Here is a 110299-nt window from a genome sequence, read left to right as displayed (position 1 = left end):
AACATCATCATCAGACACATGTGGACCGACGCGAGACGCTCCACGACAACCACACCGACCAACTTGGCGACTGCTGCTTGACAAGAGAGCTTCGAGTCCTTGAATGCTCGCTATCGGCGCGCGGTCCGCGCCCGCGGGCACTTCCCCACCGAGCAGGCCGCGCTGAAGTGTCTCTACCTGGCCACCCGGTCCCTGGACCCGACCGGGAAGGGCAAGGCGCGGTGGTCGATGCGCTGGAAGCCAGCACTGAACGCGTTCGCGATCACCTTCGAAGGCCGTATCGTCGCGAGCAACACCTGAACCCCATCAACGCCGGTTACACCGTTGATCGGACAGTCCCTCGACTCGGCCCCGGTCAGCTAGCCAGCACTCCGAGCCGGCGGGGGAGCCTCAATCGGCGGCCGACCACCCATCACCCGCGTCAACAACGCTCTTGGGAGTTACAACTAGACGTTTGAAGATCGGCGCCTCGTTCGCAACTTGGCGCGGTTCAGATGGTCGGGGCAATGCAGACCCACTCAATCCAGGCTGGCGTGCTTCCACGCACCGTGGGTCAGCTCTTGCGCTTGGTGACCTCGTCCTGCAGCTGCGGGGCGACCTTGAACAGGTCGCCGACGATGCCGAAGTCGGCGACCTCGAAGATCGGGGCCTCCTCGTCCTTGTTCACCGCGACGATCGTCTTCGACGTCTGCATCCCGGCCCGGTGCTGGATCGCACCCGAGATGCCCAGGGCGATGTAGAGCTGCGGCGACACGCTCTTGCCGGTCTGGCCCACCTGGAACTGCGGCGGGTAGTAGCCCGAGTCCACCGCGGCACGCGACGCACCGACCGCGGCACCGAGCGAGTCCGCGAGGCCCTCGACGACGGAGAAGTCGTCGGCCGAGCCCACACCACGGCCACCGGAGACGATCACCGTCGCCTCGGTCAGCTCCGGACGCGACCCACCCTGCAGCGGCTCACGACCGGTCACCGTGGCCTGCCGCCCGGACGCGGCCGGAACCTCCACGCTCTCGCGGGCACCGGCACCGGCCGTGGCCTCGATGTCGATCGCACCCGGCCGCACGGTGATCACCGGGTGCCCGGACGTCGCCTTCGCCTCGGCGGTGTAGGCACCACCGAACACCGAGTGCGACACCCCGTCCGCACCGACCCCGACCACGTCGGACAGCAGCCCCGACCCGGTCCGCACGGCCAGCCGCCCGGCGGTCTCCTTGCCGTTGGCCGACGCCGTGATCAGCACCGCCGCCGGGCTCACCGACCCGACCAGCGACTCCAGCACCCCCACCTCGGGCGCCAGGAAGTCGGTCGAGTCGGTCTCGGCGACATAGACCTTCTCCGCGCCGTGCTCGGCCAGCCCCTCGGCCAGCTTGTCCGCCACCCCGGCGGCACCCACCACCACCGCCGACGGCTCACCCAGCGCGCGGGCGGCGGTCAGCAGCTCGTACGTCGTCTTCTTGATCTGCCCGTCGACGTGGTCGACGAGAACCAGGACCTCAGCCATGAGTCGAATCTCCTAGAAAGGGCGAAGTGGTTGTCGAACCGTGGACCGGGATCAGATCAGCTTCTGACCGACCAGGAACTCGGCGATCTTCGCGCCGCCGTCGCCCTCGTCGGTGACCTTCTCACCGGCCTGCTTCGGCGGCTTCGGCGCCGAGCTCGTCACCGTCACCAGCGCGTTGGCCAGACCGACCTCCGAGGCATCGATCCCCGCCCCGGCCAGATCCAGGCTCGTCACCGGCTTCTTCTTCGCCGCCATGATCCCCTTGAACGACGGGTACCGCGGCTCGTTCGACTTCTCCCCCACCGACACCACCGCGGGCAGCTCCGCGGACAGGTGGGTCACCCCGTCGTCGGTCTCCCGCTTCACCGTCACCGTCGAGCCCGACACCGACAGCTCGTTGGCATGGGTCAACGCCGGCACACCCAGCAGGTCCGCGATCATCGCCGGCACCGCGGCGACCTGACCGTCCGACGCCGAGTTCCCGGCGATGACCAGGTCCCAGTCCTCGACGGTGCCGATCAGCTTGGTCAACGCCCGAGCGGTCTGCACCGCGCACGAGCCGTGGATCGCCTCGTCCGACAGGTGCACCGCGGAGTCCGCGCCCATCGACAGCGCCTTGCGGATCGCGTCCGAGGCCCGGCCCGGCCCCATGCACACCACGACCACCTCGCCGTCGCCGGCCGCCTCCTTGAGCTGGAGGGCCTGCTCCACGGCACGCTCGTTGCTCTCGTCGATGACCGCCTCGGTGCCCTCCCGGTCGAGGGTGTGATCAGAGCCGGACAACGTCCGCTCCGAGTAGGTGTCGGCCACCTGCTTCACCAGGGTCACAATCTTCATCAAGGGCCTCTGTGCCTCTTCGATCTCGTGGGGTGTGGCGGCGATGCGTGACCCTTCCTGCGGTCGCTCGACCGCAGACGGCGGGTACGGGGTCAGGTCCGGTCCAGCCCGCCGCGCTTGACCAGCTGGGCGGCGATGACGTTGCGCTGGATCTCGTTGGTGCCCTCGCCGACGATCATCAGCGGGGCGTCGCGGAAGTAGCGCTCGACGTCGAACTCGGTCGAGTAGCCGTAGCCGCCGTGGATGCGCACAGCGTTGAGTGCCACCTCCATGGCGACCTCGGAGGTGAACAGCTTCGCCATGCCGGCCTCCATGTCGCAGCGCTGGCCGGTCTCGTACTTCTCGGCGGTGTGCAGGATCAGCTGCCGGGCGGCGGTGATCTTGGTGGCCATGTCGGCGAGGTAGTTGCCGACCGACTGGTGCTGCCAGATCGGCTTGCCGAAGCTCTCCCGGTCCTGGGCGTAGCGTAGGGCGTCGGCCAGCGCGGCGTCGGCGACCCCGAGCGCGCGGGAGGCGACCTGGATGCGGCCGGTCTCGAGGCCCTTCATCATCTGGCCGAAGCCCTTGCCGGGGGTGCCGCCGAGGACGGCGTCGGCGGGGACCCGCATGTCGTCGAAGATCAGCTCACAGGACTCGACGCCCTTGTAGCCGAGCTTGGGCAGGTCCTTGGAGACGGTGAGGCCGGGGCCGTGCTCCACCAGCAGTACCGAGATGCCGCGATGCTTGGGCTCGGCCGCCGGGTCGGTCTTGCACAGCAGTGCGATCAGCCCGGAGCGGCGTGCGTTGGAGATCCAGGTCTTCGACCCGTTGACGACGTAGTGGTCGCCGTCGGCCGAGGCGTGCGTGGACATGTTCTGCAGGTCCGAGCCGCCACCGGGCTCGGTCAGTGCCATCGTGGCGCGCAGCTCGCCGGTGGCCATCCGGGGCAGGTAGCGGTCCTGCTGTTCGCGGGTGCCGAACTCGACGAGCAGCTTGGCGACGACGGTGTGCCCACCCATCGCGCCGGCCAGGCTCATCCAGCCCCGCGCGAGCTCGGCGGTGACCAGCGCGTAGCACGGCATCGAGACCGGGGCCTCGCCCCAGGGCTCGGGGATCGCGAGCCCGTAGATGCCGAGCTCCTTCATCTGCTCGATCCACTTCTCGGGGTACTCATTGCGGTGCTCGACCTCGTTGACCGCCGGCTTCACCTCCCGGTCGACGAAGTCGCGAACGGTGTCGACGACGGCCTGCTCCTCGATGCTCAACACACTCATCAGACGAATCTCCTATTCTCGTGCTGGTCGGGCCGATCAGACGACGTGGGCGGCACGGAGCAGGGCGATCCGGTCGCCGTGGCCGAGCTCGGCCAGGATGGTGTCGGTGTGTGCGCCCAGCGCGGGCACATCTCCCATGACCGGCGCGACACCGGCCAGATCGACCGGTGGCTGCAGTGCCTGCATCGTCGCGCCGGGTATGCCGACTTCGTGCCAGCGGTGACGGCCTTCGAGGACTGGGTGAGTCGCGAGGTCGGCGACGTCGTTGATGCCGGCGTTGGCGATGCCGGCATCGTCGAGTTGCTGCTTGGCCTGCGACGTCGGTAGCGCGGACAGCTGGGTGGCGATCAACGTGTCAAGCTCATCGCGATGGGCGACCCGGGCCGAGTTCGTGGCAAAGCGTGTGTCGTCGGCGATAGCCGGGTCACCGAGAACTTCGGCACACAGCCGACGCCATTCGCGGTCGTTCTGGACGACCAGCAGGATCGTGCCGTCGGCGGTACCGAACGGACCGTACGGCGCGATCGTGGCGTGCCGGGCACCCGACCGCGGCGGGGTCCGGCCCGAGTAGTGGGCATAGTAGACGGGATTGCTCATCCATTCGGCGAGCGCTTCGAACAGCGACACTTCGACCGCCGATACCGCCCCCGTGGTGGCCCGGCGCAGCAGCGCGGTGAGGATTCCGGAATAGGCGTACATGCCGGCGGCGATGTCGGCGACGGAGATTCCGACCTTGGCCATGTGTTCGGTGGTGCCGGTGACCGAAAGCAGCCCGGTCTCGCATTGGACCAGCAGGTCGTAGGCCTTGCGGTTCGCCCAGGGGCCGGTCGACCCCCACCCGGTGACCGAGCACGGGATGACTCGTGGGTGGTGCACGGCCAGCGTTGCCGGGTCGAGCCCGAGCCGACCTGCGGCTCCGGGGCCGAGGTTCTGGATTAGGACGTCAGCGGTGTCGAGCAGTTCGGTGAGGATCTGCCGACCCTGCTCGGACTTGACGTCAAGGGTGAGCGATTCCTTACCGCGGTTGAGCCATACGAAGTAGCTGGCGTTGCCATGGACGGCTTCGTCGTATCCGCGGGCGAAGTCCCCCCCGTCCGGTCGCTCGATCTTGATGACGCGGGCACCGAGATCCGCGAGCTGGCGGGTCGCGAACGGCGCAGCGACTGCCTGTTCCAGACTGACGACGGTTATGCCGTCCAGCGGCGGTGTCTTCGTGGCAGGGGTGCGGGTCATGGAGATGGCCTCTCAACGAAGACCGGACGGTGGGCGAGTGGCGGGGCCGGGTCCGGCAGTTCTCGACGGTCGTGACGTTTGGGAGTCGTGGCGAGGCGGTGCCCGTCGTGGCCAGGGCGGCGCCGAACGGGATGCACGCTCGCCTGTGAGTCTGGGCGGTGACTGTCGATGTGTGAAATGACTCTTCGAAGGCATATCAATGCGTCGATCGCATCATGGCCTGTCCCAGGAGCGTCGGTCTCTGAGACCGGACGCCAGGTGGTAAGTACCGTCACACGGAGCAACGTCGATGCGGGCGGACACTGCTTGGAGTGGACGCGCGGCGTGGCCGGGCACTGCCGTCGGCCTGGCCCAGCGCAGGTTTACGGATCGAGAAGGTGCAGATCGGCGGCGACGCGGACCAGCTCGGCGCGCCGGCGCACGTGATGGCGACGCATCATCGACGCCACGTGGTACTTCACGGTATGTGGGCTGATGTGGAGCAGCGCCCCGATCTCGTGGTTGTCTGCGCCGCGACCGATGGCACGCACGATGCTCAGTTCGCGTTCCCCGAACTCTGCAGCGGGGGAGCGGCCCCGGGCGGAGCGCCGCAGCAGGGGAGCGGCTAGCTCGGAGTCGAAGTAGCTTCCGGTCTGCTGGACCGTGCGTAAGATTTCCGGCAGGCGCCGGACCGAGGTTTCCTTGACCACGTAACCGGAGGCTCCGGCGTCGATGGCTTGGGAGAGCAGTTCGGTGTTGCCGTACGCGCTGAACAGGATCACCGCGGGGGCGGTGTCACACGCGACGAGCTCCCGGCACAGGTCGATCCCGCTGCCGGTGGAGTGCTCGCCGATCCGCAGGTCGACGATGGCGACGTCTGGCTGCACGCGAGCGATCAGGGACGCGCCGTCGTTCCTGGTGGTCGCCGCCCCGAGGAACTCGAGATCAGGTTCGCGCTCGGCCATCGCCTGGAGACCGTCGTGCACGATCTCGTGGTCGTCGACGACGCAGAATCCGATCACGAGGAGATCCTCTCCGGTCCCGGCCATGTCGGGACGGCCGCGTGGACCTCGATCCCAAGCGGGTCGGCCTTGTGCACGGCCAGACGCCCGTGCACCCGTTCGACCGCGGCCCTCATAGCCCGCAACCCCAGATGAGGGTGATCGGTCGTGGGTCGCCCGGGCCCTTTTCCTGTTCCGAGTCTGCCGGCACCGTCATCGACCACCAGCAGGCGGCTGGTGAGAGAACCGGGTACAAGGCGAATGATTACATGATGTCCGCCGGAATGTCTTTCTGCGTTGATGACGGCTTCCAGCCCGACACGTACCAGGGCCTCCGCTGAAGCACGAGCGAGCTCGATGTCTTCACCATCGAGCTCGGGAGAGCGTGAAAGCCGTCCCTGCGGCGCCGTCAAGATCTGCTCGAGCACTTCGGATGCCCGGACGCCGCCGATATCGCCGCGGTTGAGGAGGCTGCCGAGTTCTCCGCGCAGTTGTCCGAGGCAGGACTCCGCAGCTTCAGCGATCGTTGCAAGATCGGCAGCGACCTCGCTCGTACCCAGGGCATAGCGAGCTTGCTCGGCACGGAAGCCAATGGTGATCAGTCCGCGGACCACGGTGTCGTGCAAGTTGTAGGCCACGTCTTCTCGGATCCGTCGCTCCAGAGCGTCGGCGCGCTGGTTCTCTGCGAGCCGCCGGCGCAGGCCGAGCGCGGCATGATCGGTGAACTCCGCCAGAAGGTCCTCGTCGACCTGGGTGAACGCCCGCATCTGCCGGTCACCGACGTAAAGCACGCCGGCGATATGATCGTCGACTGTGATGGGTGCCGCCATAGCCGAGACGATGCCCTCGCCTCGGGTGATCGTGACAGGAGCAGCGTGGAGGCGCTCGTCCTCTGCGTAGTTGGCGGAGCGCACCGGTCGTTGCACTGCGCGGGCGAGTCCTCCGAGGCCCTGTCCGTGGTGCACCCGTACGTGCCGGAAGTCCGGGGTCCTGATCCCCAGCATCTGATCGAAAGCGAACGTGTCTGGTCCGCCGTCGGGAAGCGACAGGTAGGCGACCTCGGACCCGACGAGCAAGTGGGCGGCGTCGAGGACAGCTGCGATCGCGCCGCGGACGTCGGTCGCCTCTACAGCGGCTTCGGCGACCCTACGGGCGGCTTCGCGTAGCTCCCGGTCGACCTGCCGCGACCCGGTCGCTCGACTGCTACGCACTGTCGCCGCCACCAACCGTCCCAGCTCGCTGCGGGCCGTCGGGTCCTCGACCCAGGGCGTCGGCGCGCGCCCCCCGGTCTGGCCGACCAGGACGGTGCCGACCCCCGACGCGTCACGCCAGGGAATCACCAGGGCGGTGGCGAACCGTGCCCTGAGCTCGCGCATGGCCGAGCGGACCTCGAGCTCCACCACGACACGAGGCTTGCGCCCCGGGAGAGGGCGACTCGTCGTCACCGGCTCGTTGGCAAGGAACGCGGCGGCCGGATCGACGGCGGTAGAGGCGAGCGCCATCAACTCGTCGCTGCGCCGCCTCGGCCGGTACAGAACCAGGCCCATGTCGGCGGCCAGCAGGACTCGGACCTCCTCGAGGACGGGACCAAGGGCTTCGTGGATCGCCCGCGACCCGCCGCCGTCGACCACGTACTCCATCCACGCCACCTCCCACGGGCAGGATCGTCGATCCCGCGAGCGACGACCAGCTCCGGCCTGCGCGACTGCCCGTCTGGCTAGTCGAGCCATAGCTGAACGACCGGGATACCTTGCCGACGAGACTAGGCGCCCGACTGATTCACTGCCCTGCAACCAGCCTGATGTCGACGGAGACTCGAGGAGGAGCAGTGCCGGCAGCCGGCGCGGGGAGCCCGCCGAATACGCGTTGCCCCAGGAGAACGCCGCCCGACTTGCGCCTCTCGGCGCCCGGCTGTGACGGACCGATCAGTCCGGCCTTCCCACAGACGCGTCCGGGCTCCTGATGTGTTCGAGCTGCGGCTTCTTGTCGCCGGCACTCCCCACCGACCCGGCGCCTCCCGGCTTGTGACGGCCTGACCCCGAGAGCGGTCACCTCGTCACGACATCCGGGCTCGCTCTGGCGATCGCTGTCACTGCTTCTGCCGAAAGGAACTTAGTGAGCGTCAAGGTCCTTGCCCTTTACTACAGCGCAACCGGCAACACGGCTGCGATGGCGTCAGCGTTGGCTGACGGTGCTTCGGAGTCGGGCGCAGAGATCCGGCTCCGACAGGCAGCTGAGACAGCACCGGAGGAAGCCATCAATTCCAACCCTCGCTGGCGGGCGTACTTCGACTCCAGCGATCGGGCACCGGCGCCCGCGCTCGCTGACCTCGAGTGGGCCGACGGCATCGCGGTGGGCAGCCCGACCCGCTTCGGGGGCCCGGCTGCGCAGCTGAAGTCGTTCCTCGACTCCTCGGGTGGCCTGTGGGCGAGGGGCGCGTTGGCGAACAAGGTCACCACCGCGTTCACAACCGCGTCCACGGCCCACGGTGGCCTGGAGTCCACCGTCCTGGCGATGAACAACACCTTCTATCACTGGGGGGCCATCGTCCTCCCGCTCGGTTACGCCGCTGACAAGCATCTTCTCGACTCGGGGAACCCGTACGGGAGTTCATTCGTCTCGCGTCGCTCGGCCGCTCCGGACGAATCGACGCTCGAGGCGTGCCGCATCCAGGGGCGTCGTCTCGCCCAGGTCGCTGGGTTCATCGCCGCGGGTCTGTCCGCGAAGAATGCAGCGTGACCCGCTCCGGGATCGGACACGCTGGCTCGCCGACAACGAACGGACGGAGATCGGTGACTTCCGACGAGCTCGAGAACGAGAACGTGCTGGGACGCGAGGCCACACGCCTTGGCTTCGTGCTGAGCACGGCCCAGCGGACCGAGATGCGCGAGCGAATGCTGAGGATCGAACCTCTGCTCAAGCGCTACCGACGTGCGCCCCTCGAGCCCACCCGGGACGCGGTGGATCCCGCGGTCGGTGACCAGTGGCTTCGCCCGGGAAAGGACGACAACCGATGAGCGCGGTGCGGCCCACGGCGACGCACGAATGCGATGCCCTCCAGCTCCAGGAACTCTACCGGCGCGGCGACCTGTCACCGCGCGACGTGGTCGAGGACTGCATCAGCCGGATCGAGAGGATGAACCCGGAGATCAACTCTGTGCTCGTCGTCCTCGTCGAGCGCGCCCGCGCCGCGGCCGCGGAATCCGAGCGCCGATGGCGCGAAGGGGCACCGCGTCCCCTCGAGGGTGTGCCGATCGGGGTCAAGGACGTCGCCGACATCGCGGGTGTCCCGACCACTGGCGGCTCGGCGCTGTATCTCGACCACATTGCCGACCGCGATGCCGAGGTGATCCGCCGGACCGAGAACGCGGGCGGCGTGGTGATCGCGAAGGACGCCACGACCGAGTTCGCCATCGGCGGCCCCCACAACCCGACGTTCGGTGCTGTGCGTAACCCCTGGGATCTTAATCGCTGGAGCGGAGGATCCTCGACAGGCGCCGCGGCGTCGGTGGCCGCGCGGATGTACCCGCTCGCCATCGGGTCGGACGCGGCTGGCTCGATCCGCATGCCCGCCTCCTGGTGCGGTGTGACCGGACTTAAGCCCACGACTGGAGCTGTGCCCCGGACCGGGGTGCTCCCCCTGTCGTGGACCACCGAGACAGTGGGCCCCATCGGGCGTAGCGCCACGGATGTGGCCCGGTTCTTCGCGGTGCTGCGCGGGCTGGATACTGCGGATCCACGTTCGGTTCCCACCCCGGCCGACGGCCTGGACACTCTCGCATCCGGGCGGGTTTCCAACGACCTCGAAGGCGTACGGATCGGCATCGCGCGCGACTACTTCCTCGAGGACTGCGACAGCGACGTCCGGCAGAACTTCGAGTCCGCCGTCAATGCGCTGCGCTCCGCCGGCGCGCTCGTCTCCGACGTGATGTTGCCGCTGGCGCCCGATGCCATGCAGATCGGCTACCTCGTCCTGTTCACCGAGGCCGCCGCAGTCCACCGCATCAACGCGGACCGACTGGGCCGGTGCGACCCGGTCATGGTCCGTCGACTCAGCGAGGGAGTCCTCACGTCGGCAACGGATTATATCCGAGCACTGCAGTACCGAGTCCAGCTGCAACGAAGTTTCGCCGAAGCATTCTCGAAGGTAGATCTCATTGCCGTTCCCACTACCCCGGGTACGGCACCGAACCTCGACGATCTGACCATCCATATCGATAGCATCCCGAAGCCGATGCACGACGTCCAGTCCCGATCCGGAATGGTCTGCAATCTCGCCGGAGTGCCGGCCGTAGCATTTCCATCGGGGCTCGACCGCGCAGGCTGCCCGACCTCGATCCAGCTGATCGCACCTCCACACAAGGAACTGGAGGCGCTCACTGCAGCGGCAGTCTACCAATCCAGGACGGAGCACCACCTCCGAGCTCCCGACATCGCCGCCTGAGACAGCGCGAGCAACTCAGAAATAATGATCGACACCACGCCGAGGAGACGACATGGAGTACGGAATCTTTACCCCGACCATGAACAATGGTTGGGTGATCTCGAAGACGTCGCCGCAGTTCAAGCCCGACTGGTTCCTGATGGAGCAGTGCGGTGCGAAGGCGGAGTACTATGGCTTTGATTTCATGCTCGCGCCGGTCAAGTTCCGGGGCTTCGATGGCGAGACCGAGTTCTGGAACTACACACTGGATTCCTTCTCGGTCATGGCCGGACTGGCCGTGAGCACGAGCCGGATCAAGCTGTACGCATCTATTCCGCAGCTGATGCTCCCCCCGCCCGTCGCCGCGAAGATGGCGGTGACGATCAATGAAATGTCCGGTGGTCGCTTTGGCGTGAACCTCGTCTCCGGCTGGGAAAAGGAGGAGTACACCCAGATGGGGATCTGGCCAGGGGACGAGCACTTCAAGAACCGATACGACCGCGCGAGCGAATACCTTCAGGTGATGCGCGAGCTGTGGGCGACCGGCCGATCGGAATTCAAGGGTAAATTCTACCAGATGGACGACTGCCGGCTCGGGCCGACGCCGACCAGTCCCATCGAAGTCGTCTGCGCAGGCCAATCCGACCGCGGTATGCAGTTCACCGCGGAATGGGCGGACTACCAGTTCCTGAGCTGCAAGGCCGACCCGCAGGAACTTCGACAACTGAACGGACGACTGAAGGCGGCCTCGGACAAGACGGGGCGCAAGATCGGCTCGTACCCGTTGTTCGCGGTCGTGCTCCGCGACACTGACGAAGAGGCCAAGGCCGCGGTCGATGACTGGCGAGCGAACCAGGACCTCGACGCGGTGCAGACCCTAGGCGGTCACGCGAGCACGGACTCGGCAGAGGATCAGAAGTCGATCCGTAACCAGCTGCTCGGCTCCGACGCGTTCATGATCGGTTGGGACGTGATCGGCGGCTCGCCGCAGACGGTGGCAGACAAGATCAACGCACTGGCCGAGGTGGAGGGCACCTCGGGGATCATGTTTACTTTCCAGGACTACCTGGTCGACATGGACAAGTTCGGCAAGGAAGTCATGCCCCTGCTGAAGCGGTGACCATCAGGCTGTCACGGGCGGCGGTCCGCCGCACCGCGGACCGCCGCGACGGCGGACGCGCCTGGGGCCGCCGATGCAGTCCGTGGCGCACGGCCGTCGGGTGGCGCCACCAGCAGCCGATTCGGCAGAGAACCCGTGGCGAAGCTCCGAGCCGGCTCGGTCGCGGCAGGCGATGGCGCAGCCCACCGGGCAGCTCCCAGTTCCACAGGTCCGGCACGAACCGGTGACGCCAGGAGAGCAGGACACTGCGGCCCCCGTCGTCCAAGACGACAGTCATCGCCGCCGCGGGCAGCGTGACGGTGTGGTGCTCGAAGCGCTGGCCCGACGGCTGGGAGATGTCAGCCAAGCCGACGCTGACCCACTTGTTGTCGTAGATCATACGCTCGCCGTGCACGTGCCACACGTCCGGCGAGACGCCCTCCGGGCTCGTCATTCAGCGACCGTAGCGCTCTCGGTCAGGACTCAGCCGATCGCACGAACGCACCGGCACCGTGGCGTACGACCACAACGCCAGAGTCAACCAGCACCTTGAACGCCCGCCGAGCCGTGTTGCGGGAGACGTCGTACTGCTCCATGACGGTCGCCTCGCTCGGCAGCGGGGCGCCCGGGGGATACACACCGGTGTGTATCTGGTCGGCGAGGTCGTGTGCGATACGTCTGTACGCGCTCGTCCGGTCCACGCCGGACCCGCCGACAACTCGTCGACCGACACCGGGGACGACTTCGATCAAACCCTCATCCACGAGTGTCAGTAGGGCAGCGCGCACCGTGCCCCGAGCAACGTCGTACTGCTCGGCGAGCCCGGCCTCCGACGGCAGCAACGCGCCGGAAGTCAGCTCGTCGGCACGGACGCGAGTCCGCAGCTCGTCGGCGATCCGTCGTGACGTCCCGCGAGGGGTCACAGTTCACACGCTCCCCAACTGGCTCTGGGACGGTCGGAGCGAGCGTAACGCGTGCACTACATGTCACCGCCGCTCATGGACGCAGGAGCGCAATCGGCGTATCGCCTACCGATACGACGTCGCCGACAGACTGGTGTCTGCTGCCAGCCCCGTCGACAGCCTGGCAGCAGACAATTCGTCAGCAGACGATGTCGGCGACGGCGACGGCCACGTTGTCGGGTGCACCTGCCGCGAGCGCCAGGTCGATCAGCGCCCGGCTCGCCTCAACTGGTCCGGGCGAGCCGATGAGCACCGCCGCGACCGCCTCCGGAGCGACCTGCCCGTGCAGACCGTCAGTGGCCAGCAGATACCGGTCACCCTCACGGACACTGTGAAGGGCCAGATCCGGGCCGTCCTGGCCCGGCGCAAGCGCGCGCAGCAGTGCGGTCCGTTGCGGATGCGACGCCGCCTCCTCCTCGGTCAGGGTTCCGGCCTCGACCATCGACCGGACCAGGGTGTGATCGTGAGTCAGCCGGGTGAGCACGCCGTCCCGGAGAAGCCAGGCCCGTGAGTCGCCGACATGGACCAGCGCGAGCCGCTGGTCAGAGGTCAGAACCAGTGCGGTCACCGTGCTACCGGAAACCGACGGGTCCACATCACCGGCGGACACCGGGCGCCGGACCGCTCCCGTGGTGTCCTGCACTGCACCGCGGACCGCATCCAGGGCGGCCAGCACCTCGCCCGGTCCACAGCCCTGCGCTCGTGCGACCGCCTCGATCGCTCGGGCGCTGACCTCGGCGCCGTCCGGGCCGAAGCCGTCGGCCACGACAGCGAACCACTCCTCACCCCCGGCACTGTCCTGCTGCCGGTCCCGGACCGGCCCCTGGGCGGTCGCCGCACCGCAGCGCAACCGCAATGTCAATCGCTTCTCCGTCTCGGGCATGCCGTCCTCCTCCAGTGCCTCGACGAGGGCAGCGACCAGACCACCACGCTCCACCCCGGCCGCCTCCTCCTGCGCCCACCAGTCGCGTACGACGACAGCCATCTCTGCCGGCGGCAGGTCGGAACATGCGCGAATCCGTACCAGCGGCATTCCGACCCGCCGCAGCCACGCGACACGTCGCGCGACCGGCAGCTGCGCAGCCGCGTAGTAGCGGTAGCCGGTCACCGGATCCGTCCGGCCCGGCCGGAGCAGGTCGAGATCGTCGTAGAGCCGCAGCGCTTTGCGGGTCAGACCTGTAGCGCGAGCGAACGCGCCGGTCGTGAACTCGTCCACGTCGCCTCCCTCATCACCGGGCACCGTGCCCGGCAGTAACGACGCTCCGGGCGGTCCCGGGGGCCGGGTCAAGCGGCTTCGCGATAAGGATCTCGCAGACCGCCACCGCGGCAGAGCCGCGGCAACCAGTCCAGGCACACAACGCCTTCGGTTCCGAGCGCTGCTACCTCGGAACTACCAGCGAAAGACCATCGGCGCGCTGTCGGGGGCTGCGAGGGGAAGGACCTCAATCTCATACCGGCCGATCCACAACTCACCTGCTCCGGCGTTCTCGGGGTCCTCCATCCGGGCGTTGCCCAGCAGGTGGCCACGGAAGGTCCCTGGATCCGTGAAGCTGCCCGTCACCACTCGGGCCGGGTACCGGCGACCACCCGGCCCCCGGACGACGACCGAGAAGTAGCTCTCGGCCGTCGCCGCGTCGGGGGTCGACTGCTCGCTCACCTCCGTACCCGGCCCGGCCGCACTTTCCTGCCCAGTGGACGGCGCGGCGACGGTCGGCCGCTCCCCCGCCGCCCCGACGAGCACACCCCACTCCCGCAACAGCTCGAACGCCCGGTGCACCGTGATCGGCGCGAGCCCCTGCTCGGCAGCCAGCACCTTGACCCCCGGCAGATGCCCACCCACCGGCACAGCCCCGGACTCGATCCGCTCCAACAGCTCGACCGCCAGCCGCTCCCGAGCCGACCGCGGATCCCGCCGCACCCGCTCCATCTCCGACCCCGACCCGGACGGCCGCTCCGGCATCCGTGACCCGAGCCCGCTCGCCGCGCGCTGGTCCGCCTCCGACACCCACGCCGCGTAGACCCGCAGCGTCGTCACCCCACCCCCGGAGTGTCCGAGCCGACCCGCGACCGTCCGCACGTCCACCCCCGCTGCGATCAGCTCCGTCGCCGAGTAGTGCCGCAGGTTGTGCAGGTGCGTGTTCAACCCCAGCCGCGCCGCCATCCGCGAGTACCGCTGCGTCACCGACCCCGGCACCAGACTCGTTGACCCGTCGGGCGCGAGCGAGAACACGAACGCCTCCGGCCGCAGCTCGACCCCGAGCGCACGGGCCCGCTCCTCGGACCGCTCCCGATGGTCACGCAGGACCTCGACCGTCTCGGCATCCAGCGCGAGACGCCGCTGCTGGTGGGTCTTGGTGTCCTTCTCCTGCAACGCCCGCCCGTCCTGGGCGATCGCCCGGCGGATCGTCAGCGTGCCGGAGTCGAGGTCGACGTTCGACCAGCGCAGCGCGCACAGCTCGCCCGACGGGCGCCGGTGGTCATGAGCAGCCAGACCAGCGCACCCCAGTCCAGGTCCCGCCACGCCTCGTTCAACAACCGCGCCGCCTCACCCGCCGACGGCGGCTGCGGGTCCGGCGGCGGCTTCGCGGGCGGCGAGACGAACTCGACCGGGTTGACGGACACCCAGGCCACCGCACACCCCGCGAGTACGCGCCGTTGAGTACGAAGTGGATGTGCCGGATCGTGGCCGGCGCGAGCGGGCGACAGCGGTGCGGACGGCACCGGTCGTCGCACTCGTGCTCGCGCGGTGTCCGGTGGTCGACGCGCTTCGCCGATCCCGAGCAGTGGTCCCGGCAGCGACGCAGCTCGGCGTAGAGCGAGTCCAGCGCCTCCGCCCCGACGGCGCCGGCCTTCGTCCGCCCCAGGAACGGGCGGACGTGCAGTTCCAGGTACCGGGTGTACGCGCGGTGCGTGGTCGCAGCGACGTCGAGGGTCTCCAGGTACCGGTCGAGGAGCTGGTCCAGCGTCGCGCTCGTGCGGGGGCTGCGCTGCTCGTCGACGGCGTTGAGGAGACGCGTCCGTGCCGCCTCGGCGCGGGCCTCCTGTCGCGGGCCGGGCTCGATCACCTCGACGAGGGTGTTCCGCTTCCCCGACACCGGGTCCTGCCCGCCGTACACGCGGACGCGCAGGGCACCGCTCGGGAGCCTGTCGATCGTCCCGCGCTGCCTCCGGCGACCGGCCTTCGCCCGTGTCATGACGCGAGGATACGAGCCATCTGTGTCACGAGACGTGTCACGCGGACTGGCGAGTGATCTTGCTGGGGATGAAACCCCTGCTCAGAAGCGTGGGCGCGGCAGGGTTCGAACCTGCGACCGCTCGGGTGTAAAGCGGGTGGGCGACGCCGTACGACGCCTCTACCTGCGGCGGTGGTTGCGCCATCGGTCGCCGGGGACTCCTGGAACCACGTGGTTCGCCGTGGTTTCGCACCACGAAGGACTCCACGCCGCGCACCGCTGGCTTGGGCTCGGTCGCGGCGAGCTATTCCTCAGGGAACGTGGCGCCCCAGGGCGCCGCTGTGTTGCTGTCGCGAACCGCCGGAGCGCACATTTCTTCGCGCGCACGCTCGACAGCGTCGACGATGCTCTGGTAACCGGTGCACCGGCAGATGTTGCCGGACATCTCGGCGCGGATCGTCTCGCGGTCGGCGTCGGGCTTCGTGTCGAGCAGGTGGCAGGCCGACATCAGCATGCCCGGTGTACAGAATCCGCACTGCAGCCCGTGGCAGGCCACGAACGCCTCCTGCACGGGATGCAGCTCGCCGTCGGTGCCCTGCAGCCCCTCGACGGTACTGACCGAAGCCCCGTCGACCTGGACGGCGAACATCAGGCACGCCCGGGCCGGCTCCCCGTCGACGAGGATGGTGCAGGCACCGCACACGCCGTGCTCGCATCCAAGGTGAGTCCCGGTCAGGCCGCAGTCGTCACGCAGCGCGTCTGCCAGGGTGCGGCGCGGTTCGACGTCGAGGTCGGCGCGCTCGCCGTTGACACTGAAGCTGATCTTCATCGGCTGTGCTCCTGCTCGGAATCGAACTGTACGAGTGCGCGGCGGGTCATTTCGGCGGCGATCCCACGGCGGAACTCGACCGAACCGTGCAGGTCTGCGGTCGGTTCGATCTCTTCGGCGGCGATGCGCGCCACCTCGGTGGCGGGCTTCCCGTCGGCCAGGGCCTGCTCGGCGGTGGTGGCGCGCTGGGGGACCGACGCGACTCCGCCGAAGGTGATCCGTGGCCGGCCGCGCACCTCGGTGACGACCGCGGTCACGAGGGCGAAGTCGCCGTGCCGGCGGGCGAACTCGGCGAAACCCCACCGGGCCGGCCGCGGGAACCGGACGGCAGTGATCATCTCGTCCTCGTCGAGGGAGGTCATCAGTGCGCTGACGAACAGCTCCTCGGCGTCGACGTCGCGCGATCCGTGCGGGCCGGCGACGGTGACCGACGCGCCGGTCGCGACGGCGACGACGGGCAGCTCGGCCGACGGATCGGCGTGAGCGATGCTGCCGCCGGTCGTTCCGCGGGACCGGATCGCGGTGTGGCCGATCCAGCGGGCGGCCTCGGCCAGCAGCGGGTGTTCGGGCTGCTCGACGAGCCGGCTGTGGCGCACGGTGGCGCCGACCTCGACGATGTCGTCGAGGCGGCGGATCGTCGACAGTCCCGGGACCCGGTTGACGTCGACCAGTACCGCGGGCCGGGCCATCCGGAGCGCGAGCACGGGGACCAGGCTCTGCCCGCCGGCGAGGATCTTGCCTTCGCCGGCGGCCTCGCCGAGGACCTTGACGGTCTCCTCGACGCTGCTCGCGCGGACGTAGTCGAACGGTGCGCACTTCATACGCTCATCTCCCTCGGAACACCGGTGAGCGCTTCTCCGTGCGGGAGAGGCGCCCCTCGGCGAAGTCGTCGCTGGCCCAGCAGGCCTCGAACGCGGCGTCCAGATCCTTGGCGACGTCGTCGGCGAGGTCGGGCTCGAACACCTCGTTGAGCACGCGTTTCGAGTAGCCGACGGTCAGTGGCGCCAGGTCGGTCATGCCGGCTGCCCAGTCGAGGGCCTCGTCGAGACCGCCCGGGCGGTCGGCGAGTCCACACGCCAGCGCGGTGTCGGCGTCGACCTGATCGCACGCCAGCAGCATCCGGCGTGCGGTGCCGTTGCCGGCGAGCAGCGCGAGCCGGCGGATCGTCCAGGGATCGACCGCCAGGCCGATGCGGGCGGTGGGGACGGCGAAGCGTGCTGCGGGGCCGGCGACGCGGAAGTCGGCCGCGATCGCCAGCTGGGTGCCGGCCCCGATCGCGGCACCGTGCACCGCAGCCACGACCGGGACCGGCGCGTCGGTGACAGCGTGCAGCATCCGATAGAGCGAGTCGCGGAACTCGGCGGTGTAGACCTCGTCGAGGTCGGCACCGGAGCAGAAGCTGCGGCCGTTGCCGGCGAGCACGATCGCGCGGGCCTCCCCCACCGAGGCGACGGACGTCCGGATGCGCTCGCAGAGCTCGCCGGTGAGGGCGTTGTGCTTGTCGGGTCGGTCCAGCGTGAGCACGGCCGCGCGGCCGTGCCAGGAGAGTTCGATCATCCCTGGAGTTCCTTCCAGACGCGGTCCGGGCTGACCGGCAGCTCGTCGACGTCGATCCCCAGCGCGTCGCGCAGCGCCCCGGCGAGGACCGCATTCGGGCCGAGGGTGCCGCCCTCCCCCACACCGCGGACCCCCAACGGGTTCGACGCGGGCCGCGAGACGTGGCCGATGACCATGTCGGGCACCTCGGCGCTGGTGGGCATGAGGTAGTCGAGCAGGGTTCCGGTCGAGAGGTTCCCGGCGTCGTCGTAGACGAGGTGCTCGTAGAGCGCGCCCCCGAGGCCCTGGGCGATCGCCCCGGCGATCTGGCCGTCGACGATCTGCGGGTGCATGGCGCGTCCGGCATCCTCGACACAGACATAGGACAGGATCCGCAACTCGCCCGTGGCCCGGTCGATCTCGACGGCGGCGACCTGGACCCCGGCCGCGAACGCGCCGCGGATCGGGTCGTAGAACGTCGTCGCGTCCAGGCCGGGATCGATCCCGTCGGGAAGCCGGTTCGACTCCAGATACGCAACCCGCGCGACCTCGGCGACGGTGATGTAGGGCTTCGGCTCGCCGACGACGTAGACGTCACCGTCTTCGATCCGGAGGTCGGCCTCGGCAGCCTCCATCAGGCCCGCGGCCAAAGTAATGATCTTCTTCCGGACCTCCACAGCCGTGTTGTGCGCAGCCCCGCCACCGATCACCGCCTGGCGGCAGGAGAACGCGCCGAATCCCCAGAGCGACTCGTCGGTGTCGCCGATGCGGACGTCGACGTCGTCGTAGCGGACCCCGACAGCATCGGCGACGATCTGGGCAACCGTGGTCTCGAGCCCCTGGCCCTGTGAGGTGACCCCGGACAGGACGGTGACCCGCCCGTCCGGGTTGACCCGCACGGTGCAGGCGTCGTGGCCGGTCCGGAACGGCATCCGGGGCCCGGCGCTGGCCGCCCGGCCGAGGCCGGTGAGCTCGTTGTAGATCGCGACCCCGATCCCGATCGGCGATTCGCCGCTCTCCCGGCGACGACGCTGCTCGGCACGCACGCCGTCGTAGTCCAGCGCCTCGAGTGCCTTGTCGAGGCACTCCCGGTAGTGACCGGAGTCATCGACCAGCCGGGACGGCATCTTGTACGGGATGTCGGCAGGGGTGATGACGTTGCGGCGGCGGATCTCGATCGCGTCGATGCCCAGCTGCGCGGCCGCCGCATCGAACATCGTTTCCATCGCGAACACGCTCGCCGGGCGCGCGACGCCCCGGTAGGGCCCCGAGGGTGCGGTGTTGGTCGCGACACCGCGCACGGTGCAGCGGTAGTTCTCCAGCTTATAGGGGCCGCTGAGCAGGCCACCCGCCATGAGCGGCTCGATGCCGGCGGTCCACGGGTACACCGAGTAGGCCCCGACGTTGCAGGTCACGTCCGCGTCGACGGCCAGGAGCGTGCCCTCGGCGTCGAATCCCGCCTTCATCAGGTAGCGGTGGTCGCGGGCATGGGTCGCGGCGAGCAGGTGCTCGGCGCGGTCCTCCACCCACTTCAGCGGGATCCCCGGCATCTCCCGCGCCATCAGGCACAGGGCGAGGTCCTCGGGGTAGAGCACGGACTTCACGCCGAACCCGCCGCCCACGTCGGGCGCGATCACCCGGACTCTGCCCTCGGGCAGGCCCATCAGCTCCGCGATCATGTTGCGGGCGATGTGCGGGACCTGGGTGCCGTTCCAGAACGTCAGCTTCCCGTCCGCGGCATCCCACACCGCGACCCCGGCGCGGCACTCCATCGGATTGCCCGCATGCCGGTTGGTGGTCAGCTCCCGCTCGACGACCACGGCGGCGGAGGCCAGGACGTCGTCGACGTCACCGGCATCGAAGGTCCGCTCGAGCAGGACATTGTCCGGTGCCTCGACGTGCACCGGCTCGGACGGCGCCTCCCAGGCGCAGACGGTCGGTGCCAGCGGCTCGTAGTCGATCTCGACCAGTTCGAGGCCGTCCTCGGCCCGGTACCGGTCCGCGGCGACGACGGCGGCCACCGCCTCGCCGGCGAAGCGGACCTTCTGGTGGGCCAGGACCGGCTGGGCGGTCTCGACGTAGGAGGGCAGCGCCGACTGCGCGCGCAGCTCGATGTGGGCGAAGTCGGCACCGGTGAAGACGCGGAACCCGGCGTCGCGGGCGGCGGCGGTGTCGGCGCCGGTGATCCGGGCGTGGCCATACGGGCTGCGCAGGAACGCCACGTGCCGCATCCGCGGCAGTTCGACGTCGGTCACGAACCGGCCGTGCCCGGTGATCAGCCGCTGGTCCTCCTTGCGCCGGACGTTGCGGCCCAGGGAGCCCGCCCCGGCGGCAGTGTCGTCGACGCCCACGCTGTCCTCGGCCATCACGGTGTCCTCGCTCATCTGTCCTCCTCGATGCAGAGTGCCGGATGCGGTGCGCTCAGGGCATCGCGTAGCCGCCGTTGACCGACACGACCTGCCCGGTCGTCCAGGACGACAGCGGTGAGGCGAGCAGCAGCACCATCGGAGTGATGTCGTCGGGGTGGCCGAACCGGCGCAGCGGGTAGGCGGAGAGGATCTTCTTCATCTGCTCCGCCTCAGGGGTGCCGGCGTGGGCGTCGAAGTTGTCGGTGCGGACCAGGGCCAGCGACACCGCGTTCGCGCGGATCTTGTACCGGGCCAGTTCCTTGGCCAGCGACCGGGTCAGGCCGACGGTCATGGAGCGTGCGGTGGCGGTCACCAGCAGTCCGGACTCCCCCACCCGTCCGGAGTCGCCCATGAGGTTCACGATCGACCCGGTCTCGCGCTCGGCCATCCGCTTGGCCACAGCGTGGGTGAGCTGCAGGGTGCCGGTGACGGTCACGTCGACCTGCGGTGCCCAGTCCTCGGGTGTCGAGTCCAGGAAGCGCTGCTTCTTGGTGACCGCGGAGTTGTTGACCAGGACGCCGATCGGGCCGAGCTCGGTCTCGGTGCGTTCCACGATGCCGGCGACCGCGTCGGCGTCGCGCAGGTCCCCGCCGACGGCGATGGACCGGACACCGAGCTCGGCGGCCTCGGCCGCGGCCTTCTCGGCCCCCTCGCTGGAAGAGTTGTAGTGGAAGGCGACGTTGGCGCCCTCCCGGGCGAACCCGAGGCCGAGGGCACGGCCCAGTCCCTGGCCCGCGCCGGTGATCAGGACGTTCGTCCCCGTGAGCTGAAGATCCATGACGTGCTCCTAGCCGATCTGCTGGAAGGTGCGGTTGCCGAAGGCGGTGACGACCCGGCCGAAGCGCAGCCCGGGAAAGTGGGCACCGACCACGAGGTCGGTGGAGTCCGCGACCTCGTCGGCGATGGCGTTGCGGACCGCGCTCGCGGCGACCGGGTCGACATCGAAGACCGCCTCCCAGTCACGCTCGTGCAGCTCCACGACCGAGTGGACGACGTCGCCGAGCAGCAGGGCGCGCTCGTCGCCGTCCGCCACGACGAACACGGTCGACCCCGGGGTGTGGCCGGGGGTGTGGCGGGCGCTGAGGCCGGGGGCGAGAACGGTGTCGGCGTCGAAGGTCTCGAGGCGCTCGGTCAGGGGCGTGAGCTTGCGGACCGCTCCCGGCTCGGCATCCGGGGAGTCGACGAAATGCGCCCAGTCCGCGGCGTGCACCCGGTAGGTCGCGTGCGGGAAGACCACCGCGCCCTTCTTCGTCGCCCAACCCACGTGATCGAAGTGCAGGTGGGTGAACACGACGTCGGTGACGTCCTCGGGTCCGACGCCGTACCCGCGCAGCGACTCGAGGAACCGCCCACCGGCGTACTTACCGTTGTCGATGGTGCCGACCCCGGCGTCGACCAGGACCGTCCGGCTCCCAGTGCGGACCAGGAACCCGCCGAGGTCGAGATGCAGGGCGCCGTGGGCGTCGAGCTGGTCGCCGTGGCAGGCCCAGGCCTCCGGTACGCCCGGGCGAGTCAGGACCTCATCGGCGGGTTCGCGTCCGGTTCCGTCGAGGACGGGGAGGATCTCGATCGTGCCGATCTTCATGCGCCGTCACCGCCCGGGGTGAGCAGGGTGCGGACCCCGCGGCCGGCTTCGAGTTCGGCGAGGGCGTCGTCGACCGACTCGAGCCGTCCGTGGCCGGTGACCAGGCCGCGCAGGTCGAGCTGCCCGGCGCGGACCCAGTCGAAGAACCGGGGCATCTCGGTCGTCGCGTCCACCGAGCCGGCGACACAGCCACGCAGGGTGCGGGCGAAGTGGAAGAGCTCGAGGGCCGAGAACGAGACCATGTCGTCCTTCGCGCCGATCCCGACGACGGTGGCCGTGCCGCCCCGGCGGGTGAGCGACCACATGTCGCGGATCGTGCGTGACGAGCCCACGCAGTCGAAGGCGTGATCGGCCCCGCGGCCCCCGGTCAGCGACCGGACCGCCTTCTTGGTCCCCTCGTCGGCCGGGACGAAGTGGGTCGCTCCGGCGGCGGAGGCGAGCTCGGCCTTGTCCGGGTTGCGGTCCACCGCGACGACCGTCTCGGCTCCGGCGAGGCGTGCGCCCTGCAGCACCGACAGCCCCACCCCGCCGAGGCCGATGACCAGCACCGACGAGCCCTGCTCGACGCCGGCGGTGTGGGTCACCGCGCCGACTCCGGTGGTGACCGCGCACCCGAGGAGCGCGGCGTCGACGGTGTCGATGTCGTCCGGGACCGGCACGACAGCGGCGCGCGGCAGGACGGTCTGCTCGGCGAACGAGCCGACGGTCAGGCCCGGGTAGACCGGCAGGTCGTCCTCGGTCAGCGCGTAGGGCTCGCCCGCCCGCGACGAGCCCCTCTCGCACAGGTGCGGCTGCGCGTGGGTGCAGGCAAAGCACTCCCGGCACGGCGTGATCCAGAGCAGGATGACCCGCTGCCCCTCGGCCAGGTCGGTCACCTCGGAGCCGGTCTCGACGACGGTGCCACAGGCCTCGTGCCCGAGGACGGCCGGCAACGGCTGGCCGAGCGTGCCGTTGGCCAGCGAGAGATCGGAGTGGCAGACACCGGTCCGGTCGATGCGCACCCGGACGTCGCCGCTGCCGACCGCACGCAACCGGATCATCTCGACGGCCATCGGCGTCCCGACTTCGCGCAGCACCGCGGCGCGGGTCCGGTGCGGGAATTCGGTGCCGGCCTGGCCGACTGTGACGCTCTGGACGCTCATCGCTGCACCGCCTTGGTCTCGCAGACGTCCGCGATGCCGTGCTCGCCGATCTCCCGTCCGACACCGGACTGCTTGTAGCCACCGAACGGTGCTCCGGGGTTGAAGCCACCGCCGTTCACGTCGACCTGACCGGTACGCAGCCGGCCGGCGACGGCGAGCGCGGTGTCGTCGCCGCCCCAGACCGCGCCACCGAGGCCGTAGATGCTGTTGTTGGCGATGGCGACGGCGTGGTCGTCGGAGTCCGCGGCGAGGATCGACAGCACCGGGCCGAAGACCTCCTCCTGCGCGAGCCGCGACTCCGGGTCCACCCGGGAGATCACGGTCGGGACGACCCAGTGCCCCCGATCCGGCAGGTCGACGTCGCCGGTCACCGTGACCGCCTGGTCGCCGCCGGCACCGGGCACCATGAACGACTCGACCTCCTTGCGCTGCCCGGCGGAGATCAGCGGGCCGAGCCGCCCACCCGGCGTGTACTTCGCGGCCGCCGTGGCGGCGAGCTCCTCCACCTCGGCAAGCCGCTCCCGGGGCACGACGAGGCGCGACAGCGCCGTGCAGGTCTGGCCCCCGTTGAGGAAGCAGTTCGCGACGGTCACCTTCACCGCCGTCGCGAGCTGCTCGTCGGTCGCATCGGCCAGGACGACGCTGGCGGACTTGCCGCCCAGCTCCAGGGTGACGCGCTTGACGGTCTCCGCGGCAGCCGCGGCGATCGTCCGCCCGACCGGGGTCGAGCCGGTGAACGACACCTGGTCGACATCCGGGTGCCGGGAGAGAAGGTCCCCGACGACCCGGCCGCTTCCCGGGACCAGGTTGAACACGCCCGGCGGGAAGCCGGCGTCGTCGAAGGCCCGGGCCAGCGCGAAGGCGGCTAGCGGGGTGAGCCCGGCCGGCTTGAGCACCACGGTCGCACCGGCAGCCAGCGCGGGGACGACCTTCACCACGACCTGGTGCAGCGGCAGGTTCCACGGCGTGATCGCGCCGACGACGCCGACCGGTTCGCGCAGCACGACCGAGTTCCCGAGCTCGCTGCGGAACGGGAACCTCTCGAGCGCCTCGACGGTGGCGTCGATGACGGCGATCGGGGTGTCGACGTGCAGGGCGCGGGCCACCTTCAGCGGCGAGCCCTGCTCCCGATTGATGATCGTCGCAAGCTCGTCGGCCCGCTCGGCGAGGATGTCCCGGGCGCGGCGCAGCACGGCGGCCCGCTCGCTCACCGGCGTCGCCGCCCACCCGTCGAACGCCTCGCGAGCCACGGCGATCGCCGCCTCGACGTCCTCGACCGAGGCCTGGGTGACCACCGCGGTGGTCTCCTCCGTGGCGGGGTTCTCGACCTCGAGGTCGGCGCCGCGTCCGGCGCTCCACTGCCCGCCGATGTAGAGGTAGGGCTCGCGCAGGACGTCCTGCGGGGCGGTGTCGGTCATCGGTCTCCCTCCCGAGAGCTGGTGTGGGCGCCGGGCAGGACGAGCTGGAGCACCAGCGATCCCGCCTGTCCGGCACCGTGTGCTGGGCCCGGGCGCCGCCGGGCACGCCCGACGATCACGCCGAGCGCGAGCCCGAGCAGGGCCGTACCGACCGGCAGGGCGTGTCGCCGGGCGAGTGCTCCGACGACGCCGCCACCGGTGGCGAGGAGATCGAGCGGTTCGGGCTCCTCGGTACTCCGCTGCGCCGCCGCCGCGCCCCGGTCGGTCGTGGCCGACGCACCTGTGCCGGCGGCACCGGGAGCGCCGCCCTCGGCCATTTCCGCTTCGAGCCGTCGGGCGAACTGACCGATCAGCTTGCTGCTGACATCGGAGATCATCCCTCGGCCGAACTGCGCGACCCGCCCGGCGAGATCGAGGTCGGTTACGACGACGACCTCGGTGCCGGAGCCCTGCTCGCGCAGCTGGATGTCGATGGTCGCCGCTGCGTTGCCCTGGCCGCCGACATCGCGCCCCTCGGCCCGGATGACGGCGTGGTGCTTGTCGTCGTCGCGCTGGGTGAAGCGGGCGACCCCCTCGTACCGGGCGGTCACCGGCCCGACCTTCACCGCCACGGCACCGCGGTAGTCCTCACCCTCGACTCCCAGCATCGTCGCGCCGGGCAGGCACGGGGCCACCCGTTCGAGATCGGTGATCACGGCCCAGGCCCGGTTCACGGGCTCGGAGACGGTGAACGTGTGCGTCAGGTCCATCGCTCGGACTCCTTACTAACTAACGCTCTTTAGTTACTGTAGGCCACGGTTCGTCGCCGGGCCAACCCGACGCGGGTCACTGTGACGAGGGCGTCAGGCGTCGAGTTGCTGCTGCAGCTGGAAGCGGAGGATCTTGCCGGAGCCGGTGCGCGGGATGGTCCGGCATTCGACGAGCCGGTGGGGGACCTTGAACGACGACAGCCGCTCGCGGACCGAGGCCAGGACTGCGGCGTGGTCGAGCGGGCCCGGGCCGGTGGGCACCACGAACGCGACCGGGACCTCGCCGAGGTGCTGGTGCGGGACCCCGACGACCGCGACGTCCTGCACCCCCTCCGCGCCGGCCAGGGCCTCCTCGACCTCGGCGGGATAGATGTTCTCCCCACCCCGGATGATCAGCTCCTTGGTCCGGCCGCTGATCCTCAGGTAGCCGTTGGCGTCACGCCGGCCCAGGTCGCCGGTGCGGTACCAGCCGTCGACGAGCACGGCGGCGGTCGCATCCGGGAGGTCGTGGTAGCCGGGGGTGACGTTCGGCCCCTGCACCCACAGCTCGCCCTCCTGTTCCGGGCCCACGTCGGCGGCTGTGACCGGGTCGACGAGCCGGACGGTCAGCCCGGGCAGCGGGAGACCGCAGGAGCCCATGACGCGGCTGCCGGTCGGCCAGTTCATCGTGACCATGGTCGAGGTCTCGGTGATCCCGTACCCGTCGAGCAGCGGGACCCCGAACGCGGCCTCGAACTTCTCGTTGACCGAGGCCTGCAGGATCGCACCCGCGGACATGCAGACCCGCAGGGCCGGGGCGTCGAATCCCTGGTCTCCGACCCGGTCGAGCAGGTAGTGGAACATCGTCGGCACGCCCGGGAAGACGGTCACGTCGCCCTCGGGGCCGCCGGAGAACCGCGAGGCGGTGTCGGACACCGAGAAGCGCGGCAGGATCCGCTCGCTCGCACCGACCGCGAACACCCCGAGCACGCACAGCACGAGCGCGTAGGAGTGGAACAACGGCAGCGCGCTCAGGACCACGTCGTCCGGGCCGAGGCCGGCGATCGGCGCCCAGCAGGCCGCGACCACCCAGAAGCATCCGCGCTGGGTGAGGTAGACGCCCTTGGGCCGTCCGGTGGTCCCCGACGTGTAGAGCATCCAGGCCACGTCGTCGAGCCCGAGGCAGTCCCGCGGCGGCTGCGGAGCCTCGGCGCCGACGAGATCGGCGTAGTCGATCTCGCCGTCGGCCGACGCGCCGCCCACCACGATGACGGAGAGCAGGTCCGTTCCGGCTGCGAGCTCCCGGACGACGGGCAGGTGTTCGTGATCGGTGATGACGATCCGGGATCCGCTGTCGGACAGGATGTGGGCGACCTCGGCCGGTGCGGCCTGCGGGTTCGCACACACTGCGACGGCGCCGGCACGCGGGATCGCGAGGTAGGACTCGGCGACCTCGACCCGGTTGTTCAGGTAGAGCAGGACCCGGTCACCGCGTTCGACCCCGAGCTGCTGGAGGTGACCGGCCAGCCGAGCGGTCGTCCGGGCCAGGCCGCCATAGGTGACCGTGCGGTCGTCGTCGATGAAGGCGATCCGGTCCGGCCGTGCGGTCTCGTGCACCGCCATCAGTTCCGCCACGGTGGTGATGTACTCGGTCCTCAGCACCGCTGCTCCTTCCTCGGAGGGATCCCGGCCGGCTCGAGCACCGGCGCCGGGTCGTTCGGTCAGTGGGAGACGGGGGTCTGCTCGGACCCGATCCCGGTCTGGGAGCGCACCTGCAGTTCGTCGAAGGAGCGCTCGGCGCCCCGCTCGGCGGACAGGACGGTGCCGATCCAGCAGGCGAGGAAGCCGATCGGGATCGCGAGCAGCGTCGGGTACTCGATCGGGTAGGGCGCAGATTCGGCGCCACCGGGCCACACCGACGGCCCCAGCAGGATGCAGACCACCGACGTCACCAGGCCAGCGACGATCCCGGCGATCGCACCGGTCGTGGTGAACCGGCGCCAGGTCAGGGCGAGCAGCAGGGCTGGGAAGTTCGCGCCCGCGGCGACCGACAGGGCGAGCCCCACCAGGAACGCGACATTGAACTCCGGGCCCATCCCCAGCGTGATGACGATCGCGACCAGGCCGATCCCGGCGGCGGCGATCCGCGCGACGCGCGTCTCCGAGGTGCTCGTCCGGCCCCGGTGGATGACGTTCGCCCACAGGTCGTGCGCCACGGCGCCCGACGCCGACAGGACCAGGCCCGCGACGACGGCGAGGATGGTGGCGAAGGCGACCGCCGAGACGAAGGCGACGAACAGGTCCCCGCCGACGGTTCCCGGTCCGCCGCCGAGGTGCTCGGCGAGCAGGGGGGCAGCCAGGTTGCCGCTCGTGCCCACTGCGTCGGCGGCCTCGGCGGGCAGCACCGCGCGAGCCCCGAACCCGATCACCGCGGTCATCACGAAGAAGGCGCCGATCAGCGCCGTCGCCCATCCCGCGGAGCTGCGAGCCTGTTTCGCGTCGGGGACGGTGAAGAACCGGATGAGGATGTGCGGCAGCGCCGCGGTACCGATCGCGAACGCCAAGGCCACCGAGACAGTGTCGAGGAACGACCGACCGGAGCCTCCCGGCGCGAGGTAGGCGTCGCCCGCCGGGCTGTTCGCCGCTGCGGTCGTGAACAGCGTTGCCAGGTCGAAGCCGACCTGGACGAGGACCCCGACGGTCAGCGCGGCACCGGCGGCGAGGAGCAGGACCGCCTTGATGATCTGCACCCAGGTCGTGGCGAGCATGCCGCCGAAGACGACGTAGGCGAGCATCGCGAGCCCGGTCAGTACCACGGCAGGCGTGAACGACAGACCGGTCAGCGCCCGGATCAGCACTCCGGCACCGACCAGCTGGGCGACCAGGTAGATCACCGCGACCAGCACGGTCGAGGCTGCGGTCGCGGCCCGGACCGGGCGCTCGCGCAGCCGGAACGACAGCACGTCGGCCACGGTGAACCGGCCCGCGTTGCGCATCCGCTCGGCGAACAGCAGCAGGATCAGCACGAACGCGACCAGGGTGACCGCCGGCATGATCCAGCCGTCGAAGCCGGACAGGTACATCAGCCCGGTGAAGCCGAGGAACGTCGCGGCCGACATCAGGTCACCGGCGATGGCCAGCCCGTTGCGCGGACCGGAGATGCCGCGGCCGGCGGCGAAGAAGTCGGTCGCCGAGTGGGTCCGCCGCGACGCCCACACCGTCACCACCAGGGTCAGCCCGACGATCAGGGCGAAAGCGATGAGCCGAGTGGCGTTCACCGGGCGACCTCCGGCGCCGCGCCGGCCGCGGCCAGCTCACGCACGCTCTGCTCGAGCCGGGACCACCGACGGTTCGACAGCCGCAGATAACCCCAGGTCAGCAACCACGCCAGAACGAGCTGGCTCAAGCCCAGCAGGAAGCCGATGGTCATACCCGCGACCACGACGGTCCCGGCCACCGCGGGCGCAGCACCGATCACGGCCAGGAAGATCGCGAACCACGAGAGCAGCGCGGCGCTCGCGTACCGCACGAACCGGCCGCGCTGCGCGACCAGCTGCTGGAAGGGGGCGGACCGCTGGAGTGCTGCCCAGTCAGGGGCGTCGGAGCTCATCGTCGAGACCTTCCGTTCGGCGCCATACTAGCTAACGCTCATAAGTTTGCCGTCGCCAAGATAGACACCCGCATCCGGGTCTGGCAATCCTCCACCCAGCCCTATGCTGCTCACGACCGAGTATTGGCGTACAGCCGGTCGCTCCGAGCGACACGACACCGCGAGCGAGGCGCCGCGACAACCGAGTCAAAACTAGCTAGCGTTAGCATGTACCGGCGGGGAGTTCGTCCGGTCGGTCGTTCTAAGGTGGAGGACATGGCCCCAACCGATGTCCGTGGCGGTGGACCACGGACGCAGCGGACGGCCGTCACCGCCGAGTCGGTCCTGGACGCGGCGCTGACGCTGTTCGCCGAACGCGGCTACCACGGCACCGCGGTCAGCCAGATCGCCGCAGCGCTCGGGGTACGGACGCCGAGTCTGTACAACCACATGACGTCCAAGCAGGAACTGCTGGAGACCATCGTCCGCCGGACACTCGACGATGTGCACGCCGAGTTCGACGCCGCTGTCGCCGGTCTCGACGCGCCCGCCGACCAGCTACGTGCCGCGGTCCGCGTCTACGCCCGTCGCCACGCCACCCACCGGCGCCAGGCCCTGATCGTCAACCGCGACACCACGAGCCTGCCCGAACCGGCTCTGAGCCGGATGCGTCAACGTCGCCGCGACCACGAAACCGCGACCCGCGCGGTGATCTCGCGCGGCATCGAGGACGGCTCGTTCTCCGTCGGGAATGCGGGTCTGGCGTCGTTCGCGATCCTGGAGATGAGCGTGAGCATCGCCCGCTGGTTCCGGGAGGACGGCCCCCGGACCGCCGAGCAGGTCGCCGACGAGTACGCGGAGTTCGCCCTCCGGGTTGTGAGGTACCGCCCGTGACCGCTGCACGGGAGAGCGTGAGCACTGCGGCCGTCGTCGACACCGCGCTGACCCTGTTCGCCGAGCGCGGATACCACGGGACCGCGCTGAGCCAGATCGCAGAGGTTCTGCAGGTCCGCACACCGAGCCTCTACAACCACATGCGGTCCAAGCACGAGCTGCTCGAGACGATCATCGGTGACACCGTCCGCGGTGTGCTCGACGACTTCCGCGAGGCCACCGCGAACCGCGGCGACCCGTTGGACCGGCTCTACCACGCCGTTCTCGTGTACTCCCGTCGGCACGCGACGCACCGACGAGAGGCGATCGTGGTCAACCGGGACACCTCAAGTCTCGACGAGCCCACACGCTCCCAGATGCAGGCCCTCCGCAGGGAGCACGAGCACGCGATCCGGTCGATCATCGGCGACGGTGTCGCGGCCGGGCGGTTCTCGGTCGACTCCCCGGCCCTGGCCTCGTTCGCCATCCGGGAGATGTGCGTCAGCATCGCCCGCTGGTACCAGGACGGTGGTCCGATCACTCCCGAACAGGTCTCGCGAGAGTACACAGAGTTCGCACTGAGCATTGTAGGCGCGGGGCGCATGTGAAACCCCACCGTGCCCCGCTCGCGTCCCGACGGGGCGGGGCCGAGGCCGGGCGAGCCCAAAGATCGTGGACGACGTCGCACGACACCTCTACCTGGGACAACGCTTCTTCTGCTGGTCGCCCTGGGACTCGCCGAACACCTGGTTCGCCGCAGTTTCGCACCACGATCGACACCACGCCGCTTCTGGCCGGTTCGATCTTCTAATCGGTGGCCTTCGGGTGTGACGGAGTCGCCGCGACCACCCACACGACCCGCCGCTGCTCGTCGGGGCAGTACCAGATCCGGCCTCCCGAAGTGACCTCATACTGCCACTGCGCCAGCACCCGACCACCGATCTGCCGGTCGCCCAGCCGGCCGCGCAAGCGGTGCTGGCGTGACGGGTTCTCCGGCCGCATCGGCCGCTCAGTGAGCACGACCCACGCCTCCCAGGTGTTCGCCTGCGCCACCCGGCACAGCTCCTCCCACCCCTTTGCCGCCTCCGACGTAGCGAACCGCGCCTCCCACCCGTCCGGGCGAGCCGGCGGCGCAACCCGATCACCGCGCTTCGCCGACACCGCTCAGGACCCGTTCGGCGCCGGCACCGGACCGAGATCATCCTCCAACGGCCCCGACAGCTCACCCACCAGCACCGGGTCCGCATAGACGGCCGCAGTCGCCCTCCACTCGACAAGAACCTGCGCCAACACCGACCACCGACCAAGCTCCGCAGACGCACCCACCGCCCGGATAAAATCTGCGACGAACTGGACCCGGTCCGCGACGGGCAGGAGATCCGCCCACGGGAACTCCTCGACCAGGACGTCCGCCGCCGCCTCGCCAGGCAGGTGCGCGAGCGCGTTGCGCAGCGCCCGCGCCGCGCTCACCGCCCCGTCCGCCGCCGACACGGCTGTGTCCTCACGAACCAGCAACAGCGGCACCCCGTCCCGACGCCGCACACGCACGTCCCCCTGGTCGGCCAACGCCGCCACGCTCTTCGGATCGCGCTGCAGTTCGCTCCACTGCACCTCAGTCGTCACACCGCCAGTCTGAACTTTTTCAGAAGTCTTGGCAAGGTGTGCTCGTCGACGGACATTGACCGCAGCCACACCAGTCATCGTGGCCTCGGCCATGAGGGCATTCGATCTTCGCGTGGTGCGAAACTCCGACGTCCAGAGGAAACCGGGTGAACATTCACAGGGGAACCGCCTGCATCTTCGCAGGTCAGACGGTGGGCGCGGCAGGGTTCGAACCTGCGACCGCTCGGGTGTAAACCGAGTGCTCTCCCGCTGAGCTACGCGCCCGGGACGCACACAGTTTCACACGACCCCGAGCACCCGCCGCCACCCGTCCTGGTCCCGCGGCTCCCCCGGCTGGTTCACCTCGGCGAACCCCACCCGCCCGTCCGGCCCCACCAGGAACGTCCCGCGCAGGGCCATCCCCTTGTCCGCGTTGAACACCCCGTACGACGTCGCGACCGCCCCGTGCGGCCAGAAGTCCGACAGCAGCGGGAACGTGAACCCCGCCGAGGCCGCCCAGGCGGCCAGCGCGAAGGTCGGGTCGCAGGAGACGGCGAGGATCTGCACCCGCTCGTTCTGGAAGTCGTCCAGCGAGTCCTGCACGGCCTGCAGCTCGCCGCCACAGATCCCGGAGAACGCGAACGGGTAGAACACGATCAGCGCGCTACGGCCCCCGGCGAACACCGAGTCGAGCGACACGGGCTGCCGCTGCGCGTCCGGCAGGGTGAACGCGGGCGCCGTCCCGCCGATCTCCGGGGCCATCCCGGCACCGTATCGGGACGCCCGATCACTGGTCTCCCGGGACGTCCGGTGACGACGCTCCCCGCCATGACGATGACCGATCTGCCCCACCCGACCGTCGACCGGTCCCGGCTGCTCCGCACCGCGGGCGCCGGCGCCCTGCTCGCCGGGCTCTCCTACGCCCTGATGCCCGTGCTGGTGTTCACCCTGCTCGCCGAGGAGAACCCGGACGTCGCCGCCGGCAAGCTCGCCGTGCAGTGGGTCGGCGCCGTCGAGCTCGCGGTGTTCGCCGGGCTGGCCGCCGGTACCGCGATCCTGGTGCTGAGCGTGGACGCGCTGCTCGGGCGCCCGTTCCTGCGGGCGACCGGCCTGCTGTCGGCGGCGGCCTGGCTGTTCGTCGGCGGCCAGACGTTCGCGAACGCCGCGTCCGGCGCGAACCTCGCCGAGGCCGCGCCGGCCCTGGCCGACCAGCAGGTCGCGGACCACGCGGTGAGCGTCGTGATCACCGGTTCGGTGGCCGTGGCGGCGCTGACCACCGCCGGCTGGCTGCTCGGGCTGGGCACCGTCGGCCGCAACGCGGGGATCGTCGGGCTCCCCGGAACGGTCGTCGCGGTCGCCGCGACGGTCGTCATGATCGGCCCGATCGTGGCCTGGCAGGTGCCCTTCGGGGCCGTCGCGCTCATCCCCGCGTACCTGGTGCTGGGCGTGATCCTGCTGCGCCGCGCCCGGACGGCGGCTCGACGCGCCGACCTCACCACCGGATGATTCCCGCACCATGACCGGCGTCCCCGTCCTCGTCGAGCAGGTGACCGTGCTCGCGGTGACCGTGCCGCTGGTCGTGCTGCTCGCCGTCACCGCACGTGGGCGGCCGCGCCGCGAGCTGCTGCCGCGGGCGGCCGTCGCGGTGCTGCTCCTGGAATCGGTGGCGAGCGCCTTCCTGCCCGACGACGGCCGGATCGGCGCCGCCTGGTTCGCCGCGTTCCCGCTGCTCATGGCCACCTACCCGGACGGTCGCGTCGTCCCGCGCTGGTTCGTCGTCCCGGTGGTCGCGTCGTTCGTGCCCGCGGTCGCGGTCGTCGTCACCCACGGCGCCGTCACCGACACCGCCTGGTTCGCGCCGTGGATCGGGATCGCGCAGACCCTGCTGGTGGTCGGCCAGATCCACCGCTACCGGCGGCGCGCGTCCACCGCCGAACGCGAGCGGGTCCGCTGGGGGCTGCTGGGCGTGCTCGTCTGCGTCGGCACCTTCCAGCTGATCATGCTGGTCGAGGGCGGCACGATCGGCGCCGCCGGCCCGTGGTCGGAGCTGGCCGCGGCACTCGCCGTGCTTCCGGCCACCGCCGGGCTGGCGGTCGGGCTGATCTCCCCCCGAGTGTACGACGTCGACGTCGCACTCCGCGCGGTCGTCGCGGCCTGGGTCGCGGTGCCGGTCCTCGTCGGTCTGCACCTGGCGGTCCTCGCGGTGCCAGGCGCGGTGGGCTGGTGGGCGGCCGCCGCGGTCGCGGTGGCCGCCGTCCCGGTGCTGCGGCTGGCCGACGCCCTGGCGGACCTGCTGGTGTTCCGCGGGCGCCGGGACCCGGCCGCCGCGACGGCCGAGCTGGCGCGCCGGCTCGCCGCCGAGCCGGACCCGGCCCGGGTGCCCGACGTCGTGCTCGGCACCGTCGTGGACGCTCTCCGGCTGGACGGGGCAGCCCTGCACGACCGCACCGCGGCGTCCGGGGAGGCGGGGCCGCTGTCGGCGGTGATCGGCACGGTCACCGGACCGACCACCGACCGGCCGGTACGCCATCTCGGCGAGGAGCTCGCGACCCTGGTCGTCCCGGCGCGGCGCGGCGAGTCCGGTCCGACCCGCCGCGACCGGGACGTCCTCGAACGGCTCGCCCTGCACGCCGGCCCGGCCCTGCACGGCGCCCGGGCGCTGGCCGATCTCGCGCACGCGCACACCCGGACGTTGCACGCCCGCGAGGAGGAACGCCGCCGGCTGCGCCGTGACCTGCACGACGACCTCTCCCCCACCCTCGCCGGGCTGCGGCTCGGGGCCGCCGCGCTGGCCCGCCGGGCCGGCGCTGGCCGCGGACGCCGAGCACCTCGCCGACGGAATCCGGGCCGCCGCCGGGCAGGCCCGGGAGATCGCGCACGACCTGCGCCCACCCGTCCTCGACGACGCCGGGCTGGCCGAGGCGATCAGGCTGCGCGTGCACGGGTCGCGGGCCGACACCCTCGACGTGCGGGTGCACGCCCCGGCGGAACGGCTCGCACTTCCCGCCGCGGTGGACCTGGCCGCGCTGCGGATCGTGCAGGAGGCGGTGGCGAACGTCCGGCGGCACGCCGGGGCCCGGCAGTGCACGGTCGCGCTCGCCGCCGCCGGCGACGAGCTGCTGGTCACCGTCGACGACGACGGCGCCGGCCTCCCGGAGCGGGTCCCGCCCGGTCTCGGGCTGGCCTCCATCCGGGAGCGCGCGACCGAGCTGGGCGGGAGCGCCGGGATCGGCCCGCGCCCCGGCGGCGGCACCCGGGTCCGGGTCCGGCTACCCCTCCGCCCTGCGACGTCCGGACACCCGGAACCGGCCCCCGGAGCCCCGGACAGGCGGGCACCGCAAACGCAACCGGTCCCGCGAGTCCCGGATGCACCGGAACCGGCACCGCAGCCGATCCCCAGGGCCCCGGCGTGACCCGCCTGGTCGTCGTCGACGACCACCCGGTGTTCCGCCGCGGCCTGGTCTCGCTGCTCACCGCGAGCGGTCTGACCGTCGTCGCCGAGGCCGCCACCGGCGACGAGGCCGTGCAGGTCTGCGCAACCGACCCACCGGACGTCGTGCTGATGGATCTCGGGATGCCCGGGCTGGGCGGCATCGCGGCCACCGAGCGGATCGTCGCGGCGCACCCGCGGACCGCGGTGGTCGTGGTCACCCTGTTCGACGACGAGAGCTCGGTCCGCGCCGCACTCGACGCCGGCGCGTCCGGCTACGTGGTGAAGGAGGCCGATCCGGACCAGATCGTCGCCGCCGTCCGGGCGGCCGCGATGGGCGCGCTCTGGCTGGGCACCGGCGTCCCCCGGCCGCTCGCCGCGATCGACGCGCGCGGACCGGAGCCGCTGCCCGGGCTCAGCCCACGCGAGGGCGCGGTCGCCGAGCTGCTCGGCCGGGGCCTCACCAACGCGGCGATCGCGGCCCGGCTCGGCCTGTCCGGCAAGACCGTCGCCAACTACGTGAGCACGGTCCTCACCCGCCTCGGCGCGGCTGACCGGGCCGAGGCGGCGCGGATCGTACGAGAGCGCCGCTGAGCCCTAGCGTTTCCCCTTGCCCTGCTTCGGCGGGACCAGCTTCGACCCGACCCAGTCCTCGCCGAGCGTGGCGTTGCTGGTCTGGGACAGCCCCGCCGTGGGGGCCGCCTCTGCGATCTCGGACGGCTGGAGGTGGCCGTCGCGACCGGTCTTGGGCGTCAGCACCCAGACCACCCCGTCGTCGGCCAGCGGGGTGCGGGCGTCGACCAATGTGTCGACCAGATCGCCGTCCCCGTCGCGGAACCACAGGAGGACGACGTCGATGACCTCCTGGGCGTCCTCGTCCAGCAGTTCCTCACCGATGACGGCCTCGACGGCCTCTCTGACCTGCTCGTCGACGTCGGTGTCGTATCCCAGCTCCTGGACGATCTGGCCCGGCTCGATGCCGAGCCTCCCCGCGATGTCGGACGCACCGGCATCTGCCGCGGTCACCACTCGGTCCCCTTTCACGCTGCTCACGCAGTCCATCGTTCTCGGTTCCGCGCGCAGGCGCCACCATTGACACGAAATCGGATGCGGCATCCGAACACGCGGGCGGGACCCTGCGCAACCGGCCGTCACCGGTTGGGAACCGAGAGCACGGTGCCGCGCACGTCACCTCACCGTCCGTTCAGTTACGTCGGAGTAGTACCTATCCTCGCCCGGACGTCCCGCAACGCGTCCCCGTGCACGGGGAGCTGAGTTTCGGGCCCGCGCCGGAACAGGCACGATGGGTGCTGGACACGCCCATCGCGCCGGTCGGCAGAACCGCACCTGCCTTCCCGTCGACCCGGGAACCGGTGTGGTGAGCGGACGTGAGGAATACAGGGCCGGGCGGACCCCGGCCACCGACTGATCAGGCAGGGAGAACCCTTGACCGCGCAGAGCAGCAGGGCGGGCAGCACCGACGGCGAGGAGCCACGCCGCGTCAACGTGATCCGGGGCGGGCTGGCGGCCCACCTGCCGGACATCGACCCGGAGGAGACGGCCGAGTGGCTGGAGTCCTTCGACGCGGTCCTGGACAACGCCGGGCAGCAGCGCGCCCGTTACCTGATGCTGACGATGCTGCAGCGTGCGCGCGAGAAGCACGTCGGTGTGCCGTCGCTGACCACCACCGACTACGTCAACACGATCCCGACCGACCAGGAGCCCTGGTTCCCGGGTGACGAGGACGTCGAGCGGACCTACCGGCGCTGGTTGCGCTGGAACGCCGCGATGACCGTGCACCGCGCGCAGCGGCCCGGCATCGGCGTCGGCGGGCACATCTCGTCCTACGCCTCGTCGGCGACGCTCTACGAGGTCGGGTTCAACCACTTCTTCCGCGGCAAGGACCACCCCGGCGGGGGAGACCAGATCTACATCCAGGGGCACGCCTCCCCCGGCATCTACGCCCGCGCGTTCCTCGAGGGCAGGCTGTCCGAGGACCGGCTCGACGGGTTCCGCCAGGAGCTCAGCCACGCCGGCCCGGGCGGCGGACTGCCGTCCTACCCGCACCCGCGGCTGATGCCGGACTTCTGGGAGTTCCCCACCGTCTCGATGGGCATCGGCCCGATGAACGCGATCATGCAGGCCCGGTTCAACCGGTACCTGGGCGACCGCGGCTTCTCCGACACCCGCGACCAGCACGTCTGGGCCTTCCTCGGCGACGGCGAGATGGACGAGCCGGAGTCCCGCGGAATGATCCACGTCGCGGCGAACGAGGGCCTCGACAACCTGACCTTCGTGGTGAACTGCAACCTGCAGCGCCTCGACGGCCCGGTCCGCGGCAACGGCAAGATCATCCAGGAGCTGGAGGCGTTCTTCCGGGGCGCCGGCTGGAACGTCATCAAGGTCATCTGGGGCCGCGAGTGGGACTCGCTGCTGCACGCCGACCGCGACGGCGCGCTGATCAACCTGATGAACACCACACCGGACGGCGACTACCAGACCTACAAGGCCAACGACGGCGCCTACGTCCGCGACCACTTCTTCGGCCGCGACCCGCGCACCAAGTCGCTGGTCGAGCCGATGTCGGACGCCGAGATCTGGAAGCTCAAGCGGGGCGGCCACGACTACCGCAAGGTGCACGCCGCCTACGCCGCGGCGACCGCGCACCACGGCCAGCCGACCGTCATCCTGGCGAAGACGATCAAGGGGTACGGCCTGGGCACGCACTTCGCCGGCCGCAACGCCACCCACCAGATGAAGAAGCTGACGCTCGACGACCTCAAGCAGTTCCGCGACGAGCAGCGCATCCCGATCAGCGACGCCCAGCTCGAGGCCGACCCGTACCTGCCGCCGTACTACCACCCCGGCGACGACGACCCGGCCATCCAGTACCTCAAGGAGCGGCGCCGCCGGCTGGGCGGGCCGCTGCCCTCCCGGCGCACCACGTCGAAGCCGCTGGTGCTGCCCGGCGACAAGGTCTACGACTTCATCAAGAAGGGCTCCGGCAAGCAGGAGGTCGCCACCACGATGGCGTTCGTCCGGCTGCTCCGCGAGCTGATCAAGGACAAGGAGATCGGCGACCGCTTCGTCCCGATCATCCCGGACGAGGCCCGTACCTTCGGTATGGACTCGATGTTCCCGACCCAGAAGATCTACAACCCGCACGGGCAGAACTACACCTCGGTCGACGCCGAGCTGATGCTGGCCTACAAGGAGTCCGAGCAGGGCCAGATCCTGCACGAGGGCATCAACGAGGCGGGCTCGGTCGGGTCCTTCACCGCGGCCGGGACGTCGTACGCCACGCACGGCGAGCCGATGATCCCGGTCTACATCTTCTACTCGATGTTCGGCTTCCAGCGGACCGGCGACTCGATCTGGGCCGCCGCCGACCAGATGGCCCGCGGCTTCCTGGTCGGTGCCACCGCCGGGCGCACCACGCTGACCGGGGAGGGCCTGCAGCACAACGACGGCCACTCGCTGCTGCTGGCCGCCACCAACCCGGCCGTGGTCGCCTACGATCCGGCGTTCTCGTTCGAGGTCGCGCACATCGTGCAGGACGGCCTGCGCCGGATGGTCGGCGAGGACCCGGAGAACGTCATCTACTACCTGACGGTCTACAACGAGCCCTACGTCCAGCCGGCCCAGCCCGCCGACCTGGACACCGAGGGCGTGCTGCGCGGCATGTACCGCTACGCCGCCGCTCCCGAGGGCAGCGGGCCCGTGGTGCGGCTGCTCGCCTCCGGCGTCTCGGTGCCGTGGGCGGTCACCGCGCAGCAGATGCTGGCCGACGAGTGGGACGTCCGCGCCGAGGTCTGGTCGGTCACCTCCTGGGGCGAGCTGCGCCGCGACGGCGTCGACGCCGAGCGCCGCAACCTGCTCACCCCCGGCGACGACCCGGTGGTGCCCTACGTGACGACGAAGCTGGGCGAGGGCGACCACGCCGACGCGCCCGTCGTCGCGGTGTCGGACTGGATGCGGTCCGTGCCGGACCAGATCCGGCAGTGGTCCCCGGCGCCGTTCCTGTCGCTGGGCACCGACGGGTTCGGCCTGTCCGACACCCGGCCCGCGGTGCGCAGGCACTTCGCCGTCGACGCCGAGTCCATCGTGGTCGGCGCCCTCTCGGCGCTGGCCGGGCAGGGCCAGATCAAGCGGGAGACCGCGGCCGAGGCCGCGGCCGGCTACAAGATCGACGACCCTCGGGCGGCCGGCCCGCAGACCAGCGACTCCGGCGCCGCCTGAACCACGGCCGGCAGCGGCGGCCCGTCGCACCCTGGGCCGGGGCGCGACGGGCAGCCGTCGGCTTTTCGCCCCTCCCCGGGCGGCGCAGATCACGATAAGCTCCGCCCGACGGTGCGTGTGGTGATCACTCGTCGCCCGGCAGCACCGTCCTGACCAGGGCGTGGACCGTGTGCGTCGCTGGCCGGCGGCAACGGGACGAGGTGTCCCGGGCCGATGAACGAGGGAGCAGGAATGGCAGAGGGCACCGTCAAGTGGTTCAACAGCGAGAAGGGCTACGGCTTCCTCGCTCCCGACGGTGGTGGCGCGGACGTGTTCGTGCACTACTCGGCGATCCAGACGAACGGCTACAAGACGCTCGACGAGGGCCAGCGCGTCGCGTTCGACATCGAGCAGGGTCAGAAGGGACCGCAGGCCAGCGCGGTCACGCCGCTCTGAGCGGCGCCCCCGGAGCGGACCGCCGGTAACCGGCGGCCGACCTCCGCACATCCGGTCCGGAGCACGCCAGCCGGACCGCGACATTCGCTGCCCCGCACCCAGTAGGGTGCCGGGGCGGAGCCGGTGCGCTGCGCCCGGATCCGCCCGATGTCGCAGATGCCCCGGGCGTCGCGGTCTGCTCAGCCGTCCCGGCTGGGCCCCGGCCCGAGCGCTCCGTGCATCTCCCACACCAGGATCTCGGCCCCGTCCGGCCCGGCGGTGATCCGCCGGCCGCCGCCGTCGTCGACGATCCTGGCCGCATCGCCGGTCCCCAGCGGGCCGGCGCCGGTCCCGGACGTCGCCGCCTCCAGGTCGGCACTGCCGCGCGCGACGAAGGCGTGCAGGTAGGGCGCCGCGGGCAGCGGCGTGCCGGCCCCCGGCCGCAGCCGCACCACGCTGAGCGCCGCCCGCCGCTGCCGCAGCGCCAGCAGCGAGCTGCCGCGGTGCCGTTCCAGCCCGGACGCCAGCACCACCGGCTCCCCGGTCGCGGGCGCGTCCCGCACCTCGTACTCCGGCGCCCCGCCCGGCCCGTCCGGCACCACCCACATCTGCACGAACCGGACACCGGCCTGCGGGGTCGCGTGCTCGGAGTGCCGCACCCCGGAGCCGGCGCCGAGCCGCTGCACCTGCCCGGGCGCGACCCGCTCGGTACGGCCGCTGCCGGTGTCCCGGTGCTCCAGCTCCCCCTCCAGCACCCAGGTGAGGATCTCGGTGTCCCGGTGCGGGTGCTCGTCGTAGCCCCGCCCGGGCAGCACCCGGTCCTCGTTGTGCAGCAGGAGCAGCCCGAAGTGGGTGTTCGACGGGTCGTAGTGCGCACCGGCGGAGAAGCTGTGCCGGGAGTCCAGCCAGCCGGTCCGGGTGCGGAATCGTCCGCCCGCGCGGTGCAGGGTGACGCGCGGGCCGTGCTCTGCGGTGCTCATCGTCGTGTCATGCTGCCCGACGTGCGCCACCCTCCGATCGCGAGCGCGACGTTGCGCCGCCTGGAACTGGCCTCCGCGCCGCTCGCGGCGGCCTGCCTGGCCGAGATGGAGCGCACCCGTCCCTGGTTCGCCGAGCTGCCCGCCGACCAGCGGGCCGGGGTCGCGCTGGTCACCCAGACCGGCGTCGCGAACTTCGTGTCCTGGCTGCGCGAGCCGGACCGCACCACCCCGCTCACCGCCGAGGCGTTCCGGATCGCGCCGCGCGACCTGGCCCGGCGGATCAGCCTGCGGCAGACCGTGGAGCTGGTCCGGATCGCCGCCGACGTGTTCGAGGAGCACCTGCCCCCGCTCGCCGGGGACGCCACCGAGCAGCACGAGCTGACCGAGGCGGTGCTGCGCTTCGGCCGGGAGATCGCGTTCGCCGCGGCGACCGTCTACGCCGGCGCCGCCGAGTCCCGCGGCGCCTGGGACGCCCGGCTGGAGGCGCTGGTCGTCGACGCGGTGCTGCGCGGCGACGACGACGGTGCGCTCGTCTCCCGGGCCGCGGCCCTCGGCTGGAACCCGGCTGCGCCGGTGCACTGCCTGGTCGGCCGGGTGCCCGGCAGCGGATCGGAGTCCCCGCAGCTGATCGTGGAGCTGCGCAAGCTCGCCGCGCGGCTGCACCACGACGTCCTCGTCGGCGTCCAGGGCCGCAGGCTGGTCGTGCTGCTGCACCCCACCGGCCGGGTCGCGGCCGGCACGACCGCACCGGTGCTCGGCGAGATCGCCGCCCGCTTCGGGCCGGGGCCGGTCGTCGCGGGCGAGCCGAGCGCCGATCTCGCCGGGGCCGGCGCGTCGGTCGCCGAGGCGATCGCCGGGCTGGCCGCCGCGCCCGGCTACCCGGACGCGCCGCGCCCGGTCGCGACCCGCGACCTGCTCCCCGAGCGGGCGCTGTGCGGCGACCCGACGGCCCGGCGGCGGCTCGCCGAGGAGGTCCTCGCCCCGCTGCACGACGCGGGCGGTGAGCTGCTCCGCACGCTCGCCGCGTACCTGGAGGGCGGCGCGAGCCTGGAGGGCTGCGCGCGGGCGCTCTACGTGCACCCGAACACTGTGCGCTACCGGCTGCGCCGGATCGCCGAGCTGGTCGGCCTGTCCCCGACCGATCCGCGCCAGGCGTTCGTGCTGCGCACCGCGCTCGTGGCGGACCGCACCGGCGGAGTCCGGGAGAGCGGGGCCGGCACCGAACCGCTGACCCCGCTCGACGACGCCCGGCCGACCGGGATCGGCTCGGGCACAACAGCCGAGGTGATGTCGTGAACCCTACAAACAGTGACCCGCACGGGAGGGTAACGAGGGCTCGGTCACACTCCCGTATTGGAGGATTCCTCCAACCACGGCGGGCTGAAGTTCGTCGTAACCGATATCCCGCCGCCGACCCCGTGGGGTGTGTGATGTCCCGGTGATCGCCCTGCTCGCGCCCGGCCAGGGGGCCCAGACCCCCGGCATGCTCGCTCCGTGGCTGGCGGACCCCGCCGCCGAGAAGCTCGTCGCCGGCTGGTCCGACGCGGTCGGCCTCGATCTCGTCCGGCTGGGCACCACCGCGGACGCGGCGGAGATCACCGACACCGCGGTCACCCAGCCGCTGATCGTCAGCCTCGGCCTGCTGGCGGCCCGCCGGCTGCGCGAGACGGTGGAGCTGCCCGCGGACACGGTCGTCGCGGGCCACTCGATCGGCGAGCTCACCGCCGCGGCGATCGCCGGGGTGCTCGACGACGACGCCGCGGTCGCTCTGGCCGGGGTGCGTGGCCGGGAGATGGCGGCCGCCTGCGCGGTCGCCCCGACCTCGATGGCCGCCGTGCTCGGCGGCGACCCGGACGTGGTGCTGGCCCGGCTCGCCGAGCTCGGCCTGGACCCGGCCAACCGCAACGGCGCGGGCCAGATCGTCGCGGCCGGTGCGAAGGAGGCGGTCACCGAGCTGGTCGCCGGGCCGCCGGAGGGCGCCCGGGTCAAGGAGCTCCCGGTCGCCGGGGCCTTCCACACCGCGCACATGGAGCCCGCCCGGGCCGCGCTGGCCGAGCACGCGTCGTCGGTGACGGTCGCCGATCCCGGACTGACCCTGCTGTCCAACGCCGACGGCCGTGTCGTCGGCTCCGGGACCGAGGCCCTCGAACGACTGGTCGCCCAGGTGACCCGCCCGGTCCGCTGGGACTCCTGCATGCAGACCCTGGCCGAGCGGTCGGTCGGCGCGACCCTCGAGCTGCCCCCGGGCGCGACGCTGACCGGGCTGGTCAAGCGGGCGGTCAAGGGCACCCCGACGCTCGCCCTGAAGACGCCCGAGCAGCTCGACGCCGCCGCACAACTCATCGAGGAGCACCGGAAGTGACCCGGATCCGCCTGGCCGAGCCGACCGTCGGGGCGCGCGTACTGGGCCTGGGCAGCGCGCAGCCCGAACACGTCGTCACCAACGACGACCTGGCCCGCCGGGTCGAGACCGACGACGCCTGGATCCGCTCGCGGGTCGGCATCGCCGAACGCCGGATCGCCGACGACGCGACCTCGCTGCCGGACCTGGCCGTCGCCGCCGGGCTGGCCGCGCTCAAGGACGCCGGGCTCGACGCGGCCGGGCCGGGCGCGGTGATCGTCGCCACCTGCACGATGCCCAACCCGATCCCGAACGCCGCCGCCCAGGTCGCCACCCGGCTCGGCGCGAACGGGGTCCCCGCGTTCGACCTGAACGCGGCCTGCGCCGGCTTCTCCTACGCGCTCGGTGTCGCCGCGGACATGGTCCGCGGCGGCAGCGTGCCGAACGTGCTGGTGATCGGCGCCGAGAAGCTCTCCGACTGGATGGACTGGGACGACCGCTCGACCAGCATCATCTTCGCCGACGGCGCGGGTGCCGCGCTGGTCGGGCCGGCGACCGCGCAGGACGGCATCGGGATCGGGCCGGTCGCCTGGGGCAGCTCCGGGGACCAGGCGTCGGCGATCCGGATCCTCGGCGAGTCGACGAACAAGCTGCACCAGGAGGGCCAGGCGGTGTTCCGCTGGGCCACCACCGCGGTGGCGCCGGTCGCACTGGACGCGATCGAGCGGGCCGGGCTGGCCCCCGCCGACATCGACGTGCTGATCCCGCACCAGGCCAACCTGCGGATCGTCGAGGCGATCGCCCGCAAGCTGCGCTCCAAGGGCGCCCGGGACGATCTCGTCGTCGCCGACGACATCGTGCACTCCGGCAACACCTCGTCCGCGTCCATCCCGCTGGCGCTGGACCACATGCGCAGTGCCGGCCGGGTACGGTCCGGCGACGTACTGCTGCTCGTAGGCTTCGGCGCAGGACTGTCCTACGCCGGACAGGTCGTCGTCTGTCCGTGAGACGGTCGGCCCTGGCACACCGCACCACCCCGTACGACCGACCCCCCACCCATCGGAGGAGAACCGAACGTGGCTGACAACGCTGAGATCCTGTCCGGGCTTGCCGAGATCGTCGAGGAGGTCGCCGGCATCGACACCGCCGAGGTGACCCCCGAGAAGTCGTTCGTCGACGACCTGGACATCGACTCGCTGTCCATGGTGGAGATCGCCGTGCAGGCCGAGGACAAGTTCGGCGCGAAGATCCCGGACGACCAGCTGGCCGAGCTGAAGACCGTCGGCGACGCCGTCGACTTCATCGCCAAGCACCAGTGAGCCGAACCGGCGAGCGCTGTCGTCTCGTCGGGGAAAAGGAGACGTCATGACCGACGGAGTGGTCGTCACCGGTTTCGGGGCCACCACCCCGCTCGGCGGGGACGCCGCCTCCACCTGGGAGGCACTGCTCGCCGGGAAGTCCGGCGTGAGCACCGTCGAGGCGGAGTGGACCGAACGCTTCGACCTCCCGGTGCAGATCGCGGCCCAGCTCGCGGTCGAGCCCACCGAGGTCATCCCGCGGGTGCAGGCCCGCCGGATGGACCGGTGCGAGCAGGTCGCGATGGTCGCCGCCAAGGAGGCCTGGGCGCACTCCGGTCTCGGCGCGGTCCCCGGCGAGGACGGCGCGGCCGTCGAGGCCGAGCGGCTCGCCGTCGTGATCGGGGCCGGCATCGGCGGGGCGCCGACCCTGCTCGCGCAGGACGACCTGCTCGAGGAGCACGGCCTGCGCAAGGTCTCGCCGCTGACGGTGCCGATGCTGATGCCCAACGGGCCGGCCGCGATGGTCAGCCTGGAGTACAAGGCCAAGGGCGGGGTGCACTCCCCCGCGTCGGCGTGCGCGACCGGCGCCGAGGCGCTCGCCTGGGCCTACCGGCTGCTGCAGGCCGGCGAGGTCGACGTGGTTCTGGCCGGCGGCGCCGAGTCCTGCATCGTGCCGATCACCGTGGCCGGGTTCGTGCAGGCCAGGACCCTGTCCACCCGCAACGACGACCCGGAGCGCGCCTCCCGGCCGTTCGACACCGGGCGCGACGGGTTCGTCCTCGGCGAGGGCGCCGGCGTGCTGGTGCTCGAGCGGGAGGAGTTCGCGCGGGCCCGCGGGGCGACCGTGCACGGCAGGCTCGCCGGGATCGGGATGACCTCGGACGCCTACCACATCACCGGGCCCGACCCGGAGGGCGAGGGCCAGGTCCGCGCCATGCGGAAGGCCGTCGCGAGCGCCGGGCTGGAGGTCTCCGACGTCACCCACGTCAACTGCCACGCCACCTCCACGGTGGTCGGCGACGTCGGCGAGTCGGTGGCCGTGCGCAAGGCGCTCGGCGACCACCCGGTTCTCACCGCGCCCAAGTCGGCGCTCGGGCACCTGGTCGGCGGGGCCGGTGCGGTGGAGGGGATCGTCGCGCTGCTGTCGGTGCGCGACGACGTCATCCCGGCCACCCTGAACCTCGAGGACAAGGACCCGAAGGTCGAGCTCGACGTGGTCGCCGGGGAGCCCCGGAAGGTCACCGTCGACGCGGCCCTGAACAACTCGTTCGGGTTCGGCGGGCACAACGCCTCGCTGCTGTTCACGAAGGTCTGACCCGCGGTCACGTCCACGGCGGCGGTCCCGGACCCCGGGACCGCCGCCGTCGTCGTTGCGGGCGCGCTCAGCAGGGGGCGCCGAGCACGCCGCCCGCGTCACCGACCAGCATCCGCGGTGGCGACCCGGCCATCGGGTACGCGGCCTGCCAGCAGATCCGGCCGACCTGCAGCCCCGGCGGCCCGTCGGACGGGTCCTGGACGCTGACGAAGCGCACCAGCGCGACCACCCCGCCACCCGGCGCCGGATCGATCCGGTCCACCCGGATGGTGCCGTCGATCGTCGAGCCGACGCCGTCCAGCCACACCTCGCGCGGCTGCTGCTCGGCGCGTTCCGGGCTGACCACCCGCGCCCACGTCTCGTGATCGCGGCCGTTGACCGCGTCGAAGTAGAGCTGGACCCGTTCGAGCACCAGCCGGGCCGCCGGATGGCCGGCCGCGCCGGCGCTGATCGTCACGGTCCCGTCGCCGGCGCCGTCCTGCGGGAGGGATGGCGGAGCCGCCCCGGGGGCGACGCCACGCGGCGCGGCACCGGCCGCGGTCCACGCCGTCCCACCGATCGCGACCAGCGCGACCACCATCCCGGCGGCGACCGCCGCCGCCCGGGCGCTCATCCCTGCCTCCTGCACACATCGGACAGTGTGCCGGGGCCGGGTGCGGTCAGCCGACCCGGTGGTTCAGCCAGGTCACCGCGGCGCCGTCGCCGGCGAAGCGGAAGGACTCGAGCTCGTCGTCCCAGGCCGTGCCGAGCAGCTGGTCCAGCCGCCGGGACAGGCCCGAGCCGCCGTTCTCCGCCATCACCGCCCGGAGCTGGTCCTCGGGCAGCACGACGTCACCGTTCGCACTGGTGCGCCCGTGCCACATGCCCAGGCCCGGCACGTGCATGAACCGCTCGCCGTCCATGCCCGGGCTCGGTTCCTCGGTCACCTCGAACCGCAGCATCGACCAGGCCCGCAACGCGCTCGCGAGCGCGGACCCGCTCCCGGCCGGACCGCTCCACGAGCACTCGGCCCGCATCTGCCCGGACGCGACCGGCTGCGCGGACCACTCGAGAGAGACCCGCGTTCCGAGAACGCCCGAGAGCGCCCACTCGACGTGCGGACAGACCGCAGTCGGCGACGAGTGGACGAACACCACTCCGCGTGTGCTCACTGCCAACCTCCGCTGTCGTCGACGAGGATCGTCTTCCCCTACGTCCTCGGGACTCTGCGGTGTGTGGCGCGGCGACCGTGCGCTGGTGCCGGGTGCTGGTTCGTGTGCTGCGTGGGGCTCGGGGAGACCTCCGTTGCGGGTGGGGAATCCGGTGGTGTCACTGTGCCGTATTCCGGCCCCGGCGGCCACCCCGACACGTCCACCGGGTGAACGACCACCGGCGTGTCGCGGCCCGCCGCGCGGATCAGGCGGTGTAGGTGGCGAGCGGCGCGCAGGTCCCCGGGTCGGCGGCCTCGGTGCGGGTGAGCTCGCCCAGATCGGCGAGCACGTCGAGGTGCGCCACCGTCTCCAGCACGGCCAGCATCCGGTTGAACAGGTTCATGTCGTCGAACCGGTGCTCGCGGCGGGTCCAGCGCAGCACCCGGGCCACCTCCCAGGCGGTCGGGTTGCCGGCGGCGACCGCGTCCCGGCACTGCACGAGCCGGACGTCGTGGTGCGCCAGGAGCTCCTCGACGCGGGCGTGCACCCGGCCGCCGACCGGCCCGTGCGCGGGCAGCAGATCGGCGTCCGGCCGGGCCCGGACCAACCGCAGCGAGTCCAGGAACTGGCCGAGCGGGCTCGCCACCGGCGCCGGCTGCAGCCCGATCGACGGGGTGATCCGGGGCAGCACGTGGTCACCGGCGAACAGCAGCTCGTGCGCGTCGTCGGCGAACACCAGATGGCCGCGGGTGTGCCCGGGGGTCTCGACGGCGGTGAGCGACCGGACGTCCGCCTGCTCCCCCAGCGTGATCACCGCCCGGTCGGCGATCCACTCGTCCGGCGCCTGCCACTCCTCCGGCTCCGGCCGGGGCCACGGGCCGCTGCGGCCGATCTCCTCGACCAGCGCCGCCGCGCCGCAGCGCAGCAGCCGGGTCCGGTCGGGTTCCCGGGCCGGGCGGGCCGGATCGGCGACGACGTCCAGGTTCGGCTTCTCCCCGGCACCGAGCAGCACCCGGGTGCCGTACTCGCGGCGCAGCACCGACGCCAGCGTGTAGTGGTCGCGATGGGCGTGGGTGATGAGGAACCGGCGGACGTCGCCCAGCCCGGATCCGAGCGCGGCGAGCGACTTCTCCAGCAGGTCCCGGGCCTCGTCGATGGCCCATCCGGAGTCGACCATGGTCCAGCCGCCGGCGTCGGCGACCGCGTAGACGTTCACCGCCCGCAGGCCGTCGTTGGGCAGCGGCAGCGGGATCCGGTAGACGCCCGGGGCGCTGCGGAACACCCCCGCCGCCGTCCAGTCGCCGCTCGGATCGTCGTCGGTCACGGTCGGGAGGCTCACCCACAGCACGATAGATCGTGTGCAGTGCTATCGGGCTCGCCGGGCCGCCGGGTCCGGCGGGCTACCGGGTGAAGGCGTCCCGGCCGGTCGACGGCGCCGCGAACATCGACTCGCCGTAGAGCTCCCGGAAGGTGGCGAGCACGTCGTCCAGCGGGAGATCGTGGAAGGTGCCGCGGTCGTGCTCATAGCTCATGTAGCGCGCACCGGATCCGTCGAACTCGTGCATCAGCGCGTCCGCCGTCCCGTCGAACGCGATCGGCTCGACGCCGAACCGGGCGCACAGCTCGGCGTTGAACGCGGGCGTCGCCTTGACCCACCGGCCGTCCAGCCACAGCGCGCTGTAGCCGTGCCAGGCGAACAGGTCGGCGCCGCCCATCCGGGCCCGCAGTCGCGGGGTGTTGAGATGGTTGCGGACGTCGGCGAACCCGAGCCGGGCCGGGATCCCGGCCGCGCGGGCGGCGGCGGTGAGCAGCACCGCCTTCGGCACGCACCAGGCCGCCGTCCGCTCGGCGACCCGGCTCGCCCGGTAGTCGCCGGGATCGGTGACCACCCCGAACGGGTCGTACCAGATGCCGTCGCGGACGGCATCGAACAGAGCCACCGCCCGCTCGACGGGATCGCCGCGGCCCACCGTGACCCGCTCGGCGAACGCGCGCACGGCGGGCGCGTCGGAATCGGTGAACCAGCCTGGCTCCAGGTCGGACCCGGTCGGTACGGACATGTCGCCCTCCTTCGACGTGACCTCGTCTCGCACACCCGAGGATCACCATACGTGCACCTTTGGTGACACAGCGCCGATATCGCTCGCCGAGTACACCCGAGGGTGGGACATGCCCGCACCCGGAGGAGGTCGGAATCCGCGCTACCGTCCCTGCGTTCGGTGATCACGATGGTCGGGGCCCTGTGCGGTGCCCGATCCGGGGAGGGGCGCAACGATGGGGGCAGGGATCCCGGAGCAACGGTCCGGGCGGGACGCGCCGTTCCTCACCGTGGCCGAGGTGGCCGAGCGGATGCGGGTGTCGCGGATGACGGTGTACCGGCTGGTGCACTCGGGGGAGCTGCCGGCGGTCCGGTTCGGCCGCTCGTTCCGGGTGCCACCGGAGTCGGTCGAGTCGTTGATCGAGTCCGCCCGCTACACGGGGAGCTGAGGCGGGCCCGATGGTGCCGACCGACGCCGCGAGCGCACGGCTGGTGGCCGGCACCTACGACACGGCGGAGGCGGGCGCCGAGCGCGCCCGGACGCTCGCCCTGCTGGCCGCGCGGCCGGGCGAGCGGGTGCTGGTGATCGGGAGCGGCCCCGGGCAGCTCCTCGCCGAGCTGGCCGACGCGGTCGGGCCCGGTGTGCACGGAATCGACCCGGATCCGGTGATGGTCACCCTGGCCCGGCGCCGCTGCCGCGCCCGTGCGGTCGTCGAGCAGCGGGCGCTCGGCGGGCCCGGCTCGCTGCCGGACGGACCGTTCGACGCCGTCGCCTGCCTGCAGGTGCTGGAGTTCCTGCCCGATCCCGGTCCGGCCCCGGCCGAGCTGCACCGGGTGCTGCGCCCGGGCGGGCGGCTGCTCGTGCTCGACACCGACTGGACGTCGCTGCACTGGCCCGGCCCCGGCCAGGACCGGCACCGCCGGATCCGGGACGCGTGGTGCACCACGGTGCCGCGGCCGCGGTTGCCGCACGAGCTGGGGCCGATGCTGCGCGCCGCCGGGTTCACCGGCGAGTGGTCCGAGCGGGCGCCGATGCGCGGGCCGGCGTCGAACGGCTACGGGCTCGCGCTGCGCGAGATGGTGGCCGCGGCGGCGCCCGGCCGGTGCGGGCTGAGCCGGGCCGAGGTGGACGCCTGGGGGTCCGGCGTCGCGGCCTGCGGGGACGAGCCGTTCTCGGTGGACCGGTGGTTCCTCGGCGCGACCAGGCGGTGAACCGGGCACCGGGCCGGGGTGCGTCAGCCGAAGCCGTGGCTGCGGATCGCGGCCGGGCCGCCGTCGCGCAGCGCCTCCAGGACGGCCCGCTCGTGCGGCACCGTCGCCGCCGGGAGCGCGGTCAGCAGGAACCAGTCCAGCCCGGCCGTCTTCCCGGCCTCGGCCGCCCGCGGTTCGCCCGTCCAGCGGCGGCAGGTGAAGAAGAAGTCGACCCGCTCGTCGATCGGCCGGCCGTTGCCGTGGGTGCGGTGGACCGCGGTCAGCGGGACCAGGTCGTCCCGGGCGATCGTCAGGCTGAGCTCCTCGCGGGCCTCGCGGACGGCGGCGGCCGGCGGGTCCTCCCCCTGCTCGACGTGCCCGGCCGCGGCGGCCGCCCAGTGGCCGTCCATGTAGCCGGTGTTCGCGCGCAGCTGCAGCAGCACCTCGGTGCGATCGCCGGTGCCGCGCAGCAGCAGCACGTAGGACGCGGGGACCACCTGGTAACGATCGGTCACCACCCGACCCTAGGCCGTGCCGGGGCGCGGGCGGTCGCCCGGTGCGGTGTTCCCGGTGCACTCCCGGTGCGCGATCCGTCGGTGCAACACCGGGGTAACGCGGCGGCACTACCGTCGCCGGATGGCGGTCCACACCTCCCGGCGGGTCCGGGTCGACGACCGGCTGGGCGTCGTGCCGCCGCGGGGCTCGGAGCTGCGGTTCCGGACCGTGCACGGATACCGGCGGGCGTTCCGGGTCGCCGGGTCCGGCCCGGCGGTGGTGCTGGTGCACGGCATCGGTGACAGCTCCGCGACCTGGGAGGCCGTGCTGCCCGCGCTCGCGCGCAAGCACCTGGTGATCGCGCCCGACCTGCTCGGGCACGGCAACTCGGAGAAGCCGCGGGCCGACTACTCGGTGGCCGCCTACGCCAATGGCGTCCGCGACCTGCTCGGCGTGCTGGGCGTGCAGCGGGCCACCCTGGTCGGGCACTCGCTGGGTGGCGGCGTCGCCATGCAGTTCGCCTACCAGTTCCCGGAGCGGACCGAACGGCTCGTGCTCGTCGGCACCGGCGGGGCCGGTCCGGACGTGACGCCGCTGCTGCGCGCGGTGAGCATGCCCGGCGCGCAGGCCCTGCTCGCCGCGCTGCAGCTGCCGCCGCTGCGCTGGCAGGCCGGTCTGGTGATCGACGCGCTGCGGCTGCTCGGCACCGATCTCGGCCGCGACGCCGACGACCTGATCCGGGTGATCGACGCGCTGCCCGACGCCACCGCCCGGGCGGCGTTCATCCGGACCCTGCGCGCCGTCGTCGACTGGCGCGGCCAGATCGTGACGATGCTCGACCGCTGCTACCTCACCCGCGGGATGCCGACGCTGCTCGTGTGGGGCGAGCGGGACGCGGTGGTACCCGTCGAGCACGCCTACACCGCGCACCGGGCGATGCCGGGGAGCCGGTTGGAGATCTTCGACGACACCGGGCACTTCCCGTTCCACTCCGATCCGGCCCGCTTCGTCGGCCTGCTGGAGGAGTTCCTCGCCTCGACCGAACCGGCCCGCTGGAGTGCCGAGCAGTGGCGCCAGCTGCTGCGCTGCCCGCCCGCCGCGACCGGGACCCGGCCGGGGCCGGTCTCGGCGACCTGACCGGCGCTCACCCGAGCACGCCCAGCCACTGCGCGGCGCAGTCCGGGCAGATCCCGGTCGTCGGGTCGGTGCGGTGCACCTGGCGCAGGCAGACCACGCAGTGCGCGAGCCGGCGGCGGGCCCGGCGGACCAGCCCGTCCCGGATCTCGCGGACCAGCAGCATCGCCTCGCTCTCCGGGTCGGCGCAGTCCTCGATCGCCGCGATCTCCTGCAGGTCGGCCGGCTCGAGCGCACCGGTGGGCGGTCCCGGCTCGGGGCGGGCGAGCAGCGGCGGTCCGTGCGGCGCGATGCCGAGCATCAGCTGCGCGGGCTCCCCCGCCAGGAACCACTCGACTGGCTCCGGCCCGGCCCCGGGCGGGGTCAGGCCCGCGGCGCGCAGGTCGGTGTCGGTCCAGCCGCCGGCGCGCAGCTCGGCGGGGCTGAGCCCGAAGTGCCGCAGGCCCTCCGCCGGGAGGCCCAGCTCGCCCAGCTCGGACGGGGACGGGACGCCGACGTACATCCGGCCGCGGCCGTCCGCTCCCGGGCCGGCCCCGAGGGCCGGACCGGTGCCCGGTGCCGAACCGGTGCCCGGTGCCGGACCGGCGCCGGGACGGGGGTCGCCACCGGCGTCGGTTCCGGGGGCGGCGGGGCCACGGCCCGGATCGGGGACGGGTACTCCGGTTCCGCCGGTCCCACCATCGGCCGGGCCGCCGCCGGTCGCGCGGCGCCAGGGGGCACCGAGGACCAGGGCGAGGATCCTCGGGTCGGTCCGCAGCCGCTCGGCGAGCTCCGCCGTCCGGTCGGTCCGGTCGGTCAGGTCGGGCACGGCCACCCCCTCCTCGCTCGCTCACGTCCGTTCCGGCGGCCGGGGCCGATGACCGGCCGGGCGCCGGTGGACGTCACCGATGCCGCCGCCCGGACCGGGACGCACCGCCGGGCGGCACCGGAGTCCGGTACCGCCCGCGGGTGGAACGTCAGCTGCAACCGCTGGTGGAGCCGCAGCCCTCGCAGAGGTAGCAGGATCCGGCGGGCCGCATCTTCGTCCCGCAGGTCATGCACAGCGGGGCGTCGGCGGCCTTGCCCAGCCGCAGCTCGAGCAGCTCGGTCGAGCTACCGACCTCGACCGGGGCCGGTTCGACGGCCGGGTCCTTCTTCTCGGTGGTGGTGGGCACCGACGAGCGGAACTCGTCGAGGTCCAGGTTCTCCCCCGAGCCGTACTCGTTCTCGACCTGGGCCGACCGCTCGTCCGAGGAGAAGATGCCCAGCTGGGCTCGCTTCTCGTAGGGCAGGTGGTCCAGCGCGAGCCGGCGGAACAGGTAGTCCAGCACCGAGGTGGCGATCCGGACGTCCGGGTCGTCGGTCATGCCGGCCGGCTCGAAGCGCAGGTTGGAGAACTTCGAGACGTAGAACTCCAGCGGGATGCCGTACTGCAGGCCGACCGAGATCGACATGGAGAACGCGTCCATCACGCCGGCCAGGGTGGAGCCCTGCTTGCCGAGCTTGACGAAGATCTCGCCGAGCCCGTCGTCGGGGTAGCTGCCCGCGGTGAGGTAGCCCTCGGCGCCGCCGACGGTGAACGACACCGTCTCGCTCGGGCGCTTCTTGGGCAGCCGCTTGCGGATCGGCCGCTGCTCGACGACGACCGTCGGCGCCGACTCGGCCTCCGCGGACTTCTCGCCCGAGCTGCCCTTGCCCGCCGACAGCGGCTGCCCGACCTTGCAGTTGTCCCGGTAGATGGCGAGGGCCTTGAGGCCGAGCCGCCAGCCCTCGAGGTAGATCCGCTCGACGTCCTCCACGGTGGCCCGCTCGGGCATGTTCACCGTCTTGGAGATCGCGCCGGACAGGAACGGCTGCGCGGCCGCCATCATCCGTACGTGCCCCATCGGGGCGATCGACCGCTCCCCCATGGCACAGTCGAACACCTCGTAGTGCTCGGGCTTCATGCCCGGCGCGTCGATGACGTGGCCGTGCTCGGCGACGTACTCGACGATGGCCTCGGCCTGCTCGGCCTGGTAGCCGAGGTTGTCCAGGGCCCGGCGCACGGTCTGGTTGACGATCTGCATGGAGCCGCCGCCGACCAGCTTCTTGAACTTGACCAGCGCCAGGTCCGGCTCGATACCGGTCGTGTCGCAGTCCATCATCAGGCCGATCGTGCCGGTCGGGGCCAGCACGGACGCCTGCGCGTTGCGCCAGCCGTTCGCCTCGCCGATCTCCTGGCACTTCTTCCAGGTCTGCGACGCGAGCTGCTGGACCGGGTTGGACGCCGGGAAGCTGCGGATGCCGTCGTTCGCCGCGGCGTGCTTGCGGATCACCCGCTGGTGGGCCTCGGCGTTGCGGGCGTAGCCGTCGTAGGGGCCGACGACCCCGGCGAGCTCGGCGGAGCGCTTGTAGGCGGCGCCGGTCATCAGCGAGGTGATCGCCCCGGCCAGCGCCCGGCCACCCTCGGAGTCGTAGGCGTGCCCGGTCGCCATGAGCAGCGCGCCCAGGTTCGCGTAGCCGATGCCGAGCTGCCGGAAGCGCCGCGTGGTGTCGGCGATCGGGTCGGTCGGGAAGTCCGCGAAGCAGATGGAGATGTCCATCGCGGTGATGATCAGCTCGACGGCCTTGGCGAAGGTCTCGGCGTCGAACCGGTCGTCGGCGTCGAGGAACTTGAGCAGGTTCAGCGACGCGAGGTTGCAGCTGGAGTTGTCCAGGTGCATGTACTCCGAGCACGGGTTCGACGCGGTGATCCGCCCCGACTCCGGCGTGGTGTGCCAGTCGTTGATCGTGCCGTCGTACTGGATGCCGGGGTCGGCGCAGTTCCAGGCGGCCTCGGCGATGCCGCGGAAGAGCTTCCGGGCGTCGGTGCGGTCGATGATCTCGCCGGTCATCCGGGCGCGGAGGCCGAAGTCGGTGCCCTCCTCGACCGCACGCATGAACTCGTCGGTCACCCGGACCGAGTTGTTCGCGTTCTGGTACTGCACCGATGTGATGTCGGAGCCGCCCAGGTCCATGTCGAATCCGGCGTCGCGCAGCACCCGGACCTTGGCCTCCTCCTTGGCCTTGGTCTCGACGAACTCCTCGATGTCGGGGTGGTCGACGTCGAGCACGACCATCTTCGCCGCCCGGCGGGTCGCGCCGCCCGACTTGATGGTGCCGGCGGAGGCGTCCGCGCCGCGCATGAAGGAGACCGGGCCGGACGCGGTGCCACCGGAGGACAGCAGCTCACGCGACGAGCGGATCCGGGACAGGTTGAGCCCGGCGCCGGAGCCGCCCTTGAAGATCAGGCCCTCCTCCCGGTACCAGTTCAGGATCGACTCCATGGTGTCGTCGACCGAGAGGATGAAGCAGGCGCTGACCTGCTGCGGGCTGGCGGTGCCCACGTTGAACCAGACCGGCGAGTTGAAGCTGAACACCTGGTGCAGCAGCATCCAGGTCAGCTCGTGGTCGAAGATCTCGGCCTCGGCCTCGGTGGCGAAGTAGCCGTGCTCGACGCCGGCCCGCCGGTAGGTGCCGACCACCCGGTCGATGAGCTGGCGCAGGCTCGACTCGCGGGTCTCGCTGCCGACGGCGCCACGGAAGTACTTGCTGGTGACGATGTTGGTGGCGTTCACCGACCAGGCCCGCGGGAACTCGACGCCGCGCTGCTCGAAGTTCACCGTGCCGTCCCGCCAGTTCGTCATGACGACGTCCCGGCGCTCCCACTCGACCTGCTCGTACGGGTGCACACCCTCGGTCGTGAAGACCCGCTGCACGGGCAGCCCGGCGCGCTGCCTGGCGCCCGCCTTCCCGCGGCCGCGCGCCTTCGCGGGCGCGTCGCCGTTCTGGGCCGTGCTCTGGGTCGTGCTCCCGGTGCCTGTCGCCGGGCCCCCGACGGTCTCGGTCATGAACTGCCTCCGCATCCGACGTTCCTCTCCCGCGCGCTGGGGTGCGCGGGCACCCGAGGCGGTGCTGGGACACCGCCCCCGTTCCCGGTCCGGCCGGCAATGCCGGTCCGCCGCCGGTGGATGCGCCCCCTGCGCGCCCGCACCGGTACCGGCGGATCGGCGTCAGCCGTCCCGGTTGCCGGCCCCGTCGTCGACTGCTTCCCCGGCAGCCGCCGAACGGAGGTCGGCGATCTCCTTCTCGAAGTCCTCGATGGAGGAGAAGGATCGGTAGACGCTCGCGAACCGCAGGTACGCGACCTCGTCGAGCTCGCGCAGCGGTCCGAGGATCGCCAGCCCCACCTCGTGGCTGGGAATCTCGGCCGCACCGCGGGCCCGCACCGTCTCCTCGACCCGGTGGGCGAGCTGCTGCAGGTCGTCCTCGTCGACCGGCCGGCCCTGACACGCCCGTCGAACCCCGCCGACAACTTTCTGCCGGCTGAAGGGCTCGCTCACCCCACTGCGCTTGACGACGGCGAGCACGGTCTCCTCGACCGTGGTGAACCGGCGACCGCAGGCGGTGCAGGACCGGCGGCGGCGGGTGCAGGTCCCGTCGTCGGCGGTCCGGGAGTCGATCACCCGCGAATCCGGGTGGCGGCAGAACGGGCAACGCACGTCGGCACTCCCCTTCTCCCGTGACCCGGCGGGAATTCTCCGCCCCGCACCGCGATGTACCGCGGTGACGGCTCCCCCAACCAGTGGGAGAACGACACCAATGTAACCCCTACATATTGGGGTGCGCCATCCCCGGGTCCGGCATGGCGCCGAGCTTCGCCCGATCGGGAACGAGGGTCGCACACGGCCCCCGCGCGGCCGCGGGAGCACACGGATCATGAACCTGCACATCCGCCCTGATCAGCGCGCGTGACGCGATCCCGGGGTCCGTCCGGCGCCCCGGGCGGACCGCGACGGACGGTGTCGCGGGTCGGGGACACGCCATCCCGACGCGCCGGGCGGCAGGGCTCCTGTCACGTGCGGCGGCCGTGCTCGATGTGGTCTCCGGCCGGGCGGGCGACGCCCGGCACGGCCGCCGGTCGGTCGGATCGCATGCGGCGCGATCCCCCGGTCGGCCCGGCGGGCACACGGCGCGCCCGGCGTCACGGAGCGGCCGGAGCCGTCGCCGCCGGCCCGGGTGCCGGGGCGACCTCGGCGTTCCATCCGGCCGCCGCACCCCCGAGCAGCCCCAGGACCACGACCACCGTGGCCGAGCAGACCACCGTGGCAGCCCCGACCAGCAGTCGCTCACCCCGTGAGCGACGTCGCACCACCGGACGGTGCCGCCGGGCAGGGGCCACGCAGTGGCGCCCCGGTGGGCGCACAGCGCGGACCCGCGCAGTCGCGTCCCTGGCCCGAGCCGCCCCGGGGTACCGGGTGAGGGCCACACCGGACCCGGCGACCCGGGACGCCGTGGACGCAGCAGGGCACGCCACGCTCGATGCCACGCTCGATGCCACGGCCGGGGCCGCGGCGGACGCCGCGCCCGGGCCGGCGGGCGATGTGCGCGGACCGGAGGTCCGGGCGGCCGCACCGGAGCCCCACCCGGAGGCACCGGCGACCGCACCGGAGGCCCGCTCGGGGGCACCGGACACGGGAGCGGAGGCCCTCAGGAGCGCGCCGAACGCCGGACCGGAGGCCCGCTCGGGCACCTCGGACCCGGGGACGGGCATGTCCCACCGGGCCGCGGCCCGGGCCGCCGCTGATCCGCGGGCCGGACGCCGCGCCCCGGCACAGCGCACCGCGTGGGCGGCCCCGGCACGCACCCGCTCGCGCACCCCGGCAGCGCCGGACCACTGCGGCGCACCCGCGGCCGCCGCCCGGCCCGGCCGACCGGTCCGTGGCCGCGGTGCCACCTCACGCACGTCGAGCTCTCGCATGGCTCCTCCTGCTCCTCGAGGACCACCCGCCTGCTGCGGCGGAACGGTCACCGTCGACGCCGGCCACACCCGGCCACGCGTCCTGCCCATCCCGCCCGGCCCTTCCCCGGGGCCGGTCGAACGGGCGTGCGAGCTGTGTAGCACCGGACACCGACAGGAATCGGATCGTCGCCGCTCAGCCCGCTCCGGCCGGGCTCAGTGGCCGGCCGGCAGCACGCTCTGGACGACCACCGACGGCGGCGTCGCCACCGGCGCCACCGCCGCTGCCGAGACCTCCGCGAGCAGACCCAGCCCGATCACCGCCACCGCCGAGCCGAGCCCGATCCCCAGGCCCTGGACGGCCCGCCGCAGCACGCCACCGGGTGCCGCCACACCCCGCGCCCGGGCGACCGGCCACCCCGCTCGCGCCGGCCACGCCGACCGCACCGGCCGCGCCCGTCGCGCCGACCGCGTCGGCTGTATCGGCCGCCTCGGCAGCTCGGCTCGCCCCGGGCTCGCCGGCGGCACGGATCGCGCCTGCCGCCCGACCTCCCACGGCCGGACCTCGGTCACCACACCCATGCCGCTCGCCTCCCTGCCCGCACGGGACGCCCGCCCCGGGCACCCCGACGCTCGAATCGATGTTCGATCGAACGCCTGTGCGATGTTGTACCACCGGTGCCCGACGAAATCCACGACACGCGGGTGACGAACTTCGAACGCATGTTTGGCGGACCGGCCGAAGACGGCTAGTGTCCGTGTCGGTACATCCTCGAGGAGGCGAATGCGATGGCAGCGGACGAGTCCGGAGGCGGTGCGTCCCCCGGGCGGGGTTCCGCCGACGTCCGGGAGTTCCCCGAGCCCCCGGCCGACACGCGCGGCCTGACCCCGCGGCAGCGGAAGGTCCTGGCGGTGATCCGGGACTGGGTCGACCGCTACGGCTACCCGCCGAGCGTGCGGGAGATCGGCGACGCGGTGGGGCTGACCTCCACGTCGTCGGTGCACCACCAGCTGCGGACCCTGGAGCGCAAGGGTTTCCTGCGCCGGGACCCGAACCGGACCCGTGCGGTCGACGTGCGCAGCCCCGACCAGACCGCCGCGGGGGACGGGACCGACGCCGACACCGAGGCAGGGCGCTCGGAGCGGCCGGCACCCGCGTTCGTGCCGCTGCTCGGCGACATCGCCGCCGGTGGGCCGATCCTGGCCGAGCAGGCCGTGCAGGACGTGTTCCCGCTCCCCCGCGAGATCGTCGGCGAGGGCACCCTGTTCCTGCTGAACGTCAAGGGTGACTCCATGGTGGACGCGGCGATCACCGACGGGGACTGGGTCGTCGTCCGGCAGCAGCCGGTCGCGGAACAGGGCGAGGTGGTCGCGGCGATGATCGACGGCGAGGCCACCGTCAAGACGTTCCGGCGCCGGGACGGTCACATCTGGCTGATGCCGGCCAACGACGCCTACGAGCCGATCCCGGGCGACGAGGCATCGATCCTGGGCCGGGTCGTCGCGGTGCTGCGCCGGCTCTGAGCCGACCCCCGGGCCGGGGCACGGTGCCGCCCCCCGGCGGGGGCGCGGTGCCGATCCCGGGCCGGGCCACGGTGCCGGCCCCGGGCCGGGGCACGGTCACCGCCTGCGGCGGCCGTGCAGCGCCATCGCCCCGACTCCGGCGAGCAGCACCGCGACGACGACCGCCATCCCGGCCGCGGCGGGCAGCCACGGCGGGAAGGACGGGACGTCGGGCGCCTCCGCCGGCTGGGCCGCGACCGGTGCGGCCGGTGCCGTCGCGGCGGCGACCGCACCGGCAACCGACCGGATCGCGGCCGGGGACAGGCCCCGCGCCTCGGTGGCGGAGTGCAGCGTCCCGCGGCCGTCCAGGGCCACCGCTTCGCCCTGTGGCTCACCGGGCAGCGGCACCTGCAGCGGGGCCCCGCCCAGCGCCCCGACCAGGACGTCCCCGGTCACCGGGCCGTCGGGCAGCGGGAACAGCCAGGCGTCGGTGTAGGTGCGCAGGGCCGCGGCCCGCCCGCCGTCCGCCGCCATCGGTCCGACGGCGCCGCCGGTGATCGTCCGCGTGCCGACCGCGCCCAGCGGGCCGCCGGTGGTCGCCGAGTACGGCAGGACGACGTCGGCCACCCGTTCCAGCGCCACCACCGAATCCTCGGTGAGCGGCTCCGCGGGCCGGTACAGCCCTGCCGCCCCGGTTGTCTTGTCCACGATCAGCGGGGTCCCGTCGTCGGCGACGAGCACCGCCTCGGCGTCCCGCGGACCGTCCGGGTAGACGAGGTCGTAGCTGCGGGGCGGTCCGTCGACCGGCAGCACGACCAGGCGCACCGACTCGCGGCGCGCCGTGTTGTCACCGATGTCGGCGAGCCAGAGCCCGCCGTCCGGTGTGCGGCCGAGATCCTCGACGTCGGTGACCCGCACCGGGGCGTCCCGTTGCGCCGTCACCGTGCAACCCACCGGATCGAGGGTGAACACCTCGGCGGTGCCGCCGCCGTCGACGATCGTGTGATAGTGCTGCGGCGGTTCCCCCGGTGCGCCGTCGGTGACGAGCCCGGAGATCTCGGCCAGTCGCGGATCCTCGATCGTGCAGACCGGGCGCGGCTCGTCCACGGACGACGGGTCAGCGTCAGGCGGCGGGACGACCGGGCGCGCGGCCGGCGGCGGCGCCCCAGGCATTCCGGGCGCGCCGGCCGTCCCGACGGCAGGCGACCCGGCGGCCGCCACTGCGCAGGCCGGCCCGAGGGTCACGAGGAGCAGACCCACGGCGGCCCACCACAGCGGTCCCAGGGCGGCCCGCCGCAGCGGTCCCAGGGCGGCCCGCCGCCGTGTCGCCCGGACGCGACCGCCCGGCCCGCCCCTCGATCCGGCCCGGACCGCCCGGGTCAGCGCCCCGCCGCCGTCGCCGGCAGGTCGGGATCGGACCCGCTGTCGGTACCGGCCGGGCCGCCCGCCACCGCGAACGGCAGGACCGCGGTGCCCAGCTCCGGCCCGACCCTGGCCCGGACCCGGGTGCCCTCGGGGGTGTGCTCCTCGGCGAGGACCTCGCCCTCGTCGTGCAGGCGGGCGACCAGCGCACCCTCGGTGTAGGGCAGCAGTAGGTCGACGTCGTACTCCGGGCGGGGCAGCAAGCCGGCGATCCGGTGCCGGAGCAGGTCGATGCCGTCGCCGCGGTGCGCGGAGACGAACACCGCGTCGGGCTGGGCGTGCCGGAGCCGGGCGAGCGCCAGGTCGCCGGCGGCGTCGGTCTTGTTGACCACCAGCAGCTCGGTCGGCATGCTGCCGCCCTGCTCCTCGCCGATCTCGACCAGCACCTTCCGGACGGCGGCGATCTGGTCGCCGGGAAGCGGATCGGAGCCGTCGACCACGTGCACCAGCAGGTCCGCGTGGGCGGCCTCCTCCAGCGTCGACCGGAACGCCTCGATCAGCTGGTGCGGGAGGTGCCGGACGAAGCCGACGGTGTCGGTGAGGGTGTAGACCCGCCCGTCCGGCGTCTCGGTCCGGCGGGTGGTCGGATCGAGGGTGGCGAACAGCGCGTCCTCGACCAGCACGCCGGCGTCGGTGAGCTGGTTGAGCAGGCTGGACTTGCCGGCGTTGGTGTAGCCGACGATCGCGACGGACGGGACCTCGTTGCGCCTGCGGTTGCCGCGCTGGGTCTCCCGGACCTGACGCATCGCGCCGATCTCGCGGCGCAGCTTCGACATGCGCGCCCGGATCCGGCGGCGGTCGAGCTCGATCTTCGTCTCACCCGGGCCGCGGCCGCCGATCCCGACGCCGCCCGCGGCACGACCGCCGACCTGGCGGGACAGCGCCTCACCCCAGCCGCGCAGCCGGGGCAGCAGGTAGGACAGCTGGGCCAGCTCGACCTGCGCCTTGCCGTCCCGCGAGCGGGCGTGCTGGGCGAAGATGTCGAGGATCAACGCCGTCCGGTCGATCACCTTGACCTTGAGCCGCTCCTCGAGCTGACGGAGCTGACCGGGCGACAGCTCGCCGTCGCAGATCACCGTGTCGGCCTCCGCGGCGCGCACGGCGACGCCGAGCTCGTCGACCTTGCCGGAGCCGATGAAGGTCGCCGGATCGGGTGTCGACCGGCGCTGGACCAGGCCGTCGAGCACCTCGGAGCCCGCCGTCTCGGCCAGCCGGGCCAGCTCGGCGAGCGAGGCGTCCGCCTGCTCGGCGGATCCCTCGGTCCAGACGCCGACCAGCACCACCCGCTCCAGGCGCAGGCGGCGGTACTCGACCTCGGTGACGTCGGTGAGCTCGGTCGACAGGCCGCCGATGCGGCGGAGCGACGAGCGCTCCTCGAGTTCGAGTTCCCCGGTGGACGGGCTGGCGGGCGTGTGGGCTTCAGTCATCTTGCCCCCGAGTGTCCCACGTTCCCCGAGCCGCTGTCCGGTCCGTTTCGCCGGGCGGGTCACCCGGGTAGAGCGCCAGGTACACGGCGAGCGGCTCGGCGGCCGGCAGCACCGGCTCGGCGACGTAGCGCCCCAGCAGCTCGTCCAGCTCGGCGCGCAGTGCCGCGACGCGCTCCGGTGGCAGGCGCAGCACGAGGCGGGTCTGATCCAGCGCGGCCCGGCCGACGTCGGCGACCTCGCCGAGGAACGCCTCCAGTCCCGCCTCGGCCACCGGTTCGTGCCTACCCGCGTCGTCGAGCGACCAGGACAGCCCGGTGCTCCGGTACGGGATCTCCCGGGATCCGCGGGCACCTCGGCGGGCCGGCTGGGCCACCAGGAAGCCGTGCGCGACCAGCCTGCGCACATGGTGCAGCGTCGTCGCCGGATCACGGCCCAGCCGGGCGGCGAGCTCGGCGTTGGACTGACGCCGGCGAACGATCAGGCCGGGGACTCCCACCAGCCGCGGTCCAGCTCGCCGGTGGCGAGCAGCACGGCGGGGCCGTGCAGCACGGTGGTGCCGGTGCGATCCGCCGATCCGGCCTCGACGGTGACCCGCAGCTCGCCGCCGGGGGTGTCGACCCGCACGTCGCCCGCGGCGTGCCCGGCGGCGCGCAGCGCGGCGACGACGGCGGCGACCGTGCCGGTGCCGCAGGCCCTGGTCTCCCCCACGCCGCGCTCGTGCACCCGCATCCGGATCCGGCCGCCGACGGCGGGACCGTCGAGCGGGGTCAGGAACTCGACGTTGACGCCGTGCGGGAACACGTCCGGATCGTGCGCCGGGGCGCGGGTCAGGTCCAGCGCGTCCGGGTCGGCGGAGACGACGCAGGCCAGGTGCGGATTGCCGACATCGAGCACCAGCCCGTCGAACCGGGTGGTCCCGCTGGTCGCGACCGACGCCGGACCGATCGTGACCGACCCCATCTCCACCGACACGCCCTCGCCGGTGACGGTCGCGGTGCGCACCCCGGCCCGGGTGCCGATCGCACCCCCGCCCGGCGACCAGCCGCGCTCGTGCAGGTAGCGGGCGAAGACCCGCACGCCGTTGCCGCACATCTCGGCGATCGAGCCGTCGCCGTTGCGGTAGTCCATGAACCACTCGACGCCGGGGACCGGCTCCGGGACCGTCTCGTCGCCGGCCAGCTTCGCCCAGCGCACCACCCGCAGCACGCCGTCGGCGCCGAGACCGCGATGCCGGTCGCAGAGCGCCGCGACCCGTTCCGGGGTCAGGTCGAGCGCGGCATCCGGGTCGGGCAGCACGACGAAGTCGTTCTGCGTGCCGTGCCCCTTGGTGAACGCGATCCCGCCGGTCATGACACCAGCCTACGAGCCAGCACCGACAGCGCGTCCGCGGCCGGATCGTCGGCGGCCCCGTCGATCCAGTGGATGCGCCGGTCCCGGCGGAACCAGGCCCGCTGGCGGCGGACGAACCGCCGGGTGGCCTGCACCGTCTCCGCGCGGACCCGCTCCCGCTCGTCCGGGCCGGGCTCGGTGCCCGCCCGGTCGAACGCGTCGAGCACCTGGCGGTAGCCCAGCGCCCGGGACGCGGTGCGGCCGCGGGCGAGCCCGGCCGGGAGCAGCCGCCGGGTCTCCTCGACCAGGCCGTCGTCGAGCATCCGGTCCACCCGCCGGGCGACCCGCTCGTCGAGCTCGTCGACACCGCGGTCGACGCCGAGCAGGACGGCGCCGTATCGCGGCGGGCCGGTGGTCGGCAGCGTCGCCCGGAACGGGCGCCCGGTCAACGCGATCACCTCGAGCGCGCGAACGATCCGGCGCCCGTTCGACGGCAGCACCTCGGCCGCCGCCGCCGGGTCCACCTCGGCCAGCCTGCGGTGCAGGGCGGCGGGGCCGAGCCGGTCCAGCTCGTCCTGCAGCCCGGCGCGCAGGTCCGGATCGGTGCCCGGGAACTCCAGCTCGTCGATCACGGCCTGCACGTACAGCCCGGACCCGCCGACCAGCACCGGGGTGCGGCCCGCGGCGCGCAGCCGCTCGATCACCGCGCGGGCCTCCCGCTGGTAGGCGGCGACCGACGCGGACTCGTCGACGTCGAGCACGTCGAGCTGGTGGTGCGGGACGCCGCGGCGCTCGGCCGGGGACAGCTTCGCGGTGCCGATGTCGAGCCCCCGGTAAAGCTGCATCGCGTCGGAGTTGACCACCTCGCCGTCGAGCGCGAGCGCAATCTCCAGCCCCAGGTCCGACTTGCCGGTCGCGGTGGGCCCGACCACGGCCACCAGGTCCGGCGTCACGACGGCGCCCAGAACGCGACGTGGTAGGCGACGCCGTAGGGCGCGCCGGTGTGCCGGTGGGTCGCCGACCAGCTGCGGCCCGCCGCGGCACCGGCCAGCACCTGCCACGGCGCGCGGCCGGCCGCCCACAGCTGCGCGGCCGCTACCGGATCGAGCCCGGCCAGCGCGTCCGGGTCGGCCCGGTCCAGCGCGTCGGCGACGACGGCGTCGAACGCCTCGGCCCGCTCGTCGAACCCGCCGGGGGCGGTCGCCGTGTGCTTGGCGGCGCCGTCGCCGACGACCAGCAGCCCGGTGTCGCCCGCGGCGAGCTCCGCGCCCAGGGCGAGGCAGTCGGCGACCGCAGCGTCCGGCGCGACGAGTTCCCCGCACACCGAGCGCACCCCCGCCCCGGCGGCAGCCCACCCGGCGACCAGCAGCGGCAGCGGCAGCTCCGCGCCCTCGTCCGGCCCGTCGTCGCCGGGCAGCGCGACCGGCACGTCCCGGCCGTACCCGGCGAACGTCCCCCGGGCACCGGCGGGCACCGACCGCCGCCCGCCCGGGTCGGCCCCGACCGCGATCCACTCCGGGGCGACGGCGGCCAGCGCGGCGACGACCTCCCGGACCGCAGCCCGGACCGCCTCGGTCCCGGCGGCGGTGTCCCCGCTCAGTTCCGGGACGAGCAGTGGCGGCTGGGGGATGACGGCGATCGCGGCGGGCACGACGTCCGAGCCTAACGGCCCGCACGCGGCCACCGGCCCGTGGGCGGTGTCGCCGCCGGTCGTCACCGGGCAGGGGCTCTGCGGTTCCCCCGGAGGCGGTTCACCTGCTTGAATCGCGTTTCCGACTCCCGCCGCGGCGCGGAGTTCGGCGCGCGCACGGCCCCGGCCGGACACGGACGGGGCGCCCGCCGGCGATCCGGTGGGCCGAACGAGGAGGACACACCGGTGCCCGAGACCAACGCCGCCACACCCGGACGACCGGGCCCGCCACCGGCCGGGCCCGCACCGAAGCCGGGCCCCCGGCCCGGACCGCCACCGGGCGCCCGCCCGGGTCCGCCGCCCGCCGCGGCCGCCGCACCCGCCGCGGCCCCCGCCCCGCCCGCCGCGCAGCCCTCCCCCGTCCCGTCCGCCGCTGCGGACCCGGGCCGGTGGGGCCGCGCCGACGACGACGGCACCATCCACCTGATCACCCCGGACGGTGACCGGGTGGTCGGCTCCTACCAGGCCGGTCCGCCGGCCGAGGGCCTGGAGCACTACGCGAAGCGGTTCGACGCCCAGGTCACCGAGACCGAGGTGCTGGCCGCCCGGATCGCCGGCGGCGGGGACCCGAAGGCGTCGCTGACCGCGCTGCAGGCGCTGCGCGACGGGCTGGACGACGCGCCGGTGATCGGCGACGTCGCCGCCCTGCGGTCCCGGCTCGACGAGCTCGTCGCGCGCGCCGAGCAGGGGGTCGCCGCGGCCCGCGAGGAGCGCGACCGGGCCCGCGCGGACGCGGTGGCCCGCAAGGAGGCGCTGGCCGTCGAGGCGGAGAAGCTCGCCGAGGACTCCACCCAGTGGAAGCAGGCCGGCGACCGGTTCAAGACGATCCTCGACGAGTGGCGCACCATCAAGGGCGTCGACCGTCGGACCGACGAGCAGCTGTGGCGCCGCTACTCCAAGGCCCGCGAGGTGTTCAACCGGCGCCGCGGTTCGCACTTCGCCGACCTGGACCGGCAGCGGGTGACCGCCAAGGGCCGCAAGGAGGAGCTGGCGCTCCGGGCCGAGGAGCTCGCCGACTCCGACGAGTGGTCCTCGACCGCCGCCGCCTACCGGGACCTGATGACCGAGTGGAAGGCCGCCGGGCGCGCGCACCGGGAGGCCGACGACGCGCTGTGGGCCCGGTTCCGCGGCGCGCAGGACCGGTTCTTCGCCCGCCGCAACGAGCACTTCGCCGCCCGCGACTCCGAGTTCGCCGCGAACGCCGAGGCGAAGAAGGCGCTGCTCGCCGAGGCCGAGAAGATCGACCTGTCGGACCCGGACACCGCCCGGGCCGCGCTGCGCGGCGTGCAGGAGCGGTGGGAGGAGATCGGCAAGGTCCCGCGCGAGGACATCCGCACCCTGGAGGGCAGGCTGCGCGGGATCGAGGAGAAGGTCGCCGAGGCCGCCGAGGCGAAGTGGCGCCGGACCGACCCGGAGGCCCAGGCCCGGGTCGAGCAGTTCCGGTCCCGGGTCGAGCAGTTCGAGGCGCAGGCGGAGAAGGCCGAGGCGGCGGGCGACCGCAGGCGCGCCGAGCAGGCCCGCGCCCAGGCCACCCAGTGGCGGGAGTGGCTGGACGCGGCCGAGCAGTCGGTCAACGAGCGCTGACCGGCCGGGGCGGGGCCCCGCTCACATCCGCGAGAGCGCGGCCCCGGCCCACACGAAGGTCAGCACGACGACCGCGAGCACGCCCAGCACCAGCCCGATGCCGGGCCCGGGTGCGGCGCCGGTCTGCAGCGACCAGATCGCCCACAGCCCGGTCACCGAGGTGATGCCGCAGCCGAACGCGGCCAGCCAGGCCAGCACCCACAGCCGGGTCAGCAGCGCCGCGACCGAGACGACGATCGCGAACGTCGTCATCGTGTAAGAGAAGAACGTCGGGAACGGCCCGCCGGCGTCGGCGGCCAGGATCTGCCAGCCCGGCGCCCCGGCCACCCACGGCAGCAGCAGCGAGGCGACGGCCGCCACCACGCCGACGGCGACCACCATCGCCCGGGTACCAGGGTCGATCCGGCGCATCGCGGCACGGCCGACCCCGTCGATCTCGGCGCGGGTCTGCGGGGACACGTCGCTCATCGGGAACCTCCGGAGGTGGTGGCGGGGACCCCGCAGCCGGTGGCCGGCTCGGGCTCGTCGGCCGGCCTGCCGAACACGGGGAGCCCCAGTGTCGTGGGTGCGGTGGTGGGTGCGCCGGCCGGACGGGTGCCGGCCTCGGCCGCGTCGCCCGCCCGGGTGCGGCGGTGGGTCAGCACGCCGCCGTCGGCGACGAGATGGTGCGGCGCGCCGCGGTCGATCACGACGGTGACCACGTCGCCCGGCCGGATCCCGGTCGTCGTACCGGGGGCGAAGTGCACCAGCCGCCCGTCCCTGGCGCGGCCGGTGAGCCGCCGGGTCGCGCCGTCCTTGCGGCCCTCGCCGCTGGACACCAGCAGCTCCACCTCGCGCCCCTCCTGGGCCCGGTTCTCCTGCCAGGAGATCTCCTCCTGCAGCGCGACCAGCCGCTCGTAGCGCTCCTGGACGACCTCCTTGGGCAGCTGGCCGTCCATCGCGGCGGCGGGCGTGCCGGGCCGGGTCGAGTACTGGAAGGTGAACGCCTGGGCGAACCGGGCCTCGCGCACCACGTCGAGGGTGTCGGCGAAGTCCCGCTCGGTCTCGCCGGGGAAGCCGACGATGATGTCGGTGGAGATCGCGGCGTGCGGGATCGACTCGCGCACCTCGGCCAGGATCCGCAGGAACCGCGACGACCGGTAGGAGCGGCGCATCCGGCGCAGCACGTGGTCCGAGCCGGACTGCAGCGGCATGTGCAGCTGCGGGCAGACGTTCGGGGTCTCCGCCATCGCGGCGATCACGTCGGAGGTGAAGTCGCGCGGGTGCGGGCTGGTGAACCGCACCCGCTCCAGGCCGTCGACGTCGCCGCAGGCCCGCAGCAGCTTCGCGAACGCGCCCCGGCCCGCCTCGCCGCCGAACTCCGAGCCGTAGGCGTTGACGTTCTGCCCGAGCAGGGTCACCTCCAGCACGCCGTCGGCGGCGAGCGCCTCCACCTCGGCGAGCACGTCGCCGGGGCGCCGGTCGCGCTCCTTGCCGCGCAGCGACGGCACGATGCAGAACGTGCAGGTGTTGTTGCAGCCGACCGAGATCGAGACCCAGCCCGCATAGGCGGACTCGCGGCGGGCGGGCAGCGTCGACGGGAACACCTCGAGCGCCTCGGCGATCTCGACCTGCGCGGCCTCGTTGTGCCGGGCCCGGTCCAGCAGGGTGGGCAGGGCGTGCACGTTGTGCGTGCCGAACACGACGTCCACCCACGGGGCCCGGCGGGTGATCGTGTCCCGGTCCTTCTGCGCGAGGCAGCCGCCGACCGCGATCTGCATGTCCGGGTTGGCCTGCTTGCGGGGCCGCAGGTGCCCGAGGTTGCCGTAGAGTTTGTTGTCGGCGTTCTCCCGGACCGCACAGGTGTTGAACACGACGACGTCGGCGGTGTCGGGATCCTCGGCCCTGGCGTACCCGGCGCCCTCCAGGAGCCCGGCCATCCGCTCCGAGTCGTGCACGTTCATCTGACACCCGTAGGTGCGCACGGTGTAGCTGCGGCTCACCCCTGCGAGGGTAGGCGCCACCCCGGCCCACCTGCTGCGCGGGGTTTCACCGAAGATGGACGGGTGACTCCCGGTCCCGGCGCGCTCTCCCGGCGTGCGCTGCTGCACACCGGGCTCGCCGCGGGCATCGTGCTGGGCGCCGGGGGTGCCTGTACCGGCGGGACGCCGGAGCCGGAGCTGGTCGTCGCCGGCGGGGTGCAGCCCGGCGTCTACATCAACCTGGCCCGCGCGCTGGCCGCGATCTGGCAGGAGCGGCTGGGCCTGGACCGGCTGCCGCGGGTGCTCAACACCGCGGGCAGCGGGCAGAACATGCGGCTGCTGACCGGCGGCGACGCGACGGTCGCGATCAGCCAGGTCGACGTGGCCGCCGACATCGCGGGCGGCCCCGCTGCGCCCGGCCCCGACGAGCCGATGGCGCTGGCCCGGCTCTACGACGACGTCACCCATGTCGTCGCCCGCCGGGACTCCGGCCTGGTCCGGCTGTCGGACCTGCGCGGGCGGCGGGTGTCGATCGGCCCGGACGGCAGCGGCTACCAGGCGATCGCGATCCGGCTGCTGCGGTCCGCCGGGATCGGCCTCGACGAGCTCGGGGAGTCCGCGGAGCTCGGCCTGCCGGACGCGGTCACGGCGCTGCGCGAGGACCGGCTCGACGCGTTCTTCTGGTCCGGCGGGGTGCCCACCGACGGCATCCGGGAGCTCGCCGCCGGCAGCCCGATCCGGCTGCTGGAGCTGGGCGACGCGCTCGACCGTACCCGCGAGGAGTTCCCGGTGTACTCGCTGGCGACGGTCCCGGCGAACACCTACGGCCTGCCCGGGCCGGTGTCCTGCCTGTCGGTCCGCAACGCGCTGCTGGTGACCGCCGCGATGCCGGACGACCTGGCCGAGGCGCTGATCCGGGCGGCGTTCGACGCGCAGCCGCGGGTCGCCGAGGCCAGCCCGGCCGCGGTGACGATCGACTCCCGGTCGGCGATCGGCACCCAGCCGATCCCGCTGCATCCCGGCGCGGTCCGGTTCTACCGCTCCACCAAGGGCTACTGAGGAACGGCTACTGAGGAACGGCTACTGAGCGGACGGCGCGGGCGGGTCCAGCCAGATCGTCACCCGCAGCCCGCCGCCGCGCGCCGGGTCCAGCACCAGCACCCCTCCGGCCGCCGCCGCGGTGCGCGCGGCGATCGCCAGGCCCAGCCCGCTGCCCTCCAGGTTCACCTGGCCGGGGGCCCGCCAGAACCGGTCGGTGGCCCGGGCCCGGTCCTCGGCGGGCATCCCGGGCCCGCCGTCGACGACGCTCACCCCGACCCGCCCGGCCGCGCGCAGCGTCGCGACCCGCACCCGTTCCCCGGACGGGGTGTACTTGAGCGCGTTGTCGAGCACCGCGTCGAGCACGGTCTCCAGGCCGGCCGGGTCGATCCGGGCGGTCAGCCCGTGCGGCCCGCTGCGGCGCAGCTCGACGCCGGTGTGCTCGGCCAGCGGCCGCCAGTTCTCCACCCGGTCGTCGACGACGGTGTCGAGCTCGGTGACCGCGTCCGGGTCGCCGGTCTCGGCGGCCCGCTCGGCCCGGGCCAGCGCGAGCAGCCCGTCCAGCACCCTGGACAGCCGCTCGGCCTCCTCCATTGCCGCGATGTGGTCGTCGGTGGCCCCCGGCGCGACCCGCCCGTCCAGGTTGGACAGCCTCAGGCGCAGCGCGGTCAGCGGGTTGCGGAGCTGGTGCGAGGCGTCGGCGACGAACGCGCGCTGCCCGGCGATCGCCTCCCGCACGGTCGTCGACATCCGGTCGAACGACCCGGCCAGCGACCGCAGCTCGGGCGGCCCGGTCCGCCGGGTCGGCTGCTCGGGCGGGCCGCCGGCGAGCACCGCGGTGCCGATCCGGTCCATCGCCTCGTCCAGCCTGCGCACCGGGCGGAGCACCCAGGCGGTGAGCGGCAGCGCCACCAGCGTCCCGGCCAGCAGGGCGAGCACGGCGGCCCCGGCGACCACCGACCAGGTGCCGACCTGACCGGCGCGCAGCGCGTCGGTCGGCGACACCGTCATCACGGCCCCGACCACCTCGCCGTCGACGAGCACCGGCTCGGCGAGCACCAGCGGTGCGTCGTCCCACGGCATGAGCAGCGGATAGGGCGCCGAGCGGCGGCCGGCCAGCGCGACGGTCAGCCGGTCGGCGGGCTCCCCGGCGAGCTCGGGCAGCCGCTCCGACGGCCGGGAGGCGGCGAGCAGCTCGCCGGACCGGTCGAACGCCAGCACGGCGACGCCGTACACCTCGTCGTAGCGGGTGATCTCGGCGGCGAACGCGGTCGTGGCCGACCGGCCCTCCGGCGACTCGATCAGCGGGCGCTGGGCGGCGGAGGCGAACGAGATGGCGTCGGTGAGCCGGTCGGTGAAGACCTCCTCCTGGCTGCGCTGCGAGTCGGTGAGCGCCAGCGGCACCCCGAGCCCGACCGCGAGCAGTCCGACGAGCACCAGGACGACCAGCAGCAACCGGCTCCGCACGGTCGGTCCCCTCAGTCCTCGGTGGCCGCGAACCGGTAGCCGACGCCGCGGACGGTCCGGATCAGCTCCGGGCGGCCGAGCTTGGTGCGCAGGGTCGCGACGTGCACGTCGAGGGTCCGGTTCGCGCCGGCCCAGCCGCGGCCCCACACCTCGGAGACGATCTGGGCGCGGGTGCAGACCGCGCCGTCGGCGCGCGCGAGCAACGCGAGCACCTGGAACTCCTTGCGGGTGAGCACGACCTCCCGCCCGGCCACCGTGACCTCGTGCCGCTCCGGGTCGAGGTGCACGTCGCCGACCGTCACCGGGGCCGCACCGGCCGGTGTCACGGTGCCGTCGGCGCCGACCTTGCGGCGACGCTGCACGGCGTGCACCCGGGCCACGAGCTCGCCGATGTCGTAGGGCTTGACCAGGTAGTCGTCGGCGCCGGTGTGCAGGCCGGCGATCCGGTCGGACACCTCGCCGCGGGCCGTCACCATCAGCACCGGGACCTCGCTGACCGCCCGGATCGCCCGGCAGACGTCGAGCCCGTCGGAGTCGGGCAGGCCGAGATCGAGCAGCACGACGTCCACCCCGTCGAGGTGGTCGACGACGCTGCGGCCGTGGTCGAGGCGGGTCGTGGTCATGCCGTGCCGGTGCAGCGCCGGGCGCAGCGCGGCGGCCACCCGGTCGTCGTCCTCGATCAGCAGGATGTGCACCCGCGCCGCCCCTTCCGTTACGTGGCCGAGACCCTAAAGCTTCCTCAAGGTGGTGGACTCACCTGTCCGTTCCGTCCAGGCTCTCGCCATGTCCGGAGGCAGCATGAGCAGCACGCCCGCGTCCAGCACCCCCATGGTCCGGATGACCACCGTGCAGAAGCACTTCGGCGACCTCCACGTGCTCCGCGACATCGAGCTGGAGGTCGCGCGGGGCGAGGTCGTGGTCGTGCTCGGCCCCTCCGGTTCCGGCAAGTCGACACTCTGCCGCACGATCAACCGGCTGGAGCCGATCGACACCGGGACGATCGAGATCGACGGCACCGCGCTGCCCGCCGAGGGCAAGGCGCTGGCCGGCCTGCGGGCCGACGTCGGCATGGTGTTCCAGTCGTTCAACCTGTTCGCGCACAAGACGATCCTCGAGAACGTCACGCTCGGCCCGCTGAAGGTCCGGAAGGTCTCGAAGGCGGAGGCGGAGAAGACCGCGCTCGCGCTGCTGGAGCGGGTCGGGATCGCCAACCAGCGCGACAAGTACCCGGCCCAGCTCTCCGGCGGCCAGCAGCAGCGTGCCGCGATCGCCCGCGCGCTGGCGATGAAGCCGAAGGTCATGCTGTTCGACGAGCCGACCTCCGCGCTCGACCCGGAGATGGTCAACGAGGTGCTCGACACGATGACCTCGCTGGCGTCGGAGGGCATGACGATGGTCGTCGTCACCCACGAGATGGGCTTCGCCCGCCGGGCCGCGCACCGGGTCGTGTTCATGAGCGACGGCGAGATCGTCGAGGACGCCACGCCCGATGACTTCTTCTCCAACCCGCGCAGCGACCGCGCGAAGGACTTCCTGGGCAAGATCCTCAGCCACTGAGGTCCGCCCCGCCGCGCCTCGCGCGGCACCCCGATCCGTCCCCGAACGAGTGGAGATCCACCATGAAGAGAACCCGCATGCTGGTGGCGGCCGCACTGGCCACCACCCTGGCGCTGGCCGGCTGCGGCCAGGAAGGCGCCCCCGGCGGGGGCACGGACTCCGGCTTCGAGCCGACGGTCGCGGAGAACGTGACCGTCGAGGGGTCCCCGACCTTCGACGCGATCTCCCAGCGCGGCCGCGTCGTCATCGGGGTCCGGGACGACCAGCCCGGCCTCGGCTTCCAGGACGCCACCACCGGTGAGTTCTCCGGCTTCGACGTCGACATCGCCCGGATGGTCGCCGGCGGCCTCGGCTTCGGCCCGGACCAGATCGACTACCGGGTCGTGCCGTCCGCGGCGCGCGAGGACGTCATCGAGCGCGGCGAGATCGACTACATGGTCGGCACATACACGATCAACGACAACCGCAAGCAGCGGGTCGGCTTCGCCGGCCCGTACTACGTCGCCGGCCAGAGCCTGCTGGTGCGCGCCGACGACACCGAGATCACCGGCCCGGAGACGCTGCAGGGCAAGATCGTCTGCTCGGTCACCGGCTCCACCCCGATCCAGCGCGTGCGCGACGAGGGCCTCACCGAGCCGGGCAACATCGTCGAGTTCCAGACCTACTCGCAGTGCGTGGACCAGCTCAACAACAGCCAGGTCGACGCCGTCACCACCGACGACGCGATCCTGCTCGGCTTCGCCTCGCAGAACCCGGAGCAGCTGAAGGTCGTCGGCGAGACGTTCTCCGACGAGCCCTACGGCATCGGCGTCCCGCGGGACGACGACGCGTTCCGCACCAAGGTCAACGACCTGCTGCAGGCCTCGTTCGACGACGGAACCTGGCAGACCATCTACGACGGCACCCTGGGCGCCTCGGGCACCCCGGGCACCCCGCCGGCGATCGACCGGTACTGAGCCGATGACGCACGGCCCGGTCCCGGCGCAGGACGCGCCGGGGCCGGGCCGGCTCGACTGGAGTAGGGGGTAGCTCGGTGAACGTCCTGCTGGACAACCTGGACGTGTACGTCCGCGGGTTCGGGGGCACGCTCGGGCTGTTCGTGGTGGCCTCGATCGGGTCGCTGATCGTCGGCACGCTGATCGCCGGCATGCGGGTCAGCCCGGTACCGGTGCTGCGCGGCTTCGGCTCCGTGTACGTGACGATCCTGCGGAACACACCGCTCACCCTGGTGCTGTTCTTCTTCGCCTTCGCCTACCCGCGGCTCGAGCTGGTCGAGCTCTCGTTCTTCACCCTCGCCTGCATCGGACTGACGCTCTACACGGCAGCGTTCGTCTGCGAGGTCGTCCGGTCCGGCATCAACACGGTGCCGGTCGGGCAGGCCGAAGCCTCCCGGGCCCTCGGGTTCACGTTCACCCAGACACTGGGCCAGGTGGTGCTCCCGCAGGCGATCCGGGCCACCGTCCCGCCGATGACGAACATCCAGATCGCGTTGCTGAAGAACACCACGATCGCGTCCGGCTTCGCCGTGTTCAACGCCGGCGGGATCTACGCCACCCTGTCCGAGCGCGGCTACAACGTGCTGGTCGGGCTGCTCTGGGTGGCGCTGTTCTTCGTGCTGCTCGTGGCGCCGCTGACGCTGCTGCAGCGCCGGCTCGACGCCCGCTGGAGCTCGTCGCGATGAGCACCCGCCCACCCCGTGCGATCTCCCCGCCCGCCCGGTTCCCGGAGGTGCTCCGATGAGCTCGGTCCTGTACGACGTCCCCGGTCCGGTCGCCCGGGCCCGCAACCGGACGCTCAGTGTCGTCGGGGTCGGCGCGCTGCTCGCGTTCCTCGGGTTCGTCGGGTGGCGGTTCGCCGAGGCCGGTGCGTTCTCGGCGCGGATGTGGGAGTGGATCACCTACATCAACATCCAGTACCTGCTGCTGGACGCGCTGTGGAACACGGTGAGCGCCTTCCTGGTCGCCGCCGTGCTGTCGCTGCTGTTCGGTGCGGTGTTCGCCGCCGGGCGGCTGTCGGACCACCGGCTCGTCAGCGGCCCAGCGACCGCGATCGTGGAGCTCTTCCGCGCGATCCCGCTGCTGATCCTGATCTTCATCCTGTACTTCGGGATGTCCCAGGGCCTGGGCATCGAGATCTCTGCCTTCTGGGCGGTCGTCATCGGCCTGATGCTCTACAACGGCTCGGTGCTCGCCGAGGTGTTCCGGGCCGGGGTCAACGCCGTGCCCCGCGGGCAGCGGGAGGCCGCCTACGCGCTGGGCCTGCGCAAGACCCAGGTGATGACGAACGTGCTGCTCCCGCAGGCCGTCCGCTCGATGCTGCCGACGATCCTGTCCCAGCTCGTGGTGGTCCTGAAGGACACCGCGCTCGGGTTCATCATCCTGTACCCGGAACTGCTCTACCAGGCGCGCTTCCTGGGCAGCCAGAACCAGCTCGGGGCGCCGATCCTGCAGGTCGCCATCGTGATCGCGATCATCTACATCGGGCTGTGCCTGATCCTGTCCGGGGTGTCCCGGCTGGTCGAGAAGCGGCTGACCCGCGGGCCGGCCGCGCCGAAGACCACGGACACCGGGCAGGTCGGTGGCGCCGGCGCCGTGCTCTGAGCCGACGGTTCAGCCCAGGTGCCGCAGGAACGCCTGCGGATCGTCCAGGAACGCCCGGGTGAGGCTGACCGGGGCGGCGTCGTCGTAGGAGACCCTGCGGACGCCGTCCCCGGTGAGTTCCAGGATCGTCGCGCCGGGCAGCGCGAGCAGCACCGGCGAGTGGGTGGCGACGACGAACTGGCCGCCCTGCGCGGTCAGCTCCGCCACCCGCTGCAGCACCGCGAGCGCACCGGTCAGCGAGAGCGCCGCCTCCGGCTCGTCGAGCAGGTAGAGCCCGCGCGGGCCGAACCGGTGGGTGAGCAGCGCAAGGAACGACTCGCCGTGCGAGCGCTCGTGCCCGGACCCGCCGTAGGCCGGCAGCAGCGGCTGGATCTTGTCGAGCCGCTCCACCTCGGTGGCGACGTTGTAGTACGACTCGGCGCGCAGGAAGAAGCTGGTCCGTTCCCGGCCAGGCCGGCGCGCCACCCGCAGGTGCGCGCCGAGCTCGGACTCGCTGGCCCGGGTGGCGAACGCGAAGGACTTCGAGCCGCCCTCGGGGTTCAGCCCGATCGCCACCGCGAGCGCCTCGACCAGCGTCGACTTGCCGGAGCCGTTCTCGCCGACCAGGAAGGTGACCCCCGGCCGGAACAGGATCGGGTTCCGGCGCAGCCACCGGGTCACCGGCAGGTCGAAGGGGTAGCCCTGCTCCGGTGCCGCCGGATCGAGCCCGACCCTCGCGACGAAGTGCCCTGCCCCCACCGGTCACACGCTAGCGACCGGAAACCGGTCCGGGCGTTCCGGTCACCACCACACCCGTTCGGGGGTGCCCGGACACCCGTAGTTCCGGTGTGCTCACCGCTCGTCTCGACGGAGAGGTCGGAGTCACGGTGAACGGTCCAGGGGACATCCTGCCCGCTGCGGCGGCGCGGTTCGCAGACAAGCCGGCGCTGGTCACGGCGACGCGCACGCTCGGCTACACCGAGCTCGACCGGCTCGCCGACCGGGTCGCGGCGTGGCTGTCCGGTCGCGGCGTGCGACCGGGGCAGCCGGTCTCGCTGTACGCGCAGAACCGCTGGGAGTGGGTGGTGGCCTACCACGGCGCGCTCCGGGCGGGCGCGGTGGTGAACCCGGTGAACGTGATGCTCACCCCGTCCGAGCTGGCGTTCGTGCTCGGGGACTGCTCGGCCGCGGTGGTGTTCACCAGCGCCGAGCACGCCGCGACACTCGTCGGGCTGACCCGCGACCTCCCGGAGCTGACCGACGTGGTCGGGTTCGGCGACGGACCGGCGGCCGACGGTGTGACCGCCTTCGCCGAGGTGCTCGCCTGCACCGGTGACGCGCCGCGGATCAGCACCGATCCGGACTCCGCGTCGACCATCGGCTACACCTCGGGGACCACCGGCCACCCGAAGGGCGCCGTGCAGAGCCACCGGGCCGTGCTCACCAACTGCGCCGCGACCGCGACCATGCACGGCCGCACCGCGGACGACGTCGTCGTCACCGCGCTCCCCGCACCGCACGTGTACGGCAACGTCGTGATCAACGGGACGTTCCTCGCCGGCGGCACGGTGGTGCTGATGGAGCGGTTCACCCCGGCGGAGACCCTGCGGCTGATCGGCGAGCACCGGGCGACGCTCTTCGAGGGGGTGCCCGCGATGTACGCGATGCTGCTCGCCGAGCCCACCCTGGACAAGGCCGAGCTGGGCTCGCTGACCCGCTGCACGGTGGGCGGCCAGACCATCCCGGTCAGCACGATCGAACGCTGGGAGCAGCGCTCCGGCGCACCGCTGATCGAGCTCTGGGGGATGACCGAGATCGCCGGGCTGGGCACCACCCACGCCCTGCACGCGCCCCGGGTCCCCGGGTCCATCGGTGTCTCGCTGCCCGGGGTGCAGGTCCGGATCGCCGATCTCGAGGACACCACCCGGGACGCCCCGTTCGGCGTCCCCGGGGAGCTGATGGTGCGCGGCCCGATCGTGATGCTCGGCTACCACGGCAACCCGGCGGCCACCGGCGAGGCGGTCGAGCCGGACGGCTGGCTGCACACCGGCGACGTGGCGTCGATGGCCGCGAGCGGGCACGTGTTCATCGTCGACCGCCGCAAGGACATGATCATCACCGGCGGCTACAACGTGTACCCGGCGGAGCTGGAGCGGGTGCTCGCCGGGCATCCGGCGGTGGCGATGGTCGCCGTCGGGCCGGTGCCCGATCCGGTGCGCGGGGAGCTGGCGTGTGCCTACGTGGTCCGGGCCCCCGGATCGGAACCGACCGCGCAGGAGATCATCGACTGGGCGGGCGAGCGGCTGGCGGCCTACAAGCGGCCGCGGCTCGTCCGGTTCGTCGACGACCTGCCGACGACCTCGACCGGGAAGATCATGCGCCGGGAACTGATCTCCCGGTTCGACGGTGACTGAGGCCCGGCGGCGGCGTTCAATGGGCGGCATGGTCAGCAGGGGCGGCGTTCCGGCTCTCGGCCCCGTCGCCGGTGCGCACGGCGGCCTGGTCGAGCTGCTCGACCGCCGGGCGGCGATGCGCGCCGCGCTCGCCGAGCTCGCCGCCGACGGGGACGTCTCGTGGATCGCCGAGCCGCTCACCGAGGGCGGCGACCCGGCGGAGGCCGGCGCGTGCCTGGTCCTCGGGCAGACCCGCGGCGACCGGACGGACCTGCTCAGGGGCCTGCGGGTGCCGCTCGGTCACGGCCTGACCGGGAAGGTCTACGGCACCGGCCGCCCGGCGTCGGTGGAGGACTACCTGCGGGCCAAGGGCATCACCCACACCTTCGACGCGCACATCGAGGCCGAGGCGGTCCGGCGGCTGCTCGCCGTCCCGGTCAGCAGGCACGGGCGGACGCACGGCGTGATCGCCGTCGGCGCCCGCTCCGACGGGAGCTTCGGCGACCGGGCGGTCACCCGGGTACGCGCGGTCGCCGACGAGGCCGCGCTCGCGATCGCCGTCGCCGAACGCAGCAGGCTGGCCCGCGAGGTGGCCGTGCACGAGGAGCGCAGCCGGCTCGCCGCCGAGCTGCACGACAGCGTCGGCGCGCTGCTGTTCGCGATCGGGTCCGGGATGGCCGGTCTGGCCGAGGCCGCAGGCGACGATCCCGAGCTGACCGACCGCCTGGACCGGCTCCGCCGTCAGGCGGACCAGGCGTCGACGGCGCTGCGCGACTCGCTGCGCACGCTGCGCGCCTCCCCCGCCGCGCTGGCCCTGTCGGTGACGCTGCGCGCGGACTGCGCCGCCTTCGCCGACCGCACCGGGATCCCGGCCGAGCTGGTCGTCCTCGACGACCCGCCGGTGCTGACCCCCGACCGGACCGACGTCGTCGTCGGCGCCGTGCGCGAGTCGCTGCTGAACGTCGAGAAGCACGCGATGGCGTCCGCCGTCGTCGTCACCGCCGGGCAGCGGCCGGGCGGCGGGATCGTCGTCGCGGTGACCGACGACGGCGTCGGGCTGCCGCCCGGCCACCGGCCGGGGCTGGGGCTGACGAGCAGCGCCGACGCCGCGGGCCGGCTCGGCGGGAGCGTCCGGATCACCTCCGAACCGGACGGCGGGGCCACCTGGCGGATCGAGCTGCCGTGCTGAGCGCGCCGGGCATCCGGGTGCTGGTCGTCGACGACCATCCGGTCGTCCGGGACGGCGTGATCACCCAGCTCACCCGGCACCCGGACATCAGGGTGGTCGGGCACGCCGGCGACGGCGCGGAGGCGGTGCGGTCCACCGCCCGGCTGCGTCCGGACGTGGTGCTGCTGGACCTGCGGCTGCCCGACGGCCTGGCGGTCGACGTCGTGCCCCGGCTGCGGGCCATCGCGCCGGCCGCCCGGATCCTGCTGTTCACCGCGTTCCCGGAGCACGCGGCGGTCGGGCCGTCGCTGGCGGCGGGCGCCTGCGGGCTCGTCGTGAAGGACGCCTCCGGCACCACCCTGCGCGACGCGCTGCGCGAGGTCGCCCGCACCGGCAGCTACCGCACGGCCCCGCCCGCCGCCGCACCGGTCACCGCCCGGGAGTACGACGTGCTGCGCCTCGTCGCGTCGGGCCACACGAACGCCGAGATCGCCACCGCGCTCACCCTGTCGCCGAACACCGTCAAGACCTACCTGCAGAACGTGATGCAGAAGCTCGGGGCACGCAACCGGGCGCAGGTGATCACGAACGCCCGCGTCCACGGCCTGCTGTGAGCCGGTCCGCGGCGGGCGCTCAGAGGTTCTCGATCTCGACCGGCTCGATGCCCTCCGCCGCCGGCAGCTCGAAGCCGAAGATCCGGGCGTAGAACGCCAGCTCCGCGTCGAGCGCCCGGCGGATGTTCTCCGCCTTCCGGAACCCGTGCTGCTCGCCGGGGAACAGCAGGTAGGCCACCGGGACCCCGCGCTCGCGCAGCGCCCGGACGATCATCTCGGACTGGTTCGGCGGGACGATCGCGTCCTCGTCGCCCTGCAGCACGATCAGCGGGGTGGAGAACGTCCCGACGTGGGTGAGTGGCGACCGCTCGGTGTAGATGTCGCGGGCCTGCGGGTACGGCCCGACCAGGCCGTCGAGGTAGCGGGACTCGAACTTGTGCGTGTCCCGGGCGAGCGCCGCCAGGTCGGCGACGCCGAAGTGGTCGGCCCCCGCGGAGAACGGGGTGTCGTTGCGGGCCAGCGCAGCGAGCGTGGTGAACCCGCCCGCGGAACCGCCGCGGATCGCGAGCCGGGCCGGGTCGACCCGGCCGGTGCCGGCGAGGGTGCGGGCCGCGGCCAGGCAGTCGGCGACGTCGACGATCCCCCAGGCGCCCTTCAGCTCCTCCCGGTAGGCGCGGCCGTAGCCGGTGGAGCCGCCGTAGTCGACGTCGACGACGCCGAACCCGCGGCTGGTCCAGTACTGGACGCCGACGTTCAGCACCGGCACCGCCGCCCCGGTGGGGCCGCCGTGGATCACCACCAGCAGCGGGGGCAGCTCCCCCTCGGGGGCGTCGTGCGCGCCGAGCGGCGGGTAGTAGAGCCCGTACCCGGTGCGCGGTGCGCCGTCCCGGTCGGTCGAGGCGAACCGGATCGACTCGGGCACCGAGATCGTCTCCGGGTGCAGGCCCAGGTCGCGCGGCGCGCGCAGCACCTGCATCCCGACGGCGCCGGGCTCGCCGGCCGCCGCGGGCGCCGGGACGACCCGGTGCACCCCGGGCTCCGCGGTCGGGCTGCCGGCGACGCAGACGACGGCGTGCGGGCCGTCCGCGCGCACCGAGGCGACCGCCGAGAACGGGGTCTCCAGCTCGGTGATCGTCCCGCTGGTCTCGCGGACGACGAGCGCGTCGAACCCGTTCGACGACCGGGCGAACACGATCCGGCCGTCGTCGAGGAAGGTGTAGCGGGAGCCGCCGAGCGTCCAGCCGGGGACGCCGATCTCGGCGTCGATCCGGACCAGCGACTCGATGTCGTTCCCGGGCAGCCAGCGGTAGAGGTTCCACCAGCCGGTGCGGTCGGACAGGAAGGTCAGCGACCCGTCGGGCTGCCACTGCGGCTCGGTGACCGACTCCCCCGGCCCGCCCGCGACGACCGTGTCGGTGCCGGTGGCGAGATCGCGCACGGTCAGCTCGACGTCGTCCCACGGCATCGACGGGTGGTTCCAGGACAGCCAGGCCAGGGTGGTCGCGTCCGGTGAGATCCGCGGCGCCGCGACGAAGTCCGGGCCGGTGACCAGCACGTCGGGCTCCGACGGCGCCCGCGCGTCGAGCCGGACGATCTCGTTGACGACGTCGGTGGCCGGGCAGCCCGGCGACGGGTGGTGCTCGCGGACCGCGACCAGCCAGGTGCCGTCCGCGGCGACGTCGCCGTCGGCGTAGCGGTCGCCGCGCGGCACCGCCGGCTCCGGGGTCAGCGGCACCGGGGCGCCGCCGCGGTCGAGCCGGTACAGCCGCTGGTCGGCCCACTCGACGTAGAACACGGTGCCGGGGCTGCCCGGGTCCAGCCACCACGCCCCGCCGCCGTACTCGTGCACGGCGGTGCGCGCGTTGGCGCCGGCCGGCAGCAGGTCGGTGCGGTTGCCGTCGTCGCAGCGGCGCACCAGCTGGATCCGGCCGCCCTCGGCGGCCCGGCCCTCGGCCCAGATCACCCCGGTGCCCTCGGTTCCCGGCGCGCCGTCCGGACGGACGTCGCCGAGCCGCACCGCGGCCGTCACCACCAGTTCGGACGTGACCGGTGTCGGCCACGACCCGTACCCCGAGATCGTCACGCCGACCACGCTAGTCGCCGCCCCGGTCAGCGGCGGGCGGTGGCCGCCTCGCGCAGCAGCCGCACCGCCACCGGCAGCGCACCCGGGCGCAGCACCGGGGCGAGCCCGAGCACCCCGCGCAGCCCGACCCACCAGCGGACCCGCCCGTCGGTGCGGAGCACGCCGACCGCCGGTGCCCGGCAGGCGGCGACCGCGGCGGGCAGGTTCGGGTAGATCTCGGCGAGCCGCGGCTCCCGGCAGGACCGGGCCCGGACCCGCACGGTCACGCAGCCGGGCAGCTCGCGGGCGATCCGCGAGCAGGGCGCGCAGGTCGCGTCGTGCACCACCACCAGCTCCCGGATCCGCGTGCGCGCCACCCGGGCATCATCCCGCCGTGAGCACCCCGGCCAGCGCGACGGGGTGCGACAACATCGGATGGTGCGATCCGGCGATCATCTCCGGGACGACGCCGCGCAGCCGGCGGGCCAGCAGCGTCCGGACGAACGCCGGCGGGAACAGCTTGTCCTCGCGGCACAGCAGGAACCGGGTGCGGACCGGCGGCCAGCCGTCCCGCGGCCAGGGCTGCTCGAACGCGGTCGACGACTGCCCGCGCTCGTGTCGCAGCGCCTCGTTCGCGGTCTCTTCGGCGACGTCGTGGTAGTAGAGCGCGACGACGTCGTCGGGATCGCGGCCGTCGCGGGCCAGCTGCTCGGTGAACGCCGCGCGGTGCCCGGTCGCCGCCCACCAGTCCGAGCCGGACTCCCCCGGCGCCGGCACCATCGCGGTGAGGAGCACCAGCTCGCGGACGGCGATCCGGTCGCAGACCAGGGGCGCGGTGAACCCGCCGAACGAGTGCCCGACCACGACCAGGTCGTCCGGGTCGGGCCCGGCGGCGCGGACCGCGGCGACGACGGCGTCGGCGTAGTCCCCCAGGTGCGCGCCGTCGTCGTCGCACGGGAGATCGACCGGCACCGCACGGTGCCCGCGCGCGGTCAGCGCGCGGGCCAGCGGGCCCCAGTACCAGCTGTCGGTCCCGGCACCGGGGACCAGCGCGAACGTCGTCATGCTCCTCCGACCGCCCGGTGCACCGCTTCTCATCGGTGCCGCTTCCCGACGGTGCTGCTTCCCATGCGCGCAACTCGTCGTGGCTGCCGCCCGGCAGTGTCCCCGGTACCGTCGGGACCCCGCCACCGAGGAGGCCGCATGAACGACCCCACACCACCGCCGCCGGTGCCGGGCGGGCAGCAGCCTGCCACCGACTACACCGACGACGGCGTGCCGACGTTCGAGTACGTCCGCGACCGGATCGAGGGCCGGGCGGCGACGGCGGCCGCCGCGGAGGAGCTCGCCGGCGGCGACGGGAAGGCGCAGGAGGCGCAGGACGCGTTCGCCGACCGGGAGCGGAAGGCCGCGGACCGGCTGGCCGAGATCCGCCGCTCGATGGGCGGCTGAGCCCGGCTCAGCGGTCGTCGCCGACCGGCCGCCAGCGCCGGTCCGCCGGGGCGGGCGCGGCCCGCAGCTCGGCGAGCAGGGTCTCCGGGTCCGGCCCCGAGCGGACCAGCGCGCGGTCCGCGGCCCGCAGGAACCCCTCGGCGACGGCGTGGTCGAAGAACGCCAGCAGGTCCCGGTAGTACCCGGCGGTGTTCAGCAGCCCGACCGGTTTGGCGTGCAGCCCCAGCTGCGACCAGGTCAGCGCCTCGGCGAACTCCTCCAGCGTGCCGATGCCGCCGGGCAGGGTCACGAAGCCGTCGGACAGCTCGGCCATCATCGCCTTGCGCTCGTGCATCGACCCGACGACGTGCAGCTCGGTCAGGCCGTCGTGGGCGATCTCGTCGGCCACCTGGTGCTCCGGGATCACCCCGACCACCCGGCCACCGCGCTCCAGCGCCGCGTCGGCGAGCTCGCCCATCGTGCCGACGCTCGCGCCGCCGTAGACCAACCCGATGCCCGCGTCGGCGAGCAGCGCGCCGAGCCGGCGGGCGGCGGCGACGTGGGCCGGGACCCGGCCGGGGTTGGCGCCGCAGAAGACGCAGAGCGTGCTGATCGGGCCCATCGGTCCGCCTCCCGGCGTGCGCTCAGAACGGGTGGTTGTTGCCGCCGAAGACCTCGCTGACCGAGTCGTCGGTGAAGATCCGGCGGATCGAGTCGGCGAGCAGCGGCGCGCAGGACACCACGTCGACGTTCGGCGGGGCGCCAGGCCGCAGCGGGATCGTGTCGGTGACCACGATCCGCTCGAACGGCGCACCGGCGAGCCGCTGGTAGGCGGGCCCGGAGAACGGGGCGTGGGTGGCCGCGGCGAACACCCGCCGGGCGCCGGCCCGCATCACCGCCTCGCCGGCCGCGCACAGCGTGCCCGCGGTGTCGATGATGTCGTCGACGACGATCGCGGTCCGCCCGGTCACGTCGCCGATCACGTGCCCGATCTCGGCGACCTGCTGCTGCGGGCGTTCCTTGTCCAGGATCGCCAGCCCGGCCCCAGGTCTGGCTCCGGTCGTCAAGCCGGGTGCGGGCACGGAACGGCCCCCGGACGACGTCGTCCGGGGGCCGTGGACCCGGGTGCCGGGCGGCGGGTGCCGATCGGTCACCCGCCGGGCCGGATCAGGAGTCCTTGCGGCGGAAGATCTTGTCCCCCAGCCACACGAGCGGGTCGTACTTGCGGTCGACCGCCCGTTCCTTCATCGGGATCAGGGCGTTGTCGGTGATCTTGATGTGCTCGGGGCAGACCTCGGTGCAGCACTTGGTGATGTTGCAGAAGCCCAGCCCGTGCTCCTCCTGCGCCTCGGCGGCCCGGTTGCCGTGCGCGTCGAGCGGGTGCATGTCCAGCTCGGCCACCCGCATCAGGTACCGCGGCCCGGCGAACGCCTCCTTGTTCTCCTCATGGTCACGAACCACGTGGCAGGTGTTCTGGCACAGGTAGCACTCGATGCACTTGCGGAACTCCTGGCTCCGCTCGACGTCGACCTGCTGCATCCGGTACTCCCCCGGTTCCAGACCCTCCGGCGGGGTGAACGACGGGATCTCCCGGGCCTTGGTGTAGTTGAACGACACGTCGGTCACCAGGTCCCGGATCACCGGGAACGTCCGCAGCGGCGTCACCGTGACGATCTCGTCCTCGGCGAAGGTGTTCATCCGGGTCATGCACAGCAGCCGGGGCCGGCCGTTGATCTCGGCCGAGCAGGAGCCGCACTTGCCGGCCTTGCAGTTCCAGCGCACCGCGAGGTCGTTCGCCTCGGTGGCCTGCAGCCGGTGGATGATGTCGAGGACGACCTCGCCCTCGTTCACCTCGACCGGGTAGTCGACGAGCTCGCCCTTGGTCTCGTCACCGCGCCAGACCCGGAAGTGCTGGAGGTGGGTGCCCTTCTCGGTGCTGGTCATGCCTGGCCCTCCCCGGAACCGGAGCCGGTGCCCGCGCGGTGGCCGCCCAGCTCCTCGCCGGTGTAGTACTTCTTCAGCTCGTCGAGCTCGAACAGGTCGAACAGGTCCGGCCGCATCGGGACCTGCTCCTGGCGGGTGAGCTCGATCCCGTCCTCACCCAGTGCGCTGCAGACCAGCAGCACGTGCCGCCAGTCGGAGTCCATCACCGGATAGTCGTCGCGGGTGTGGCCGCCGCGCGACTCCTGGCGCTCCAGGGCCGCCTTCCCCACGCACAACGAGACCAGCAGCATGTTCCGCAGGTCCAGCGCGAGGTGCCAGCCCGGGTTGAACCGGCGGTGGCCCTCCACCGAGACGGTGCGGGTCCGGGTGGCGATGTCCTCCAGCTTCTTGAGCGCGAGCTCCATCTCGTCGCCCTTGCGGATGATGCCGACCAGCTCGTGCATCGTCTTCTGCAGCTCCTGCTGGACGACGAAGGGGTTCTCGCCGCCCTCGGTGGAGGTGGAGAACGGCAGCAGGGCCCGCTGGAGGGCCTCCGCCACGTCGGGCTCCTGCACCGCGGGCCGGCCGCGGTCGGCGTGCCGGGCGGCGTGCAGCCCGGCCCGGCGGCCGAAGACCAGCAGATCGGACAGCGAGTTGCCGCCGAGCCGGTTGGAACCGTGCATCCCGCCCGCGACCTCACCGGCCGCGAACAGGCCGGGCACCCGCGACATCGCGGTGTCCGGCTCGACCTCGACCCCGCCCATCACGTAGTGGCAGGTCGGGCCGACCTCCATCGGCTCGGACGTGATGTCGACGTCGGCCAGCTCCTTGAACTGGTGGTGCATCGACGGGAGCCGCTTGAGGATCTCCTCCGGCTTGAGCCGGGTGGACACGTCGAGGTAGACGCCGCCGTGCGGGGTCCCCCGGCCGGCCTTGACCTCGGAGTTGATCGCGCGGGCCACCTCGTCCCGGGGCAGCAGCTCCGGCGGGCGCCGGTTGTTGTCCGGATCGGTGTACCAGCGGTCGCCCTCCTCCTCCGAGGTCGCGTACTGCTCCTTGAACACGTCCGGGATGTAGTCGAACATGAACCGCACACCGTCGGAGTTGCGCAGCACGCCGCCGTCGCCGCGGACCGACTCGGTGACCAGGATCCCCTTCACCGACGGCGGCCAGACCATCCCGGTCGGGTGGAACTGCAGGAACTCCATGTTGATCAGGGTCGCGCCGGCCCGCAGGGCCAGCGCGTGGCCGTCACCGGTGTACTCCCAGGAGTTCGAGGTGACCGAGTAGCTCTTCCCGACGCCGCCGGTGGCGAGCACGATCGCCGGGGCGTCGAACCGGACGAACCGGCCGTCGTTGCGGAAGTAGCCGAAGCAGCCCGAGATCGCGGGCGGCCCGTCGCCGTCGGCGGTGGTGAACAGCTCGGTGATGGTGCACTCGTGGAACACCCGGATCCGGGACTCGTGGTCGCCGGTCTCGGCGAAGTCCTCCTGCTGCAGCGAGACGACCTTCTGCTGCAGGGTGCGGATCAGCTCCAGCCCGGTGCGGTCGCCGACGTGCGCCAGCCGCGGGTAGGTGTGCCCGCCGAAGTTCCGCTGGCTGATCCTGCCGTCCTTCGTGCGGTCGAACAGCGCGCCGTAGGTCTCCAGCTCCCAGACCCGGTCCGGGGCCTCGGTGGCGTGCAGCTCGGCCATCCGCCAGTTGTTGAGGAACTTCCCGCCGCGCATCGTGTCGCGGAAGTGCACCGACCAGTTGTCGTTCGGGTTGGCGTTGCCCATCGACGCCGCACAGCCGCCCTCGGCCATCACCGTGTGCGCCTTGCCGAACAGCGACTTGGAGATGATCGCGGTGCGCTTGCCCTGCAGCCGGGCCTCGATCGCGGCGCGCAGCCCCGCGCCGCCGGCGCCGATGACGACGACGTCGTAGTCGTGCCGTTCGATCTGCTCGTCGGTCATGTCCGAGCTCACCCCACGATCCGCAGGTCGGTGATCCAGCCGGCGGAGACGGCCATCACGTAGAAGTCGGTCAGCGCCAGGCTGGCCAGGGTCGCCCAGGCGTAGGCCATGTGCCGGGTGTTCAGCTTCGACACCCAGCCCCACAGCCGGTAGCGGACCGGATGCCTGGAGAAGTGGTTCAGCCGCCCGCCGACCACACTGCGGCAGGAGTGGCAGGACAGCGTGTAGCCGAACAGCAGCACGACGTTGGCGACCAGGATGATGTTGCCCAGCCCGAGCCCGAGCCCGCCGCCGGGCTTGCTGAACGCGGCGACCGCGTCGTAGGCGTTGATCAGGGTGATCAGGCCGGCGATGTAGAAGAAGTAGCGGTGCGCGTTCTGCAGCAGCAGCGGGAACCGGGTCTCGCCGGTGTAGCGGCGGTGCGGCTCGGCGACCGCGCAGGCCGGCGGGGACAGCCAGAACGCCCGGTAGTAGGCCTTGCGGTAGTAGTAGCAGGTCAGCCGGAACAGCAGCAGGAACGGCAGCGAGACCGCCGCGTAGGGCAGCCACCAGACGTCCGGGGTGAACTGGCCGAAGTGCGACGCCTCCGGGATGCAGCCCACCGAGACGCACGGCGAGTAGAACGGCGTCAGGTAGCCGTACTCCTCGACGTAGTAGTACTGCTGCATGAACGCCCGGACGGTCGCGTAGGCGACCCACGCCACGAAGGCGACGAACGTCGCGAGCGGTGGCAGCCACCAGCGGTCGGTGCGCAGCGTGCGCGCGGCGATCGTGGCCCGGCCTGCACCGGGGCTGCCGCTGGTGTCAGTGGTGGATGACACGCGCGGGGACTCCTGTCGTCTCGCGGCACCGCGGCCCGATCGGGTCCCGGACACGGCGCCGTGTCCTCTGTCGTCGTCACGCACTGGCGCGACCTGCCAGAGAGTACGACGCAGGTCACATGTGATCTACGTCGACGTCGGTATCGACCCCTGTATCGAGACTTGCCTCACAGTGCCGGGGTGCGCATCGAGTGTGACCGAATCCGCCCCGCGTTACATCCTCGTGAATGTTCTGATGGCGACGGACCGCGGCGGGCGCGGGCCGGGAGGAGCGCAGGGTAAGCCGATGCACGCCACACTGGAGTCGATCCACGAGCGGGTCCTGGACCGCAACCCCGGGGAGTCGGAGTTCCACCAGGCCGTCCGGGAGGTGCTCGAGAGCATCGGCCCGGCGGTGGACAAGCACCCGGAGTACGCGCAGGCGCGGATCGTCGAGCGGATCTGCGAGCCCGAGCGGCAGATCATCTTCCGGGTGCCGTGGGAGGACGACGGCGGCGACATCCACATCAACCGCGGCTTCCGGGTCGAGTTCAACAGCGCACTCGGGCCGTTCAAGGGCGGGCTGCGCTTCCACCCGACGGTGCTGCTGGGGACGGTCAAGTTCCTCGGCTTCGAGCAGGTGTTCAAGAACGCGCTGACCGGGCTGCCGATCGGCGGCGCCAAGGGCGGTTCGGACTTCGACCCGCGCGGCCGGTCCGATCGCGAGGTCATGCGCTTCTGCCAGAGCTTCATGACCGAGCTCTACCGGCACCTGGGCGAGCACACCGACGTCCCGGCCGGGGACATGGGCGTCGGCGCCCGCGAGCTCGGCTACCTGTTCGGGCAGTACAAGCGGATCACCAACCGCTACGAGTCCGGCGTGCTCACCGGCAAGGCGCTCGCCTACGGCGGCGCGCAGGTCCGCCGGGAGGCCACCGGCTACGGCTGCACCTACTTCGCGCAGCGGGCGCTGGAGATCCGCGGGGACTCGCTGGAGGGCAAGGACGTCGTCGTCTCCGGCTCCGGGAACGTCGCCGTGTACGCCGTGGAGAAGGTGCACCAGCTCGGTGGCCGGGTGGTGGCGGTGTCCGACTCCGCCGGCGTCGTGCACGACCCGAAGGGGATCGACCTGGAGCTGCTCAAGGAGGTCAAGCAGGTCCGCCGGGAGCGGATCAGCGCCTACGCCGACGAGGTCGGGCACGCCGAGTTCTCCGCCGACCGGTCGATCTGGGAGATCCCCTGCCAGGTCGCGCTGCCCTCGGCCACCCAGAACGAGCTGGACGCCGACGGGGCACGGGCGCTGGCCGGGAACGGCTGCCTGCTCGTCGGCGAGGGTGCGAACATGCCGACGACGCCGGACGGCGTGCGCGTCCTGCGGGACGCCGGGGTGATCTTCGCCCCGGGCAAGGCCGCGAACGCCGGCGGCGTCGCCGCGTCCGCCCTGGAGATGCAGCAGAACGCCTCGCGCGACTCCTGGACCTTCGAGTACTCGGAGAACCGGCTGCGCGAGATCATGAACGACCTGCACGACCGGTGCCACACCACTGCCGAGGAGTACGGCCGTCCCGGCGACTACGTGGCCGGGGCGAACATCGCCGGCTACGCCCGGGTCGCCGAGGCGATGCTGGCGCTCGGCCTGGTCTGAGCGCGCGGCCCCCGCCCGGCAGGCCCCCGTCCGGGCGCGGAACAGGTTCCGCGCCCGGACGGACGAGGTCACTTCTTGCGGCCACCCACCGTCGCGGCGAGGTAGTCGCGGTTGAGCTGCGAGATCACGTCGAGCGGGATCTCCTTCGGGCAGGCCACGGCGCAGGCACCGGTGTTGGTGCAGCCGCCGAATCCGGCGTCCTCGTGCATCTCGACCATGTTGACGACGCGGTCGTAGCGCTCCGGCTGGCCCTGCGGCAGCTCCCCCAGGTGAGTCAGCTTGGCGCCCAGGAACAGCGACGCCGATCCGTTCGGGCAGGCCGCCACGCAGGCACCGCAGCCGATGCAGTTCGCCGCAGCGAACGAGCGGTCGGCGTGCGCCTTCGGCACCGCGTTCGCGTTCGCCTCCGGCGCCGACCCGGTGTTCACCGAGACGTAGCCGCCGGCCTGGATGATCTTGTCGAAGGCGCCCCGGTCGACGATCAGGTCCTTGATCACCGGGAACGAACCGGACCGGAACGGCTCGACGACGATCGTGTCGCCGTCGGAGTAGTGCCGCATGTGCAGCTGGCAGGTGGTGGTCGCGCGCTGCGGGCCGTGCGGCTGGCCGTCGATCACCATGCTGCAGGCGCCGCAGATGCCCTCACGGCAGTCGTGGTCGAACGCGACGGGCTCGTCACCGGCCAGGATCAGCCGCTCGTTGAGCACGTCGAGCATCTCGAGGAACGACATGTCCTCGTCCGCGTCGACCTCGTAGGTGGACAGCCGGCCCTTGTCGACCGCGTCGCGCTGCCGCCAGACCTTCAGAGTCAGTTTCACGTCTGCTCGCCTTACTTGTAGCTGCGCTGGGTCGGGTGCACGTACTCGAAGACGAGCTCCTCCTTGTGCAGGACCGGCGCCTGCCCGCGGCCGGTGTACTCCCAGGCCGAGGTGAAGGAGAAGTTCTCGTCGTCGCGCTGCGCCTCGCCGTCCTCGGTCTGGCTCTCACCACGGAAGTGGCCGCCGCAGGACTCGCGGCGCACCAGCGCGTCCAGGCACATGAGCTCGCCGAGCTCGAGGAAGTCGGCCACCCGGCCGGCCTTTTCCAGGCTCTGGTTGAGCTCAGCGCCGGTGCCGGGCACCTTGACGTTGTTCCAGAACTCGCGGCGCAGCTCGGGGATCCGGTCCAGCGCCTTGCGCAGGCCGTCCTCGGTCCGCTCCATGCCGCAGTAGTCCCACATGATCTGGCCGAGCTCGCGGTGGAACGAGTCGACCGTCCGGGTGCCGTTGATCGACAGGAATGTGTCGATCCGGTCGGTCACCGACTTCACGGCCTCGACGACCTCGGGCGCGTCGTCGGGCACCGGCTCCAGGTTGTGCTTGGCGATGTAGTCACCGATCGTCACCGGGAGTACGAAGTAGCCGTCGGCGAGGCCCTGCATCAGCGCCGAGGCGCCGAGCCGGTTCGCGCCGTGGTCGGAGAAGTTCGCCTCGCCGCCGACGTAGAGCCCCGGGACGGTGGACTGCAGGTCGTAGTCGACCCATAGGCCGCCCATCGTGTAGTGCACGGCGGGGTAGATCCGCATCGGGACCTCGTACGGGTTCTCCCCGGTGATCCGCTCGTACATCTCGAAGAGGTTGCCGTACTTGGCCTCGACCGCCTTGCGGCCGAGCCGGTTGATGGCGTCGGCGAAGTCGAGGTAGACGCCGAGCCCGCCCGGTCCGACGCCGCGCTTCTCGTCGCAGACCTCCTTGGCGGCCCGGGACGCGATGTCGCGGGGCACCAGGTTGCCGAACGCCGGGTACTTGCGCTCCAGGAAGTAGTCGCGCTCGTCGTCCGGGATCTCGTTCGGGCCACGGTCGTCGCCGAGCCGCTTCGGCACCCAGACCCGGCCGTCGTTGCGCAGCGACTCCGACATCAGGGTCAGCTTCGACTGGTGGTCACCCGAGACCGGGATGCAGGTCGGGTGGATCTGGGTGAAGCAGGGGTTCGCGAACAGCGCGCCCTTGCGGTGCGCCCGCCAGGACGCGGTCACGTTGCAGCCCTTGGCGTTCGTCGACAGGTAGAAGACGTTGCCGTAGCCGCCGGAGGCGAGCACCACCGCGTCGGCGGTGTGCACCTGGATCTCGCCGGAGATCATGTCCCGGGCGACGATGCCACGCGCCCGGCCCTCGACGACGATCAGCTCCAGCATCTCGTGCCGGGCGAACATCTCGACGGTGCCGGCCTGGACCTGGCGCTCCAGCGCCTGGTACGCCCCGATCAGGAGCTGCTGGCCGGTCTGCCCGCGGGCGTAGAAGGTGCGGGAGACCTGCACGCCGCCGAACGAGCGGGTGTCGAGCAGGCCGCCGTAGTCGCGGGCGAACGGGACGCCCTGCGCGACGCACTGGTCGATGATCTGCCGGCTGATCTCGGCGAGCCGGTGCACGTTCGACTCGCGGGCGCGGAAGTCGCCACCCTTGACGGTGTCGTAGAACAGCCGGTAGACGCTGTCGCCGTCGTTGCGGTAGTTCTTCGCCGCGTTGATACCGCCCTGCGCGGCGATCGAGTGGGCACGACGCGGGCTGTCCTGGTAGCAGAACGTCTTGACCTGGTACCCGGCCTCGCCGAGGGTGGCCGACGCGGCGCCGCCGGCCAGGCCGGACCCGACGACGATGATCTTCTTGGACCGCTTGTTCGCCGGGTTGACCAGCTTCACGCCGAACCGGCGGCGTTCCCAGCGGGTCTCGATCGGGCCGGACGGGACGGCCTTGTCGACGACCTGGTCGCCGACCGTGTAGTCGGCGTAGCTCACGTGGTGGGTGGGGGCGTCAGTCTTGTCAGGCATGGATTCAGACCACTCCGAACGTGACGGCGAGGGGCACCGAGATGAACCCCAGGGTGAGCACGGCGGCGAACACCGTGGCCACCGTCTTGATGGTGCGCTCCCGGGTGTTCGAGGACCATCCGAGCGTCTGCATCCCGGAGAAGATGCCGTGCCGGACGTGCAGTCCGAGCGCGACCACCGCGAGGACGTAGAACAGCGTGATGTACCAGCGGTCCGGGGCGAACCCGGCGCTGATGTTGTTGTACGCCTCCAGGTGCACGCCGTTCGGGTTGGCGACACCGACCGTGAGGTCCAGGATGTGGTAGACGACGAACAGCACGATGATCACGCCGCCCCAGCGCATGGTGCGGGCCGCGTAGCTGCCCTTCACCTGGTGCGAGCCACCGGCGTACTTGATCGGCCGGGCCCGCCGCGCGCGCAGCGTGAGCACGGTCGCCGCCCAGATGTGTGCGATCACCGAGACCAGCAGCACCACCCGGACGATCCACAGCATCCCGCCGTAGGGCAGGGCCGGCTCGAGCAGGGTGCGCAGCCAGGCCGCGTACTCGTCGATCGACTCGGGACCGAAGAAGATCTTCAGGTTGCCGATCATGTGCAGGACGACGTAGAGCAGCAGGAAGACGCCGCTCACCGCCATCACGAATTTCAGGAACGCGCTGGGCGTTCGGGGGCGCCGGGGCTCGGCTGCGCCGCCCGCCCGGGACTTGTCGGACATCGTGACCACAGCGTCCAGTGGACATAGCAACACCCATGGTCGTCCAATGCATCGAGCGGCCTACTGTCATAGCCGTAGGCTATGCACGTGACACTTCAGCAGCTCATGTACTTCGTCGCCCTGGCGGACGTGCGCAGCTTCACTCGTGCGGCCGACCAGGTCGGGGTGGCGCAGCCCACTCTCAGCAGGTCACTGCGGGCGCTGGAGCAGGAGCTGGGGGCTCCGTTGATCAACCGCGGGTCGGTGGTCACGCTCACCCCGGCCGGTGAGGTGGTGCTGCCGCTGGCCCGGCGGATGCTGGCCGACTCGGACATGGTGCGCACCACGGTGGCCGAGATGGTGGGGTTGCGCAGCGGGCGGGTCCGGGTGGGTGCGACGCCGTCGCTGTGCATCGGCGTGCTGTCGGACGTGCTGCGGGTGTTCCACGCCCGGCACCCGGAGATCCACGTCGAGCTGGCCGAGGACGGCTCGCAGCCGCTGGAGACCTCGCTGGTCCGCAACGAACTGGACATCGCGCTGGTGATCGTCCCGCCGGACGGGGTCGATCCGGCCCTGCACAGCGCCCCGTTGCTGCGCGAACGGCTGTCGGTCGCGTCCCCGCGGGCCCGGCGCCCGCTGACCGCGCGCCGGACCATCTCGGTCCCCGAGCTCGCCAAGCACGACCTGGTGATGGTGCGGAAGGGCTACGACCTGCGGGAGGTGACCCTGCGCGCGTACGCGGTGGCCGGGGTGACGCCGCGGATCGCGGTGGAGGGCGGCCAGATGGACGCGGTGCTCCGGATGGTCGAGGCCGGCACCGGGGTCGCGGTGGTACCGGATCTGGTGTTCATCGGGCGGCCGCGGCTGCGCCGGACCGTGCTGACCCCGGCCCTGCACCGGACCGTGGCGCTGGCCCGGCGTGTGGACATCGCACCGACGCCGGCAGTGACGGCGTTCGCGGACATCCTGCTGGAGCACATGTCGGACACCTCGGCCTCGCTGCGGTCGGGGGCGAACGACGTCCAGGTGCTGCACCGGCACCGGACCGGCCGGGAGCTGCTGGGGTGAGGTGGGCCGCACGGCACGGCACGGCACGGCGCGGCGTGCTGCGGCGCCGGACCGACCGTGCCGTCAGTCGTCGGGCGGGGCCTCACCGAGCTCGTCGGCGTCCGCGCCGGCGGCGGCGATCTCCTCCTTCACGACGCCGTAGGCGACCCCCGGTCCGTAGCCCTTGCGAGCGAGCATCCCGACGAGCTTGCGCGCGGCGGACTGGCGCTGCTCGCGGGAGCCGACGGGCATGCTGCGCAGCCGGCGCACGACCAGCTCGCGGGCGCGGGAGCGCTCGGAGTCGTCGTCGATCTCGGTGAGGGCCTCGTCCGCGGTGTCCCGGTCGATCCCCTTGCGGTGCAGCTCGAGTGCGATCGCGCGCTTGCCGAGTCCGCGATGCCGGTGCCGGGAGCGGACCCACTGGTCGGCGAACGCCTTGTCGTCGACCAGCCCGACCTCGTCGAAGCGCTCCAGCACCTGCCGCGCGACCTCGTCCGGGATCTCCTTGCGGCGCAGCGCATCGCCGAGCTCCTTGACCGAGCGGGCCCGGTCGGTGAGCAGGCGCAGGCAGATCTCCTTCGCCCGGGCCTCCTCGTCGACCGGGGTCCGGGCCCGCTGCGTTCCCCCGGACGACGACCCGCCGGCCGGCCCGCCCGCGCGGCGGCGCCGGGAACCGGAGCGCTCGGCCGGCCGGGAACGATCGGGCTGATCGGACCTCTCACCACCGTCGGACCGGCGCCGTGTCCCGCGGGGGGCTGCGCGGCGCCCGGGCTCGTCGTCGAACGTGGCGATCCGGGGAGCGTGCGCGCCGGGCGCACCGGCCTCCGCGCTCAGCTCCTCGAACGACACGACCCGCCCGGGCCCGCCGGGCTGCTCCGGACCTCCCGGGACGCTGACTACCGGCTCTCCCGGCCCGGCTGCGGCGGGAGCGGCATCGGTGGCCGGGTCCAGGATCGGGTCGAGGGTCGGGTCGAGGGTCGGGTCCAGGGTCGGGTCCAGGGTCGGGTCGACGAGCCGGACGGCGCGCCGACCGGCGTCGCCCCACGGACCGCCGGCTGACGGGTCACCGGACGGACCGCCGCCAGGCGGATCACCGGACGGACCGCCGGCCGACGGACGCTCCGCCGCCGGGCTCGCACCGAACAGCTCGTCGAGCGAGACGGCGCGGGCCCGGCCGGTCGCCGGGCTGCCGGTCTCCGTGCCGCCGGAACCGGCCGGGCCGCCGGTCTCCGTGCCATCGGGGCCGGGCGGGCCGCCGCCGGCGGACCCGTTGTACTCGCCGGGCACGCTCAGAAGTCGACCGGGGCCGGGAGGGGCTCGACCGGCGCGGCCTGCTCGGCATCGAGAACGGCGCCGATCCCGAGCTTCTCCTTGATCCGCTTCTCGACCTCGGCGGCGACGTCCGGGTTCTCCTTGAGGAACTTCCGGGCGTTCTCCTTGCCCTGCCCCATCTGGTCGCCCTCGTAGGTGTACCAGGCACCGGACTTGCGGATGATCCCCTGCTCGACGCCCACGTCGATCAGCGAACCCTCCTTGCTGATCCCGATGCCGTACAGCACGTCGAACTCGGCCTGCTTGAAGGGCGGGGCCACCTTGTTCTTGACGACCTTGACCCGGGTCCGGCTGCCGACCATGTCGGTGCCGTCCTTCAGGGTCTCGATCCGGCGGATGTCCATCCGGACCGACGCGTAGAACTTCAGCGCCTTGCCGCCGGTCGTGGTCTCGGGGGACCCGAACATCACGCCGATCTTCTCGCGCAGCTGGTTGATGAAGATCATCGTGGTGCCCGAACTGTTCAGCGCACCGGTGATCTTCCTCAGCGCCTGGCTCATCAGCCGGGCCTGCAGGCCGACGTGGCTGTCGCCCATCTCGCCCTCGATCTCGGCGCGCGGCACGAGCGCGGCCACCGAGTCGATGACGATGAGGTCCAGCGCGCCGGAGCGGATCAGCATGTCCGCGATCTCCAGCGCCTGTTCGCCGGTGTCCGGCTGGGAGACGAGCAGCTCGTCGGTGTTCACCCCGAGCGCCTTGGCGTACTCCGGGTCGAGCGCGTGCTCGGCGTCGATGAACGCCGCCACGCCGCCGGCCGCCTGCGCGTTCGCCACGGCGTGCAACGCGACCGTGGTCTTACCGCTGGACTCCGGGCCGTAGATCTCGATCACGCGGCCGCGCGGGATCCCGCCGACCCCGAGCGCCACGTCGAGTGCGATGGAGCCGGTGGAGATGGCACTGACCGGGGCGCGCGTCTGGTCGCCCAGGCGCATCACCGATCCCTTGCCGTGGTTCTTCTCGATCTGGGCGAGGGCGAGTTCGAGCGCCTTCTCGCGGTCCGGAGCGGACATCTCTTGACTCCTCGCTGATGTGCGATCGGGGCCTGCTGCTGTCTTTCGGGGAGGCACACCGCAACGGTATGGGGTACCCCTGACAGTTTCGGCGGCCGGATCGGCAGCTGTGGACAACTCACCGGGAACCGCTGCGGTCTCCCACCCCGAACGGTAGCCGAACACGCGTTCGAGCCGACACGGCGACACGCCGACCGGACGCCCCCGGGAGCCGAACGGTCACCCGGCGTCGCGGCCCACTGGGACCGGGCTCAGCGTCGCGCGGCGGGCACGTCGTAGGCGTCGCACACCGCGCGCCACACCCGGCGCAGGTCGATCCCCGACTCGATCGCCTGCTCGACGGTCTGCCCGTCGAGCTCGGCGAACACGTGGTCCCGGGACAGCGACGACGCCCGCACCGCCCCGAACTCGCCTTCCATCAACTCCCGGAAGTGGCTCATCCGCACACCGTCGAGGGTAGGCCCCGGGGCGTGGGCGCGCGGCTCCCGCCCGTCATCGCCCGGCCGTCGGTACGATGGGAGTTATGTCCGAACTGCTTGCCGCCGCGCCCGTCGACGTCGCCGACGAGGTCCTCGCGACGACCGGCATCGGCTCGCCGCTGGCCTGGCAGATCGTCTCGCTGCTGGCCCTGCTCTCCGCGTTGTTCGTGCTGCTGCGCTGGTGGAACCAGCAGCGCAAGCGCTGACCGGCCGCCGGGCCCCGATACAGGGCCGTGACGCCGGACCGTGACGCAGGGCCGCTGAGAGCCGCACCGCTCAGCCCGCGGCCGGGCGCGGCACCGCGCGCAGCACCACCAGCAGGAACGGCACGGTCAGCAGCGCCGCGAGGATCCCGAGCACCGAGTAGGACGCCACCGTGACCACGGCGCCGGCCACCAGGCCGGCCGCCGCACCGGCCAGGTTCATCGCCACGTCGACCGAGCCCTGCACCCGGGGCCGGTCGGTGACCGGCACCGCGGACGTCAGCAACGCCGATCCGCCGACCAGCGCCGCCGACCAGCCCAGGCCGAGCAGCACCAGCCCGGCGGTCAGCACCCCGGTCGCGGTGGGCGCGGCGGACGCGCAGAGCGCCGCCGCGGCGACCAGCGTCACCGTCGCACCGGCCAGCACCGCCGCGGCGCCGAACCGGTCGGCGAGCCACCCGAACACCGGGCTCAGCGCGTACATCCCGGCGATGTGCATGCTGATCACGAAGCCGACCACGCTCAGCGCGGCGCCGCCGTGGTCCATGTGCACCGGCGTCATCGACATCAGCCCGACCATCACGGCGTGCCCCAGCACGATCCCGGCGGCCCCGGCCAGCGCGGGACGGGAGCCGCGCAGCACGGTCCGGACCGGCGTCGAGGGCCGGTCCCGCCCGTCTTCCGGGGCCGGGTCACCGGCCAGCTCGCGGGCCCGGGTGAGCGGATCGGGCCGCAGTCCCGCCCAGCTCACCAGCAGGGCGCAGCCGAACGCCGCGGCGCACAGCAGGTACGGCCCGGCCGCCGGTTCCAGCCCCAGCCCGGCGGCGACGTCCTGCAGCGGGCCGAGCAGGTTCGGCCCGGCGACCGCGCCCACCGTCGTCGCCCAGACGACCAGCGCCAACGCCCGGCCGGCCCGGTCCGGCGCCGCCAGGTCGGTCGCGGCGTAGCGGGCCGCCAGCCCGACGGCCGTCCCGGAACCCATCAGCACCAGCGACACCAGCAGCACCGGGGCCGCGCCGGCGGCCGTCCCGATCACCGCACCGAACGCCCCCACGAGCGCGATCAGGTATCCCCCGGTCAGCGCCGGACGGCGACCGCGCCGCCGGGCGATCCGGGCGACCACCGCCGCGGCGCCGGCGGCGCCCAGCACGATCGCGGTCGAGGCCAGCCCGCCGACCGTCGGCGAGCCGGTCAGCCGGGCGGCGACCAGCGGGCTGACCGCGATCGACGTCGCCACCGCCGTCCCGCCGAGCACCTGACCGGTGGCGAGCACCACCAGCAGCCGGCGCTGGGCGGGATCCTGCAGGTGCGGCGTGGCGGTCACGCCGGGATGCTGCCCCGCGCGGTCGTCCGGCGCCAGCCCGATAGGCTCCGCGCCCGACCACGAGCAGGAAGGACCGCGCCGATGGCACGGACGAAGGACGGGACGGGCATCGAGGACGCGTACCGGCTGGTGTCCGACGTCCTGGAGGGAGCGGTCCGCGAGACCCTCGCCGAGCCGGGGCCGGAGCCCGCGCGGTTCGCCGTCCGGCAGCTGACCTCGGTCGACGACGAGCTGCCCGACGAGGCGACGCCGCCGGGCTGGTCGCTGGCCTTCCTGGTGCTCGCCGACTGGTACGACGCCGCGCGCACCGCCCTCGCCGACGACGACGGGCGCGCCGACCGCGCGCTGGGCTGGGTCTCCGAGCACCTCGGCCGCCGGTTCGCCGCGCGCGCCCGGTACACCGTCGCCCCGCTGGTCGATCCGGCGAACGCCCGGGAGACCTCGCTCTACGTCGAGGCGCTCGGCGAGGACTTCCTGCCGACCATGGTCTGGACGGTCGCCGGGCTGGTCGCGGAGTACCCCGGCCGGGCGGCCGGCGACGACCGGATCTGGCCGCGCGCCCTCGCCGACGACGCCCGCACCGCGAGCTGACCCCACAGCCCGGGACGGGCTCGGCGGGAAACTGTCGGTGCCCGCCCGCATGATGGTCGGGTGAGCGCACTCGACGGCTTCTCCCCCGCCACCCGCCAGTGGTTCGAGGGGGCGTTCGACGCGCCCACCGCCGCCCAGGAGGGCGCCTGGGCCGCCGCCCAGCACGGCCGCAACGCGCTGGTCGTCGCGCCCACCGGTTCCGGGAAGACGCTCGCCGCGTTCCTGTGGGCGCTCGACCGGCTGGCCACCGGGCCGACGCCGGAGGAGCCCCGGCACCGCTGCCGGGTGCTGTACGTGTCACCGCTCAAGGCGCTCGCGGTGGACGTGCAGCGCAACCTCCGGTCCCCGCTCACCGGGATCCGGCAGGCCGCGCAGCGGCTCGGCCATCCGGTGCCCGACGTCACCGTCGGGATGCGCACCGGCGACACCCCGGCCGACGAGCGCCGCCAGTTCGCCCGCACCCCGCCGGACGTGCTGGTCACCACGCCCGAGTCGCTGTTCCTGCTGCTCACCTCGGCCGCCCGGGAGTCGTTGCGCGGGATCACGACGGTGATCCTGGACGAGGTGCACGCGGTGGCAGGCACCAAGCGCGGTGCGCACCTGGCGCTGTCCCTGGAGCGACTGGAGGAGATCACCACGGACTCCCCGCAGCGGATCGGGCTGTCCGCGACGGTCCGGCCGGTGGACGAGGTGTCGACGTTCCTGTCCGGCACCCGGCCGGTGCAGGTGGTACAGCCGGCCACTCCGAAGACGATCACGGTCGAGGTCCAGGTCCCGGTTCCCGATCTCGCCGCGCTGGACGAGCGGCCGGCACCGGGCAGCACCGACGAGGAGGTCGTCGGCTCCGCGGCGGGCACCGCGCAGCGGCCCTCGATCTGGCCCGCGGTCGAGGAGCGGCTGCTCGGCCTGGTCCGCGCGCACCGCTCGACGATCGTGTTCAGCAACTCCCGCCGGCTGGCCGAGCGGCTGACCTCCCGGCTCAACGAGCTGGCCGCCGAACAGGCAGCACAGGCCGAGCAGACAGCACAGGCGGGGCAGGACGAACAGGCCGGGCCGGGCGGCCGGGCGGGGGCCGACACGGCGGGCGCGGACCGGCCGGTCTTCCCGGCCGAGGCGGTCGGCCAGTCCGGGGTCGGCGGCGGCGCCGCGCCGACCGTCGCCAAGGCGCACCACGGCTCCATGTCCCGCGACCAGCGCACCCTGGTCGAGGAGGAGCTGAAGTCCGGTCTGCTGCCCTGCGTGGTCGCCACCTCCAGCCTGGAGCTCGGGATCGACATGGGCGCCGTGGACCTGGTCGTACAGGTCGAGGCGCCGCCGTCGGTGGCGTCCGGGCTGCAGCGGGTCGGCCGGGCCGGCCACCAGGTCGGCGCGGTCTCCGAGGGCGTGGTGTTCCCGAAGTTCCGGGGCGACCTGGTGTCCTGCGCGGTGGTCGCCGAGCGGATGACCACCGGGTCCATCGAGTCGACGCGCTACCCGCGCAACCCGCTCGACGTGCTGGCCCAGCAGATCGTCGCGATGGTGGCGATGGAGCCGTGGTCACTGTCCGACCTGGCGGCCACGGTCCGCCGGGCCGCCCCGTTCGCGGCGCTGCCCGACTCCGCGCTGCATTCTGTGCTGGACATGCTCGCCGGGCGGTACCCGTCCGAGGAGTTCGGCGAGCTGCGCGCCCGGATCACCTGGGACCGGGTCACCGACGAGCTGCGCGCCCGGCCCGGCGCCCAGCGGCTCGCGGTGACCTCCGGCGGCACCATCCCGGACCGCGGCCTGTTCACCGTGATGACCCCGGGCGGCGCCGACGGGGTCGGCTCCCGGGTCGGCGAGCTCGACGAGGAGATGGTCTACGAGTCCCGGGTCGGCGACACGTTCCTGCTGGGCACGTCGTCATGGCGGGTGGAGGACATCACGCACGACCGGGTGATCGTCACCCCGGCGCCCGGGGTGCCCGCCCGGATGCCGTTCTGGAAGGGCGAGTCGATCGGCAGGCCGCTGGAGCTGGGCCGGGCGGTCGGCGCGTTCGTGCGGGAGATGTCCGGGCTCGCCGAGGGGGCCGCCCGGGAGCGGGCCGCCACTGCCGGCCTGGACGAGTGGGCGCAGGACAACCTGCTCTCCTACCTGCGCGAGCAGCGCGAGGCCACCCGGCACGTGCCGAGCGACCGGACGATCCTGGTCGAGCGGTTCCGCGACGAGCTGGGCGACTGGCGGCTCGTCGTGCACTCCCCGTTCGGCGCCCAGGTCAACGGGCCGTGGGCGCTGGCGATCGCGGCCCGGATGCGCGAGCGGCGGGGGGTGGAGGTGAGCGCGTCCGGGGCCGACGACGGCATCGTGCTCCGGCTGCCCGACGCCGTCGACGACTCCGGTTCCGAGGTCGTCCCGGGTGCCGAGGACGTGCTGCTCGATCCCGGTGAGATCGAGCAGATCGTGGTGGCCGAGCTGGGCGGCTCGGCGCTGTACGCCTCCCGGTTCCGGGAGTGCGCGGCGCGGGCACTGCTGCTCCCCCGGCGGGACCCGCGGCGGCGCAGCCCGCTGTGGCAGCAGCGGCAGCGCTCGGCGCAGCTGCTGTCGGTGGCCGGGAAGTTCGAGCAGTTCCCGATCACCCTGGAGGCGATGCGGGAGTGCGTGCAGGACGTCTACGACCTGCCCGGCCTGCGCGAGTTGATGGGCGACATCGGCTCCCGGAAGGTGAAGGTCGCCGAGATCGAGACGGCGCACCCCTCGCCGTTCGCGCGCAGCCTGCTCTTCGGCTACGTCGGGATGTTCCTCTACGAGGCCGACGCCCCGCTGGCCGAGCGGCGGGCCGCGGCGCTGTCGCTGGACTCGACGCTGCTCTCCGAGCTGCTCGGCTCGGAGGCGATCCGCGAGCTGCTCGATCCGGAGGTGCTGGCCGAGGTCGAGGCCGCGCTGCAGCGCACCGCGCCGGACCGGCACGCCCGCGACGTCGAGGGCGCCGCGGATCTGCTCCGCTTCGTCGGGGACCTGTCCGCCGCCGACGGGCGGGCCCGCGGCGTCGACCCGGCGTGGTTCGACGAGCTGACGGGCGCGCGGCGCGCGCTGCGGGTGCGGATCGCCGGCGAGGACCGGTTCGTCGCGATCGAGGACGCCGGCCGGATCCGGGACGCGCTCGGCGCGGCGCTGCCGGTCGGGGTGCCGGAGGCGTTCACCGATCCGGTCGCCGACCCGCTGGGCGATCTCGTGCTGCGCTACGCCCGCACGCACGGCCCCTTCACCGCCGGCGAGTGCGCGGCGCGGTTCGGGCTCGGCGTCGCCGTGGTCGCCGGGGTACTGGAGCGGCTGACCGGGACCGGGCGGCTGGTGAAGGGCGAGCTGCGGCCACAGGCGTCGGTCCCGGCCGGGGTGCGCAGCGAGACCGAGTTCTGCGACGCCGAGGTGCTGCGCCGGCTGCGGCGGGCGTCCCTGGCGAAACTCCGGCACGAGGTGGAGCCGGTCGAGCAGCGAGCGCTGGGCCGGTTCCTGCCCGTCTGGCAGGGCGTGCAGGTCCGGTCCGGGTCCGAGCGCCGCGGCCGGGTCCGCCGGGCACCCGGCGCCGAGGACGTGCTCGGTGTCGTCGAGCAGCTGGCCGGCACGCCGCTCCCGGCGAGCGCGGTGGAGTCGCTGATCCTGCCCGCCCGGCTGCCCGGCTACACCCCGGCGCTGCTCGACGAGCTGACCGCGGCCGGCGAGGTCACCTGGGCCGGCTGCGGGGCGCTGGCCGGGCAGGACGGCTGGCTGGCGCTGGCCCCGTCCGACGTCGCGGACCTGCTGCTCCCGGCCCCGGACCTGGACACCGCGGGCACGCCGCTGCACACCGCGGTGCTCGCCGCGCTCGGCCTGTCCGATCCGGCGGCGCTGACCGACCCGGACCGCGCCGCCGAGCAGGCCGGCGGGGCGTTGTTCTTCCGCGAGCTCGCCACCCGGGCCGGCCTGGCGCTCACCGAGCTGGGCGAACCCACCCCGGCCGACGACGACGTGGTCGCCGCCGTATGGGACCTGGTCTGGGCCGGTGCGCTGACCAACGACACGCTCGGCCCGCTGCGCGCCCGGTTGTCCGGCGGCGGGAACCGGCGCGGCTCGGCCGGGCGGTCCGGCGCGGCACACCGACCGGCCCGCCGCGCGCCGCGCGGCCGGTACGCGCAGCTGCGGGCCGGGCGGTCGTCGATGCCGAGCCGGACCGGGCCGCCGTCGGTCGGTGGCCGCTGGTCGGTCGCGGTCGCCCGGGAGGCGGACCCGACCCGGCGGGCGCACGCGGCGGCGGAGGCGTTCCTGGAACGGCACGGTGTGCTGACCCGGGGCGCGCTCGGCACCGAGCGGGTCACCGGCGGGTTCGCGGGCGTGTACAAGGTGCTGCGGGCGATGGAGGAGTCCGGGCGGTGCCGGCGCGGCTACATCGTCGAGGGGCTGGGGGCCGCGCAGTTCGCGGTGCCAGGGGCGATCGACCGGGTGCGGGCGCTCGCCGCGTCCGGCGGCGGCCCCGTCCCGGCCCCCGGCCCGGACCCCGATCCCGGCGACGACGTCCCGGCGGACCTGCTGCGCAGCAGTGCGTTCTCCGGCGCCGCCCGGTACGACGATTTCGACGGCGCCGCCGCCGGCCGCCCCGCCCCGGTGCAGGACGCCTGGCGCTCGCTGTCCCGGGTGGTGCTCGCCGCGGCCGACCCGGCCCAGCCCTACGGCGCCGCGCTGCCGTGGCCGGACACCACCGGCGACTCCCGGCACCGCCCGGGCCGCAAGGCCGGCGCGCTGGTCGCCCTGGTCGACGGGGTCCCCGCGCTGTACGTGGAGCGCGGCGGCCGTTCGCTGCTGTCGTTCACCGGCGACCGCGACGAGCTGCGCGCCGCCGCCGAGGTGCTGGCCGGCGCGGTGCACGAGGGCTGGCTCGGGTCGCTCGCCGTGGAGCGCGCGGACGGGCAGGACTCACTGGCCTCCGAGCTGTCCGAGGTGCTCACCGAGGCCGGGTTCCGGGTGACGCCGAAGGGGCTGCGGCTGCGGGCCTGACACCCGCTGCCGGGCCGGGGACGCCGTCCCGGGCTGCCGGACCGGGCCGGCCCTGCGACGATCACCCGATGACCCGTCGCTCCCCCGGCCGCACCGCGTACGCGCTCGCCGGGCTGCTCGGCACCGCCGCCGTCCTGCACGTCGTGCGTCCCGAGCCGTTCGACTCCATCGTCCCGGAGCGGCTGCCCGGCACCCCGCGGTTCTGGACCTACGCCTCCGGTGCCGCCGAGGGCGCGGTGGCGGCGGCCGTCGCGCATCCGCGGACCCGGCGGATCGGCGGGTACGCCGCGGCCGGGCTGTTCGCCGCGGTGTTCCCGGCGAACGTCTCGATGGCGCTGCGCTGGCGCCGCAAGCCGCCGGCGTACCGGGTGGTCGCCTGGGCCCGGCTCCCGCTGCAGATCCCGCTGGTGTGGTGGGCGCTGCGGATCGCCCGGCCCGACCGGGGTCGCTGAGCCGTCGACCAAAGTCGGGCCGAGCACGACGTTCGCCCGGCGGCCACCGACCGATGCCCGCCGCGCCGGCGTCGTGCCCCGGGGTGTACTGCTCCCGCCGGAGGACCGACGTCCGGCGTACTCGCGGAGGGGACACAGCGATGAGGGCGGCAGTCACGACGGGAGTCACGACGGCGCTCACGACGGCGCTCACGGCGGTGCTGGCGGCGGGGCGGCGGCCCGGACCGGGCACCGGCACGGCGGCAGCCGTCCCACGGCTCGCCCGGTGGCCGGTCGGCCTGATCGCGGGGGCGGTCGCCGCGGTCCACCTGGTCGCGGGGTCGCTCGGGCGCGGCTACTGGTTCGACGAGGCGCTGATGCTCGCCCTCGGCCGGCACCATCTCGACTGGGGATCGGCCGACCAGCCGCCCGGGGCGCCGCTGCTCGCCCGGATCGCCGACACCGTCGCCCCCGGATCGATCGCGGTGCTGCGGATCGTGCCGTCGCTGGCGACCGCGGCCGCCGTCGTCGTCGCCGCGATGATCGCCCGCGAGCTGGGCGGCGACCGGCGCGCGCAGACGCTCACCGCGCTCGCCCAGGCCACCGGCATCTGGGTGACGCTGGCCGGGCACTGGCTGACGCCCTACACCCTGGAACCGCTCGGCTGGCTGGTCCTGGTCTGGCTGGTGGTGCGCTGGATGCGGGTGCGCGACGACCGGCTGCTGCTCGCGCTGGGGCCGGTCCTCGGGCTGTCCGGGCAGGTCAAGTTCCAGGTGCTGCTGTTCGCCGCGGTGCTGCTGCTCGCGGTGCTCGCCGTCGGCCCGCGCGACCTGCTGGGCAGGCCGGCGCTGTGGGTGTCCGCCGCCGTCGCCACCGTGATCGTGGCGCCCACCCTGCTCTGGCAGGCCGCGCACGGCTGGCCGCAGCTGCGGATGGGAGCGGTGGTCACCGCCGAGGCCGAGGCGCTCTACGGCGGCCGGCCGGGTGTCGCGCTGGGCCTGCTGTGGATGGCCGGGGTGACCGGGCTGGTGCTCGTCGTCGCCGGGCTGGTGTTCGCCGTGCGCGATCCCCGGCTACGCCGCTACGGGTTCCTGGCGCTGACCTTCGGCGCGCTGTGGCTGCTGTTCGTGATCATGGCGGGCCGCCCGTACTACCTGGGCGGGCTGCACGGCGCGCTCGCCGCGCTGGGCGCCGTGGGCTTCCAGCACCGGCGGGAGTCCGGGCACCGGCGCTGGTCCTGGACGGTGTGGCCGGGCGCGGTGCTGTCGGTGCTGGCCGCCGCGGTCACCGTCCCGGTCTCCGCACAGCTCGCCGCACCGGGGATCCAGGACGGCGTGATCGCCGCCGTCCGGCAGGTCTGGACGGAGATGCCCGCCGAGCAGCGGGACCGGACGGTGGTCGTCGCCGAGTCCTACATCTGGGCGGCCTTCCTGGACACCGCGCCGCCGGGAACCGGCCTCCCGCCGGTCGTCAGCGGGAGCCGCAGCTACGGCTACCTCGATCCGCCACCGGACGACCGGGACAGCGTGATCTTCGTCGGGGAGCGGCCGGAGACGATCGCTCCGGCGATCACCGGGCTGCACCGGGCCGGTGTCTCGGACACCGGGGACACGCTGCTGCCGCCGGGCAGCCCGGGCATCCCGGTGTGGACCGGATCCGGCCTGGCCCGCCCCTGGTCGCAGGTGTGGCCGGAGCTGCGGACGCTGGACGTCGGCTGATCATCGCCTGGTGGTGGACCGGTGCCGACGGTGGCACCGATCCGCCACGAGGCGGCGATCACCGGTGCGGCGTAGCGTCGTCCGGGTGCCCGAGGGAGACACCGTGTACCTGGCCGCGAAGCGGATGCACGCGGCGCTGGCCGGGCACCAGCTGGTCCGCGGGGAGCTGCGGCACCCGCGGCTGGTGGAGCACGATCTCGCCGGGCTGACCGTCACCGGTGTCGTCCCGGTCGGCAAGCACCTGTTCACCCGGCTCGACGACGGCCGCAGCCTGCACAGCCACTTCCGGATGGACGGGTCCTGGCACCTGTACCGGCCCGGGATGCGCTGGCAGCGCGCGGCGTACCAGGCGCGCGCGGTGCTGGAGACCGCGGACCGGGTCGCCGTCGGGTTCGCGCTGCACGACCTGGAACTCCTCCCGACCACCGACGAGCACACCCTTGTCGGGCATCTCGGCCCGGACCTGCTCGACCCGGACTGGGCCGGCGGGCACGACGCCGAGGCGCTGCGCAGGCTCACCGCCCGCGGGGACCACGAGCTGGGCCTCGCCCTGCTGGAGCAGCGGGTGATGGCCGGGCTGGGCAACCTCTACCGCAACGAGATCTGCTTCCTGCTGGGCGTGACGCCGTGGGTGCCGGTGCGCGAGGTCCCCGACCTGCCGGGGGTGGTCGCGCTGTCCCGGCGGCTGCTGTCGTCCAACAAGGACCGGCCGGAGCAGACGACCACCGGTTCGCTCGCCGCGGACGAGGCGCACTGGGTGTTCGAGCGCCCCGGCCGGCCGTGCCGCCGGTGCCGGGCCCGGATCCGCACCGCCGAGCAGGGCCGGCCGCCCTACGCCCGGGTCACCTACTGGTGCCCGCGCTGCCAGCACGGCCCCTCCCCCCACCGCGCCCGCCGCTGACCCCGCAGATCACACCCCTCCACATCGGTTCACACCCGTCGCAGCAGGTGCGAACCGATGCGAACGGGTGCGGTGTCCCCGGACGTGCGAACGCCCCGCCACCCGGGACCGGGGGCGGGGCGTCGGCTGCTGCGGCTCAGGCTGTGCCGGGCTGGTTCTGCTGCTGGGTGGGGTCGGGCTGCTGGGCCGGCGCCGGCGACGACGGCAGCTGCTGTGTGGTGTGCTCGCCCTGACCGACCTGCGGTGCCTGCTCCCCGGCGATCGGCGCCCCGGACATCGACGCCCGGATCTGCTCCAGCCGGGACGCGCCCGCCATGTCGGTGGTCGACTGCTGGACCTCCAGCATCCGGCCCTGCACCGAGTTCTGGGCCAGCTCCGCCGAGCCGAGCGCGTTCGCGTACCGCTTCTCGATCTTGTCGCGGACCTCGTCCAGCGACGGCGCGTTGCGCGGCGCGGACAACTCGCTCATCTGGCGCAGCGAGTTCGCCGCCTGCTCCTGCATCTTCGCCTGCTCGAGCTGGCTGAGCAGCTTCGTCCGCTCGGCGATCTTCTGCTGCAGCACCATCGAGTTCCGCTCGACGGCCTGCTTGGCCTGCTCGGCGGCACCGATCGACTGGTCGTGCAGGGTCTTGAGGTCCTCGACGCCCTGCTCGGCCGTCACCAGCTGGGTGGCGAACGTCTGCGCCGACTGCTCGTACTGCTGGGCCTTCTGCTCGTCGCCCTGGGACCGCGCCTGGTCGGCCAGGACCAGCGCCTGCTTCGCCGAGGACTGCAGCTTCTCGATCTCCCCGAGCTGCCGGTTCAGCTTCATCTCCAGCTGACGCTGGTTGCCGATCACCGCCGCGGCCTGCTGGGACAGCTGCTGGTGCTGCCGCTGGGCGTCCTCGATGGCCTGCTGGATCTGCACCTTCGGGTCCGCGTACTCGTCGACCTTCGACGAGAACAGGGCCATCAGATAGCTCCAGGCCTTGGTGAATCCGTTGGCCATCTCTCCGCCTACCTCCGGGTGGGGCTCGCTCACGACCGTGCCCGCTCCGCGGCGGGCGCACCGGACCGTGCCGACCCCGCGTTCCCCCCGGCGGTCGGCACTGGCGCTCCGGCCCTCTCCATCCTGGCACCGCTGCCAGTACGCGCGCACCCTACCGTGACGAGCCGGTGGTCACGCGGCGGATCATGCCGCCGAGGCGACCGGCCCCCCGGACGACGCCGGGACTGCCGGGCCCGCACCGGGCCGCCCGGCGAGGCGCAGCTCGGCGTGTCGCTGCCCGATCGGGACCAGCACCTCGTCGGCGGCGCGGGTGCCGGCACGCAGGTCGGTGCTCATCTCGCGGACCACCGACGCCAGCAGATCGGCGACGGTGATCCCGAGGGCCTCGCAGATCGCCGCCAGCAGCTCGCTGGAGGGCTCCTTGCGGCCGCGCTCGACCTCGGAGAGGTAACCGAGGCTGACCCGAGCGCCCCGGGAGATGTCGCGCAGCGTGCGCCTGCGCGCGGTCCGCGCGCGTCGCAGACCACTGCCGATCGCTTCCCGAAGCAGCATGTGCCCTCCTCGACTCGGCCCGGGCGGCACCGCGATGCCGGGGCCCGGTGCGAATCACCGTACCGACTCTCCGGCCCCGGCGGCGCAGCCGAACCCGGGTGTCCGTGTCCGCCCACGGCGAACACCGTCCTCCGGCACAACGCCGGACGGCCCGGCGGTAGTCCCGCCCGGTCAGGCGGGACTACCGCCGGGGGCCCGGACCGCCTTCACCACGTAGTCGACGCCGGTCGCCACGGTGAGCGCCAGCGCCACCACCAGCACCGTCCACTGCACGGCCAGCACGGCGCCCAGCGAGTCCGGGAACAGCAGCGGCAGCGGCAGCAGGAACAGCCCGATCGCGAACGTCTGCGCGACCGTCTTCGCCTTCCCGCCCCGGCTGGCCGGGATGACCCCGCGCCGCCGGATCACCAGGAACCGCAGCACCGTGATGCCGATCTCCCGGCCCAGGATCACGATCGTCACCCACCAGGGGACGATGCCGAGCATCGACAGCCCGACCAGCGCGGCCCCGGTGAGCGCCTTGTCGGCGATCGGATCGGCGAGCGCCCCGAACCAGGTGACCAGGCCGCGGCTGCGGGCCAGCTGGCCGTCCAGCCGGTCGGTCAGCGCCGCCACCACGAACACGGTGAACGCGGTCATCCGCCAGAACGTGTCCTCGCCGCCCTCGACGAGCAGCGCCGCAACGAACACCGGGACCAGCAGCAGGCGCAGGCAGGTCAGGGCGTTCGCGATGTTCAGCAGCGGCGCCTGACCACCGACCGGGACGGTGCCACCGGTCGGCTGCGGGGAGCTCATCCGGTCCCTGCCGCGACCGCCGTGGCCGCGTCGGCGGGAGCGCCGGCCGGGAGCAGCTCCACCGCCTCGACGAGCAGGTCGACGCCCTCGGTGTCGAGCACCCGGCAGCGCACCAGGTCGCCCGGCCGCAGCGAGCCGGGTTCCGGGCCGTCGTCGGCGGCGGCCACCACGTAGGACTCGCCGTCGGCGTCCGGGCCCTGGTGCGCGGCCCGCCCGGCGATCTCCGGCTCGTCGTCGTCCGGGCCCTCGGACCGCTCGATCAGCAGCACGACCTCGGACCCGATCCGCTCCTCCGCCCGCTGCACCATCAGCTCGTCGGCCAGCTCGGAGATCCGGGCGACCCGGGCCTGCACCTGCGCCGGGTCGAGCTTGCCGTCGTAGCCCTCGGCCTCGGTGCCGTCCTCGTCGGAGTAGCCGAACACGCCGACCGCGTCCAGCCGGGCGCCGACCAGGAACGCCTCCAGCTCGGCCAGGTCGTCCTCGGTCTCCCCGGGGAACCCGACGATCACGTTCGACCGGATCCCTGCCTCCGGCGCGAGCGCCCGGATCCGCTCGCACAGGTCCAGGAAGTCGGTGCGCGACCCGAACCGGCGCATCCGGCGCAGCACCGGCGCGCTGGCGTGCTGGAACGAGAGATCGAAGTACGGCGCGATGCCGGGCGTCGTCGCGATCGCGGCGATCAGGTCCGGGCGCATCTCGGCCGGCTGCAGGTAGGACGCCCGGACCCGGCTGATCCCCTCGATCGCGCCCAGCCGGGGCAGCAGGTCGACCAGCGCGCGCGTCCCGCCGGGCAGGTCCTTGCCGTAGGACGTCGAGTTCTCGCTGACCAGCACCAGCTCGCGGACGCCGTCGCCGGCCAGCCACGCCGCCTCACCGAGCACGTCGGCGGGCGGGCGGGACACGAAGCTGCCGCGGAACGACGGGATCGCGCAGAACGCGCAGCGCCGGTCGCAGCCCGACGCCAGCTTCAGCGACGCGACCGGGCCACCGGTGAGCCGGGTGCGGCCGAGGCCGGCGGCGGTGATGTCGGGCAACCAGTCGTGGCCGGGCACCGACACGTCGGTGCTGGCGGCCGGGCGCTCCACCGGCGAGATCGGCAGCAGGGTGCGCCGGTCGACCGGGACGTGCGGGGCGGGCGTGTGCCCGCCGAGCACCTCGGAGAGCCGCTCGGCGAGCTCGGGATAGGCGTCGAACCCGAGGACCGCGTCCGCCTCCGGCAGGTCGGCGGCCAGCTCGGCGCCGTACCGCTCGGCCAGGCAACCGACCGCGACCACCTTCGCGCCGGCCGGGCGGGCCACGTCGGAGGCCGCGAGCACGGTGTCGATCGAGTCCTTCTTCGCCTGCTCGACGAACCCGCAGGTGTTGACGAGGATGACGTCGGGCGATCCGCCCTCGGCGTCCACCAGTTCCCAGCCGGACCCGACCAGCCGGCCGGCGAGCTCCTCGGAGTCGACCTCGTTGCGCGCGCAGCCCAGCGTCAGCAGGGCGGCACGCCGGGGTGCGTTCTCGGGGGAAGCCACGGCCTCCAGGGTAGACGGCGGGGGCGGCGGTCCCCGGCCCGGCGTCCCCGCCGTCTAGGCTCGTCGTCCGTGCCCGACGCACCAGAGCCCCCGCTGCCCGATCCCGGCCCGACCGTGACCGTCCGGCGGGCCCGCACCCCGGACGTCCGGGTGATCCGCGAGCTGGTCGACGAGTACGCCGGCCGGGTGCTGCTGGCCAAGGAGACGGTCACCCTCTACGAGGCGGTCCCCGAGTTCCTGGTCGCCGAGCTGGACGGGAAGGTCGTCGGCTGCGGGGCGCTGCACGTGCTCTGGGAGGACCTCGGCGAGATCCGCACGGTGGCCGTGTCGCCGTCGGTGCTCGGCCGCGGGGTCGGCCACCGGATCGTCGACGCGCTGATCGACGGCGCCCGCGAGCTCGGCCTGCGCCGGCTGTTCGTGCTCACCTTCGAGAAGCAGTTCTTCGCCCGGCACGGGTTCGCCGAGATCGACGGGACCCCGGTGTCGGCGGAGGTGTTCGCCGCGATGCTGCGCTCCTACGA

The 110299-nt window shown here is 73.0% G+C and carries 107 protein-coding genes, 1 tRNA gene and 2 pseudogenes (1 of these 110 running past the window's edge); 40 read left to right on the top strand and 70 right to left on the bottom strand.

The window, feature by feature from the left end; genetic code table 11:
- Positions 1 to 93: 93 nt before the first annotated feature.
- A pseudogene (locus ABZ881_RS07315) lies at positions 94 to 300 on the top strand (transposase); the annotation flags it as partial.
- Between the two features lie 253 nt (positions 301 to 553).
- Here ABZ881_RS07315 and ABZ881_RS07310 read toward each other — a convergent pair.
- The 6 genes from ABZ881_RS07310 to ABZ881_RS07285 all read right to left on the bottom strand — a co-directional run bounded on the left by ABZ881_RS07310 (position 554) and on the right by ABZ881_RS07285 (position 7444).
- Positions 554 to 1501, bottom strand: a complete 948-nt coding sequence (locus ABZ881_RS07310; protein WP_358482550.1) for an electron transfer flavoprotein subunit alpha/FixB family protein — start codon at positions 1499 to 1501, stop codon at positions 554 to 556.
- Positions 1502 to 1552: 51 nt separating this feature from the next.
- The gene (locus ABZ881_RS07305) at positions 1553 to 2341 is read right to left on the bottom strand and encodes an electron transfer flavoprotein subunit beta/FixA family protein (RefSeq protein ID WP_358482548.1); all 789 of its coding nucleotides are present in this window, start codon (positions 2339 to 2341) and stop codon (positions 1553 to 1555) included.
- Positions 2342 to 2430: 89 nt separating this feature from the next.
- Complete coding sequence (locus ABZ881_RS07300) at positions 2431 to 3591, bottom strand: acyl-CoA dehydrogenase family protein (RefSeq protein WP_358482546.1); 1161 nt, start codon at positions 3589 to 3591, stop codon at positions 2431 to 2433.
- Between the two features lie 36 nt (positions 3592 to 3627).
- Positions 3628 to 4824 carry a CaiB/BaiF CoA-transferase family protein gene (locus ABZ881_RS07295; protein ID WP_358482544.1) on the bottom strand — a complete coding sequence of 399 codons (1197 nt, stop codon included), beginning with the start codon at positions 4822 to 4824 and terminating at the stop codon, positions 3628 to 3630.
- 362 nt (positions 4825 to 5186) lie between these two features.
- Positions 5187 to 5825, bottom strand: a complete 639-nt coding sequence (locus ABZ881_RS07290) for a response regulator transcription factor (protein ID WP_358482543.1) — start codon at positions 5823 to 5825, stop codon at positions 5187 to 5189.
- Entirely contained in the window at positions 5822 to 7444 is a 1623-nt protein-coding gene (locus ABZ881_RS07285) for a GAF domain-containing protein (RefSeq protein WP_358482542.1), read from the bottom strand. The genes ABZ881_RS07290 and ABZ881_RS07285 overlap by 4 nt, the downstream gene beginning before the upstream one ends.
- A gap of 475 nt (positions 7445 to 7919) precedes the next feature.
- Between ABZ881_RS07285 and wrbA the strand changes: the two genes are divergently transcribed.
- From wrbA to ABZ881_RS07265, 4 genes are read left to right on the top strand one after another with little or no spacing between them, the layout of a single operon-like run.
- The gene (wrbA, locus tag ABZ881_RS07280; protein ID WP_358482540.1) at positions 7920 to 8543 is read left to right on the top strand and encodes an NAD(P)H:quinone oxidoreductase; all 624 of its coding nucleotides are present in this window, start codon (positions 7920 to 7922) and stop codon (positions 8541 to 8543) included.
- Positions 8544 to 8596: 53 nt separating this feature from the next.
- Positions 8597 to 8821: a hypothetical protein gene (locus ABZ881_RS07275; protein WP_358482539.1), complete on the top strand. Its 225-nt coding sequence runs from the start codon at positions 8597 to 8599 to the stop codon at positions 8819 to 8821.
- Entirely contained in the window at positions 8818 to 10248 is a 1431-nt protein-coding gene (locus tag ABZ881_RS07270; protein ID WP_358482538.1) for an amidase, read from the top strand. The genes ABZ881_RS07275 and ABZ881_RS07270 overlap by 4 nt, the downstream gene beginning before the upstream one ends.
- A gap of 52 nt (positions 10249 to 10300) precedes the next feature.
- Positions 10301 to 11347 (top strand): LLM class flavin-dependent oxidoreductase, encoded by a 1047-nt coding sequence (locus tag ABZ881_RS07265; RefSeq protein ID WP_358482535.1) that lies wholly within the window; start codon positions 10301 to 10303, stop codon positions 11345 to 11347.
- Here ABZ881_RS07265 and ABZ881_RS07260 read toward each other — a convergent pair.
- From ABZ881_RS07260 to ABZ881_RS07180, 17 genes are all read right to left on the bottom strand, one after another.
- A complete protein-coding gene (locus tag ABZ881_RS07260; protein WP_358482534.1) occupies positions 11325 to 11780 on the bottom strand; it encodes a hypothetical protein in 456 nt (151 codons plus the stop codon). The two genes, ABZ881_RS07265 and ABZ881_RS07260, sit on opposite strands and share 23 nt — an antisense overlap.
- 22 nt (positions 11781 to 11802) lie before the next feature.
- The gene (locus ABZ881_RS07255; RefSeq protein ID WP_358482532.1) at positions 11803 to 12249 is read right to left on the bottom strand and encodes a GntR family transcriptional regulator; all 447 of its coding nucleotides are present in this window, start codon (positions 12247 to 12249) and stop codon (positions 11803 to 11805) included.
- 178 nt (positions 12250 to 12427) lie between these two features.
- On the bottom strand, positions 12428 to 13504 hold the full coding sequence (locus ABZ881_RS07250; protein ID WP_358482574.1) for a MerR family transcriptional regulator: 1077 nt from the start codon (positions 13502 to 13504) through the stop codon (positions 12428 to 12430).
- A gap of 174 nt (positions 13505 to 13678) precedes the next feature.
- The gene (locus ABZ881_RS07245) at positions 13679 to 14809 is read right to left on the bottom strand and encodes a tyrosine-type recombinase/integrase (RefSeq protein WP_358482530.1); all 1131 of its coding nucleotides are present in this window, start codon (positions 14807 to 14809) and stop codon (positions 13679 to 13681) included.
- A gap of 7 nt (positions 14810 to 14816) precedes the next feature.
- On the bottom strand, positions 14817 to 15482 hold the full coding sequence (locus ABZ881_RS07240; RefSeq protein WP_358482529.1) for a hypothetical protein: 666 nt from the start codon (positions 15480 to 15482) through the stop codon (positions 14817 to 14819).
- A gap of 283 nt (positions 15483 to 15765) precedes the next feature.
- Entirely contained in the window at positions 15766 to 16290 is a 525-nt protein-coding gene (locus ABZ881_RS07235) for a (2Fe-2S)-binding protein (protein WP_358482527.1), read from the bottom strand.
- On the bottom strand, positions 16287 to 17111 hold the full coding sequence (locus ABZ881_RS07230) for an FAD binding domain-containing protein (RefSeq protein WP_358482526.1): 825 nt from the start codon (positions 17109 to 17111) through the stop codon (positions 16287 to 16289). Before ABZ881_RS07230 ends, ABZ881_RS07235 begins: the two co-directional genes overlap by 4 nt.
- Before the next feature lie 4 nt (positions 17112 to 17115).
- Positions 17116 to 17847, bottom strand: a complete 732-nt coding sequence (locus tag ABZ881_RS07225) for an enoyl-CoA hydratase (protein WP_093355902.1) — start codon at positions 17845 to 17847, stop codon at positions 17116 to 17118.
- A complete protein-coding gene (locus ABZ881_RS07220; RefSeq protein ID WP_358482524.1) occupies positions 17844 to 20210 on the bottom strand; it encodes a xanthine dehydrogenase family protein molybdopterin-binding subunit in 2367 nt (788 codons plus the stop codon). The genes ABZ881_RS07225 and ABZ881_RS07220 overlap by 4 nt, the downstream gene beginning before the upstream one ends.
- A gap of 37 nt (positions 20211 to 20247) precedes the next feature.
- Entirely contained in the window at positions 20248 to 21012 is a 765-nt protein-coding gene (locus tag ABZ881_RS07215) for an SDR family oxidoreductase (RefSeq protein WP_358482522.1), read from the bottom strand.
- A gap of 9 nt (positions 21013 to 21021) precedes the next feature.
- Entirely contained in the window at positions 21022 to 21819 is a 798-nt protein-coding gene (locus tag ABZ881_RS07210) for an MBL fold metallo-hydrolase (protein ID WP_093355909.1), read from the bottom strand.
- Positions 21816 to 22961: a Zn-dependent alcohol dehydrogenase gene (locus ABZ881_RS07205; RefSeq protein WP_358482520.1), complete on the bottom strand. Its 1146-nt coding sequence runs from the start codon at positions 22959 to 22961 to the stop codon at positions 21816 to 21818. The genes ABZ881_RS07210 and ABZ881_RS07205 overlap by 4 nt, the downstream gene beginning before the upstream one ends.
- Positions 22958 to 24379: an aldehyde dehydrogenase family protein gene (locus tag ABZ881_RS07200; RefSeq protein ID WP_358482518.1), complete on the bottom strand. Its 1422-nt coding sequence runs from the start codon at positions 24377 to 24379 to the stop codon at positions 22958 to 22960. The genes ABZ881_RS07205 and ABZ881_RS07200 overlap by 4 nt, the downstream gene beginning before the upstream one ends.
- Entirely contained in the window at positions 24376 to 25128 is a 753-nt protein-coding gene (locus ABZ881_RS07195) for an SRPBCC family protein (protein WP_093355921.1), read from the bottom strand. The genes ABZ881_RS07200 and ABZ881_RS07195 overlap by 4 nt, the downstream gene beginning before the upstream one ends.
- A gap of 93 nt (positions 25129 to 25221) precedes the next feature.
- A complete protein-coding gene (locus ABZ881_RS07190; protein ID WP_177238821.1) occupies positions 25222 to 26769 on the bottom strand; it encodes a class I adenylate-forming enzyme family protein in 1548 nt (515 codons plus the stop codon).
- A 59-nt stretch (positions 26770 to 26828) separates the two neighbouring features.
- Positions 26829 to 28385 (bottom strand): cation acetate symporter, encoded by a 1557-nt coding sequence (locus tag ABZ881_RS07185; protein WP_358482516.1) that lies wholly within the window; start codon positions 28383 to 28385, stop codon positions 26829 to 26831.
- The gene (locus tag ABZ881_RS07180) at positions 28382 to 28717 is read right to left on the bottom strand and encodes a DUF485 domain-containing protein (RefSeq protein WP_093355931.1); all 336 of its coding nucleotides are present in this window, start codon (positions 28715 to 28717) and stop codon (positions 28382 to 28384) included. Before ABZ881_RS07180 ends, ABZ881_RS07185 begins: the two co-directional genes overlap by 4 nt.
- A gap of 255 nt (positions 28718 to 28972) precedes the next feature.
- On the opposite strand from ABZ881_RS07180, the gene ABZ881_RS07175 reads away from it, so the two are divergent.
- A complete protein-coding gene (locus ABZ881_RS07175; protein ID WP_093355937.1) occupies positions 28973 to 29590 on the top strand; it encodes a TetR/AcrR family transcriptional regulator in 618 nt (205 codons plus the stop codon).
- Complete coding sequence (locus ABZ881_RS07170; protein ID WP_093355947.1) at positions 29587 to 30177, top strand: TetR/AcrR family transcriptional regulator; 591 nt, start codon at positions 29587 to 29589, stop codon at positions 30175 to 30177. The genes ABZ881_RS07175 and ABZ881_RS07170 overlap by 4 nt, the downstream gene beginning before the upstream one ends.
- Positions 30178 to 30376: 199 nt before the next feature.
- Here the strand turns inward: ABZ881_RS07170 and ABZ881_RS07165 are convergent, their stop codons facing one another.
- The 4 genes from ABZ881_RS07165 to ABZ881_RS07150 form a co-directional block, all read right to left on the bottom strand.
- A complete protein-coding gene (locus ABZ881_RS07165; RefSeq protein WP_245773935.1) occupies positions 30377 to 30622 on the bottom strand; it encodes a hypothetical protein in 246 nt (81 codons plus the stop codon).
- A gap of 111 nt (positions 30623 to 30733) precedes the next feature.
- Positions 30734 to 31285 (bottom strand): hypothetical protein, encoded by a 552-nt coding sequence (locus ABZ881_RS07160; RefSeq protein ID WP_358482513.1) that lies wholly within the window; start codon positions 31283 to 31285, stop codon positions 30734 to 30736.
- 99 nt (positions 31286 to 31384) lie between these two features.
- Positions 31385 to 31456, bottom strand: a tRNA-Val gene (locus ABZ881_RS07155).
- Between the two features lie 15 nt (positions 31457 to 31471).
- The gene (locus ABZ881_RS07150) at positions 31472 to 31933 is read right to left on the bottom strand and encodes a redoxin domain-containing protein (protein WP_358482512.1); all 462 of its coding nucleotides are present in this window, start codon (positions 31931 to 31933) and stop codon (positions 31472 to 31474) included.
- A 66-nt stretch (positions 31934 to 31999) separates the two neighbouring features.
- Between ABZ881_RS07150 and ABZ881_RS07145 the strand changes: the two genes are divergently transcribed.
- The gene (locus ABZ881_RS07145) at positions 32000 to 32677 is read left to right on the top strand and encodes a hypothetical protein (protein WP_358482510.1); all 678 of its coding nucleotides are present in this window, start codon (positions 32000 to 32002) and stop codon (positions 32675 to 32677) included.
- Here ABZ881_RS07145 and ABZ881_RS07140 read toward each other — a convergent pair.
- Positions 32664 to 33911 (bottom strand): hypothetical protein, encoded by a 1248-nt coding sequence (locus tag ABZ881_RS07140; protein ID WP_358482507.1) that lies wholly within the window; start codon positions 33909 to 33911, stop codon positions 32664 to 32666. The two genes, ABZ881_RS07145 and ABZ881_RS07140, sit on opposite strands and share 14 nt — an antisense overlap.
- On the opposite strand from ABZ881_RS07140, the gene ABZ881_RS07135 reads away from it, so the two are divergent.
- Entirely contained in the window at positions 33901 to 34584 is a 684-nt protein-coding gene (locus tag ABZ881_RS07135; protein WP_358482505.1) for an ATP-binding protein, read from the top strand. The two genes, ABZ881_RS07140 and ABZ881_RS07135, sit on opposite strands and share 11 nt — an antisense overlap.
- Positions 34581 to 35195, top strand: coding sequence for a response regulator transcription factor (locus ABZ881_RS07130; RefSeq protein ID WP_358482503.1), 615 nt, complete (start codon positions 34581 to 34583; stop codon positions 35193 to 35195). Before ABZ881_RS07135 ends, ABZ881_RS07130 begins: the two co-directional genes overlap by 4 nt.
- A gap of 3 nt (positions 35196 to 35198) precedes the next feature.
- On the opposite strand, the gene ABZ881_RS07125 is transcribed toward ABZ881_RS07130, so the two are convergent.
- Positions 35199 to 35630 (bottom strand): DUF3052 domain-containing protein, encoded by a 432-nt coding sequence (locus ABZ881_RS07125; RefSeq protein WP_344027656.1) that lies wholly within the window; start codon positions 35628 to 35630, stop codon positions 35199 to 35201.
- Between the two features lie 417 nt (positions 35631 to 36047).
- On the opposite strand from ABZ881_RS07125, the gene aceE reads away from it, so the two are divergent.
- Entirely contained in the window at positions 36048 to 38840 is a 2793-nt protein-coding gene (aceE, locus tag ABZ881_RS07120; protein WP_358482501.1) for a pyruvate dehydrogenase (acetyl-transferring), homodimeric type, read from the top strand.
- Positions 38841 to 39071: 231 nt separating this feature from the next.
- Positions 39072 to 39275, top strand: coding sequence for a cold-shock protein (locus tag ABZ881_RS07115; RefSeq protein WP_085915279.1), 204 nt, complete (start codon positions 39072 to 39074; stop codon positions 39273 to 39275).
- 179 nt (positions 39276 to 39454) lie between these two features.
- Here the strand turns inward: ABZ881_RS07115 and ABZ881_RS07110 are convergent, their stop codons facing one another.
- On the bottom strand, positions 39455 to 40234 hold the full coding sequence (locus tag ABZ881_RS07110; RefSeq protein ID WP_358482499.1) for a pirin family protein: 780 nt from the start codon (positions 40232 to 40234) through the stop codon (positions 39455 to 39457).
- A gap of 9 nt (positions 40235 to 40243) precedes the next feature.
- On the opposite strand from ABZ881_RS07110, the gene ABZ881_RS07105 reads away from it, so the two are divergent.
- The 5 genes from ABZ881_RS07105 (at position 40244) to ABZ881_RS07085 (ending at position 45188) form a co-directional block, all read left to right on the top strand.
- Complete coding sequence (locus tag ABZ881_RS07105) at positions 40244 to 41530, top strand: helix-turn-helix domain-containing protein (protein WP_358482497.1); 1287 nt, start codon at positions 40244 to 40246, stop codon at positions 41528 to 41530.
- Between the two features lie 142 nt (positions 41531 to 41672).
- Positions 41673 to 42596, top strand: coding sequence for an ACP S-malonyltransferase (locus tag ABZ881_RS07100; protein WP_358482496.1), 924 nt, complete (start codon positions 41673 to 41675; stop codon positions 42594 to 42596).
- The gene (locus ABZ881_RS07095) at positions 42593 to 43582 is read left to right on the top strand and encodes a beta-ketoacyl-ACP synthase III (RefSeq protein ID WP_358482494.1); all 990 of its coding nucleotides are present in this window, start codon (positions 42593 to 42595) and stop codon (positions 43580 to 43582) included. The genes ABZ881_RS07100 and ABZ881_RS07095 overlap by 4 nt, the downstream gene beginning before the upstream one ends.
- A gap of 69 nt (positions 43583 to 43651) precedes the next feature.
- Positions 43652 to 43894 carry an acyl carrier protein gene (locus ABZ881_RS07090; RefSeq protein ID WP_010231572.1) on the top strand — a complete coding sequence of 81 codons (243 nt, stop codon included), beginning with the start codon at positions 43652 to 43654 and terminating at the stop codon, positions 43892 to 43894.
- 46 nt (positions 43895 to 43940) lie between these two features.
- Complete coding sequence (locus ABZ881_RS07085; RefSeq protein WP_344027559.1) at positions 43941 to 45188, top strand: beta-ketoacyl-[acyl-carrier-protein] synthase family protein; 1248 nt, start codon at positions 43941 to 43943, stop codon at positions 45186 to 45188.
- A 67-nt stretch (positions 45189 to 45255) separates the two neighbouring features.
- Here the strand turns inward: ABZ881_RS07085 and ABZ881_RS07080 are convergent, their stop codons facing one another.
- The 4 genes from ABZ881_RS07080 to ABZ881_RS07065 form a co-directional block, all read right to left on the bottom strand.
- On the bottom strand, positions 45256 to 45801 hold the full coding sequence (locus tag ABZ881_RS07080) for a hypothetical protein (RefSeq protein ID WP_358482492.1): 546 nt from the start codon (positions 45799 to 45801) through the stop codon (positions 45256 to 45258).
- A 46-nt stretch (positions 45802 to 45847) separates the two neighbouring features.
- A complete protein-coding gene (locus ABZ881_RS07075) occupies positions 45848 to 46339 on the bottom strand; it encodes a DUF3145 domain-containing protein (protein WP_344027555.1) in 492 nt (163 codons plus the stop codon).
- A 244-nt stretch (positions 46340 to 46583) separates the two neighbouring features.
- Positions 46584 to 47657 (bottom strand): MBL fold metallo-hydrolase, encoded by a 1074-nt coding sequence (locus ABZ881_RS07070; RefSeq protein WP_358482489.1) that lies wholly within the window; start codon positions 47655 to 47657, stop codon positions 46584 to 46586.
- Positions 47658 to 47718: 61 nt separating this feature from the next.
- Positions 47719 to 48378, bottom strand: coding sequence for a transglutaminase family protein (locus ABZ881_RS07065; protein WP_358482488.1), 660 nt, complete (start codon positions 48376 to 48378; stop codon positions 47719 to 47721).
- A gap of 214 nt (positions 48379 to 48592) precedes the next feature.
- On the opposite strand from ABZ881_RS07065, the gene ABZ881_RS07060 reads away from it, so the two are divergent.
- Together ABZ881_RS07060 and ABZ881_RS07055 are read left to right on the top strand one after the other, a co-directional pair.
- Positions 48593 to 48805, top strand: a complete 213-nt coding sequence (locus tag ABZ881_RS07060; protein WP_358482486.1) for a helix-turn-helix domain-containing protein — start codon at positions 48593 to 48595, stop codon at positions 48803 to 48805.
- 10 nt (positions 48806 to 48815) lie between these two features.
- Positions 48816 to 49568, top strand: a complete 753-nt coding sequence (locus ABZ881_RS07055; RefSeq protein WP_358482484.1) for a methyltransferase domain-containing protein — start codon at positions 48816 to 48818, stop codon at positions 49566 to 49568.
- A gap of 23 nt (positions 49569 to 49591) precedes the next feature.
- Here ABZ881_RS07055 and ABZ881_RS07050 read toward each other — a convergent pair whose 3' ends face one another.
- On the bottom strand, positions 49592 to 50062 hold the full coding sequence (locus tag ABZ881_RS07050) for an NUDIX domain-containing protein (RefSeq protein WP_358482482.1): 471 nt from the start codon (positions 50060 to 50062) through the stop codon (positions 49592 to 49594).
- Between the two features lie 121 nt (positions 50063 to 50183).
- Between ABZ881_RS07050 and ABZ881_RS07045 the strand changes: the two genes are divergently transcribed.
- Positions 50184 to 51179 carry an alpha/beta hydrolase gene (locus ABZ881_RS07045; RefSeq protein WP_358482480.1) on the top strand — a complete coding sequence of 332 codons (996 nt, stop codon included), beginning with the start codon at positions 50184 to 50186 and terminating at the stop codon, positions 51177 to 51179.
- 7 nt (positions 51180 to 51186) lie between these two features.
- On the opposite strand, the gene ABZ881_RS07040 is transcribed toward ABZ881_RS07045, so the two are convergent.
- From ABZ881_RS07040 to ABZ881_RS07020, 5 genes are all read right to left on the bottom strand, one after another.
- Entirely contained in the window at positions 51187 to 51984 is a 798-nt protein-coding gene (locus ABZ881_RS07040) for a hypothetical protein (RefSeq protein ID WP_358482478.1), read from the bottom strand.
- A 148-nt stretch (positions 51985 to 52132) separates the two neighbouring features.
- Positions 52133 to 55024 (bottom strand): vitamin B12-dependent ribonucleotide reductase, encoded by a 2892-nt coding sequence (locus ABZ881_RS07035; protein ID WP_358482476.1) that lies wholly within the window; start codon positions 55022 to 55024, stop codon positions 52133 to 52135.
- Positions 55025 to 55186: 162 nt separating this feature from the next.
- Positions 55187 to 55675: a transcriptional regulator NrdR gene (gene nrdR / locus ABZ881_RS07030; RefSeq protein WP_358482474.1), complete on the bottom strand. Its 489-nt coding sequence runs from the start codon at positions 55673 to 55675 to the stop codon at positions 55187 to 55189.
- Between the two features lie 482 nt (positions 55676 to 56157).
- A complete protein-coding gene (locus tag ABZ881_RS07025; RefSeq protein ID WP_358482473.1) occupies positions 56158 to 56325 on the bottom strand; it encodes a hypothetical protein in 168 nt (55 codons plus the stop codon).
- 804 nt (positions 56326 to 57129) lie between these two features.
- A complete protein-coding gene (locus ABZ881_RS07020; protein WP_358482471.1) occupies positions 57130 to 57306 on the bottom strand; it encodes a hypothetical protein in 177 nt (58 codons plus the stop codon).
- A gap of 396 nt (positions 57307 to 57702) precedes the next feature.
- Here ABZ881_RS07020 and lexA point away from each other — a divergent pair, with 396 nt between their 5' ends.
- Positions 57703 to 58437, top strand: coding sequence for a transcriptional repressor LexA (gene lexA / locus ABZ881_RS07015; protein ID WP_358482469.1), 735 nt, complete (start codon positions 57703 to 57705; stop codon positions 58435 to 58437).
- 96 nt (positions 58438 to 58533) lie between these two features.
- Here the strand turns inward: lexA and ABZ881_RS07010 are convergent, their stop codons facing one another.
- The 6 genes from ABZ881_RS07010 to ABZ881_RS06985 form a co-directional block, all read right to left on the bottom strand.
- Positions 58534 to 59523, bottom strand: a complete 990-nt coding sequence (locus ABZ881_RS07010) for a hypothetical protein (RefSeq protein WP_358482467.1) — start codon at positions 59521 to 59523, stop codon at positions 58534 to 58536.
- A 272-nt stretch (positions 59524 to 59795) separates the two neighbouring features.
- Entirely contained in the window at positions 59796 to 61265 is a 1470-nt protein-coding gene (gene hflX, locus ABZ881_RS07005; protein ID WP_358482466.1) for a GTPase HflX, read from the bottom strand.
- On the bottom strand, positions 61258 to 61761 hold the full coding sequence (locus ABZ881_RS07000; protein ID WP_358482463.1) for a winged helix-turn-helix transcriptional regulator: 504 nt from the start codon (positions 61759 to 61761) through the stop codon (positions 61258 to 61260). Before ABZ881_RS07000 ends, hflX begins: the two co-directional genes overlap by 8 nt.
- Positions 61743 to 62615, bottom strand: coding sequence for a diaminopimelate epimerase (gene dapF, locus ABZ881_RS06995; RefSeq protein ID WP_358482461.1), 873 nt, complete (start codon positions 62613 to 62615; stop codon positions 61743 to 61745). The genes ABZ881_RS07000 and dapF overlap by 19 nt, the downstream gene beginning before the upstream one ends.
- Positions 62612 to 63547, bottom strand: coding sequence for a tRNA (adenosine(37)-N6)-dimethylallyltransferase MiaA (miaA, locus tag ABZ881_RS06990; protein ID WP_358482459.1), 936 nt, complete (start codon positions 63545 to 63547; stop codon positions 62612 to 62614). Before miaA ends, dapF begins: the two co-directional genes overlap by 4 nt.
- The gene (locus ABZ881_RS06985) at positions 63544 to 64245 is read right to left on the bottom strand and encodes a hypothetical protein (protein WP_358482457.1); all 702 of its coding nucleotides are present in this window, start codon (positions 64243 to 64245) and stop codon (positions 63544 to 63546) included. Before ABZ881_RS06985 ends, miaA begins: the two co-directional genes overlap by 4 nt.
- 225 nt (positions 64246 to 64470) lie before the next feature.
- On the opposite strand from ABZ881_RS06985, the gene ABZ881_RS06980 reads away from it, so the two are divergent.
- Entirely contained in the window at positions 64471 to 65868 is a 1398-nt protein-coding gene (locus tag ABZ881_RS06980) for a DUF349 domain-containing protein (RefSeq protein ID WP_358482455.1), read from the top strand.
- A 21-nt stretch (positions 65869 to 65889) separates the two neighbouring features.
- Here ABZ881_RS06980 and ABZ881_RS06975 read toward each other — a convergent pair whose 3' ends face one another.
- Positions 65890 to 66336 carry a hypothetical protein gene (locus ABZ881_RS06975; protein WP_358482453.1) on the bottom strand — a complete coding sequence of 149 codons (447 nt, stop codon included), beginning with the start codon at positions 66334 to 66336 and terminating at the stop codon, positions 65890 to 65892.
- A complete protein-coding gene (miaB, locus tag ABZ881_RS06970) occupies positions 66333 to 67850 on the bottom strand; it encodes a tRNA (N6-isopentenyl adenosine(37)-C2)-methylthiotransferase MiaB (RefSeq protein ID WP_358482452.1) in 1518 nt (505 codons plus the stop codon). The genes ABZ881_RS06975 and miaB overlap by 4 nt, the downstream gene beginning before the upstream one ends.
- A 63-nt stretch (positions 67851 to 67913) precedes the next feature.
- On the opposite strand from miaB, the gene ABZ881_RS06965 reads away from it, so the two are divergent.
- On the top strand, positions 67914 to 68888 hold the full coding sequence (locus ABZ881_RS06965) for a TAXI family TRAP transporter solute-binding subunit (RefSeq protein ID WP_358482450.1): 975 nt from the start codon (positions 67914 to 67916) through the stop codon (positions 68886 to 68888).
- A gap of 21 nt (positions 68889 to 68909) precedes the next feature.
- On the opposite strand, the gene ABZ881_RS06960 is transcribed toward ABZ881_RS06965, so the two are convergent.
- On the bottom strand, positions 68910 to 70334 hold the full coding sequence (locus tag ABZ881_RS06960; protein ID WP_358482448.1) for a HAMP domain-containing sensor histidine kinase: 1425 nt from the start codon (positions 70332 to 70334) through the stop codon (positions 68910 to 68912).
- 11 nt (positions 70335 to 70345) lie between these two features.
- The gene (locus ABZ881_RS06955; RefSeq protein ID WP_358482446.1) at positions 70346 to 71029 is read right to left on the bottom strand and encodes a response regulator transcription factor; all 684 of its coding nucleotides are present in this window, start codon (positions 71027 to 71029) and stop codon (positions 70346 to 70348) included.
- A 133-nt stretch (positions 71030 to 71162) separates the two neighbouring features.
- Between ABZ881_RS06955 and ABZ881_RS06950 the strand changes: the two genes are divergently transcribed.
- The 4 genes from ABZ881_RS06950 to ABZ881_RS06935 all read left to right on the top strand — a co-directional run bounded on the left by ABZ881_RS06950 (position 71163) and on the right by ABZ881_RS06935 (position 74491).
- Positions 71163 to 71891, top strand: a complete 729-nt coding sequence (locus ABZ881_RS06950; protein WP_358482572.1) for an amino acid ABC transporter ATP-binding protein — start codon at positions 71163 to 71165, stop codon at positions 71889 to 71891.
- Positions 71892 to 71953: 62 nt separating this feature from the next.
- On the top strand, positions 71954 to 72847 hold the full coding sequence (locus tag ABZ881_RS06945) for a glutamate ABC transporter substrate-binding protein (protein ID WP_344028095.1): 894 nt from the start codon (positions 71954 to 71956) through the stop codon (positions 72845 to 72847).
- A 77-nt stretch (positions 72848 to 72924) separates the two neighbouring features.
- A complete protein-coding gene (locus tag ABZ881_RS06940) occupies positions 72925 to 73572 on the top strand; it encodes an amino acid ABC transporter permease (RefSeq protein WP_358482444.1) in 648 nt (215 codons plus the stop codon).
- Positions 73573 to 73627: 55 nt separating this feature from the next.
- A complete protein-coding gene (locus ABZ881_RS06935) occupies positions 73628 to 74491 on the top strand; it encodes an amino acid ABC transporter permease (RefSeq protein WP_358482443.1) in 864 nt (287 codons plus the stop codon).
- Between the two features lie 9 nt (positions 74492 to 74500).
- Here the strand turns inward: ABZ881_RS06935 and ABZ881_RS06930 are convergent, their stop codons facing one another.
- Positions 74501 to 75229: an AAA family ATPase gene (locus tag ABZ881_RS06930; protein WP_358482441.1), complete on the bottom strand. Its 729-nt coding sequence runs from the start codon at positions 75227 to 75229 to the stop codon at positions 74501 to 74503.
- A 128-nt stretch (positions 75230 to 75357) separates the two neighbouring features.
- On the opposite strand from ABZ881_RS06930, the gene ABZ881_RS06925 reads away from it, so the two are divergent.
- From ABZ881_RS06925 to ABZ881_RS06915, 3 genes are read left to right on the top strand one after another with little or no spacing between them, the layout of a single operon-like run.
- Positions 75358 to 76884: an AMP-binding protein gene (locus ABZ881_RS06925; protein ID WP_358482439.1), complete on the top strand. Its 1527-nt coding sequence runs from the start codon at positions 75358 to 75360 to the stop codon at positions 76882 to 76884.
- 28 nt (positions 76885 to 76912) lie between these two features.
- Positions 76913 to 78052 carry a GAF domain-containing protein gene (locus ABZ881_RS06920; protein WP_358482437.1) on the top strand — a complete coding sequence of 380 codons (1140 nt, stop codon included), beginning with the start codon at positions 76913 to 76915 and terminating at the stop codon, positions 78050 to 78052.
- Positions 78046 to 78645 carry a response regulator transcription factor gene (locus ABZ881_RS06915; protein WP_358482435.1) on the top strand — a complete coding sequence of 200 codons (600 nt, stop codon included), beginning with the start codon at positions 78046 to 78048 and terminating at the stop codon, positions 78643 to 78645. The genes ABZ881_RS06920 and ABZ881_RS06915 overlap by 7 nt, the downstream gene beginning before the upstream one ends.
- Positions 78646 to 78664: 19 nt before the next feature.
- Here the strand turns inward: ABZ881_RS06915 and ABZ881_RS06910 are convergent, their stop codons facing one another.
- The 3 genes from ABZ881_RS06910 to ABZ881_RS06900 are packed head-to-tail and all read right to left on the bottom strand — an operon-like array spanning position 78665 to position 81712.
- Positions 78665 to 80668: a prolyl oligopeptidase family serine peptidase gene (locus ABZ881_RS06910; protein WP_358482433.1), complete on the bottom strand. Its 2004-nt coding sequence runs from the start codon at positions 80666 to 80668 to the stop codon at positions 78665 to 78667.
- A gap of 26 nt (positions 80669 to 80694) precedes the next feature.
- The gene (locus ABZ881_RS06905; protein WP_344028121.1) at positions 80695 to 81024 is read right to left on the bottom strand and encodes a hypothetical protein; all 330 of its coding nucleotides are present in this window, start codon (positions 81022 to 81024) and stop codon (positions 80695 to 80697) included.
- A gap of 7 nt (positions 81025 to 81031) precedes the next feature.
- Entirely contained in the window at positions 81032 to 81712 is a 681-nt protein-coding gene (locus tag ABZ881_RS06900; protein ID WP_358482431.1) for an alpha/beta hydrolase, read from the bottom strand.
- A 138-nt stretch (positions 81713 to 81850) separates the two neighbouring features.
- Between ABZ881_RS06900 and ABZ881_RS06895 the strand changes: the two genes are divergently transcribed.
- Positions 81851 to 82099: a hypothetical protein gene (locus ABZ881_RS06895; protein ID WP_358482429.1), complete on the top strand. Its 249-nt coding sequence runs from the start codon at positions 81851 to 81853 to the stop codon at positions 82097 to 82099.
- A 7-nt stretch (positions 82100 to 82106) separates the two neighbouring features.
- Here ABZ881_RS06895 and ABZ881_RS06890 read toward each other — a convergent pair whose 3' ends face one another.
- The 5 genes from ABZ881_RS06890 to ABZ881_RS06870 all read right to left on the bottom strand — a co-directional run bounded on the left by ABZ881_RS06890 (position 82107) and on the right by ABZ881_RS06870 (position 86777).
- The gene (locus ABZ881_RS06890; protein WP_358482428.1) at positions 82107 to 82700 is read right to left on the bottom strand and encodes a TIGR00730 family Rossman fold protein; all 594 of its coding nucleotides are present in this window, start codon (positions 82698 to 82700) and stop codon (positions 82107 to 82109) included.
- Between the two features lie 22 nt (positions 82701 to 82722).
- Complete coding sequence (prs, locus tag ABZ881_RS06885) at positions 82723 to 83145, bottom strand: ribose-phosphate diphosphokinase (protein WP_358482427.1); 423 nt, start codon at positions 83143 to 83145, stop codon at positions 82723 to 82725.
- 100 nt (positions 83146 to 83245) lie between these two features.
- Positions 83246 to 84022 carry a succinate dehydrogenase/fumarate reductase iron-sulfur subunit gene (locus tag ABZ881_RS06880; protein WP_358482426.1) on the bottom strand — a complete coding sequence of 259 codons (777 nt, stop codon included), beginning with the start codon at positions 84020 to 84022 and terminating at the stop codon, positions 83246 to 83248.
- The gene (locus tag ABZ881_RS06875; protein WP_358482571.1) at positions 84019 to 85956 is read right to left on the bottom strand and encodes a fumarate reductase/succinate dehydrogenase flavoprotein subunit; all 1938 of its coding nucleotides are present in this window, start codon (positions 85954 to 85956) and stop codon (positions 84019 to 84021) included. The genes ABZ881_RS06880 and ABZ881_RS06875 overlap by 4 nt, the downstream gene beginning before the upstream one ends.
- A gap of 8 nt (positions 85957 to 85964) precedes the next feature.
- Complete coding sequence (locus ABZ881_RS06870; RefSeq protein ID WP_358482424.1) at positions 85965 to 86777, bottom strand: hypothetical protein; 813 nt, start codon at positions 86775 to 86777, stop codon at positions 85965 to 85967.
- Between the two features lie 286 nt (positions 86778 to 87063).
- Between ABZ881_RS06870 and gdhA the strand changes: the two genes are divergently transcribed.
- A complete protein-coding gene (gdhA, locus tag ABZ881_RS06865; RefSeq protein WP_358482422.1) occupies positions 87064 to 88401 on the top strand; it encodes an NADP-specific glutamate dehydrogenase in 1338 nt (445 codons plus the stop codon).
- A 68-nt stretch (positions 88402 to 88469) separates the two neighbouring features.
- Here gdhA and ABZ881_RS06860 read toward each other — a convergent pair whose 3' ends face one another.
- Genes ABZ881_RS06860 through ABZ881_RS06850 form a run of 3 tightly spaced genes read right to left on the bottom strand, consistent with a single transcriptional unit; the run spans position 88470 to position 91922 of the window.
- A complete protein-coding gene (locus tag ABZ881_RS06860; protein ID WP_358482420.1) occupies positions 88470 to 89219 on the bottom strand; it encodes a succinate dehydrogenase/fumarate reductase iron-sulfur subunit in 750 nt (249 codons plus the stop codon).
- Positions 89220 to 89230: 11 nt separating this feature from the next.
- Positions 89231 to 91207 carry a fumarate reductase/succinate dehydrogenase flavoprotein subunit gene (locus ABZ881_RS06855; protein WP_358482419.1) on the bottom strand — a complete coding sequence of 659 codons (1977 nt, stop codon included), beginning with the start codon at positions 91205 to 91207 and terminating at the stop codon, positions 89231 to 89233.
- 4 nt (positions 91208 to 91211) lie between these two features.
- Complete coding sequence (locus ABZ881_RS06850; RefSeq protein WP_358482417.1) at positions 91212 to 91922, bottom strand: succinate dehydrogenase cytochrome b subunit; 711 nt, start codon at positions 91920 to 91922, stop codon at positions 91212 to 91214.
- 87 nt (positions 91923 to 92009) lie between these two features.
- On the opposite strand from ABZ881_RS06850, the gene ABZ881_RS06845 reads away from it, so the two are divergent.
- Complete coding sequence (locus ABZ881_RS06845) at positions 92010 to 92969, top strand: LysR substrate-binding domain-containing protein (RefSeq protein ID WP_344028174.1); 960 nt, start codon at positions 92010 to 92012, stop codon at positions 92967 to 92969.
- Between the two features lie 63 nt (positions 92970 to 93032).
- Here ABZ881_RS06845 and ABZ881_RS06840 read toward each other — a convergent pair whose 3' ends face one another.
- From ABZ881_RS06840 to ABZ881_RS06830, 3 genes are all read right to left on the bottom strand, one after another.
- Positions 93033 to 94235 carry a regulatory protein RecX gene (locus ABZ881_RS06840; protein WP_358482415.1) on the bottom strand — a complete coding sequence of 401 codons (1203 nt, stop codon included), beginning with the start codon at positions 94233 to 94235 and terminating at the stop codon, positions 93033 to 93035.
- Positions 94236 to 94237: 2 nt separating this feature from the next.
- Complete coding sequence (gene recA / locus ABZ881_RS06835; RefSeq protein ID WP_344028181.1) at positions 94238 to 95290, bottom strand: recombinase RecA; 1053 nt, start codon at positions 95288 to 95290, stop codon at positions 94238 to 94240.
- Between the two features lie 251 nt (positions 95291 to 95541).
- Positions 95542 to 95736, bottom strand: coding sequence for a DUF3046 domain-containing protein (locus ABZ881_RS06830; RefSeq protein ID WP_344028184.1), 195 nt, complete (start codon positions 95734 to 95736; stop codon positions 95542 to 95544).
- Between the two features lie 77 nt (positions 95737 to 95813).
- Between ABZ881_RS06830 and ABZ881_RS06825 the strand changes: the two genes are divergently transcribed.
- The gene (locus ABZ881_RS06825; protein WP_344028187.1) at positions 95814 to 95975 is read left to right on the top strand and encodes a hypothetical protein; all 162 of its coding nucleotides are present in this window, start codon (positions 95814 to 95816) and stop codon (positions 95973 to 95975) included.
- A gap of 70 nt (positions 95976 to 96045) precedes the next feature.
- On the opposite strand, the gene ABZ881_RS06820 is transcribed toward ABZ881_RS06825, so the two are convergent.
- Positions 96046 to 97296, bottom strand: coding sequence for an MFS transporter (locus ABZ881_RS06820; protein WP_358482413.1), 1251 nt, complete (start codon positions 97294 to 97296; stop codon positions 96046 to 96048).
- Positions 97297 to 97377: 81 nt separating this feature from the next.
- On the opposite strand from ABZ881_RS06820, the gene ABZ881_RS06815 reads away from it, so the two are divergent.
- The 5 genes from ABZ881_RS06815 to ABZ881_RS06795 all read left to right on the top strand — a co-directional run bounded on the left by ABZ881_RS06815 (position 97378) and on the right by ABZ881_RS06795 (position 105923).
- Positions 97378 to 97887, top strand: a complete 510-nt coding sequence (locus tag ABZ881_RS06815; protein ID WP_344028192.1) for a hypothetical protein — start codon at positions 97378 to 97380, stop codon at positions 97885 to 97887.
- 60 nt (positions 97888 to 97947) lie between these two features.
- On the top strand, positions 97948 to 102873 hold the full coding sequence (locus ABZ881_RS06810; protein ID WP_358482412.1) for an ATP-dependent helicase: 4926 nt from the start codon (positions 97948 to 97950) through the stop codon (positions 102871 to 102873).
- A 68-nt stretch (positions 102874 to 102941) separates the two neighbouring features.
- Positions 102942 to 103325, top strand: coding sequence for a MauE/DoxX family redox-associated membrane protein (locus tag ABZ881_RS06805; protein WP_358482410.1), 384 nt, complete (start codon positions 102942 to 102944; stop codon positions 103323 to 103325).
- Between the two features lie 140 nt (positions 103326 to 103465).
- Positions 103466 to 105022, top strand: coding sequence for a glycosyltransferase family 39 protein (locus tag ABZ881_RS06800; protein WP_358482407.1), 1557 nt, complete (start codon positions 103466 to 103468; stop codon positions 105020 to 105022).
- An 85-nt stretch (positions 105023 to 105107) separates the two neighbouring features.
- Positions 105108 to 105923: a DNA-formamidopyrimidine glycosylase family protein gene (locus ABZ881_RS06795; protein ID WP_358482406.1), complete on the top strand. Its 816-nt coding sequence runs from the start codon at positions 105108 to 105110 to the stop codon at positions 105921 to 105923.
- A 274-nt stretch (positions 105924 to 106197) separates the two neighbouring features.
- On the opposite strand, the pseudogene ABZ881_RS06790 reads toward ABZ881_RS06795, so the two are convergent.
- The 4 genes and pseudogenes from ABZ881_RS06790 to ABZ881_RS06775 form a co-directional block, all read right to left on the bottom strand.
- Positions 106198 to 106911 (bottom strand): annotated as a pseudogene (locus ABZ881_RS06790) (PspA/IM30 family protein); the annotation flags it as partial.
- 183 nt (positions 106912 to 107094) lie between these two features.
- Positions 107095 to 107463, bottom strand: a complete 369-nt coding sequence (locus ABZ881_RS06785) for a helix-turn-helix transcriptional regulator (RefSeq protein WP_344028208.1) — start codon at positions 107461 to 107463, stop codon at positions 107095 to 107097.
- A gap of 171 nt (positions 107464 to 107634) precedes the next feature.
- The gene (gene pgsA / locus ABZ881_RS06780; protein ID WP_358482405.1) at positions 107635 to 108258 is read right to left on the bottom strand and encodes a CDP-diacylglycerol--glycerol-3-phosphate 3-phosphatidyltransferase; all 624 of its coding nucleotides are present in this window, start codon (positions 108256 to 108258) and stop codon (positions 107635 to 107637) included.
- Positions 108255 to 109778, bottom strand: a complete 1524-nt coding sequence (locus ABZ881_RS06775) for a MiaB/RimO family radical SAM methylthiotransferase (RefSeq protein ID WP_358482404.1) — start codon at positions 109776 to 109778, stop codon at positions 108255 to 108257. The genes pgsA and ABZ881_RS06775 overlap by 4 nt, the downstream gene beginning before the upstream one ends.
- Positions 109779 to 109847: 69 nt before the next feature.
- Between ABZ881_RS06775 and ABZ881_RS06770 the strand changes: the two genes are divergently transcribed.
- A protein-coding gene (locus tag ABZ881_RS06770) for an amino-acid N-acetyltransferase (RefSeq protein ID WP_344028217.1) crosses the window boundary here: on the top strand, positions 109848 to 110299 show its 5' portion. The gene runs 82 nt beyond the window's last position; only the first 452 of its 534 coding nucleotides appear in the window; the start codon lies at positions 109848 to 109850; its stop codon lies off the right edge, out of view.

Origin of the sequence: Pseudonocardia sp. NPDC046786 (genome assembly GCF_040645415.1) — a bacterium.
GTDB lineage: Bacteria > Actinomycetota > Actinomycetes > Mycobacteriales > Pseudonocardiaceae > Pseudonocardia > Pseudonocardia kongjuensis.
The sequence above is the reverse complement of the archived record's forward strand: the minus strand, read 5'-3'. Positions and strand labels throughout refer to the sequence as shown.

Bases quoted from the DNA above. Each gene is read 5' to 3' on its own strand.
- ABZ881_RS07310 (WP_358482550.1), bottom strand. From the start codon at position 1,501: ATGGCTGAGGTCCTGGTTCTCGTCGACCACGTCGACGGGCAGATCAAG.
- ABZ881_RS07300 (WP_358482546.1), bottom strand. From the start codon at position 3,591: ATGAGTGTGTTGAGCATCGAGGAGCAGGCCGTCGTCGACACCGTTCGC.
- ABZ881_RS07295 (WP_358482544.1), bottom strand. From the start codon at position 4,824: ATGACCCGCACCCCTGCCACGAAGACACCGCCGCTGGACGGCATAACC.
- ABZ881_RS07285 (WP_358482542.1), bottom strand. From the start codon at position 7,444: ATGGAGTACGTGGTCGACGGCGGCGGGTCGCGGGCGATCCACGAAGCC.
- ABZ881_RS07270 (WP_358482538.1), top strand. From the start codon at position 8,818: ATGAGCGCGGTGCGGCCCACGGCGACGCACGAATGCGATGCCCTCCAG.
- ABZ881_RS07265 (WP_358482535.1), top strand. From the start codon at position 10,301: ATGGAGTACGGAATCTTTACCCCGACCATGAACAATGGTTGGGTGATC.
- ABZ881_RS07260 (WP_358482534.1), bottom strand. From the start codon at position 11,780: ATGACGAGCCCGGAGGGCGTCTCGCCGGACGTGTGGCACGTGCACGGC.
- ABZ881_RS07240 (WP_358482529.1), bottom strand. From the start codon at position 15,482: ATGACACGGGCGAAGGCCGGTCGCCGGAGGCAGCGCGGGACGATCGAC.
- ABZ881_RS07235 (WP_358482527.1), bottom strand. From the start codon at position 16,290: ATGAAGATCAGCTTCAGTGTCAACGGCGAGCGCGCCGACCTCGACGTC.
- ABZ881_RS07230 (WP_358482526.1), bottom strand. From the start codon at position 17,111: ATGAAGTGCGCACCGTTCGACTACGTCCGCGCGAGCAGCGTCGAGGAG.
- ABZ881_RS07225 (WP_093355902.1), bottom strand. From the start codon at position 17,847: ATGATCGAACTCTCCTGGCACGGCCGCGCGGCCGTGCTCACGCTGGAC.
- ABZ881_RS07220 (WP_358482524.1), bottom strand. From the start codon at position 20,210: ATGAGCGAGGACACCGTGATGGCCGAGGACAGCGTGGGCGTCGACGAC.
- ABZ881_RS07215 (WP_358482522.1), bottom strand. From the start codon at position 21,012: ATGGATCTTCAGCTCACGGGGACGAACGTCCTGATCACCGGCGCGGGC.
- ABZ881_RS07210 (WP_093355909.1), bottom strand. From the start codon at position 21,819: ATGAAGATCGGCACGATCGAGATCCTCCCCGTCCTCGACGGAACCGGA.
- ABZ881_RS07205 (WP_358482520.1), bottom strand. From the start codon at position 22,961: ATGAGCGTCCAGAGCGTCACAGTCGGCCAGGCCGGCACCGAATTCCCG.
- ABZ881_RS07200 (WP_358482518.1), bottom strand. From the start codon at position 24,379: ATGACCGACACCGCCCCGCAGGACGTCCTGCGCGAGCCCTACCTCTAC.
- ABZ881_RS07195 (WP_093355921.1), bottom strand. From the start codon at position 25,128: ATGGACCTGACGCACACGTTCACCGTCTCCGAGCCCGTGAACCGGGCC.
- ABZ881_RS07180 (WP_093355931.1), bottom strand. From the start codon at position 28,717: ATGAGCTCCGACGCCCCTGACTGGGCAGCACTCCAGCGGTCCGCCCCC.
- ABZ881_RS07175 (WP_093355937.1), top strand. From the start codon at position 28,973: ATGGCCCCAACCGATGTCCGTGGCGGTGGACCACGGACGCAGCGGACG.
- ABZ881_RS07160 (WP_358482513.1), bottom strand. From the start codon at position 31,285: ATGGCCGAGGCCACGATGACTGGTGTGGCTGCGGTCAATGTCCGTCGA.
- ABZ881_RS07150 (WP_358482512.1), bottom strand. From the start codon at position 31,933: ATGGCCCCGGAGATCGGCGGGACGGCGCCCGCGTTCACCCTGCCGGAC.
- ABZ881_RS07145 (WP_358482510.1), top strand. From the start codon at position 32,000: ATGACGATGACCGATCTGCCCCACCCGACCGTCGACCGGTCCCGGCTG.
- ABZ881_RS07115 (WP_085915279.1), top strand. From the start codon at position 39,072: ATGGCAGAGGGCACCGTCAAGTGGTTCAACAGCGAGAAGGGCTACGGC.
- ABZ881_RS07110 (WP_358482499.1), bottom strand. From the start codon at position 40,234: ATGAGCACCGCAGAGCACGGCCCGCGCGTCACCCTGCACCGCGCGGGC.
- ABZ881_RS07105 (WP_358482497.1), top strand. From the start codon at position 40,244: ATGCTGCCCGACGTGCGCCACCCTCCGATCGCGAGCGCGACGTTGCGC.
- ABZ881_RS07085 (WP_344027559.1), top strand. From the start codon at position 43,941: ATGACCGACGGAGTGGTCGTCACCGGTTTCGGGGCCACCACCCCGCTC.
- ABZ881_RS07080 (WP_358482492.1), bottom strand. From the start codon at position 45,801: ATGAGCGCCCGGGCGGCGGCGGTCGCCGCCGGGATGGTGGTCGCGCTG.
- ABZ881_RS07065 (WP_358482488.1), bottom strand. From the start codon at position 48,378: ATGTCCGTACCGACCGGGTCCGACCTGGAGCCAGGCTGGTTCACCGAT.
- ABZ881_RS07060 (WP_358482486.1), top strand. From the start codon at position 48,593: ATGGGGGCAGGGATCCCGGAGCAACGGTCCGGGCGGGACGCGCCGTTC.
- ABZ881_RS07055 (WP_358482484.1), top strand. From the start codon at position 48,816: ATGGTGCCGACCGACGCCGCGAGCGCACGGCTGGTGGCCGGCACCTAC.
- ABZ881_RS07045 (WP_358482480.1), top strand. From the start codon at position 50,184: ATGGCGGTCCACACCTCCCGGCGGGTCCGGGTCGACGACCGGCTGGGC.
- ABZ881_RS07035 (WP_358482476.1), bottom strand. From the start codon at position 55,024: ATGACCGAGACCGTCGGGGGCCCGGCGACAGGCACCGGGAGCACGACC.
- lexA (WP_358482469.1), top strand. From the start codon at position 57,703: ATGGCAGCGGACGAGTCCGGAGGCGGTGCGTCCCCCGGGCGGGGTTCC.
- hflX (WP_358482466.1), bottom strand. From the start codon at position 61,265: ATGACTGAAGCCCACACGCCCGCCAGCCCGTCCACCGGGGAACTCGAA.
- dapF (WP_358482461.1), bottom strand. From the start codon at position 62,615: ATGACCGGCGGGATCGCGTTCACCAAGGGGCACGGCACGCAGAACGAC.
- ABZ881_RS06975 (WP_358482453.1), bottom strand. From the start codon at position 66,336: ATGAGCGACGTGTCCCCGCAGACCCGCGCCGAGATCGACGGGGTCGGC.
- ABZ881_RS06950 (WP_358482572.1), top strand. From the start codon at position 71,163: ATGGTCCGGATGACCACCGTGCAGAAGCACTTCGGCGACCTCCACGTG.
- ABZ881_RS06945 (WP_344028095.1), top strand. From the start codon at position 71,954: ATGAAGAGAACCCGCATGCTGGTGGCGGCCGCACTGGCCACCACCCTG.
- ABZ881_RS06935 (WP_358482443.1), top strand. From the start codon at position 73,628: ATGAGCTCGGTCCTGTACGACGTCCCCGGTCCGGTCGCCCGGGCCCGC.
- ABZ881_RS06920 (WP_358482437.1), top strand. From the start codon at position 76,913: ATGGTCAGCAGGGGCGGCGTTCCGGCTCTCGGCCCCGTCGCCGGTGCG.
- ABZ881_RS06900 (WP_358482431.1), bottom strand. From the start codon at position 81,712: ATGACGACGTTCGCGCTGGTCCCCGGTGCCGGGACCGACAGCTGGTAC.
- ABZ881_RS06895 (WP_358482429.1), top strand. From the start codon at position 81,851: ATGAACGACCCCACACCACCGCCGCCGGTGCCGGGCGGGCAGCAGCCT.
- ABZ881_RS06890 (WP_358482428.1), bottom strand. From the start codon at position 82,700: ATGGGCCCGATCAGCACGCTCTGCGTCTTCTGCGGCGCCAACCCCGGC.
- ABZ881_RS06880 (WP_358482426.1), bottom strand. From the start codon at position 84,022: ATGACCAGCACCGAGAAGGGCACCCACCTCCAGCACTTCCGGGTCTGG.
- ABZ881_RS06875 (WP_358482571.1), bottom strand. From the start codon at position 85,956: ATGACCGACGAGCAGATCGAACGGCACGACTACGACGTCGTCGTCATC.
- gdhA (WP_358482422.1), top strand. From the start codon at position 87,064: ATGCACGCCACACTGGAGTCGATCCACGAGCGGGTCCTGGACCGCAAC.
- ABZ881_RS06855 (WP_358482419.1), bottom strand. From the start codon at position 91,207: ATGCCTGACAAGACTGACGCCCCCACCCACCACGTGAGCTACGCCGAC.
- ABZ881_RS06850 (WP_358482417.1), bottom strand. From the start codon at position 91,922: ATGTCCGACAAGTCCCGGGCGGGCGGCGCAGCCGAGCCCCGGCGCCCC.
- recA (WP_344028181.1), bottom strand. From the start codon at position 95,290: ATGTCCGCTCCGGACCGCGAGAAGGCGCTCGAACTCGCCCTCGCCCAG.
- ABZ881_RS06825 (WP_344028187.1), top strand. From the start codon at position 95,814: ATGTCCGAACTGCTTGCCGCCGCGCCCGTCGACGTCGCCGACGAGGTC.
- ABZ881_RS06815 (WP_344028192.1), top strand. From the start codon at position 97,378: ATGGCACGGACGAAGGACGGGACGGGCATCGAGGACGCGTACCGGCTG.
- ABZ881_RS06805 (WP_358482410.1), top strand. From the start codon at position 102,942: ATGACCCGTCGCTCCCCCGGCCGCACCGCGTACGCGCTCGCCGGGCTG.
- ABZ881_RS06800 (WP_358482407.1), top strand. From the start codon at position 103,466: ATGAGGGCGGCAGTCACGACGGGAGTCACGACGGCGCTCACGACGGCG.
- ABZ881_RS06785 (WP_344028208.1), bottom strand. From the start codon at position 107,463: ATGCTGCTTCGGGAAGCGATCGGCAGTGGTCTGCGACGCGCGCGGACC.
- pgsA (WP_358482405.1), bottom strand. From the start codon at position 108,258: ATGAGCTCCCCGCAGCCGACCGGTGGCACCGTCCCGGTCGGTGGTCAG.